At 58.0% G+C, this 92,295-nt stretch carries 85 protein-coding genes, 2 pseudogenes and 2 CRISPR repeat arrays (1 of these 89 only partly in view); of the genes and pseudogenes, 29 read left to right on the top strand and 58 right to left on the bottom strand.

Going from position 1 to position 92,295, the window contains the following annotated elements; all coding sequences use genetic code 11:
- Window positions 1-400 precede the first annotated feature (400 nt).
- Complete coding sequence (locus tag PVA48_RS15625; protein WP_215709543.1) at window positions 401-6,307, top strand: autotransporter domain-containing protein; 5,907 nt, start codon at window positions 401-403, stop codon at window positions 6,305-6,307.
- Window positions 6,308-6,645: 338 nt separating this feature from the next.
- Here the strand turns inward: PVA48_RS15625 and PVA48_RS15620 are convergent, their stop codons facing one another.
- From PVA48_RS15620 to PVA48_RS15580, 9 genes are all read right to left on the bottom strand, one after another.
- A complete protein-coding gene (locus PVA48_RS15620) occupies window positions 6,646-7,395 on the bottom strand; it encodes an acyl-[acyl-carrier-protein] thioesterase (protein ID WP_102728395.1) in 750 nt (249 codons plus the stop codon).
- Window positions 7,396-7,636: 241 nt separating this feature from the next.
- On the bottom strand, window positions 7,637-8,569 hold the full coding sequence (locus PVA48_RS15615; RefSeq protein ID WP_102721743.1) for a UDP-glucuronic acid decarboxylase family protein: 933 nt from the start codon (window positions 8,567-8,569) through the stop codon (window positions 7,637-7,639).
- 329 nt (window positions 8,570-8,898) lie between these two features.
- The gene (locus PVA48_RS15610; protein ID WP_423232032.1) at window positions 8,899-9,855 is read right to left on the bottom strand and encodes a sensor histidine kinase; all 957 of its coding nucleotides are present in this window, start codon (window positions 9,853-9,855) and stop codon (window positions 8,899-8,901) included.
- Window positions 9,816-10,475: a hypothetical protein gene (locus PVA48_RS15605; RefSeq protein WP_423232031.1), complete on the bottom strand. Its 660-nt coding sequence runs from the start codon at window positions 10,473-10,475 to the stop codon at window positions 9,816-9,818. The genes PVA48_RS15610 and PVA48_RS15605 overlap by 40 nt, the downstream gene beginning before the upstream one ends.
- A 3-nt stretch (window positions 10,476-10,478) precedes the next feature.
- Window positions 10,479-11,183 (bottom strand): response regulator transcription factor, encoded by a 705-nt coding sequence (locus PVA48_RS15600; protein ID WP_022398097.1) that lies wholly within the window; start codon window positions 11,181-11,183, stop codon window positions 10,479-10,481.
- 123 nt (window positions 11,184-11,306) lie between these two features.
- Window positions 11,307-11,678: a hypothetical protein gene (locus PVA48_RS15595; protein WP_102728397.1), complete on the bottom strand. Its 372-nt coding sequence runs from the start codon at window positions 11,676-11,678 to the stop codon at window positions 11,307-11,309.
- A 56-nt stretch (window positions 11,679-11,734) separates the two neighbouring features.
- The gene (hemB, locus tag PVA48_RS15590; protein ID WP_180971058.1) at window positions 11,735-12,727 is read right to left on the bottom strand and encodes a porphobilinogen synthase; all 993 of its coding nucleotides are present in this window, start codon (window positions 12,725-12,727) and stop codon (window positions 11,735-11,737) included.
- Window positions 12,728-12,786: 59 nt separating this feature from the next.
- Window positions 12,787-13,155 carry a hypothetical protein gene (locus PVA48_RS15585; protein ID WP_423232030.1) on the bottom strand — a complete coding sequence of 123 codons (369 nt, stop codon included), beginning with the start codon at window positions 13,153-13,155 and terminating at the stop codon, window positions 12,787-12,789.
- A complete protein-coding gene (locus PVA48_RS15580) occupies window positions 13,152-14,408 on the bottom strand; it encodes a hypothetical protein (protein WP_423232029.1) in 1,257 nt (418 codons plus the stop codon). Before PVA48_RS15580 ends, PVA48_RS15585 begins: the two co-directional genes overlap by 4 nt.
- A gap of 124 nt (window positions 14,409-14,532) precedes the next feature.
- Here PVA48_RS15580 and PVA48_RS15575 point away from each other — a divergent pair, with 124 nt between their 5' ends.
- The 4 genes from PVA48_RS15575 to PVA48_RS15560 all read left to right on the top strand — a co-directional run bounded on the left by PVA48_RS15575 (window position 14,533) and on the right by PVA48_RS15560 (window position 18,078).
- Entirely contained in the window at window positions 14,533-14,886 is a 354-nt protein-coding gene (locus tag PVA48_RS15575; protein WP_102749303.1) for a hypothetical protein, read from the top strand.
- A 127-nt stretch (window positions 14,887-15,013) separates the two neighbouring features.
- Window positions 15,014-16,906, top strand: a complete 1,893-nt coding sequence (gene thrS, locus PVA48_RS15570) for a threonine--tRNA ligase (RefSeq protein ID WP_102728400.1) — start codon at window positions 15,014-15,016, stop codon at window positions 16,904-16,906.
- 105 nt (window positions 16,907-17,011) lie between these two features.
- On the top strand, window positions 17,012-17,584 hold the full coding sequence (gene infC / locus PVA48_RS15565; protein ID WP_240454308.1) for a translation initiation factor IF-3: 573 nt from the start codon (window positions 17,012-17,014) through the stop codon (window positions 17,582-17,584).
- 128 nt (window positions 17,585-17,712) lie between these two features.
- Entirely contained in the window at window positions 17,713-18,078 is a 366-nt protein-coding gene (locus PVA48_RS15560; protein ID WP_423232028.1) for a GNAT family N-acetyltransferase, read from the top strand.
- Window positions 18,079-18,109: 31 nt separating this feature from the next.
- Here the strand turns inward: PVA48_RS15560 and PVA48_RS15555 are convergent, their stop codons facing one another.
- The 4 genes from PVA48_RS15555 to PVA48_RS15540 form a co-directional block, all read right to left on the bottom strand.
- On the bottom strand, window positions 18,110-18,631 hold the full coding sequence (locus tag PVA48_RS15555; protein WP_423232027.1) for a DUF418 domain-containing protein: 522 nt from the start codon (window positions 18,629-18,631) through the stop codon (window positions 18,110-18,112).
- 80 nt (window positions 18,632-18,711) lie between these two features.
- Window positions 18,712-19,278 carry a hypothetical protein gene (locus tag PVA48_RS15550; RefSeq protein WP_423232545.1) on the bottom strand — a complete coding sequence of 189 codons (567 nt, stop codon included), beginning with the start codon at window positions 19,276-19,278 and terminating at the stop codon, window positions 18,712-18,714.
- A gap of 57 nt (window positions 19,279-19,335) precedes the next feature.
- Window positions 19,336-20,511 carry a 1-deoxy-D-xylulose-5-phosphate reductoisomerase gene (locus tag PVA48_RS15545; protein ID WP_102728402.1) on the bottom strand — a complete coding sequence of 392 codons (1,176 nt, stop codon included), beginning with the start codon at window positions 20,509-20,511 and terminating at the stop codon, window positions 19,336-19,338.
- Between the two features lie 88 nt (window positions 20,512-20,599).
- Entirely contained in the window at window positions 20,600-22,204 is a 1,605-nt protein-coding gene (locus tag PVA48_RS15540; protein WP_102728403.1) for a DUF4153 domain-containing protein, read from the bottom strand.
- 193 nt (window positions 22,205-22,397) lie between these two features.
- Between PVA48_RS15540 and coaD the strand changes: the two genes are divergently transcribed.
- Window positions 22,398-22,907, top strand: a complete 510-nt coding sequence (gene coaD / locus PVA48_RS15535) for a pantetheine-phosphate adenylyltransferase (RefSeq protein WP_102721836.1) — start codon at window positions 22,398-22,400, stop codon at window positions 22,905-22,907.
- A 15-nt stretch (window positions 22,908-22,922) separates the two neighbouring features.
- On the opposite strand, the gene PVA48_RS15530 is transcribed toward coaD, so the two are convergent.
- The 4 genes from PVA48_RS15530 to PVA48_RS15515 are packed head-to-tail and all read right to left on the bottom strand — an operon-like array spanning window position 22,923 to window position 26,036.
- On the bottom strand, window positions 22,923-23,285 hold the full coding sequence (locus tag PVA48_RS15530; RefSeq protein ID WP_022398086.1) for a peptide chain release factor family protein: 363 nt from the start codon (window positions 23,283-23,285) through the stop codon (window positions 22,923-22,925).
- A complete protein-coding gene (locus tag PVA48_RS15525; protein WP_102728404.1) occupies window positions 23,272-23,826 on the bottom strand; it encodes a hypothetical protein in 555 nt (184 codons plus the stop codon). The genes PVA48_RS15530 and PVA48_RS15525 overlap by 14 nt, the downstream gene beginning before the upstream one ends.
- Window positions 23,813-25,198 carry a UTP--glucose-1-phosphate uridylyltransferase gene (locus PVA48_RS15520; RefSeq protein ID WP_102721732.1) on the bottom strand — a complete coding sequence of 462 codons (1,386 nt, stop codon included), beginning with the start codon at window positions 25,196-25,198 and terminating at the stop codon, window positions 23,813-23,815. The genes PVA48_RS15525 and PVA48_RS15520 overlap by 14 nt, the downstream gene beginning before the upstream one ends.
- Window positions 25,199-25,241: 43 nt before the next feature.
- Window positions 25,242-26,036 carry a methyltransferase domain-containing protein gene (locus PVA48_RS15515; protein ID WP_102728405.1) on the bottom strand — a complete coding sequence of 265 codons (795 nt, stop codon included), beginning with the start codon at window positions 26,034-26,036 and terminating at the stop codon, window positions 25,242-25,244.
- Between the two features lie 156 nt (window positions 26,037-26,192).
- Between PVA48_RS15515 and PVA48_RS15510 the strand changes: the two genes are divergently transcribed.
- From PVA48_RS15510 to PVA48_RS15490, 5 genes are all read left to right on the top strand, one after another.
- Entirely contained in the window at window positions 26,193-26,594 is a 402-nt protein-coding gene (locus PVA48_RS15510; RefSeq protein ID WP_309557076.1) for a hypothetical protein, read from the top strand.
- A gap of 8 nt (window positions 26,595-26,602) precedes the next feature.
- Window positions 26,603-27,040, top strand: a complete 438-nt coding sequence (locus PVA48_RS15505; RefSeq protein WP_309557077.1) for a hypothetical protein — start codon at window positions 26,603-26,605, stop codon at window positions 27,038-27,040.
- Window positions 27,041-27,142: 102 nt separating this feature from the next.
- A complete protein-coding gene (locus PVA48_RS15500; protein WP_102721729.1) occupies window positions 27,143-27,733 on the top strand; it encodes a tetratricopeptide repeat protein in 591 nt (196 codons plus the stop codon).
- A 469-nt stretch (window positions 27,734-28,202) separates the two neighbouring features.
- Complete coding sequence (locus tag PVA48_RS15495; RefSeq protein ID WP_180972985.1) at window positions 28,203-29,084, top strand: LicD family protein; 882 nt, start codon at window positions 28,203-28,205, stop codon at window positions 29,082-29,084.
- On the top strand, window positions 29,081-30,436 hold the full coding sequence (locus PVA48_RS15490; protein WP_102728406.1) for a Gfo/Idh/MocA family oxidoreductase: 1,356 nt from the start codon (window positions 29,081-29,083) through the stop codon (window positions 30,434-30,436). The genes PVA48_RS15495 and PVA48_RS15490 overlap by 4 nt, the downstream gene beginning before the upstream one ends.
- A gap of 115 nt (window positions 30,437-30,551) precedes the next feature.
- On the opposite strand, the gene PVA48_RS15485 is transcribed toward PVA48_RS15490, so the two are convergent.
- Both PVA48_RS15485 and PVA48_RS15480 read right to left on the bottom strand, forming a co-directional pair.
- Window positions 30,552-31,604 carry an NAD/NADP-dependent octopine/nopaline dehydrogenase family protein gene (locus tag PVA48_RS15485; protein WP_102728407.1) on the bottom strand — a complete coding sequence of 351 codons (1,053 nt, stop codon included), beginning with the start codon at window positions 31,602-31,604 and terminating at the stop codon, window positions 30,552-30,554.
- A gap of 52 nt (window positions 31,605-31,656) precedes the next feature.
- Window positions 31,657-33,498 (bottom strand): aminotransferase class I/II-fold pyridoxal phosphate-dependent enzyme, encoded by a 1,842-nt coding sequence (locus PVA48_RS15480; RefSeq protein WP_102728408.1) that lies wholly within the window; start codon window positions 33,496-33,498, stop codon window positions 31,657-31,659.
- Between the two features lie 492 nt (window positions 33,499-33,990).
- Here PVA48_RS15480 and PVA48_RS15475 point away from each other — a divergent pair, with 492 nt between their 5' ends.
- The 3 genes from PVA48_RS15475 (at window position 33,991) to PVA48_RS15465 (ending at window position 37,160) form a co-directional block, all read left to right on the top strand.
- A complete protein-coding gene (locus PVA48_RS15475) occupies window positions 33,991-34,962 on the top strand; it encodes a LicD family protein (RefSeq protein ID WP_275539874.1) in 972 nt (323 codons plus the stop codon).
- 159 nt (window positions 34,963-35,121) lie between these two features.
- Complete coding sequence (locus PVA48_RS15470) at window positions 35,122-36,648, top strand: alpha-amylase family glycosyl hydrolase (protein ID WP_423232026.1); 1,527 nt, start codon at window positions 35,122-35,124, stop codon at window positions 36,646-36,648.
- 5 nt (window positions 36,649-36,653) lie between these two features.
- A complete protein-coding gene (locus PVA48_RS15465) occupies window positions 36,654-37,160 on the top strand; it encodes an alpha amylase C-terminal domain-containing protein (protein WP_419526191.1) in 507 nt (168 codons plus the stop codon).
- Window positions 37,161-37,289: 129 nt separating this feature from the next.
- On the opposite strand, the gene PVA48_RS15460 is transcribed toward PVA48_RS15465, so the two are convergent.
- The 6 genes and pseudogenes from PVA48_RS15460 to hprK form a co-directional block, all read right to left on the bottom strand.
- Window positions 37,290-37,673, bottom strand: a complete 384-nt coding sequence (locus tag PVA48_RS15460) for a PEGA domain-containing protein (protein ID WP_102727506.1) — start codon at window positions 37,671-37,673, stop codon at window positions 37,290-37,292.
- A 10-nt stretch (window positions 37,674-37,683) separates the two neighbouring features.
- Window positions 37,684-38,102: pseudogene (locus tag PVA48_RS15455) on the bottom strand (SufE family protein).
- A 27-nt stretch (window positions 38,103-38,129) separates the two neighbouring features.
- Window positions 38,130-40,850 (bottom strand): ornithine carbamoyltransferase, encoded by a 2,721-nt coding sequence (argF, locus tag PVA48_RS15450; RefSeq protein ID WP_423232025.1) that lies wholly within the window; start codon window positions 40,848-40,850, stop codon window positions 38,130-38,132.
- Window positions 40,851-40,977: 127 nt separating this feature from the next.
- Window positions 40,978-42,756: a phosphoenolpyruvate--protein phosphotransferase gene (gene ptsP / locus PVA48_RS15445; protein ID WP_022398069.1), complete on the bottom strand. Its 1,779-nt coding sequence runs from the start codon at window positions 42,754-42,756 to the stop codon at window positions 40,978-40,980.
- 46 nt (window positions 42,757-42,802) lie between these two features.
- On the bottom strand, window positions 42,803-43,069 hold the full coding sequence (locus tag PVA48_RS15440; protein WP_022197994.1) for an HPr family phosphocarrier protein: 267 nt from the start codon (window positions 43,067-43,069) through the stop codon (window positions 42,803-42,805).
- A 78-nt stretch (window positions 43,070-43,147) separates the two neighbouring features.
- Window positions 43,148-44,098 carry an HPr(Ser) kinase/phosphatase gene (gene hprK, locus PVA48_RS15435; RefSeq protein ID WP_423232024.1) on the bottom strand — a complete coding sequence of 317 codons (951 nt, stop codon included), beginning with the start codon at window positions 44,096-44,098 and terminating at the stop codon, window positions 43,148-43,150.
- A 174-nt stretch (window positions 44,099-44,272) separates the two neighbouring features.
- Here hprK and PVA48_RS15430 point away from each other — a divergent pair, with 174 nt between their 5' ends.
- The 3 genes from PVA48_RS15430 to PVA48_RS15420 are packed head-to-tail and all read left to right on the top strand — an operon-like array spanning window position 44,273 to window position 47,059.
- A complete protein-coding gene (locus tag PVA48_RS15430) occupies window positions 44,273-45,613 on the top strand; it encodes a dipeptidase (RefSeq protein WP_022398067.1) in 1,341 nt (446 codons plus the stop codon).
- A gap of 10 nt (window positions 45,614-45,623) precedes the next feature.
- Window positions 45,624-46,502, top strand: coding sequence for an ABC transporter ATP-binding protein (locus tag PVA48_RS15425; RefSeq protein WP_022398066.1), 879 nt, complete (start codon window positions 45,624-45,626; stop codon window positions 46,500-46,502).
- Window positions 46,499-47,059 (top strand): 5-formyltetrahydrofolate cyclo-ligase, encoded by a 561-nt coding sequence (locus PVA48_RS15420; RefSeq protein ID WP_180975182.1) that lies wholly within the window; start codon window positions 46,499-46,501, stop codon window positions 47,057-47,059. Before PVA48_RS15425 ends, PVA48_RS15420 begins: the two co-directional genes overlap by 4 nt.
- A 73-nt stretch (window positions 47,060-47,132) precedes the next feature.
- On the opposite strand, the gene PVA48_RS15415 is transcribed toward PVA48_RS15420, so the two are convergent.
- The 5 genes from PVA48_RS15415 to PVA48_RS15395 all read right to left on the bottom strand — a co-directional run bounded on the left by PVA48_RS15415 (window position 47,133) and on the right by PVA48_RS15395 (window position 52,647).
- On the bottom strand, window positions 47,133-48,800 hold the full coding sequence (locus tag PVA48_RS15415) for a GTPase family protein (RefSeq protein WP_102728411.1): 1,668 nt from the start codon (window positions 48,798-48,800) through the stop codon (window positions 47,133-47,135).
- 86 nt (window positions 48,801-48,886) lie between these two features.
- On the bottom strand, window positions 48,887-49,582 hold the full coding sequence (locus tag PVA48_RS15410) for a YggS family pyridoxal phosphate-dependent enzyme (RefSeq protein WP_102728412.1): 696 nt from the start codon (window positions 49,580-49,582) through the stop codon (window positions 48,887-48,889).
- 42 nt (window positions 49,583-49,624) lie between these two features.
- Complete coding sequence (locus tag PVA48_RS15405) at window positions 49,625-50,149, bottom strand: YqgE/AlgH family protein (protein WP_423232023.1); 525 nt, start codon at window positions 50,147-50,149, stop codon at window positions 49,625-49,627.
- Window positions 50,150-50,261: 112 nt separating this feature from the next.
- Window positions 50,262-51,119: a L,D-transpeptidase gene (locus PVA48_RS15400; protein WP_102727512.1), complete on the bottom strand. Its 858-nt coding sequence runs from the start codon at window positions 51,117-51,119 to the stop codon at window positions 50,262-50,264.
- A 10-nt stretch (window positions 51,120-51,129) separates the two neighbouring features.
- Window positions 51,130-52,647: a cellulose synthase family protein gene (locus PVA48_RS15395; RefSeq protein ID WP_022398060.1), complete on the bottom strand. Its 1,518-nt coding sequence runs from the start codon at window positions 52,645-52,647 to the stop codon at window positions 51,130-51,132.
- Between the two features lie 135 nt (window positions 52,648-52,782).
- Here PVA48_RS15395 and PVA48_RS15390 point away from each other — a divergent pair, with 135 nt between their 5' ends.
- The 3 genes from PVA48_RS15390 to PVA48_RS15380 are packed head-to-tail and all read left to right on the top strand — an operon-like array spanning window position 52,783 to window position 54,074.
- A complete protein-coding gene (locus tag PVA48_RS15390) occupies window positions 52,783-53,127 on the top strand; it encodes a hypothetical protein (protein WP_309557080.1) in 345 nt (114 codons plus the stop codon).
- A complete protein-coding gene (locus PVA48_RS15385; protein ID WP_215832601.1) occupies window positions 53,088-53,678 on the top strand; it encodes a hypothetical protein in 591 nt (196 codons plus the stop codon). The genes PVA48_RS15390 and PVA48_RS15385 overlap by 40 nt, the downstream gene beginning before the upstream one ends.
- A gap of 18 nt (window positions 53,679-53,696) precedes the next feature.
- The gene (locus PVA48_RS15380) at window positions 53,697-54,074 is read left to right on the top strand and encodes an ApaG domain (RefSeq protein WP_102727514.1); all 378 of its coding nucleotides are present in this window, start codon (window positions 53,697-53,699) and stop codon (window positions 54,072-54,074) included.
- 147 nt (window positions 54,075-54,221) lie between these two features.
- Here PVA48_RS15380 and PVA48_RS15375 read toward each other — a convergent pair whose 3' ends face one another.
- Both PVA48_RS15375 and PVA48_RS15370 read right to left on the bottom strand, forming a co-directional pair.
- The gene (locus PVA48_RS15375) at window positions 54,222-55,766 is read right to left on the bottom strand and encodes a DEAD/DEAH box helicase (protein ID WP_423232544.1); all 1,545 of its coding nucleotides are present in this window, start codon (window positions 55,764-55,766) and stop codon (window positions 54,222-54,224) included.
- A gap of 608 nt (window positions 55,767-56,374) precedes the next feature.
- A complete protein-coding gene (locus tag PVA48_RS15370) occupies window positions 56,375-57,736 on the bottom strand; it encodes a hypothetical protein (protein ID WP_423232022.1) in 1,362 nt (453 codons plus the stop codon).
- Between the two features lie 303 nt (window positions 57,737-58,039).
- Here PVA48_RS15370 and PVA48_RS15365 point away from each other — a divergent pair, with 303 nt between their 5' ends.
- From PVA48_RS15365 to PVA48_RS15340, 6 genes and pseudogenes are all read left to right on the top strand, one after another.
- Window positions 58,040-58,525, top strand: coding sequence for an Lrp/AsnC family transcriptional regulator (locus PVA48_RS15365; protein ID WP_022398056.1), 486 nt, complete (start codon window positions 58,040-58,042; stop codon window positions 58,523-58,525).
- A gap of 27 nt (window positions 58,526-58,552) precedes the next feature.
- The gene (locus PVA48_RS15360) at window positions 58,553-59,722 is read left to right on the top strand and encodes an aminotransferase class I/II-fold pyridoxal phosphate-dependent enzyme (protein ID WP_102727515.1); all 1,170 of its coding nucleotides are present in this window, start codon (window positions 58,553-58,555) and stop codon (window positions 59,720-59,722) included.
- A gap of 13 nt (window positions 59,723-59,735) precedes the next feature.
- Complete coding sequence (locus PVA48_RS15355; protein WP_102721716.1) at window positions 59,736-60,515, top strand: CPBP family glutamic-type intramembrane protease; 780 nt, start codon at window positions 59,736-59,738, stop codon at window positions 60,513-60,515.
- Window positions 60,516-60,558: 43 nt separating this feature from the next.
- Entirely contained in the window at window positions 60,559-61,221 is a 663-nt protein-coding gene (locus PVA48_RS15350) for a YdcF family protein (protein ID WP_102727517.1), read from the top strand.
- Window positions 61,222-61,304: 83 nt separating this feature from the next.
- A pseudogene (locus PVA48_RS15345) lies at window positions 61,305-62,402 on the top strand (glycine--tRNA ligase); the annotation flags it as partial.
- Between the two features lie 164 nt (window positions 62,403-62,566).
- A complete protein-coding gene (locus PVA48_RS15340; protein ID WP_423232021.1) occupies window positions 62,567-62,881 on the top strand; it encodes a His/Gly/Thr/Pro-type tRNA ligase C-terminal domain-containing protein in 315 nt (104 codons plus the stop codon).
- 379 nt (window positions 62,882-63,260) lie between these two features.
- A CRISPR array of direct repeats spans window positions 63,261-64,846; the repeat unit is 31 nt; unit sequence GTCGCACCCTCACGGGTGCGTGGATTGAAAC.
- A gap of 119 nt (window positions 64,847-64,965) precedes the next feature.
- Here PVA48_RS15340 and cas7c read toward each other — a convergent pair.
- The 6 genes from cas7c to PVA48_RS15310 form a co-directional block, all read right to left on the bottom strand.
- Window positions 64,966-65,790: a type I-C CRISPR-associated protein Cas7/Csd2 gene (gene cas7c, locus PVA48_RS15335; protein WP_102728414.1), complete on the bottom strand. Its 825-nt coding sequence runs from the start codon at window positions 65,788-65,790 to the stop codon at window positions 64,966-64,968.
- 42 nt (window positions 65,791-65,832) lie between these two features.
- The gene (cas8c, locus tag PVA48_RS15330; RefSeq protein WP_102728415.1) at window positions 65,833-67,824 is read right to left on the bottom strand and encodes a type I-C CRISPR-associated protein Cas8c/Csd1; all 1,992 of its coding nucleotides are present in this window, start codon (window positions 67,822-67,824) and stop codon (window positions 65,833-65,835) included.
- Window positions 67,825-67,840: 16 nt separating this feature from the next.
- Window positions 67,841-68,536: a type I-C CRISPR-associated protein Cas5c gene (gene cas5c / locus PVA48_RS15325; RefSeq protein WP_102728416.1), complete on the bottom strand. Its 696-nt coding sequence runs from the start codon at window positions 68,534-68,536 to the stop codon at window positions 67,841-67,843.
- Between the two features lie 22 nt (window positions 68,537-68,558).
- Window positions 68,559-69,248, bottom strand: coding sequence for a hypothetical protein (locus PVA48_RS15320; RefSeq protein WP_423232020.1), 690 nt, complete (start codon window positions 69,246-69,248; stop codon window positions 68,559-68,561).
- Window positions 69,206-70,285, bottom strand: a complete 1,080-nt coding sequence (cas3, locus tag PVA48_RS15315) for a CRISPR-associated helicase Cas3' (protein WP_423232543.1) — start codon at window positions 70,283-70,285, stop codon at window positions 69,206-69,208. Before cas3 ends, PVA48_RS15320 begins: the two co-directional genes overlap by 43 nt.
- 305 nt (window positions 70,286-70,590) lie before the next feature.
- A complete protein-coding gene (locus tag PVA48_RS15310; protein ID WP_423232019.1) occupies window positions 70,591-70,968 on the bottom strand; it encodes a CRISPR-associated endonuclease Cas3'' in 378 nt (125 codons plus the stop codon).
- A gap of 156 nt (window positions 70,969-71,124) precedes the next feature.
- Between PVA48_RS15310 and cas4 the strand changes: the two genes are divergently transcribed.
- From cas4 to cas2, 3 genes are read left to right on the top strand one after another with little or no spacing between them, the layout of a single operon-like run.
- On the top strand, window positions 71,125-71,793 hold the full coding sequence (gene cas4 / locus PVA48_RS15305; RefSeq protein WP_102728418.1) for a CRISPR-associated protein Cas4: 669 nt from the start codon (window positions 71,125-71,127) through the stop codon (window positions 71,791-71,793).
- Window positions 71,790-72,809 carry a type I-C CRISPR-associated endonuclease Cas1c gene (cas1c, locus tag PVA48_RS15300; protein ID WP_423232018.1) on the top strand — a complete coding sequence of 340 codons (1,020 nt, stop codon included), beginning with the start codon at window positions 71,790-71,792 and terminating at the stop codon, window positions 72,807-72,809. Before cas4 ends, cas1c begins: the two co-directional genes overlap by 4 nt.
- A gap of 14 nt (window positions 72,810-72,823) precedes the next feature.
- Window positions 72,824-73,114 carry a CRISPR-associated endonuclease Cas2 gene (gene cas2 / locus PVA48_RS15295; RefSeq protein WP_102722925.1) on the top strand — a complete coding sequence of 97 codons (291 nt, stop codon included), beginning with the start codon at window positions 72,824-72,826 and terminating at the stop codon, window positions 73,112-73,114.
- A gap of 202 nt (window positions 73,115-73,316) precedes the next feature.
- A CRISPR array of direct repeats spans window positions 73,317-74,087; the repeat unit is 33 nt; unit sequence GTCGCACTCCGCAAGGAGTGCGTGGATTGAAAC.
- A 135-nt stretch (window positions 74,088-74,222) separates the two neighbouring features.
- Here the strand turns inward: cas2 and PVA48_RS15290 are convergent.
- The 20 genes from PVA48_RS15290 to PVA48_RS15195 all read right to left on the bottom strand — a co-directional run.
- The gene (locus PVA48_RS15290; RefSeq protein ID WP_205575542.1) at window positions 74,223-75,038 is read right to left on the bottom strand and encodes a hypothetical protein; all 816 of its coding nucleotides are present in this window, start codon (window positions 75,036-75,038) and stop codon (window positions 74,223-74,225) included.
- Between the two features lie 21 nt (window positions 75,039-75,059).
- Window positions 75,060-77,219, bottom strand: coding sequence for a hypothetical protein (locus PVA48_RS15285; protein WP_423232017.1), 2,160 nt, complete (start codon window positions 77,217-77,219; stop codon window positions 75,060-75,062).
- On the bottom strand, window positions 77,216-77,572 hold the full coding sequence (locus PVA48_RS15280) for a hypothetical protein (RefSeq protein WP_423232016.1): 357 nt from the start codon (window positions 77,570-77,572) through the stop codon (window positions 77,216-77,218). The genes PVA48_RS15285 and PVA48_RS15280 overlap by 4 nt, the downstream gene beginning before the upstream one ends.
- On the bottom strand, window positions 77,518-79,713 hold the full coding sequence (locus tag PVA48_RS15275; protein WP_423232015.1) for a hypothetical protein: 2,196 nt from the start codon (window positions 79,711-79,713) through the stop codon (window positions 77,518-77,520). The genes PVA48_RS15280 and PVA48_RS15275 overlap by 55 nt, the downstream gene beginning before the upstream one ends.
- Before the next feature lie 3 nt (window positions 79,714-79,716).
- The gene (locus PVA48_RS15270; protein WP_423232014.1) at window positions 79,717-80,157 is read right to left on the bottom strand and encodes a hypothetical protein; all 441 of its coding nucleotides are present in this window, start codon (window positions 80,155-80,157) and stop codon (window positions 79,717-79,719) included.
- Between the two features lie 33 nt (window positions 80,158-80,190).
- Entirely contained in the window at window positions 80,191-80,601 is a 411-nt protein-coding gene (locus tag PVA48_RS15265) for a hypothetical protein (protein WP_423232013.1), read from the bottom strand.
- 2 nt (window positions 80,602-80,603) lie between these two features.
- Window positions 80,604-82,799 carry a hypothetical protein gene (locus PVA48_RS15260; protein ID WP_423232012.1) on the bottom strand — a complete coding sequence of 732 codons (2,196 nt, stop codon included), beginning with the start codon at window positions 82,797-82,799 and terminating at the stop codon, window positions 80,604-80,606.
- A gap of 55 nt (window positions 82,800-82,854) precedes the next feature.
- Window positions 82,855-83,442: a hypothetical protein gene (locus PVA48_RS15255; RefSeq protein WP_423232011.1), complete on the bottom strand. Its 588-nt coding sequence runs from the start codon at window positions 83,440-83,442 to the stop codon at window positions 82,855-82,857.
- A gap of 38 nt (window positions 83,443-83,480) precedes the next feature.
- Window positions 83,481-83,684, bottom strand: a complete 204-nt coding sequence (locus PVA48_RS15250; protein WP_423232010.1) for a hypothetical protein — start codon at window positions 83,682-83,684, stop codon at window positions 83,481-83,483.
- Between the two features lie 20 nt (window positions 83,685-83,704).
- A complete protein-coding gene (locus PVA48_RS15245; RefSeq protein WP_423232009.1) occupies window positions 83,705-84,178 on the bottom strand; it encodes a hypothetical protein in 474 nt (157 codons plus the stop codon).
- Window positions 84,175-84,333: a hypothetical protein gene (locus PVA48_RS15240; protein WP_423232008.1), complete on the bottom strand. Its 159-nt coding sequence runs from the start codon at window positions 84,331-84,333 to the stop codon at window positions 84,175-84,177. The genes PVA48_RS15245 and PVA48_RS15240 overlap by 4 nt, the downstream gene beginning before the upstream one ends.
- Before the next feature lie 68 nt (window positions 84,334-84,401).
- Entirely contained in the window at window positions 84,402-84,815 is a 414-nt protein-coding gene (locus PVA48_RS15235) for a hypothetical protein (RefSeq protein WP_423232007.1), read from the bottom strand.
- Entirely contained in the window at window positions 84,812-86,137 is a 1,326-nt protein-coding gene (locus PVA48_RS15230) for a hypothetical protein (protein WP_423232006.1), read from the bottom strand. The genes PVA48_RS15235 and PVA48_RS15230 overlap by 4 nt, the downstream gene beginning before the upstream one ends.
- Window positions 86,138-86,186: 49 nt before the next feature.
- A complete protein-coding gene (locus PVA48_RS15225; protein WP_423232005.1) occupies window positions 86,187-86,639 on the bottom strand; it encodes a phage protein Gp36 family protein in 453 nt (150 codons plus the stop codon).
- A gap of 7 nt (window positions 86,640-86,646) precedes the next feature.
- Window positions 86,647-87,006 (bottom strand): hypothetical protein, encoded by a 360-nt coding sequence (locus PVA48_RS15220; RefSeq protein ID WP_423232004.1) that lies wholly within the window; start codon window positions 87,004-87,006, stop codon window positions 86,647-86,649.
- A 66-nt stretch (window positions 87,007-87,072) separates the two neighbouring features.
- The gene (locus PVA48_RS15215; RefSeq protein WP_423232003.1) at window positions 87,073-88,029 is read right to left on the bottom strand and encodes a hypothetical protein; all 957 of its coding nucleotides are present in this window, start codon (window positions 88,027-88,029) and stop codon (window positions 87,073-87,075) included.
- Between the two features lie 31 nt (window positions 88,030-88,060).
- Window positions 88,061-88,501, bottom strand: coding sequence for a hypothetical protein (locus PVA48_RS15210; protein ID WP_423232002.1), 441 nt, complete (start codon window positions 88,499-88,501; stop codon window positions 88,061-88,063).
- A 47-nt stretch (window positions 88,502-88,548) separates the two neighbouring features.
- Window positions 88,549-89,715 carry a phage protease gene (locus PVA48_RS15205; protein ID WP_423232001.1) on the bottom strand — a complete coding sequence of 389 codons (1,167 nt, stop codon included), beginning with the start codon at window positions 89,713-89,715 and terminating at the stop codon, window positions 88,549-88,551.
- A 159-nt stretch (window positions 89,716-89,874) separates the two neighbouring features.
- Window positions 89,875-91,992, bottom strand: coding sequence for a phage portal protein family protein (locus PVA48_RS15200; protein ID WP_423232000.1), 2,118 nt, complete (start codon window positions 91,990-91,992; stop codon window positions 89,875-89,877).
- Window positions 91,989-92,295 carry the final stretch of a hypothetical protein gene (locus tag PVA48_RS15195; protein ID WP_423231999.1) on the bottom strand. It continues 392 nt past the right edge of the window, so the window shows 307 of its 699 coding nt (coding positions 393-699); its start codon lies beyond the right edge, outside the window; its stop codon occupies window positions 91,989-91,991. Before PVA48_RS15195 ends, PVA48_RS15200 begins: the two co-directional genes overlap by 4 nt.

Genomic DNA, 92,295 nt, shown 5'->3' with positions numbered 1-92,295 from the left:
AACGGCCCTGCTGCGTCACGGAACATTGCATGCTGTGCGGCGCTTCTGCCGGCATGGTGCAGTAGCGCAGTTGATATCATATAGTGGAATAAATGATGTTAAAATGGATTATTGATTCCATCCGGAATGATTCGCAAGGCGGATTAAAAATCCGCTAGGGAACGGAAAAGCCGCCAATATACCAGAATGAACCTGCTTGCATGTTTATACTGATAAGGATACCACCACGAACATACCTGATTGCGGACCAGATATAGCATGAAAACGGTCTTCCAGGAGAGTTGCAACGCCTACGGAATCAACGTTTAAGCTTGTAGGAGGATTTTTAATCCGTTAATGATGATAAAAAGCCTCCTGTCAGGTTCAGGAGGTATTTTCACGTTCATTTTCATTAAAAATTATGAAGCTGCACCTTCCCTTGGGTCTCCTGTCCTCTCTGATTGCCTGCATGGCCGCCGTTTCCTCACCGCATGCCTTGGCGGAAACCTATACATGGCTTGGCGGAACGGATGGCTGGATCCATACAAATGCCAACTGGAATCCGGCGCCGACCAATTATGCAAACGTGTGGGCCGGAACCAGTGCCAATATTATGCAATTCAGCGGACCATATGGAGATAATGTTCAAAAGGCCGTCAAGGCCCAGTTCAATAGCTTGTCGCTGGGTGGCATTAATGTGGCGGCAGGTGCTTCAGGATTCAGTGTATCCTCCAGCGACGGCGGTTCCCGCGTCGTCAATTTCCGTGCTCCGGGAGAAGGGCAGGCGACGGTTTTCAACATCGGGGAGGATTTTTCGTTAGGATCAACGGGTACGGCCTGGGAGGGCGTTTCATTTTATGCGAATACCTTGTTCCAGATCGCTGCAGGCAAGACCATGAACGTTTATGGAGCGCTTGCGGTTGGGGAAGGGATTACTGATCCCCCCACAATTACTGTGGGAGGTGTGGGGTATTCTGGTACGCTGATTTTGAATTCGGCCGCACAGACGACGAATGTAACTGATCAATCCGTCAACAGGAACCGTCAGGCCATGACAGCGAACTGGATGGTTACGGGAGGGGCAACATTGCAGTTGAATAATGCTACTGCTCTGGGTTCGGGAATGGTGAACCTGAATGGAGGCAATTTGAAAGCGCAGCATGATGCTACCTACAATAATACGCTGACCGTGAGTGGTTCATCTGGCCTGACGGTAAACGCCGCCACGCAGTTTTCCAATGTGACTCTTGCCGCCGCGGGTTCCCTGAACATGAATGGTGGAACTCTTGGTATTGCCGCTGCTGGCAGTCTGACGCTGGGCGCGTCCGGCACGATTACGGGAAACCTGACGCTGGGAAACTCGTCCCTCCTGAATTTCTCCGCTCTTCCGGCTTCCGGCGCGTCTCTGCTTAATGTGACCGGAACGCTGACCGTGAACAGCGAACTGCTTCTGGGGCAGGGAACGATAGACGGCGTGGCCTGGACGGAGGGTTCCTATGACCTGATCAGCGCGGGCACCGTCACCGGAGTTCCTGCCAGTTCCTTTGTCCTGGGCGACAATCTTCTGGGTTCCTGGAGCACGGGGAACGGCAAGCTTACCCTGGTGGTGGCGCAGGTGGCTTTGCTTGAATGGAAGGGGGGCGACGGAATCTGGTCCGTCACTGCTCCCGCCGCTTCCCCGTGGAAGGACGACGGCGTTTACAATGATAATTTCGGAGTCGTCATGGGAGACATTGGCGGCAGCGCCCCGCAGACGGTGACCATTGATGGCGCCGTCTCTCCCACGATTATCATGGTGCAGGCGGATACGACGGATTATGTATGGGATGCCGCGGCAGGGGGCGGCTCTCTGGAAGGCAACGGTAATCTGGAAAAGACCGGCAACGCCAAGCTGACCATCAATACGGCCAATACCAACTATACCGGAAAGGTGATCCTGGGCGGCGGCACGCTTGAAATGGGAGATGACGCCGCCCTCGGCGCCGGCAGTCTGTCGTTTGACGGCGGTATCCTCCAGTATGGCGCTGGCGTGACGGCGGATATTTCCGGACAGATTTCCTCCACGAGCAAGAACTCCATTAAAGTGGATACCAACGGGAACGCCGTAACGTGGGCTTCCGTGGATAATTACAAGGCGATGGCCATGGAAAAATCCGGAGACGGCACCTTGAATCTTGGCGCCGCCGTGTATGCGGGCGCTCTGACGGTGGACGGAGGTTCCGTGTCCATTGCCTCCGGAAGTGTTCAAACGAGGTTTTCCGCGGGAGTCACGGTGAATGCGGGAGGAACCCTCGCCATTTCCAGCGCCATCGATGGAATGCCTTCCGGAAACAGCGCCAACATCGTCATCAACGGCATGAGCGGAGCGGGCCGGATTGAGCTGGACAACCAGGCGGCCAAATCCCGTTTTTACATTTCAGGAGACAATTCATCCTTTACCGGGGAACTGGTTGCATCCGGGTTGAATAATAATCCGGGCAGTACAAATGATGCCCGCGACCTCCAGTTTGCCACCGCCGCCAGCATGGGGAGGGGGACGTTAACCCTGAATGGACGCGGTTTCTGGATGGATGCCGTCAACACGGCGGATACCGCCGTCATGGCAACGATCAATGTGCTGGAGAAAGGAACCTACCTAAACGGAGGGAGCGGCAAGTCCTATTACTTTGGCGGGGCATTCACCGGTTCAGGTACGGTGACCACCGCACTGGGGGATGCCTTCGCCTACTTGACGGGAGACATGACCGGGTTCCACGGGGCGTTCACCCGCACTGGCAATGCCCTGTTTACCTGGGCATTCGGCAACAATACGGCGGCGACCCTGAATGATGGCAAGCTTTTCGGGGATGGTGTGGTGTTAAAGGCTGACGGCGGAACAAGCTTGTTCAAATTCTCCTACACCAATGACCTCGTTCTGATGAACGCCACCGTAGGAGCGGAAGGCGCCCTGAACGCCAGGGTGGAACAGGCCGGAACCGGAACGCTGGTGCTGACGCAGGACAATACCGCTACGGGGACGCTCACCATTACCAGCGGCACGGTTCAGCTGGGCAATGGAGAGGGCACAGGCTCCTGGGTCGGGCAGATTACCGGGGCAGGAGCTCTGATTGTGAACAGGGCCGGCGGGTCCCCGGTCCTGGAACTGAACGCCGCTAACAATTACCAGGGAGGAACCACCCTGAACGGCGGCACGGTGAAGGCGCTGGGCGCCGGTTCCCTGGGGACCGGGAATGTTTCCGTTAACGGCGGTTCCGTTCTGGACATGAACAACCAGGCGATTGCCAACAACATCACCATTACCAAGGGAGGGCTGCAACATGCAGGAGCCTACGCCACTGCCGGCGGCGTAACCGTGAATGCGGAGGCCAATTCCGGGGATATTGACCTGGGCGGCCTGTCCGGGGACAAGGTGGGCGGCATCAATACCGCCACGGCGGGAACGGCCATTACCGGCCTGACGGGAAATCTGACGCTGACGGGGAATAATTCCCTGCATGTGGGTGCGAACAATACCACGTATGCCGCTGCCGGGGACCAGAAGAGCCTGCTCCAGTTCAATGACACGGCCACGGGCACCGTTTCCTTCGGCGGGGACGCTTCCGACCTCACGCTGCACATGGACATTGATACGGATATCCTGATCGCCATGCGCGAACTGGAATCCGTAGGCATTCTGCTGACCGACGGAACGATCACCGGCCTGCCTTCCAGCGACCTGGTGGCGTGGCTCAACCAGCACCTTACGTTCAATGCCACGCTGGAAAGCCTGGGATTCGGCATCAAGGGGGTGGAAGGCGGCAGCATCATCATTTCCGGCAGAACGGACCAGATTTACATTTCGTCCGTGGACGGTTCCACGGTGACGGAAATTCCGGCCCTTAATTCCTATGCGCAGGTGATTGTGGACACAAACCTCACCCTGAATTTTGACGTGCCTGCGGCCAATACGGACAAGACCATCATCCGGCATCTTTCCTCCGGCACCGGCAGCACGGGCAACCTGGTGGTGAATGCCGCCGGGGACGGTTCGCTGGATATCGAACTTGCGAACGATCTGGACGACTCCGTGTTCAACGGCAATCTTACCGTGAACGGTGACGGCGCGGACCTGATCAAGACGGGAGAAAAGACCCTGGTGCTGAATGGCAATGTCAATACCTCCAATGCGGTGGTTGCCAGGGAAGGCACGCTGGCCCTGAACGGGAGCGCCAATAATATCGGCACGCTGACTTTGTCCTCCGCCTCTGCGGATGAACCCGTCCGCGTCGTGATCGGAGGGACCACGACGGCCACCCTGGCAGATGACGCGGAGGGCGGCTCCCTGCAAATCTCTGCGGGCGGAACGCTCAAGACTGCCGGGGATTCCACCCTGGACCAGGCGACCACCATTTCCGGAGCAGGCCGCCTGAACGTTCAGGAAGGTTCTTCCCTCACCCTGGCAGGGGAAGCCGGCCTGTTCGGAACCTCCGTGACGCTGAACGGAACGCTGAGCCTGTCCGGGACCGGGGAGAAGTCCATTCTGGCCCTCTCCGGCGCTGGAACGCTGGCCCTGAATGGCAATGCACTGTCCGTCACCTCCGCATCCGCCGTGAACGGCTCTTTCTCCGGCACACTGGACGGGGAAGGGAGCATTGACGTCTCCGGCAAGGTAACCCAGGTGATGCAGACCGGAAGCTCCACGTATGACCTGGGCGTGCACGGAGGGGGCACCCTGGTGCTGAAAGGCACGTCCGCCGCTCCCGCGCTTGACTACCGCAACGTTACGGTAGGCGCTTCCGGCACCCTGCGCATTGAGGCCATCGGGAATGGAGCAGGGGACCCCAATACCACCTTGAACGTCGGCAGCGTTGACTTCCAGAGCGGTTCCATGACGGAATTCGTGTATAACCTGAGCGCGGCCGATCCTTTCGGCTCCGCCATGCTGACGGCGGATTCCATTACTATCGGGAACGGCGCCGGCTTTACGCTTGCCAACATGACCGGCAACACGGGCCTGGGAACGTATGACAACCTGGACGGAGTGGTGCTGATGACCGCGGACGCGATTGACGGCATGGCGGAAGGGGAATCCATGTCCGTGGGTACTTCCGGACTCTTTGCCGTGTATTACAAGGATGCGACCATGGTCCGGGAAGGAAACAATATTGTGCTGAACGCCACGGTACAGCAGGATAATATTTTTAAGCCTGCGGTGAATTCCCATAATTCCGGAGCAGGTTCCGAACTTCTGTGGGGAGCCAGGAACAACCTGGACGCCACTTCCCGGCTCGGGCAGGTCATGAATGCCATCAGCACCATGGTTACGGGGAGCAATCCTGATTTGGCGGGAGCATCCAGGGCATTGGCCGCCGTAGCGGGCAGCACGGTCAACGCGCTGGGCACGGCCCAGAAGGACGCCCTGCGCGACCAGATGGGCTGGATCAGGAACCGCACCACCCTCATGGGCGTCAACCCCGCCTACATCAACGAAGACCTCCCCTACTTCCACATGTGGATGGAAGGCACGGGCTCCTACGCCAAGCTGGATACCAGGGGGGATGAAAGCGGCTACCAGCTCACCACCTGGGGCGGCACCGTGGGCATGGACGTGGACCTCAGCGACCATTTTACCATGGGAGCGGCCTTCACGGCCAACTACGGCGACCTGACGGCCAGCGCGGCGGACAGCGCGGACGGCCACCTGGACAGCTACTACGCCAACCTCTTCGGCCGCTACCAGAGCAAGCGCTGGGCGCACACATTGATTCTGACGGGAGGCTGGAACGACGCGAAGCTCAACCGCACGGTCAACTACGGGGAAGGCAGCTACAGGACGCAGGGCAACACCAGCGGGTGGGGCTTTGGAGCGATGTATGAACTGACCTACGACGTGTACCTCAACGAAGACAAGAGCAGCATCCTGCAGCCCCTGGCCAACGCCTCGGTAGTGACGACGCGCATGGACGGCTACACGGAAACGGGAGCGGGGAACGCGGGCCTGAATGTAGGCAAGCAGGAATGGACGACGGGAACGGTTGCGCTGGGCGGCCGCTGGATGGGGCTCATTGGCAGCAACATCTTCGGTCGAGAAGCGCTGGCTGAGTTCCGGGTGAACGCGGCCCAGGACATGGGCGACCGCCGCGGAGAAACCAATGTGGCGCTGCTGGGCAACCCCGGCTTCATGCAGAGCGTGCGTGGGGCCAAGGTTGGAACGACGGCTCTGCAAATCGGAGCGGGGCTGAGCGTGCCGGTGGGAACGCAGGGAACGGTCTTCATCAACGGGAACGCGGACTTCCGGGACGGAGCCAACTCGGTGAACGGAAGTATCGGCTACCGGTATGACTTTTAAGGAGAGTTGAGGTTTGAGAGTTGAGAGTGGAGCGGAGACGCTCTGCTCTCCGGACTTCCAGGGCCGTTGCGGACAAGAGCCGGGGCGGCCCTGCTTGTGTAAGGAAATAGCGTCCTCCGGAGTAATAGGCCGTGTGGGCTGAAAGGACAGAGTAGAAAAAAAAATGGTGTCCATCCTGTCCATCAAGTCCATTTTGTCCACTACTCTCCCTGCGCCGCTCTCTGCCCTCCACACGGCACGCCCCTTCCGATTCTATAAAACGGCGCAGAATACTCCTGCGCGCCCTCGTCCGCTGTCTGATGTCAGAAAAATCCGGAAGGCGTGGAATAGGGCCTTTTTTATGCGATTGCGGCGGCTTTCCATTCCAGCACTGCTTCCGCCCGCAGTTCGTCTCCGTGCATGATGTGGTGGGAGGTGAGGGAGTCCTGGCGGAACAGCAGGGATTTCATGGATTCTCCCGCATGGGTTTCCTTCTTGAAATGCAGGTGGATTCCCGTCAATTCATGGTTCTCCAGCCAGGAATCCGGCAGGGATTCCAGCGCCCAGACCAGGTAGGCGGCATTGTTGATGTGGCGGTTGAAGTCCGTATCGCGGCGTTCCGCCATCCATTCCCGGATGGTCGGCAGAAGGCCCGAGGTATCCATGGCTGCCGGAGCCACCGTTTCTTCACACGGAGTATCCGGGAAGGCATCAATGTGCCTGTTCAACGGCACCGGGCGTCTGCGGCGTACGTCAATGACGGCCCACAGGCAGCTTGCCGTGACGATTTGGTTTCCCAGGGCGTCCCTTATTTCCAGATTGCGGCGCGCCAGCAGCGGCGTTTCCTGCGCGGTCCAGGTGCGGAGTTCCACCGTTTCCTTCCACCGGGGGAGGCGGCTGATGGCCGTGTTTAGGCGCACTTCCACCCAGGCCAGGCCGCGGGACATCACAAAGTCATAGCCGAAGCCGAGGGAGGAGGCGTGGGCCTCCGCTATTTCCTGAAACCAGTGCAGAACCGTTTCCGGTTTCATGAGGCCGTCCGCACCGCTTTCATAAGTGCGGACAGTGGCTTGAGTGGAATAGATTCCGTGGGCGTCGGCATGTTTCATAACAATTCATTTTAGCCGAACCGTTTTACCGCACCAGCCAAAAACGGGTAATGAGCCGCTCGGCATGCCGGAGTTCATGGACCGCATGGGAAGCTTCCCGGAATTTCCGGATTGCTTCCTTGGAGCGCCGCTTGCCTATGCGGCAACCGAAAGGAACGCGGCTGTAAGCCACGCCTTTTAATGAAATCAGTTCGCCAATAATGATTAAGTTGCCGCATAAGCATGCGGCGCCTCGGAAACGCTACAGAATGCTCCGGAAGTAGGCGATGGTTTTTTCAAGGCCTTTTTCCAGCGGAATATTGGGCTTCCAACCCAGTTTTTCTCCCGCCAGCCGGATGTCCGGCTTGCGCTGGGCCGGGTCGTCCAGGGGCAGGGGACGGAAGACCGTTTTGGAAGAAGAACCCGTCATTTCAATGACTTTTTCCGCCAGTTCCAGCATGGTGAATTCCACGGGATTTCCCAGGTTCACAGGGCCTGAAAAGCCTTCCGTGTTCATCATGCGGACCATGCCTTCCACCAGGTCGTCCACGTACTGGAAACTGCGGGTCTGCCTGCCCGTTCCGTAAATGGTGATGTCTTCCCCTTTCAGCGCCTGCACGATGAAGTTGGAGACCACGCGGCCGTCGTTCGGGTTCATGCGCGGTCCGTAGGTGTTGAAGATGCGGATGATGCGGATGTCCACCCCGTTCATGCGGCGGTAGTCCATGAACAGGGTTTCCGCGCATCTTTTGCCTTCATCGTAACAGGAGCGGACGCCCACGGGATTGACGTTGCCCCAGTAGGTTTCCGGCTGGGGATGGACCATGGGGTCGCCGTATACCTCGCTGGTGGAAGCCTGGAGGATTCTGGCCTTGCACCGTTTGGCGAGGCCCAGCATGTTCAGCGCGCCCAGCACGGAGGTTTTAACCGTGTGGATGGGGTCAAACTGGTAATGGGGAGGGGAGGCGGGGCAGGCCAGGTTGTAGATTTGGTCCACTTCCATCACGCAGGGAACGGTGACGTCATGGCGGATTATTTCAAATCCGGGATAGTCCGCCAGGTGAAGGAGGTTTTGCTTGCTGCCCGTGAAGAAGTTGTCCATGCAGATGACTTCATGGCCTTCTTTCAGAAGCCGTTCGCTGAGGTGGGAGCCGATGAAGCCGGCTCCTCCGGTGATCAAAATCCTTTTACTCATGATAGCATGTCCATGCGTTTTGCGCTCCGCCGCGCCGGAAGGGAAGGCGGATATTCCTGCGTGGAACGGGAATTTTTCGTCCCGCCGTGCGTTGCGGTTCAATGTCACATATCCGTCACGTGAAGGCAAGCGCATAGCATGCCGGACAGGATTTTCCCGGGCGGGATGTTTTGTGGAACAGCCGGGCAAGGGAAGGGGATGCGATGGAAGAGGAAAGATGGTTCCGTGCGGGCCGGGAAGCAGATGGAGACGTGCAGGCCCCTTGGCGGGGTCAGGATTTGGGAAGTGTCAGCAGGAAGCTGGCTCCCCCAAGGTGCCGAATTCCAGTTTCAGGTCCCCCCCAGGGAGCGTGCCGTATCCTTGGCCAGCGCCAGCCCCAGGCCTACGCCGGGCTTGCGGCTGTCGGAGGCGTCCTTCGTGCGCCGGAAGGGCTTGAACACCAGCTTGCGGTTTTTCGGGGAGATGCCCGGGCCGTTGTCCCGGAAGCGGATGACGATGTTGTGGCGGTCCGCCTGGACGGTGAGCTGGACTTTGGCGTTTTCCCCCTTGGCGTATTTAATGGCGTTGGAGGTCAGGTTGTCCATGATCTGCTCCACGGAGACGGCATCCGTATGAATGGGCAGGATGCGGATGGGCTGCGCCAGGGCAAAGGAGAAGCTGATGCCCGCCTCCCGGAGCCGGCGGTCTATTTTTTCCGCAATGGGTTCAAAGAGTTCCTGGCAGGTGAGCGTATCCCGCGTGCGGCGGATGGCGTTCCGCTGGAGCCGGGAGTAGGAGAGCACGTTTTCAATCAGGTGTTCCAGGCGGCGGCATTCCCGCTGCATGTTGGCGTAGTATTCCGGCTTTTTCTGCTCCGGCACCATGCCGTCCTCCAGCATTTCCGTATACAGGGAGAAGGAGGTGAGCGGCGTCCTGAGTTCATGGGTGACGGCGGAGACGAAGTCCCCGCGGCGCTGCTCCAGGCGGAAGGTGCCCAGCATGAGCCAGATGACGCCTGCCGCGCCCAGCAGTACCATGCTCCAGATGAGCGTGAGCGTCCAGGTCAGCATTTTCTTGTGGTCCTGGAGGGGGACGGCTCCGGTGTCTCCCGGCAGAAAGACCAGGGGGGCGTTGGCAAAGGGGAGCGTGCCCGTCTGCCGCGCTTCTGCGGGAGGCGGGGCGGAGGGATTGAAGGTAGCCAGGCGGCTGTGGGGAAGCAACAGCTTTACCTGGCCGGGCAGCCGCCGGTTCAGGTTGTCCATGTTCATCAGGGCCCCCTGCAAATAGACGCCGCGGCTGGTGTGCACCTGGCGCAGGATATAGAGGTTCCCCCGTCTTCCACTGGGACGAAGGAGGTGACGGTTTCCACCTGGGCCGGCGTGCCGGATGCCGTCGGCTCAGGTTCCGGGGCTTCATGCAGGATTTCATTCCGAATGTCCGTCCAGAGGTTGCCGCTGGACGGCACGGAGGTGAGGGCGGAGACCTTGCCGTTCAGCCGCTGGTAGAGGTCCTTCTGCTCATTCAGATGTTCGGCAAGCTGCGGGTCCAGCGCGGGTCCGGTTACATGGCCGGAGGGGGAAATCTGGATATAGGCCGTGACGTAGTCCGGCAGGTAGGAGGAGAGGTTGGAGCCGCGGGCGGCCTCTCCGGGTTCCGGGGAGCCCATGCGCTGGTCATAAGGGCGCTTGTAGGCGTAAAAGGGCTGGTATTCAAAGTAGCCGCGGGCCTGTTCAAAGGTGATGAAGGAGGTCAGGAGGCGGTCCATTTCCAGCTTGGCTTCATGAGCCAGGGCCTCCACCCTGATGCGCTGTTCGGAGCGGCCCGTTTCCTCCGCCTGCACCAGCAGAACGTGGGTGAGCCATCCGAGCGTGCCGATGACCAGCAGCAGGCTGATTGCCAGCAGAGTGATGCGTATGCGCCGGTTCACGGGTCAGGAGACGAAGGATGAGTTCCAGCGGTAGCCCTGGCTTCTGAGCGTTTCCAGCGGGGCGGCCGCGACGGTCCCCAGCTTGTCCCGGAGGCGCATGACGGTCATTTCCACGGAGCGCGTATCCGTCAGGCGCGGGTCCACGTCCCACACGCGCCGGAGCAGTTCGTCCCGCGTGATGACGCGGTTGGGGTGGGTGGCCATGTACGTGAGGAATTCGAATTCCCGTGCGGTCAGGGAGGTTTCCTTTCCGTCCTCAAAGGTGAGCAGGCGGTTGGCGCTGTCCAGGGATGCGCCGGGGATCCGGATTTCCCGGAGCTGGCGCGGCCGTTCCGGGGATCTGCGCAGCACGGCCTCGATGCGGGCGAGCAGCTCCCGGATGCTGAACGGCTTGACGATGTAGTCGTCCGCCCCCAGCTTGAGCCCCTGCACGCGGTCCTCCTCCTCCCCGCGCGCCGTGAGCATGATGACGGGCGTGCCGGGGCGCTCCGCAGACATGACCTGGAGCACCTGGAAGCCGTCAGCTCCCGGCATGGCTACGTCCAGCAGGGCCAGGTCAAAGTTGCGTTCCCGCACGGCGCGGATGGCGGCCAGGCCCTCTTCCAGCGCCAGCACCTCGTAGCCGGATGCGGTCAGCACGTCCGTCAGGGCGTGCCTGATGCTGTCGTCATCCTCCGCAATCAGAATGGTATAGGCTGAATCACTCATCGTTTGATTCTATAAAACCACAATGTTTCCCTGTTTGTATAGAGAAACCTGCGCCCTTTCAGTAACAATGCCATAACAGGGCGGTTCCCGGTTCGGAGGTTTTCTTTTCCGGAGCAGCCCAGGTCAGTTCTGCTGGAGCGCCTGGAACTGGGGCGGAAGGCTCCCGGAGGGAATTTCTATGGCCTCCATGGGGCCGGGGACGATGCCTTCAAAGAACGGCGTGCCCTTGTAGGAAAGGATGATCTTGGAATGGACCATGTTCCCCGTGGTCTGGCGCAGGAAGTCCGTATCCCGGAAGACCAGGAGCGTCTTCCCGTTTTCCGCGGCCACCGGGCGGCACTGGAAGTTGCCCAGCGGGGCGCCGTCCGCCGTCGTCATCTGTACGGGCAGTACGTAGGCTTCCGAGAAGGTGGGGGCATAGACGCCCCAGAGGGAGGTGAGCGCCATGACGACGACGATCACGATGCCGACAAATATTTTTGTGGAGGTAGACATGCGGAGAGCGGTATTCTGGACCGTACGTCCACCTCCTGTGCGGAGGCCGTGCGGCGTCAGCGTTGTTTAAGCCATTCGGCGGCCTGGGGGGCGTAATACGTGAGGATCATGTCCGCCCCGGCGCGCCGGATGGAGGTTAGAGTCTCCAGAACGGTTTCCCGTTCATCCAGCCAGCCGGAAGCCACGGCGGATTTGATCATCAGGTACTCCCCGCTGACGTGGTAGGCGGCTATCGGCAGCGTCACGTGCTTCCGCATGGCGGCCATCACGTCCAGATACAGCGTGGCGGGTTTCACCATCAGGATGTCCGCGCCTTCCGCTTCATCCAGCTGCGCTTCCCTCAGGGCTTCCCGGATGTTGCCGGGGTCCATCTGGTACGTTTTCTTGTCCCCCTCCTTCGGCGCGCTTTCCAGCGCGCCGCGGAACGGCCCGTACAGGGCGCTGGCGTACTTGGCGGTATAGGCCATGATGGAGACGTCGTCCAGGGCCTCGGAATCCAGGGTGGCGCGGATGGCGGCCACGCGGCCGTCCATCATGTCGCTGGGGGAGACGATGTCCGCCCCGGCGTCCGCGTGGCACAAAGCCTGGCGGCAGAGGACCTCCACGGAGTCGTCATTGAGGATTTCCATCGTGCCGTCGGAGCGGAATTCCACCAGGCCGTCGTGACCGTCTGAATTGTAGGGGTCCAGCGCCACGTCCGTCATGACGGTGATGCCGGGCACCTCGCTCTTGAGCGCGTAAATGGTGCGCGGAATGAGGCCGTCAGGGTTGCAGGCTTCACAGGCGTCCGGGGTTTTCTTTCCGTCCGGGATGGCCGGGAAAAGGTCCAGCGTGCGGATGCCCAGGTCCATCAGGCGCTTGGCTTCCTCCACCAGGCCCTTGACGCTCCAGCGCGTGCAGCCGGGCAGGGAGGAAATGGGCTGGTTCCCGGTTCCTTCATGGACGAAGACCGGGTAAATGAGGTGTTCCGGGGAGAGGGAGGTTTCCCGGATGAGACCCCGGATGTTGGCGGATTTTCTGTTGCGGCGCGGCCGTATCGGTAGATTCATCATGGTGTGATAATGGAAAAGGTTGTGTGATAGAGGGGCGGGCGTTCCCCGGGCGGTTTTCAGGGTTTTTTTTGTTCGTCCAGCGCCAGCGGGTTCTCCACATCAGCTCCGGTGACCATCCAGCCGCTGTCTGTTTTGGTAAGGTACAGGTTGTTGACGGAGAATCCGTTTCTGGAAGCGGGCCGCACGCCGATGGTGGCCTTGATGCCGGGGGCGCCGTCTCTGGTGACGGGAACGTAGGCAGCCTTGACGACGGGAGCGCCTTTTTCCTTCACCTCGGTCCGGGGGGCGGGAATCCTGCCCATGACCGTTTTCAACTGGGAGAGCGCGTCTTCAAATTCCTTCACGGAGGCGAATTTGGCCGGAGCCAGCATGCGTATCATGGCCAGGCTGTCCCGGTTCGCCAGGGCGCGCCCGGCGGCGGTCACGGCCTCTTCCGGCGTGGGAAAGGCCAGGGGGGGTAGGTCCGGTGGAAATCCGCCATGATGCGGGCGGTGGTGGATTCGTCCGCTTTCAGGTTCCATGAAGTGAAGGCGTCCGTCAGATACATTTTGAAAACGGGGAAGCCATCCGTGGGGTCCTTGATTTTCTCCAGCGCATAGCGGTAAATGAGAGCGGGCTTGTCCGTGTCCGGCATGCTCATGCGCGGGGGCAGGATGGTCATGGCCGCAATGCTGTGGATATCCTTGCCGCTTTTCTTCGCGTTGTTTTTATTGGCCTCCTCCTGCTGGTCCTCATCCCGTTTGTTCGGGTCTGTCTGGTCGTCCGGATGGGGGCGCAGGGGAACCAGGATGGTGTTCGGAAAGGTCATGAAGCTGAGGTTGGTGGGCTGGATGTAGCGGCTTTCCTCCCTCCTGTCCTGAAGGCGCATGGCCTTGACCACGGGGGTGAGCCGGGCGCTCTGGGTGATGGCGGATTCCATGTAGTACGGGGAAACGAGCAGGGCGGCAATGCGTGCCGGGTCATCCCCTTTCACGGTGCGGATGAGCAGGGTCTTGAGTTCGTCGTCCGTTTTCCCCTTTACGGCTTCCACACGGAACCGCTTGATGTGCTCCAGGGCGGCTTTGACGGCGGCCACGGAGTACTGGTGGGCGAGGCCGAAGATTTTCTTCTTGGCTTCCGCTGATATTTTTTTCGCTTCCTCCCGGATTTGGTCGTCAAAGGGAAGGAACGTATTGTCAAAGCTCCCTGGGGTCAGGGAGGCCTTCCACTGGCCGCCCTTTTTCACCAGGGCCACCGCAGTGGCTGCATAGACGTACGGGTTTGTCTTGTCCGGCAGCAGGATGTAGGCCATCGCCAGGTCTCCCTGGGTGATGATGGAGGCTTCATCCACAAAAGGGGGGCGTTCCGGGGCCGCTCCGGTTACATACGCCTGGACCGCCTCCATGCGGGAAAGGATGCTTTTCAGCTTGAGCTGGCCTACAAAGGGGGAGGTGGCGGGCAGGGATTTGTACGGTTCGTTTTTCCAGTCAGTTTTTTCCTGAAGGGCGCGGAGCAGCAGCTTGGCCGCATTGAACGGCGTGCTCTGGTCCGGAACAGGGTCCGGTTCCGGAGCCTTGTGTTCCGCGGCCTGGTCCATGCTGATCTGGAAGCGGACGGGGGAGCCGTCCGGCGGCTGGTCGCCCCGGGAGAGGCCGCAGGGCAGGCAGAGGCAGAGAAGGGAGAGGGGGAGGATTTTCATAACCGCTGGCCGCCACTATGGCATAAACGGCCGCAGGTGTAAATCACTCGTTGAGGGAGGAATAGCGGATGGAAGGTAAATGGTTGCATTCCGTTTTTTCCTGTTCTCCCCGCGATGGTGCAAAATGAGAAAATGCTTATGGGGAACGACGAAAAAGAAACTTGAAGAATTGTTTAACCAGATGGACGCTGTACAGGATGACACCGGAATCCGGAAGGATGGGAAGCCATCGGATGCCCATTTCTCGGGTAGGAGGAAGAAGCTAGAGAGCGGCGCAACCGAGGATTCCTCCTGCGAATGGTGTGAAGGAAAAGCTGTTCCTTCGTTCAGACTTGGTGAAATGAAGGGAGATGAAAACGTACCAGTCCTGCAGAATGATCCGTATGCCAAGCAGAAGAAGAGCGGCTCCCAAGGTATGGCAGATGACATTCAGCATGAATTTCTTGTTATACCGGATTTTCCAGTGCGGCAACCGTAAAGAAGAAAAAGGGGAGAGTGTTCGTTCTCTTCCGGAAAGTCTCCGCGGCGTTCATGCCTTGAATTTTTGGAGAGGAGGGTTTTTTGCATTTGCCAACAGTGCCTGGGGGAGGTTAACTAATGCGCGTATGTCCGAACACAAGGAAAGAAAGACTCTTGAAGAACGCCATCAGATGTCTGATCTGGAACGGCTGCGCCACTCCTGCGCGCACGTTCTGGCTACGGCCATTTGCCGCCTCTGGCCGGACGCCCAGCTGGCCGGCGGCCCTGCCGTGGATAACGGTTTTTATTACGACGTGGAGCTGGACCACCGCATCAGCACAGAGGATTTTGAGCGCATTGAGGAGGAGATGAAGAAGGTGGTGAAGGAAAACCAGCCTTTCCAGAAGGAAGTTATTTCCCGCGCGGAGGCCATGAAGATGGCGGAATCCGGGGAATTGGGCGCCCTTGGGCCGCGCAATACGCCTTCCCAGTTTAAAATTGACCTGCTGAACGACATTCCGGAAGACGAGGAGATTTCCCTGTTCCGCAACGGAGATTTTACGGACCTGTGCGCCGGCCCGCACGTGGGCCGTACGGGCAACTGCAAGGCGTTCAAAATCATGAGCGTGGCGAGCGCCTTCTACAAGGGAGACAAGAACCGTCCCATGCTCCAGCGCATTTACGGCACCTGCTTCCCGAACCGCACCCAGCTTGACGAGCACCTGGAACGGCTGGAGGAAGCGCGCCGCCGGGACCACCGCAAGCTGGGCCGTGAACTGGGTCTCTTCTGCATTGACGAGGCCGTGGGCCAGGGCCTGATTCTCTGGAAGCCCAAAGGAGCCCTCATCCGCCGCTCCCTTCAGGATTTCATTACGCAGGAGCTGGACAAGCTGGGCTATTCCCAGGTGTACACCCCCAACATCGGCAAGCTGGACCTGTACCGCACGTCCGGCCACTTCCCGTATTACCAGGAAAGCCAGTACGCGCCCATCCCGGAACGGGACGCCATGGAAAAGCTGAGCCAGGAAGGAGCTTCCTGCGCGGAACTGTTCAACGGGCTGGCTGACGGCACCATTGAGGGCTACATGCTCAAGCCGATGAACTGCCCGCACCACATCAAGATTTACGCGAATGACGCCCATTCCTACCGGGACCTTCCCGTGCGGCTGGCGGAATTCGGAACCGTGTACCGCTGGGAACAGAGCGGTGAGCTGGGCGGCATGACCCGCGTGCGCGGCTTTACGCAGGACGACGCCCACATTTTCTGCACGCCTGACCAGCTGGCCGGGGAAATCCGCCAGTGCCTGGGCATTGTGAAAACCATCTTCGGCACCCTGGGCATGACGGACTACCGCGTGCGCCTTTCCATGCGCGACCCGGAAAGCGACAAGTACGTGGGCTCTCCGGAAAACTGGGACAAGGCGGAACAGGCCCTGCGGGAAGCCGCGGAATGGCTGGGCGCGGACTATAGCGAGGAAGCCGGGGAAGCCGCCTTTTACGGCCCCAAGATCGACTTCATCGTGCGCGACGCCATCGGGCGCGAATGGCAGCTGGGCACCGTGCAGGTGGACTACAACCTGCCGGAACGGTTTGACCTACATTACACCGGAGCGGACAACAAGCCGCACCGCCCCGTGATGGTGCACCGCGCGCCCTTCGGCTCCATGGAGCGCTTCACGGGCCTGCTGATTGAGCACTTTGAAGGGAAATTCCCCACCTGGCTTTCACCGGAACAGGTGCGCGTGCTCCCCATCTCCGACAAGGTGATGGACGTGGCCGCCGCGCACCGCGCCGCCCTGGCCGCCAGGGGAGTGCGCGTGACGGTGGATGAAACGCCGGACAAGATCGGCGCGAAGATCCGCAACGCCCGCCTGGACCGCGTTCCCTACATGCTGGTGCTCGGCCAGCGTGAGGCGGAGGAAGGCACCGTTTCCGTCCGCCACCGGGACAAGGGAGACCTGGGGGCGATGCCCTTTGAACAGTTTGCGGACGTTGTGGTCAGGGAAATTGCGGAGCGTCATATTTCCCCCATGATTTGAGTTGCCAAGTTATTTTATTTAGTTTAGTAGTATCCGGACGTGCCAATCAAGCCAACGAAGAATAATGATGGTAATCGCCGCCGTGAGCGCGGTGATCAAACCCGTGTGAATGAACGCATCCGCGCCCCCCGCGTGCGCGTGGTGACCGCCAACGGCGACCAGCTCGGCGTCATGAATACGCGCGACGCGCTGGAAAAGGCCAAGGCCCTGGGCCTGGACCTGGTGGAAGTGGCGGGCAATGCCGATCCGCCCGTGTGCCGCGTGGTGGACTATGGACGGTACAAGTACCAGCAGTCCAAGCTCCAGAAAAACAACAAGAGCCGCACGATCAAGCTTAAGGAAGTCAAGCTCCGCATCGGGACGGACACGAACGACTACAACGTGAAGCTGGCCCGTGCGGAAAGCTTCCTGGACCACGGCCACAAGGTCCGTTTCCAGCTCCGCTTCCGCGGCCGTGAGAACGCCCACCAGGAACTTGGCTATGACATGTTCAACAAGGTCATTGCGGACTTGAAGACCATGGCGCAGGTGGACCAGGCTCCGCGCCTGGCCGGCAACACCATGCACATGGTGCTCTCCCCGCTGCCCGTCCAGCAGCGCGTGAAGAAATTCACCGCCCACCTGGATGAGGACTTTGATTCGGAAGATTCCGCCTTTGACGCGGAAGACGACGAGTGAAGCGCTTTTCCCTCTTTTTCAGGCTTTCCGCCCTGCAGGGCGGAAAGCCTTTTTTACGGACAAATGCCTTTTTCCATGGTTCTTTCCTACACTGACACCAAAGAATTTCCCCGGCGGCGCTGGAGGAATTGTTCCTTTCCGTCCAATGGGAATCCGGGCGGCATCCGGAACGCCTGGCGGAAGCATTGCTCCATTACGGGACCGTGTTTTCCGCCTGGGACGGCGGCAGGCTGGCGGGACTGATCGCCGCCATGGATGACGGAACCATGACGGCGTATGTCCATTACCTGCTGGTGCATCCGCTGTACCAGGGGTGCGGCGTCGGCTCCCGCCTGCTGGAGCTGTGCAAAAAGCGCTATGCCGGGTATTTGAACGTGGTGCTCACCTCCTACCGCGAAGGAGTGCCTTTTTACGAAAGGAACGGCTTTATCGCGGACCGGACGCAGGAGGCCATGCGCTTTATTCCCCCTTCTTCCGGGGAAACCGGGCTTTAACAGACGCAGGGAGGAAGAAGAGCCGCCCTTCCTATGGCATGCGCTTGCGGAACGGCTGCATGCGGCACATGGTGGCGGTGCGCCACAGCCATTCCAGGGGGCCGTACAGGAAGCGGCTCAGCCAGAGGCGGCAGGCCCAGGCTTGAAGCAGGAAGACGGCAACGGCGGCGCACAGGCAAGCCCACGGTCCCATGCCCTGCGCCAGTCCCAGCCCCCACCCGAAGAACAGGAACGTGAATACCAGCGTTTGGGAGACGTAGCACGTCAGCGTGCATTTTCCGGTGCTGCTGAGCAGCCTGGATGGCAGGGGAAGGCCGGGATGGGTGAACAGCAGGACGGCGGCGGAGACGAAGGCCGCGGTATAGGCTAGGTTTTCCCATTGGTGCAGAAGGTGTCCAGCGTCCGTTCCCAACGCGGAGTCCAGCCGGGAGGTGAGGAGTAGGCGCGCCGCCAGCAGAGCCAGAAACAGGGTTCCGGAGATTCCAAGCATCCGCAGAAACAGGCGGCGCTTGTTCGGAGCGTCCACAAAGACCTGCCATCTCCCCGCCAGCATGCCCAGGATGAAGAGGCCCAGCGTCTGCCAGATGCGGCCGCTGAGCAGGAAGAACTGCCATTTGCCCGCCTGGCCCTGCGTCAGGTTCCACAGGGCCGCTTCCCCCAGCTGCCGTGGGCGTACAGGAATTCACGCGAAGGGCCTGCCGCCGGGGAGGCCGGGTGGAACCAGCCGGAGGAATGCGGCCACAGGTCCGCCAGTCCGGCGCGGGACAGCGTGTCCATGAAGGCGACGGGCTGCATCAGGCACAGCAGGCAGAGGATGACGAGAAGAGGCGTACCGCGTTTGTACAGGGCCACCAGGGCAAAACCCAGCACGCCGAAGATGGTGAGGATGTCCCCGTCATAAAAAAGGGTGTGCGCCAGCCCAAGCAGGAACAGGAGCGCCAGCCGCCACATGAAGCGCTTCCGGAAGTCGACGCCTTTCTGTTCCTGCCTGTCCAGCTGGATGAAGAAGCTGAGGCCAAACAGGAAGGAGAAGAGAAGGAAGGATTTGCTGACGAAAAGGTGTTCGTAGGCCCAGTCCGCCGCGCTGTTGGCCGCGGCCTGCCATCCCTCCGCCGGGGGCATGGGGAGGTACAGGTTGAAGTGGTCGTGCGCGTGGACGGTGACGATGCCCAGCAGGGCCAGCGCCCGGAGGATGTCCAGGATGGTGATGCGCGCCGCCCGGGGGGCGCTCCGGCGGGAGTCCGGGCGGTCATGGCGTCAGGAAGGGCGGGAAAGGGAAGGAATCAGTTCCGCCGCGCGCCGCCTGGCCCACTGGTCCGCTTCCAGGATGGGGGCCAGCTCTCCGCGGGGATCTGCCGGGGTGTGGTCGTTCATGACGGCTTCCACCAGTTTCCAGATGCCGGGGAAGGTGAGTTTTCCCTGAATGAAGGCGTCCACCGCCACTTCATTGGCGGCGTTGTAGACGGCGGCCAGGGTGCTGCTGCTGGCGCCGGCCCTGCGCGCCAGGTCCAGGGCGGGGAAGGCGTCCGGACGGGGCGCCTCGAACACCAGCTGGCCTATCTCCGCAAAGTTGAGCTGCTTGAGAGAGTTGGGAACGCGGTCCGGCCACGTGACGGCGTACTGGATGGGGAAGCACATGTCCGAGCTGCTCATCTGGGCCAGCACCGTGCCGTCCCGGTATTCCACCATGGAATGCACGATGCTCTGCGGGTGAACGATGACGTCCACCTTTTCCATGGGAACGTCAAACAGCCAGCGGGCCTCAATCATTTCCAGCCCCTTGTTGAACAGGGTGGCGGAGTCTATGGTGATTTTCCGGCCCATGCTCCAGGTGGGGTGCTTGAGGGCCTGTTCCAGCGTGACGTGCTCCAGGTCTTCCTTCTTCCAGGTGCGGAAGGGGCCGCCGGACGCCGTCAGAATCAGGCGGGAAACGGCATCCGGTCCGCCGTGGCTGCCGTTCAGGCACTGGAAGATGGCGTTATGTTCGCTGTCCACCGGAAGCACCTGCACACCTGCTTGGCGCGCCTTTTCCATGACAATCTGGCCGGCCATGACCAGAATTTCCTTGCTGGCGATGGCGAGGTCCTTGCCTGCTTCAATGGCGGCCAGTGCGGGCTTGAGGCCGGCAGTCCCCACGATGGAGATCAGCACCATGTCCGCCTCCGGAAGCTGCGCCAGGCGGCACAGGCCTTCCTCGCCCGTTTCCACCTGGGCGCCGGGAAGGGCGCGCGCCAGCTTGTCCGCCCCGGACGGGTCAAAAATGCATACGTTGCGGACGTTGAATTCGCACGCCTGGCGGGCCAGGGCCTCCACGCTGGTTCCGGCGGCCAGCCCCACGATTTCCATTCTGTCCGGAATGTCCCGGGCGACTTTCAGGGCGCTGGTTCCGATGGAACCGGTGGAGCCCAGGATGACGACGCGTCGTTTCTGCATAACGGAGAAGCATGATGCAAAAAATACGGCTCCTTGACAAGCCGGGGAGATGAAAATCTTCCCCGCGCCGCAGGGACCGGCCCCTCCGTCAGTTCGGCCTCATTCCGGTGGGCCGGGAGGAAGGACGCCACGCATCCGTGCCGTAGGTGGCTTGTGCCGTGGGTTCGGGAAGCTGCCGGAACTGCATCCTCTGCCGGTCCCGTCTCCATTTCCGCAGGTTGCGGGAACGCCAGTTCCAAATGCGGCTTTCGGCATGGAGGGCTTCCCGGGTCATGGCGTAAACGTTGGCTCCGGCTTCCGTATCCCCTCCCAGCCGGCGGTAGACGGCCATGGCGAAGGGGATGTTGTCCCGGAGTTCAAAGCGCGGCAGGTCTCCATCGCTGAAATACCAGTCCGGCTGCCTGTCCATCGTCATCAGGTTCAGGTCGCCGCTCAGTTGGGACGGACTGCGGAGCCCGGTCAGGGCCAGGAAAACAAGGGCTGTGGCGCCGCAGAGTTTTCCATAACGCAGCCAGTTTCCATGACCGGCCATGTAGCGGAAGAGAAGGTACAGGAAGCAGGCTCCCATCAGCAAATAGATGCCGGCCGTGACGCGGTTGGGAGAGAAGCCGAAATCTTTTATCTGGAAATACAGCCTCATGCCCACGCTGGCGGCGAGCAGTCCGGTCTGCGCCGCCAGGATGAAGCCCAGGACGATTCCCGTTTTTGACGCCCGCACGGAGCCTTCCGGACGGAACAGGACCAGCAGCACCAGGGCGGAAAGAAAGGCCGCCAGCATGATGGAGTCCGCCCCGTCGTGCAGATAGGCGGTCTGGGAGATGCCGTCAGGAACGCTCCCCCGCCATAAGAACGCCACGTCCGTGCCGTTGTTGACCAGAAAGGCCAGGTTGATGAACAGCAGGGAAACGGCGGGGAGGTGCGGGAGCCAGGGGCTGCCCGGACGCACGGGGTGTTGTTCCGGGAAGGAAGAGCGGGAGCGCGGCATGGCTGCAATGCCGAATGCCAGGGCTCCCAGGCACCACAGGAGGATGTCCGCTACCGTTCCCATATCCGGAACCAGCCAGGAGCAATAGCTCCAGAACCATTTGTTCATGGCTGTTCTGACAGCGGCGACCACAGGGTTCCCGTCCGCAAAGATGGACAGGAAGACCAGGAACAGAATGACTCCGATGGCGACGCTGCCTGCAAGCGGAATTTTCCCCAGGACGTTTGCGGCCGCCTCTTTTGCCTGGGTCATCCGGAAAAATTTATAGCCCCACCAGGTGACGTACCGTTTGGCAGGGTCAAAGCTGTTGCCCTCTTTCCGCGGCAGGAACGTTATCACCACGGGAAGCCCCAGGCCGATGAGCAGATTGAACTGGGTAAAGGAAGTCAGGTTGGCGCCTGCCGCAGCAGCGTTCAGCACGGCCATGAAAACGAGGAACACCTGCTCCTTCCGGCTGAGGTCCGTTCTCAGTGCCAGAAAGGCCGCCGTGTACAGCAGAAGGCCCAGCGCAGTGCCGATGCCCAGGCCCTCCAATGTACCGAACATGAAATCCGCGGCAAAGCCGCTGGCAATCAGGACAAGCAGCGGGATGTGCCCATGCCTCCACCAGGAAGGGGAAAGCAGGGACTGCGGATCTCTGCGGACGGAGGTGGGGCAGGAAGGCGGAAGGGATGGACGCTCCGGAAAGGAAGAGGAAGGTTCTGTCATAGGAGAAAGGTCGGATAGTTGCGGAACAGCCGCCCGCACGCGGGGAGTGAGGCGCTGTCCGTTAATGTTTAGCCGTTATTGCAGGAGTGTCAAGCAGGGATGTCCGGAAAAGAGCGGGCCTGAATGGAGAGGGCGGGTCCGCCGCATGGAAAAGGATTGTATTTTCCGCAGGAGGGCGTATAGCATGGCACGAATGAAGCGCATCGCCGTGTATGCCGGTAGTTTTGACCCTCTGACCAATGGTCACTTATGGATGATCAAGCAGGGGGCGAGGATGTTTGATGAGCTGATTGTGGCCATAGGCGACAATCCGGACAAGCACTACACGTTTTCCCATGAGGAACGCATGACCATGCTGCGGGTGGCGCTTTCCGACATGCCGGACGTGCGCATTGCCGAGTTCCACAACCGCTTTCTGGTGGATTTTGCCAACGAACACGGGGCCACGTTCATGCTGCGCGGCATCCGTTCCACGCAGGATTATGAATATGAACGCGTGATGCGCCATATTAATGCGGACATGGCTCCCAAGGTCTGCACGGTGTTCCTGATGCCTCCGCGGGATACGGCGGAACTGTCCTCCAGCATGATCAAGGGGCTGATTGGCCCGGAAGGCTGGGAAAGCCAGGTAAGCCGCTATGTCCCCCACAATGTATTCGCCATGCTGAAGGAGAAGTACCGGGAAGTTTTCCCGCGTTCCTAGCGGCTTTTGGAGCCGTTATTCGTTGTCCGGAGAGGGAGCCGGAGGACTGGAACGCCTGCGTCTTCTACGGTCCTTCTGCCGGCGCATGCGCTGGATGACGCGGGCTCTCGCGGCGCATCGGCCCGTTTGCATTTGTTCCACCGCGTCGCACAGTTCCCTGCGCGCCAGAAAGCGGTTGAGCTCGCGGGACCTGTCCACGTGGCATTTGACGGCGATTCCCGTGGGGATGTGCTTGAGATAAACGCAGTTGTTGGTTTTATTCACCTTCTGGCCGCCGCGCCCGCTTCCGCGGACAAAGCTTTCCTCCAGATCCTGTTCACGGATGCCCAGGGCTTCCATCCGCTCCTGGAGAGCGGCCAGTTTTTCAGGCCTTACCATAACCGGAGCATTGCAGGGTGTTGACGCGCTGCCGGACCGCATGGACCAGCATTTCCCGGCTGGCGGCTGTCATGGAGCGCAGGCTGACCGCGACGGTTGAGCCGTCCGTCAGGCGGAGGTTCAGGCGTCCGCCTTTCCGGTCCGCAGAACGTATCTGCTGCCAGAAGCACCATTGCATGGCGCGGCGCGCCCGCAGGAAGGGCAGGATTTCCACGCCTACCGGGGTGACGATGACGGCCGCGTGCTTCAGGCAGCGGCTCCCCGCAATCAGGCAGAGGACGGCGGGAACAAGCGCCGCAGCCTGCATGGCCCACAGGGGGGCGGGCAGGTACGGGGTGATCGTATCGTAACCCGTGAGCTGGAGGAAGGCGGCGGTGGCGATCAGCAGGAATCCCGCCGCCAGCAGGACGGAGCCCGCGCGGTTGCGGGTGAAGCGCAGCTCCCTTTCCCGGGCGGGAATGTGCCGGATGTCCTCCACGCCCAGCCCGGCTTTGACCGGGCGGGGGGCGGAGGCGGAAGAATGGAGTTCAGGCTCCGGCATAAACGCCCGGGAGGATTTCCTTCGTTTCTTCGGAATCGTTTTCCATCAGCAGCGTGCCCTGGAGAACGGCTCCGTCCTGGAAGTGGAAGCGGCCGCGCAGGGTCAGCTTGTCCAGCCCGATCAGGGAAGGCAGGCCCAGGCTGTCCAGGGAGTCCACCAGCTTGTACAGCTTGGAGTCCAGGTCCACAACGGGAGTTTTTCCTTCCCGTTCCGGAGCCAGGGCCACCTTGCCGTCTTCATCCACGGCGATGGCGTCCGAACGCAGCAGGAGCAGGTCGGACGTGGTCTTGACGGGGAAGAACCGGGAACGCGGAACGTTGACGGCCCTTGCGCCGGGGAAGCACTCGATGCCCGCGCCCATGGCCGTTTCCAGCTGGTACACCGGGGCGGATTCCGGGTCGCGGGGGTTGAGCGTCTTGCTGTTCCGGATCATGGGCAGAGGGAGCACGCCGCCGTTGGCGTCCAGGATTTCCTTGAGGGCGTCCAGGCGTATCCAGAGCGTGTTGGTATTGAAATAGCGGTGCTTGGAGATGTTCTGGAATTCGGGAATGTCCGCATCCGGGCACTGGGCAACTTCCCGCAGGATCAAGTGGCCGTCCGCCTTCCTGACGGCCAGGTGGCCGCCTTTCTTGTCCGCCTCCGTGCGGCGGGTGACTTCCATGACGAAGGGGGCGCCGCTCTCCGCAAACCAGCGCAGGAAGTTCATGTCAAGCTGTGCGCCCAGATTGTCGGAGTTGGAGACGAAGGCGTATTTGACGCCGTCCGCCAGCAGGCGGTCCAGCCAGCCGGAGCCCAGCAGCGCCGGGTACAGGTCACCGTGGCCGGGCGGGCACCATTCCAGTTCCGGCTGTTCCGGGCAACTGGCCGGGGCGAGCCCGTCCGCCAGGATTTTGGGAACGCGGTTCTGCATCAGCTCCACCTGGGCGGGGTCCGCAAAGCCGTCAGACGCGTATTTCTCCAGGTAGGCCAGCGTATCCGCGCTGGTGGAGAAGGAGTTCATCAGCAGAAGGCGCACGGGCGTGCCGGAGATGGAGCGCAGGTGCTTCACCTGCCGGACGATCAAGTCCAGGAACGTATCTTCACCCTTTACCTTCAGCAGGCTTTTCGCCTTCTGGAGGCCCATGCTCGTGCCGAGGCCGCCGTTGAGCTTGATGCACACGCACTGGGAGATCAGGTCCTTGTCCGCCGCGGGGGTGGAGGCCGTGATGTCCTGCCAGTCCTCCACCTGGTCGGCGGGCTGGATGTCCATTTCCGGAATCATGCCGGAGTGGTTGGAGACGAGAGCTTCGTAACAGCGGGAGAAAGCTTTGACGGCTGCGGCCGGAACGCCGGCGGACTCCATCTTTTCTTCAAAAGGAGTGAACGTACTCATTGGCGGCTTTTGTACAAAATGCCCGTTGGAGGCTCAAGCATTATCAGCGTATCCGGCACGTCCGCGCGCCTTTCCCCCTGTGGGGGCCTTCGGCTTGTTTGGAAGCGATCACCCGGATGCGCCGGTAGTCCGCCACCCATTGGGTGCCGTCCCACAGCTCGTCCCGCAGGGCCTTTTCCATTTCCTCGAAAATCCGGACGCGCCGTTTTTCGTGGAGGCACTTCAGGTCCGCCCAGAAGAACTGGCGCGCCCAGTTGCGCAAGCCGTACGGCCCGTCCTTCAGCGGCGTGGGGCGGTCAAAGTCCATTACCACTTCCGGGCGCAGTCCTGCCTGTTCCAGCATGCTGCGGTATTCTTCCACGGTGGGGAAGTAAAAACGTGTCTTGTACGGGAGGTTCATCCGCTCCAGGCTGGGCCGGAAGGCCTCCCTGATGCGGAGGATGTTGCGGTGGGCCCCAAATTCGCAGATCAGTTTTCCCTGCGGTTTCAAGGCGCGGGAGACGGCTTTCAAAAGAGCCCCGTGGTCCGGTATCCAATGGAAGGCGGCATTGGAAAAAATGACGTCAAACCAGTTGTTCCAGGGCATGAGGCAGGCGTCCAGCACGCGGAAGTCCATGCCGGGATAAAGCTGCCGTGCCTTTCCAATCATTTCCGGGGAGGCGTCCAGCCCGACGACGGAGGTCGATTTTTCCAGCAGGGCGTGCGTCAGCGTACCGGTTCCGCAGCCCAGGTCCAGAATGGCCTGGCCGGGGTTTTCCGGCACGTTGGAGAGCAGGTCCCTGCCATATTCCGCGACAAAATCATGCTTGTTTTCGTACAAATCAGCGTTCCAGTCCATCACTGCCCCATCATAGGAGGAAAGGGATTCTTTACAAGAAAGACCCTGTCTTTTTTCAAGGGATTTTCCCGCTGCTGCCGCCAAGGTCCGTTTCTCCGTGCCGTTCCGGGATTCTGCTTGCGTTGGCGGGGTTGAAATGATTAAGATAAGCTTACTATGAAAGCAACAGCCCTGTTCATGGCGGCCTCAGCCCTGGCCGCGGTTTCCGCCGGCGCCTATGACGGATACGGTTATGACCCCCGTCCCGCAAGTTCCTACAATGATACGGTCAGCGGCGCGGCCCACATCGGTTATGATTCCCGGTATGCCTACAAGGACGTGGTGGCATCCTCCCTGCTGAACCGCAGCGGCGTGTTCAACATCGGCGGTGAGCTGAATCTCAACCTGGCCCGGGACTGGAAGCAGGAAATCGGCGCGGAATACATGGCCTTCTGCGACGGCCTGCTGAGCGACAAGGATGCCTTTGACGCCAACTGGAAGGCCGTCAAGGAGCTGTTCCCCAACCTGTCTTTCCGGGGGGGTACGAATTCAATTACGGCGGCCTGCCGGGCTATTTGAGCAAGTACATGGGGAAGGCCCCCCATTCCGTGGCTCAGTCCGTGACGGCAGGCCTGGCGTATGACGATCCGGGCCACGGCTATTTTGGCTCCCTGGACGTGCAGTACGGCTTTTACGGCATGATTGGCTGGCGTATCGACCTGAACGCGGGCAAGCGCTGGAGCGGCCTGATTCATGAGAAGGTGGACCTGGAATTGAGCGCCGGAACCGGCTATTCTTCCAGCTACTGGGGCTCCGGCGTGGCCGGATTTGACCAGGTGAACATCAAGCTGGCGGCTCCCGTGCGCGTAACGGGCGTGGATGCCAGCCGCGGGTTCCGCGTCATTCCCTTCATCCAGCTGGACTGGGCCGGAAACACCCGTTCCGAAATCCGCCGCTACACCGGCATGAGCACGATTGAGGACTTCCGCATCCGCGTGGGCGTGGAAGCCGTTTACCGCTTTTAAACGGAAGCCTCCGCGGCCCTTTCCTCCGGGCGGGGCCGCGGAGGCGTTCCTTTTTCTCCGGAGCCGCCCGGACGGCCTCTAACTCCCTTGAACAATCCCGCCATGTTGAAAATGATTCTGCTGCTGGCCCGGCGCACGTTTATACGGCTGCTGCTGGTGCTGCTTCCCCTGGGCCTCTTTGCGTTCCTGGCGCAGGCTATTCCCCTTTCCCCGCTGCAATCCCTGGTCGTCCTGATTCCGGTGATTGCCTTTGAAGTGTGGCTCGTGGTCAAGTACCTGCTGCCCGTGATGGGCGATCTGGTGACCAAGACGCTGTATTCCTCCAACATCACCACGGATGAGGAAGTGCTGGTGGATGCCGCCCGGCGCATGCTGAATTCCGGGGATCCGCAGGGAGCCCTGGAACTGCTGGAGCGCTACCGGAAGGAAAATTCGGGGCTGGTGCGTTCCTGGCTCATGGAATCCAGCCTGCTGAACGATATGCGCCGGTATGCGGATTCCGTTGAAGTCCTTCAGGAAGGCCTGGAGTCCAGAAGATGGCGCAAGGAGGACCGGGCCCTGTTCCTGTACAAGATAGGAGTGATTTATGATTCCCAGCTCAACAATCCGGACAAGGCCCGGAAATACTGGGAGGAAGCCGCGGACAGGTATCCCAACACGGCTTACGGCCGTTCCGCCCTGGACAAGCTGTAAATAACCCCGTGCTGAAGTAGCGGCATTTGCTATGGAAAGTTTGCCTGGTTAGGGCTGTGTAGCTGACCGGCAGCGCATGGTTTTTCCCGGCTGGCGGAGTGTCTTTGTTCATGCGGCCTGTTATTTTTCACGGAGCGGTTGCTCCAGTAATTTTTTAATGCGTTCCAGAAAAAAGGAAAAAAGAATTTCAGGAAAGCTTCCCTCTTTTTTTCTTTTCAGGTAAAAGTTGTATTTTCAAGCTTCTAGCCAGAGTGAAAGAAGCTTTTTATTGATGAAAATCAATATAATAAACGTTGCATAGCTGAAAGGTTGCATTATACTGATTCCTCTTCAATGATTAAAGGCCGTTCGATTTCGGCAGATGGTTTGAATTTTTTAAAACTGATTGAATATGATGGAATTAAACCATATAAAATATATGGTTCTCTGTAAGCTCCCTTATTATGGGCGGAAAATCATCAATCGGTTTATGAATGGTTTCAGGAGAAGAAGAAACGAATCTTTGGCGTCAAAGCTGGAAGATATCCGCAATCTTCTCATTTACAACCATCCCGTTTCCCAGGTTCCTCCGGCTACGGGCAAACTGAGGCTGCTTCAGGAAGGCAATACCGTTTTGCTGGCTCTTTTTGCGCGGAAGTGCCGGGAAAACGGCCTCCGGTACTGGCTGGATTACGGAACGTTGCTGGGCGCGGTGCGGCACAGGGGCTTTATTCCGTGGGACGATGATCTGGACGCAAGCATGATGAGGCCGGAGTACGACCGCCTTCTGGAACTGCTGCCCTCCCTCTTTCCGCGGGAGGAAGGTTTTACCTGGAAAAGGCATGCCTTCCTGCAAATAGGGTATGAGGGCACTCCTCTCAACATTGACGTATACCCTTATCATTTTTATTCGGAAAGCCTCGTGTCCCCGGAACAGCACGGCAGCCTGGACAGGCGGCTTACTGCGTTTAAAAAAGACGTGGTTCTGGTGGATGGCCGGATGAACATGACCGATGACCAGATCCAGCAGAAAATCCGCCGGGAGATTCTGGAAGGCAAGGACCCGGCGGCGGAGGAGGACACCCCCGGAATTTTCCTTTCCCCGGCCATCACATTTACGAAAAACACTCATCTGCCCTATGAGACGTTCTTTCCCCTGGGATCCATGGAGTTTGAGGGGATGAAATTCTCCGTGCCCAACCATGCGCGCCAGTACCTGCAATTTTTTTATGGCGATTACCTGTCCTATCCGGACCGCATCCAGTTCAAGCACCCTTCCGTAAAGCGCATGATGGAACATGTCCCCTTTGAGACGGCGGTGAACCGTTTCATTGACGTCTACGGAAAGCAGATTGACATATCCCAGTCATGAAAACGGTTATCACCTACGGCACTTTCGACCTGCTTCATACGGGGCACGTCAATCTTCTGAAAAGAGCACGGGCGCTGGGGGACCGCCTTATCGTCGGCGTGACCACAGACAGCTACGACCAGAGCCGGGGCAAGCTGAATGTGCTGGAAAGCCTGGAGGAACGCGTGGAAAATGTCCGGAAGACCGGATTGGCGGACCTTATTATCACGGAGGAGCTGGAAGGGCAGAAGCTGCACGACATCCAGAAGTATGGGGCGGATATTTTCGTGATCGGTTCCGACTGGACGGGCAAGTTCGATTATCTGCGCGAACATTGCGAGGTGGTTTACCTGGAGCGCACGAAGGGCGTTTCTTCAACCGACCTCCGTTCCGCCCGGAATTTCATTGTCCACATGGGAATTGCCGGCCACGGGCGCATAGCGGGCCGTTTTCTCCAGGAGTCCAAGTACGTCAGCGGCATTGAAATAACGGCCGTTTACGGACGCGACGAGGAGAAGGTGCGCCGGTTTGCGGAATCGTATGAACTGCTGGAATATTACACGGAGTATGAACGGTTCCTGGACAAGGTCCATGCCGTTTACGTGGCCGTTCCGCATCATCTGCATTATGAACTGGTCAAAAGAGCCCTCCTGAAAGGAAAGCATGTGCTGTGCGAAAAGCCGCTTGCCCTTTCCCGGGAAGAGGTGGAAGAGCTGTTCCTGCTGGCCGCGGAGAGGGGATGCGTTTTACTGGAAGCGCTGAAAACGGCTTTTTTCCCGGCTTTCCAGCAGTTGATAGGCGTGGCGGAAAGCGGAGTTATCGGTTCCATCAAGGCGGTGGACGCCGCGTTCACCAAATTGATTGAGGATGATTCAAGCAGGGAGTTCGATCCCATGCAGGCCGGGGGGGCGTGGACGGAGCTGGGGGCTTATCCCGTTTTCGTCATCGGAAAGCTGCTGGGGACGGAAAGCCGCCGCATCCGCTTCACGACTTGCAGGAAGCCGGAAACGGGCGTGGACCTTTTTACGCGGGCGGATTTCCTTTATCCCAATGCGGCAGCCTCCGCTACGGTCGCCATCGGAGCCAAGCGGGAGGGGGACCTGTGCGTCACGGGAACGCGCGGCTATATTTACGTGCCCTCCCCGTGGTGGAAGACGGAGATATTTGAGGTGCGTTTTGAAGACCCCCGGCAGAACAGGAAATATTTTATCAGGTTTGAGGGCGACGGCCTTCGCTATGAGCTGGCCGCGTTTTTGCGCCTGATTCACGGCTGCCGTCATGAGTTTTCCCTCATGTCCCGGGATGATTCCCTGTTCATGGCTGACGTGACCTGCCGGTTCCGCGAAGGCGGCGATGTTGAAGAGATCAACTGAACAGGAAAAATGCCGTTCCCGGACCGTTGAACCCGCCTGACGGAATGAGCCGGTGCTTTCCGGGGAGCTGTCCGGTATGAAAGGCCTGTCTTGAACTGCGTTGTCGTCAGCCGTTTTATGATTTTTCCTGCAACGGAGAAAACCTGTCCAGCATGGAAGTGTTCCATTCCACAAAGGAATGGAGCGTGGGCGACGGAACGCCCAGTTTTTCCGCAAGACGACAAATCGGCCCGGTGCCCAGGGGAACGTCTTCCGTAAAGTAGCGGGAGGCGAAGTCCGGCGCCCAGCCCTGTTCCCGGAGGACCATGGGTGCCTTGACTCCGCGGAACGCCGGGATGGAACGGATTTTCCCGGTTAGTTCCGCGGCATTCCGGGATTCATAGTAGTTCAGAACAGGAATGATGTCCCTGCCGATCTCCATGCCGGGACAGCGGGAACAAAGAGCCAGAAGTTCCTGATCTGCTCGGATGTACAGTTCGCTGGCTTCCTCCGTCCATTCTTCATAGAACAGAAATTGCCTGTCGTAGAAGGTTCCTTCCCTGTAATGGCGAAACAGGCTCATGCAGCGGGAGGGGTGCAGAAGGGGATTGGAATTGTTCAGCAGGAAAGGCCATGGGGAGGAAAGGAGTTCCAGCGGAGTATCAAACAGAGTTTCCAGCAATGCGGACCAATGGCCGGCGTCGTTCCCGGGGGCAACCCATATCCTGTTGAGGGGGCGGCTGCCGAGAATAGAGACGGAATGGCCATATTCAAGCGTACGGCAGATCAGGGGAACCTTGTATATTCCCATCAGGCTGACGGAGGAAGTCCATGAGGCGTCTTCCGCCATGTCCATGACGTCCGGAGTGCCCGGCACGATGGCGAGCCCCTGATCACGGCGCAGAAAGGGCTTGATGCGCAGGCATATTTCCCGGATGCCGAAACGGGGGACCGCCACCAGCACAAGGCTGCATTCCTCCAGTATTTCCGGATGATTGCTGATTCGGCCCAGGGGGGGCCGGAGCGCGGTTCCGTCCGGAAAGGAGGCGGAGATGGTTTTATTCCATTGTTCGGGCTTCCGGGTCAGGATATTGACGCGCAGGCCACGGGCCCCCAGCCACCCGGCCATGGCATGGGCCAAGTTGCCGCCGCCGCAGATGCCTATGATGGGCGCAGAAGTAGCGTTCATGAAAAAGCAGTAATGGAGAAGGATGAAAAAAGGGAGGTTTCCGCCAGCGTGGTCAGATGGAAAGCGGTTCCGAAGCGGCTTCCGCGTGCATGGCGCGTACCAGGGCGTCGTTATCTGCCTTGTTCCTGACGGCGATGCGGATGAATTCCCTACCCTCAAAGCCCTTTTTCCGGCTGCAATCCTTGATCAGGATGGAGTGGTTTTTCAACAGGAGGCCCGTGAGGGTACGGGCTTTCATGGGCGGCATTACCTCGCACATGAAGTAGTTGGCCTGGGAGGGGAGGACGTTCAGGAAGGGAACGCGGGAGAGTTCCTGCATGAAGCGGTCCCTTTCCTCCATGAACCGGCGGCATGCGCGCACGTAGGATTGTTCATATTTCCCGAAGATCTGCATGTAAAATTCGGCAATGGAATTAATGTTCCAGATGGAAACGTCCTTTTTTATCCATGCAATCAGCTTTTTGTCTGCAGAGGCCAGAACCCCCAGGCGGAGGCCTGGAACGCCGTAGGACTTTGAAATGCTTTTAACCACCGCCAAATGGGGGTACTCCTCAAGGAGGGTGTCCCGGAGCAACGTGTTGTCCGGCATGCCTTCAGAGAAATCCACAAAGGATTCATCCACAATCAGGCGAATGCCGCGCTCCTTCGTCCACAGGCAGAGGCGCAGCACGTCGGCCTTCGGGAGGAAGAAGCCGGAAGGATTGCCCGGATTGACAAGGAGCAGGGTGCTGATGTCCTTGCCGGAAAAGAATTCCATCAGGTCGTCCGCCGTGTAGCTGAAATTCCAGGAAGCGGGATGGAAGGGCACCACCATATCCGGGGCCGCCCGGTTGGGATATTCCTCAAAGGTGGGGTAGACGACGCCCATTTTCCCTTCCATGCGGGACATGAGCGCCTTGATGAGTTCCGCCGCGCCATTGCCGATGCAGATGTATTCCTGGCTGACGCCGAAGTATTTTGCGGCCAGCAGGCTGTTGACCCTCATGCCGGACGGGTATTCCCGCACCAGGTGCTCAAAGTTCGCCTTGAGTTCGGACATGAGGCGCTTGTTGGGGAAGTATGGATTGACCAGGTAGCAGAAATCCCTGATGCGTGGGTAGCGCCAGTAGCCGCCGTACCGGGACTCCATCAGGCGCAGGTGTTCCTCCCGGTCTGGTGTGAACATGGAAGCCGCTATGTCCAGATCCTGGATGTCGTCTATTTCATACCATGCTTCGCTGCCGAGACGCAGGGCCTTGATTTCCGGTTTGTCCAGCAGGGCGATGACCCGCAGCACCTGCTCGTAATATTCGTTGTTGCCCAGGGCTTTGCTGTAAGCGGTGAGGAAGGGGACGTAGTGGGTACGGGAGAAATCCCTGTTGAATTTGTAAATGTTGACGGTCTTGAAGTATTCCGTTTTTTTCTTATAGGAGAATTTGCTGCCGGGAATGAATTGCTTGATGTTGTCGTCTTCATCCAGCGTGACGACGGTGCCGTCCATCCAGCTTTCAAATTTGGCGACGAGGGCCAGGCTGGGATAGGGATGGTGGAGCAGGGCGTCAATGACGGAGTCTTCAAAAATCAGGTCGGATTCAAAGAGCAGCGTATCGTCCTGAAGCAGGTGCTCCTTGGCCAGGTAAAGGGAATAAATGTTATTGGTGGCGGCATAAAGGGGATTGTCCACGTATTCCACGGGCGTGGAAATGTCCAGAAGAGAGATGAAGGATTTAAGTTTTGCTCCCTTGTATCCCGTGACGACGACGATTTTCTCCAGGGAAGGGGAAAGGTTGTCCAGTTGCCTCAGCATTCGCTCAATCAGCGTTACCCCGTTCACTTGAATCATGCATTTGGTGTTGTCCTGGGTGAGATGCCCCAGTCTTTTTCCCATTCCGGCCGCTAAAATGATCGCCTGCATAAATACTCTAATTTGTCTTCAGAACTTAAAAAGAACTAAGAACAATGTTTAACGGATTGATCATCCGTTAAACGGATCGCCATCTCCATTTGAAGTTAAATCAATGAAAAGCGGGAAAATAGGGAAGGAAAATGAATTACGTACTTTTCCTTTTTCACCAATGTACTTTCCATTAACATGTTTTTGCAGAAATTTTTACTTTGACGGCGGATGATCAATCCGCATGCTATGGAAGTTGGGGAAAAGAGAATTGAGGGTTTTTTTCAAAAGCTGCATCTTGGAGAAAATGGTTTTAATATACGGAAATGGTTGTTTTTCATTAAAAAGCCGCATTGTTTTTCATTGACTTATGGTATCCGGTGGATAAGGTCCGTTTCAGGACCCCCCCGTTGTTCGCTTACGGAAAGATTGATATTTTCCCGTATTCACTGCCTAGATTTGCCCACCATGAGATTGCCTTCGTTCATCACTGCCGGAAGAACCGGAAAGCTAATGAAAAATAAACATCTGTGGGTGACGGAAGTACGCTGCTGCGGCCTGACGGTGCTTTCTTCAATCACGGATAGAAAGAAGCGTACCATCAGGTTGTTCGGCATTCCCTGCGCCCGGTTCAGGGTGGGGAAGGAAAATGAGCATGCACAGATGAGAAAGCTGGTGAAGTCCACCGTCCGGGCGGAGGAAGTTCCGGCGGCGTCCGGCGTGCTGAGGGTTGTGCAGCAGGCCATGGCATTTTTTTTGAAGGAAGTGGGCAGTATTCTTGAAGAAAACGGCTACCAGTACTGGCTGGATTTCGGGACCCTTCTGGGGGCGGTCAGGCATAAGGGGTTTATTCCCTGGGATGATGATCTGGATATTTCCATGCTGCGAAGCGACTATGAACGACTGAGGGCGGGCGCTGCCGAGTTGTTTGGTTCCCGCGGCTTTTCCGTCAGCCTGGAGCCGTTTATCCAGATTGGGCTGCCGGGCACCTTGTGCAATGTGGACATTTTCCCGTACGATGTTGCTCCCGGCTCCTGGTCTCCGGATGATCCGGAGGAGCGGGAATGGATGCTGCGTAATTACAAGGCTTCTAAGCTGATTGATTATGAAGCTAACACGTCGCGCCGTTACCAAACGCTGTGTTCTTATGAGGATAAAATGAAGATCAGGGATGAGTTGGTGATGGAAGGGAAGGAGCCTGTGGAGGATGGAAACGTCTGTCTGGGTTTTGAAATTCCCTTTGCCGGACCGTGCCGCCATTCCTTCCGTCATGAATGGATGTTTCCCCTGTCCAGCGTCCTGTTTGAAGGAAAGACTTTTCCCGGGCCCCGGGTGCCTGAAATGGTTTTATACGGGCAATATGGAGACTGGGGTGTCCTTCCTGATTCGCCGCCTGTGCATTTTGACCTGAACCGGATTTCCAAGGAAGTGCTGCTCAGGATGCTGTACATGCGGGATACCGGGCGTTTGCCGGAATGTGACTAGGGGCGCATGGGAGGAGCTGCGTGGTTCCGGCGTTCCGCCGTGGCGTATTCTCCGGAAAGAAGGTGTTCCTGACGCTGCGGGCGCAGGACATGCGCGGGGAGGCCCGGAAGAACGTCTTTCTCCTTGACCCTGCTGATTGGGGCGGAGTATCATCGGATAATGAGAAGACCCCCGATTCCCGGTTTGGTGATGGCGGACGGCTGGCTCCAGCCGTATTCCCGCCAGATACGCGACCGCCAGCGTTTGTTTGACCTGAAAATGAAAAGGATCAGCCAGCGTTCCGGCTCTCTGGAGGGGTATGCGCAGGGGTACCGCTATTACGGCTTCAACCGTGATCCGGAGACGGGGGCATGGACGTACCGGGAATGGGCGCCCGCCGCCCGCGGACTGTTCCTGGCGGGGGATTTCAACGGCTGGGACCGGGAGAGCCACCCGCTGGTGCGGAATGAGCGCGGCGTGTGGGAGATAACGCTGCCGCCTGACGCGCTGGCCCACGGGCAGAAGGTGAAGGTGCACGTGATCGGCGCGGACGGCACGGGGAAGGACCGTATTCCCGCGTGGATCACCAGGGCCGTGCAGGACCCCGCCACTTATGATTTTGCCGGGGAGATATGGATGCCGGAGCACCCCTATGAATGGAGGAACAACGGCTTTGACCCTTCCCGGATAGAGGTGCCGTTCGTTTACGAGGCGCATGTGGGCATGGGCGGGGAAGAGCAGCGCGTGCATACGTACCGGGAGTTTGCGGATGAAGTTCTCCCCCGCATTTCCAAACTGGGCTACAATACCGTCCAGTTGATGGCCGTCCAGGAGCATCCCTATTATGGCTCCTTCGGCTATCACGTTTCCTCCTTTTTCGCTCCTTCCTCCCGTTTCGGCACGCCGGAGGATCTGAAGTACCTGATTGACCAGGCGCACGGCCTGAACATCGCCGTGCTGCTGGATGTGGTGCATTCCCATGCCGTGAAGAATGAGGCGGAAGGTCTGAATAATTTTGACGGTTCCGGAGGCATGTATTTCCTGCCCGGGGAGCGCGGCCATCATCCGGACTGGGATTCCTGCTGCTTTGACTATGGGCGGGACGAGGTGATTGAGTTCCTGCTGTCCAATGTCCGCTGGTGGCTGGAGGAGTTCCGCTTTGACGGGTTCCGCTTTGACGGCGTGACGTCCATGCTGTATTTCCACCGGGGCCACGAGCCGTTCGGGGATTTGGGCGCGTACTTCGGGCCGTCCGTGGACCTGGACGCCGTGGCTTATTTGCAGCTGGCCTCCACGCTGATCCAGCGGGTAAGACCGGGCGCCGTCGCGATTGCGGAGGACATGTCCGGCATGCCGGGGCTGTGCCGCCCGGTGGATGAAGGGGGCCTGGGCTTTTCCCATCGGCTGGCCATGGGCATTCCCGATTACTGGATCAAGCTGCTCAAGGAGAAGAAGGACGAGGAATGGAGCATGGGCGACATGTGGCATACGCTGACCAACAGGCGTTACGGCGAGCCGCACGTGGCTTACTGCGAGAGCCATGACCAGGCCCTGGTGGGGGACAAGACCCTGGCGTTCCGCCTGATGGATGCGGAGATGTACTGGAAGATGGCCGTGGACCAGCAGAGCCTTGTTGTTGACCGCGGCATGGCGCTGCACAAGATGATCCGCCTGGTGACGCTGGCTACCGGGGGGAAGGCTGGCTGAATTTCATGGGCAACGAGTTCGGGCATCCGGAATGGATTGATTTTCCGCGTGAAGGCAACGGCTGGTCTTACGAGCACTGCCGCCGCCAGTGGTCCCTGGTGGATAATCCGTCCCTCAGGTTCAAGTTCCTGAATGCCTTTGACCAGGCCATGGTCCGCCTGGCCCTGGATGCACGGCTGCTGAACAATCCGCCGCCGTTCCCGCTGAATATTGACGAAAACAACCAGGTCATGGCGTTCCACCGCGGCGGCCTGCTGTTTGTGTTCAACTGGTCCGGAGACAGGGCGATCATGGATTACGTGCTGCCCGCTCCCCAGAAGGGGGAATGGAGGGTCGTGCTGGATACGGACGGCGCCCGCTTCGGCGGCTTTGGAAGGCAGGACGATTCCATGCCGCATTTTACGGATGAAGACGGGAATCTTTCCCTGTACCTGCTGCCGCGTACGGCCCTGGTCCTGAAAAGGGTGGGTTCCGCCGTCATGGCCCGGCACCTGGGGCAGGAGGAAGGATAGCCATTACCGCGAAAAACCGGCGTATCAAGGCCGGATGCGGAGAGGACCCAAAGGGGGCGCGCGGCACGTGCCGCGCGCGTCAGGGAAGGAATGGAGCCGTGCCCGGGGAGAGGCATGGCCGGGAGGCCGTTACCACTGTGCGGGCAGTTCCCTCAGGGGCGGCGCTCCGGAGTCCGCCTTTTTCAGGCGAATGGTCAGGGTGTCCGTCTTGAAGTCTTTTGACTTTTCGTTGTTGCGGCCCCACAGGATGGCCCCCTGCGTGGTCATCTCCGGATAAAAGGTTTTTTCCGTGGAAAGGAAGCCGGGCTTGTCCGCCGCCACGTGCACGGACTTGTGCCTGTTCAGGGAGAGCGTGACGGGTGCCTGCCCCGCATAGTCTCCGTTCACGCGCAGGCTGGCCCCGGAAGGGACACTGCGGATAGTGATGTCCCTGGAAGAGCTGCTGCATGAGAGGCACGCGCAACAGGCCGCGGAGAGAAGGAAGAGATGCGGGAGAAGGCCGTGGGTCATCATACCGGAAAAATCAATGGTGTTCCACCATGTTCATGGCGGCCTGCTTGATTTGGGCGGCCATGGAGTTGAGGGCGTTCGCCCTGGTGGGCGCCAGATGGTCCTTCAGGCCGGTCCTGTCCAGCTTGGACATGTCCGCTTTCAGGATTTCTTCCGGGGAAGGCCGGAGAGCAGCCGGATGAAGACGGCAATGAGGCCCTTGGTGATGAGGGAGTCGCTGTCCGCGTAGAGCTTCAGCACGCCCTTGTCCGGCTCCGTGTACAGCCACACGCGGGACTGGCAGCCCTTGATGAGGGAGTCCTCCGTCTTGTGGGCTTCGTCCAGCTTTGGAAGCTTCTTGCCCAGGCTGATGATGTATTCGTAGCGTTCCGTCCAGTCCTGGAACAGGTCCAGTTCATCCAGCAGGTCTTGCAGGCGTTCTTCGTAGTTCATGGCTCGGATTTTGGTGGGAAAGGCCGGTTATGCCCGGTTGGCGTCCGCCAGCGTGGCGAGAACGGCTTTCTGGGCGTGGACCCTGTTTTCCGCTTCACGGAAGATGACGGGGGCGAAGTGTTCCAGCACGTCTTCCGTGATTTCCTTGCCGCGGTAGGCGGGCAGGCAGTGGAAGGCGGAGTGGTTGGGGGCGGCGTGTTCCAGCAGCTCCCTGTTCACCTGGTAGGGGTAGAAGTGTTTTTCCTTGGACAGGCCTTCCGCTTCCTGGCCCATGGAGAGCCAGACGTCCGTGTTGATGACGGAGGCTCCCTTCACGGCTTCCACGGGGTCCGTGGTGAAGATGACGTTCTCGCAGTCCAGATGCTTGCGGAAGTCTTCCAGCGGCAGGTAGTTGGTCGGCGCGCCGATGGCGAGCGTGAAGCCCAGCCGCTTGGCCGCCCACATCCAGGAGCGGGACATGTTGTTGTCCCCGTCCCCTACGAAGGCGATCTTCATGTCCTTCCAGGAGCCGGGGCCGTAAATTTCCTCAATGGTGAGCAGGTCCGCCAGGATCTGGCAGGGGTGTTCCTCGTCCGTCAGGGCATTGATGGTGGGAATGCCGGAGAAGCCGGCGAATTCCTCCACTTCCTGCTGGCCGTAAGTCCGGATGGCGGCCCCGTGGATCATGCGGCCCAGCACGCGGGCCGTGTCCTTGATGGGTTCTCCGCGCCCGAGCTGGATGTCATGGACGGAAAGGAACATGGGGCGTCCGCCCAGTTCGCTGATGCCCACTTCAAAGGAAACGCGGGTGCGGGTGGAGGATTTGGAGAAAATAAGCGCCCAGGTCTGGCCTTTCAGGGGCAGGCGTTCGTGATGGCCGCGTTCCGCCTTGAGCTTGTGGCCCAGCGCGAGCAGGTCCTTGATTTCGTCTCCGGTAAGCTGTTCGATGGAAAGAAGGTTTTTCATGATATTGTAAAGAGAATGGAGAAAGGGAATAAAAACAGGAAAGCCGCACCATACTCCCTGTTTCCTTAAAAGAAAAGGGAATAATGCGGCTTTCCGGGGAGGGGTGGAGATGCCTTTACAGCCTGGCCGCCGCCTGGTCCGGCCACGGCACGGGGAGCCTTCCCGGGCTCCGGCGGGGTTGTCTTTCTTGTAGGTGGGCATCTGGGCCTTGCGGTCCTTGAGCAGGGCGGTCATGGTTTTTGCCATGGCTTTCACGCGGTCCGGATGCCGTTCCGCCAGGTTGTGCTCCTCGCTGATGTCTTCCTTGATGTTGAAGAGTTCGAACTTCTGGGTGGGGTGCCAGTAAATCAGCTTCCAGTCCCCCTGGCGCATGGCCGTGCTGGGGGAATAAAGCGAGTTGTTGCCGTTCCCCTCCCCCCAGACGTTGGGCGTATGGAAGAGCAGGGGGCGGTTGGGGTTCATTTTGCCGCCCTTCAGCAGGGTGACGAAGCTTTTGCCATCCACGACCTGCGGAGCCTGGATTTTTTTGGCTCCCGCCATTTCCAGAATGGTCGGGAAGAAGTCTTCAATGATGACGGGAGTGGTGCAGACGCTTTCCGGCTTGGTGACTCCGGGCCAGTAAACGATCATCGGCTCCCGGATGCCGCCTTCCCGGTTGGAGCCCTTGCCGAAGCTCAGCGGGTAGTTGGATTCCTTGTTGCCCATGCGCCCGCTGATGGCGAGGCCGCCGTTGTCCGCCATGAAGATGATGACGGTGTTTTTATCCAGATTGTTCTTTTCCAGGTACTGCCGGATGTCGCCCAGGCTCTTGTCCATCCCCTGGATCAGGGCGGAGTAGCGTTTTTCGTTATCGGACCAGTTGTGGCCGTCGTTCGGGTTGGAGTAGTCTTCCGCAAAGCGCTTGTCATAGCCGCGCATGTCGAAGGGGGCGTGGATGGCGTAATGGGACATGTACAGGTAGAAGGGCTTGTCCGCCTCCTTGGGGTTGTTCCTGATGGCGTCCAGGCGTTTCAGCACCTCCTGCGTCAGGGCCTCTGTCAGGAAGACGTCGTTTTCATAATAGTTGTTCTCATCCAGGCCGCGGACGTGGAAGTTACCCGTGCCGTATTTCTGGGAGCCCCGGTAGTCCGCCGGGCCGCCGATTTCCGTGCCGGCGATGTTGTAGTCAAAGCCGAAGAGTTTGGGATTGGCCCCCGGGGTATTTTTGGAGCCAAAGTGGGCCTTCCCGCAGTGGATGGTGGTATAGCCCTGTTTTTTGAGCAGGGCGGGCAGCCCCAGCACCGGGGTAAAGGGCTTTTCCATCTTGTACTGGATTTTCTCTTCCGTCAGGGGGAGAAGGGTGGTGCCGGAAGATTTGGTGCCCAGCGGCTGCACGCCGTTGATGCTCCAGTCCGCAGGAGCTTTGAGCGCCTTGTGGCCGGCATCCGTGGTCTGGTCCCGCAGGAGCGTCCAGTTGGTGACGCGGTGCCGGGCGGAGTTCATGCCGGAGATGAGGCTGCACCGGCTGGGGGAACAGATGGGCTGCGCATAGGCGTTCGTGAAGACCATGCCCTGCTTGCCCAGGGCCTCCATGTTGGGCGTGCGGTAGCGCTTGTTCAGGAAGGTGGGCTTGGGCGTGCCGTCCGCTTCCCTCCAGAAGGGCAGGGATGTATCCTGCCAGCCCATGTCGTCCACCAGGAAAAGGATGATGTTGGGGCGCTTCTGGGCTTCCGCGCGGGGCGCGTTTGAGGGTGCTGCGGAAGCGGACAGGGCGCTTCCCAGCAGGAACGGGATGAGAGAAAATGCAATGCGGAAAGTTTTCATGATAAAAAGACCAGTACTCATATAACGCATGAAACGGGCTATTCTGTCAAGGATTCGTGTTCCCGCGGCAGTTTGCCGGGGATAAGAGCCGTTTTTTCCGGTACGGCATGCGCCGGAAGGGAAGGCCTTATTCAAACAGGGCCGGATAGGATTTCCGTGCCAGAGCCGTGCTCAGGTCCACGATGGTCCTGCTGTTGGGCGCCTGAAGCGCCTTCTGCGCCATGTCCCGGCACTGGCCGTAGTCCAGGTTGCGGATGGCGTACCGGATGATGGGGACCAGATGCACGCCCACGGACATGGAGGTGGCGCCCAGCCCGATCAGCAGGGGAAGCAGGGTGATGTCCCCCGCCATTTCCCCGCAGATGGCCGTGGGGACGTTTTCCCGTTCTCCGGCGGTGATCGTCATGCCGATGATGCGCACCACGGCGGGGTGCGTGGGGCGGAACATGTTGGCGACGCGGTTGTTGACCCTGTCCACGGCGATGGTGTACTGCGTGAGGTCGTTCGTGCCTACGGAGAAGAAGTCCACCTCCCGGGCGAGCACGTCCGTCATGATGGCGGCGCTGGGCACTTCAATCATGATGCCCACCTTCAGGTCCCGCGCGTAGGGAACGTTTTTCTTTTCCAGTTCCTCCCGGCATTCCTGAAGGATGTGCTTGGCGGTGACCACCTCCGTATAGCCGGAGATCATCGGGAACATGATGCCGCAGCCGGGCGTGTCCGCGCAGGCGCGGAGAATGGCGCGGAGCTGCTGCTTGAAGAGCTCCGGACGGCTGAGGGAGACGCGGATGCCGCGCCAGCCCAGGAAGGGATTAGGTTCCGGCGTACAGAGCCGTTCGCACGGCAGCTTGTCGCCGCCGGAGTCCAGCGTGCGGAAGATGACGCCGTGGGGCGCGCAGCCTTCCGCCAGCTTCTTGTAGTAGCGTGTCTGTTCCTCCTCGTCCGGCATGCCGGCTGGATTGCCCAGCAGGAAGAATTCCGTGCGGAAGAGTCCCACGCCTTCCGCCCCCACCTCCTTGATGCCGGAGTATTCATGGGGGAATTCCACGTTGACGGAAAGGCGGATGTTGCGGCCGTCCCTGGTGATGGTAGGCAGGTCCCGCAGCGCTTCCAGCGCCTTGTAGGCCTTTTCCTTTTCCACCTGGAGGCGGTTGTAGTACTCCACCGTCTCCTGCGTGGGCTTCAGGATGAGCACTCCCTTGTAGCCGTCCAGGATGGCGGGGGCGTGGCTTTCCACCCGCAGGAGGGCCTGGTCCAGTCCAACGACGGCGGGAATGCCCATGGAGCGGGCGAGGATGGCGGTGTGGGAAACGGAGGAGCCTATTTCCGTGGCAAAGCCGTGAATCAGGCTGGCGTCCATGGCCGCCGTGTCGGAAGGGGTCAGGTCATAGGCCACCAGCACCTGGGCTTCCTCCGCCTCTTCCTCGTCTTCCAGGGGTTCCGTGCTGCGGAGGTTGTTGATGACCCGCTGCATGACGTCCTCCATGTCCGCGGTCTTGGCGCGCAGGTAGGGGTCGTCCACGCGGCGCAGGACTTCCATGTAGTTCTGCATGACCACATAAAAGATGTGCTCCACGTTCTGGAGGCGCTTGAGCAGCTCCGTCTGAACCTGCTGGAGGATGACCTTGTCCTGAAGAAGAAGGATGTGGGCGTCAAAGATGGAGGCGTCCTTTTCCCCGGATATCTGGATCATGCGCTCACGCAGCGTCCGGATCTGATCCGCGGTGGTTTGCAGCGCCTGGTGGAAGCGCACCAATTCGGCATCCACCTCCTCCGGGGAAATTTCATACGCCACGGGTTCCTTGGAACCGCTGATTTGAATTTTGATTTTGCCCAGGGCGATGCCGGGGGAAACGGGAATGCCCTGAAGCCAGGTTTCTTCCGTGGAAATGGGTTCCTGAATCATCTGCGGGCTTGATGGCCCGGTCTCATATGGCCGTGAGCCGGAGTGTTCAATCTTCTTCAAACTTGCGGGAAATCAGGTCTTCCAGCGCGTTCAACGCTTCCTGCTCATCCTTTCCTTCCGCCGTGATGGTGATCTTGGAGCCGTGGCCTACCGCCAGCATCATCAAGCCCAGAATACTCTTTCCATCAACTTCCTCGCCATCCTTCTCCACGACAATGTCTGCATCAAATTTACTGGCCAGTTTGACGAATTGAGCAGCCGGACGCGCGTGAATGCCGAGTTTGTTGATGATGGTGAGTTCCTTGGTAACCATGGAATTTGAAGTAAGGGGTGATAACGGTTGCTAGAACGGTAAGTACACTAATTGAAGTTTTTTTCCAAGAGTTTTTTGTCAGTCCTGGTTTTCAGGGGGCTGGAAGTTTGACATGAGGCGGCGGTTGAACTCCCCGGCCATGTCGATGCCCATGTCCTTGAGATGGTAGTCCATGGCGGCCACTTCCACCAGGCGGGCGATGTCCCTGCCGGGGGCTACGGAGAGCTGCACGTGGAGCACTTTTTCCCCGAGAACGTCCAGGCCCTCCCTTTCCAGCCCCAGCCTGTCCAGCGCTTCCTGGTCCTTGGCGGGAATGAGGGTGACGATGAGGTCCAGCCGCTTGTTGTGGCGGATGGATTTGAGGCCGAAGAGGGTGGTGATGTTGACGATGCCCAGCCCGCGCACTTCCATGAAGCCGCGGCTCATCTCCGGCGCGCTGGCCACCAGTTCTCCGCCCACGTTGCGCACGTACACCATGTCGTCCGCCACTAGGGCCGCCCCGCGTTCAATCAGGCCCAGGGCCGTTTCACTCTTGCCCACGCCGCTCTTGCCGCGGATGAGGACGCCCACGCCGCGCACGTCCACCATGCAGCCGTGCAGGGTGAGGCTTTCCGCGAATTCGTTTTCCAGAATGATAGTGGCGGAGTTGACGAATTTCATGGTCACCAGGCTCGTGCGGAAGACGCAGACGCCGGCCTCGTCCGCCAGCTCCACGATTTCCTGGGGCGGGTCCTGGTCACGGGAGAAGACGATGCCCGGCACCTCGCACCGGAACATGCGCTGGATGCGGGATTTGCGCATGCCCTCCGGCAGTTTTTGAAGGTAGGCCAGCTCCGCGGAGCCGAAGACCTGGATACGCTTGTTGGCAAAGTAGGAGTAAAAGCCGGCGATCGCCAGCCCGGGGCGGTTGAGGGCGGGTTCGCAAATGTGGCGGCTGAGGCCGGCGGGGCTGTTGATGAGCTCCAGTTGGAGGGCTTCCTTGTATTTGCCGTAAAATTTGGACAGGGTGACGAAATCCACTTTCTTCACTTTGGATTTGCTGAACATAATCCTATATAAAGGAACAAATCTCGCGCGAGGGCAATCAAATATTGTTCCCGGACCCGCGGGCAAGCCTCATTTTTTTGAAAAAAGGCCCGTTCCGGCGCGGAATGCCACACTTTACCGGTTGATTTGAAGCCTCAGGCGTGGTCTGATGGCGCCATGAACAGACTGGATCAATTGGCAACCTTGTTGAGATTCCCCAGCATTTCCGCCCAGAAGGAACACGCCCAGGACGTGAGCGACTGCGCGGACTGGCTGGTGGACAAGCTGTCCGGCATGGGGCTGGAAGCCGCGGCCCACAAGACGCGCCTCCATCCCATTGTGATGGCCCGCAGCCCGCGGGAGGAAGGCAAGCCAACCGTGCTGATTTACGGCCATTATGACGTGCAGCCCGTGGACCCGGTTGAGCTGTGGGAGTCCGACCCGTTTGAACCGGAAGTGCGGGACGGGAAGATTTACGCCCGCGGCGCCACGGATAACAAGGGGCAGTTGTTCGCCCATATTCTGGGCGTGGAGGAATTGCTCCGCCAGAACGGCGGCCACCTTCCGGTGAACGTGATCTTCCTGCTGGAAGGGGAGGAGGAAGTGGGCAGCGGCAGTCTTTCCCAATTCATCAAGGACCACAGGGACGAACTGGCCTGCGACGTGATTGTGGTTTCCGATACCGGGATGGCCGCTCCGGACACACCGACGTTTTCCTATGGCCTGCGCGGCCTGGCCGGGGCGGAAATTATCGTGAAGGGCCCTTCCGCGGACCTTCATTCCGGCGTGTTCGGCGGCGCGGTAGCCAACCCCATTGCGGCCCTGGCGGAAATAATCACTTCCTTCCATGACGAGGACGGCCGCGTGGCCGTGAGAGGTTTTTACGATGGCGTGGAACCCATCGCCACGTGGGAGCGCAGCATGTGGGCCACCGTGCCCGGCATGAGCAATGAAGAGCTGGCGAAGCTGACGGGCGTGGAAACCGTGGTGACGGAATCGGGCTTCACCGGGGCGGAATGCATTTTCGCCCGTCCTACGCTGGAAATCAACGGCATCGGAGGCGGCTACCAGGGAGAGGGAAGCAAGACGATCATTCCCAGCCATGCCTTTGCCAAGATTTCCTGCCGCCTGGTTCCCGGCCAGCAGCCGGAAAAGATTGAAACGCTGCTGGAAGAACATGTGAAGAGCCATGTCCCCAGGGGCGTCACGGTGGAATTCAAGCGGGGCCACGGCGGAAACGCCTACGTGTGCGACCCGAATTCCGAGTTCGGCCTGGCTGCCCAGCAGGCGCTGGAAGAGGCCTTTGGCCGCAAGCCCGTGCTGGTGAGGGAGGGCGGCAGCATCCCGATCATTGAGGAAATGAAGCGCGTGCTGGGAGCGGACGCCCTGATGCTGGGCATGTGCCTGCCGGATGCGCGCATCCACTCCCCCAATGAAAACTTCCCGGTGGACCTGTTCTCCAAGGGAATCGACATGAGCCAGATTCTTCTGCGCCGCCTGGGGCAGATCAAGCATTGACCGCGTTCTTATGGACCAGCCTGCCGCCGCTGAAATCGTCAACCTGCACAAGACCTTCAAGACAGGTCTTGGCAAGCCCGTGGTGCATGCCGTGCGGGGGATAGACATGAGCATCCGGCAGGGAGAGGTATACGGCCTCATTGGTCCGAACGGCTCCGGCAAGTCCACCCTGATGAAGGCCCTGCTGGGGCTGGTGAGGCCCACGGAGGGGTCGTGCGCCATCTTCGGCAAATCCAGCCTGTCCCCGGACAGCAAGGAGGAGGTAGGCTTTCTGCCGGAAAACCCCTACTTCTACAAATTCCTGACAGGGGCGGAAACCGTCTCCTTTTACGGCAAGCTGTGCGGCCTGAGCGGCAAATCCCTGAAAGAGAAAGTCCGTGAACTGCTGGACCTGGTGGGGCTGGCCGACGCGGCGGACAGGCGGCTGGGCGGCTATTCCAAGGGAATGCTCCAGCGCGTCGGCATGGCGCAGGCTCTGGTTCAGTCTCCGCGCCTGCTGGTGCTGGACGAACCGACCGCCGGCGTAGACCCCCTCGGTTCCCGCGACATCCGGAACATTATTGAGAACCTGAAGGCGCGCGGCCTAACCGTTTTCCTGTGCTCCCACCTGCTGGAACAGGTTCAGGAGGTTTGCGACCGGGTGGGCGTCATCTTTAAAGGGCTGCTCATTGCGGAGGGTTCCATGAACGAGCTGACACGGGATTCCGACAAGCAGGAAATCCTGCTGGAGCATGCCTCCCCGGAGCTGCTGGAACAGTTGCAGGAGCTGGTGAGGGAAGACGGCCGCGCCGCATGGCTGGAAGCCGGACACCCGCGCAACTCATTGGAAAGCGTATTTTTAAAGAGCCTGTTGGAATGGAAGGAAAAGCACCCCAATCCGGAACCGTGAGCGGTCCGGCGGCTTCCAAGAGGGAAGTGCGCCGCATGATACGTGAAAGGATAGGCGGATTGGACGCCGCCGCCCGGGAAGCCATGTCCCGTTCCATCTGCCGCCATGTGGCGGCGCTGGTACGGGAAAAGAATTTCCGGCGCGTGGCTGTTTTTGCCGCCAGGCCGGGGGAAGTGGATTTGCTGCCCCTGCTGGACATGCTGCCGGACCGGGAATGGTACTTCCCGCTGGTGCATGAGGGAAGGACGCTGAGCTTCCACCGCGTATGCCACCACGGGGAGTTTGTGACGGGCTGCTGGGACATTCGCGAACCCGGCCCGGGTTGCCCGGAACTGCATGCGGGAGAAATGGATTTGATTGTTCTGCCGGGAGCCGCGTTTACGCGGGACGGCAAGCGGCTGGGGTACGGCGGTGGATTTTATGATACGCTGCTGGCGGGACCGGCTGCGGGAGTTTCCCTGGCGGGAGTCTGCTTCCCCTGCCAGCTTCTGGACGACCTGCCCATGGAAGCCCATGACAGGCATGTGGACATGGTGATTACGCCGGACGCGGAGTGATGCTTGATGGAAAGCGGGTGCGTTTCCGCGGCAGGGAACAGGAAGCCGCGTCTCCGGACGAAAAGGAAAGGGGCTAGATGCGGAACCGGTGTTTCTGCACGGTCAGTTTATAGAACAGGTCGTAGCGGGCATTCAGCAGGGGCTGGAGATGTTCCACGCCGCCGGCCACCTGGCCGCGGATGTCCGCGTACAGTTTGCGGTAATCGGAAAGGCCGCTGACCATGGCTTCATACAGGGGCGTCCGCAGGCCGCATTCTACGGCAATGTGCATTTCCGCCGCCGCGGCTACAATCTGGCGCGACAGCCGGAACTGCATCCAGGCCAGCCCCAGGTTGCCGCCCACCCAGACGGCCAGGGCCGCGGCTACGCAGGCAAACCCCGCCGCATGTTCTCCGAAGCACCCCAGCAGGGCTCCCAGAATCACCAGGATGAGCATCAGCTTGATTTCCGTTCTCATCACGTCCTCCTGGTCCAGAAACAGCTTGCTGAGGCACGGCTTGATGCCGAAATCCTTCAGGGGCATGTAAATGGAACGGCCCAGGCGCTCCTTGTACACCTCCAGGTCCGCCTGGAGCCGCGCGGCGGGAAAATCGCCTATGTCGCAGTCCCACTGTTCCTTCACGCGGGGGCGCACATGGTTCCAGTGCGTCTGGCAGATGTTCAGGAATTCCTTGTTGTAATACGCGTGCCGTTCCTCAATGCCGGACTTGACCAGCTCATAAAACCATTCGTCAATGACGGGAGGAAGCTTGTGCAGGATCATCGTGCGCCGGATGGAAAGGAAGCGCCCCATCTGCCGGGCCGATTTTTTCCCCAGCCGCGGCACGCAGTCCTGTACGTACTGGGCGTACGCCTTGAGCCGTGCGGGCATTTCATCCTCCATCTGGAGCTGGATGCGGTCTATCTCCCGGTCAATGGAGGTCAGGAAGCCGGAATCCATCTTGGAAAGGCGGTGCAGTTCATTGAGCACCTTTCCCTGTTCTTCCAGCAGGCGGTCCGTAGCCAGCAGCAGGCGTTCCACGCGCTTGTCCGTCAGCGGGCTGCGTTTCAGCACCTCCTGCACGCATGTTCTCAGCGCTTCCACGCCTTCCCCAGCCTGCTCCCCGGCGGTCGTGACGGGGTACAGGGGAAGTTGCACGCCCAGGCGTTCGCGGGAGGTGGAGCGCAATTCCTCTTTCAGGGACTGGAGCTGGTCAAAGGATAGCAGCTCCGCGTGGGTGATGACGAGCACCATGCGGGAATGGAGCCGTTCCTCCAGCGTCCGGAGGTAGTCCCATAAAGGGGGCTGGTTGCCGTCCCTGGCGGAAATGACCACAAGAATGGCGTCCGATTTGGGGACGATGTGTTTCAGCTTCCGGGGGGCGTCCTCCTGTTCCAGGCCGATGGTGTCCCAGAACTCAAGGTTCAGCAGGGCGTCCGACGGGTAAAAAAGGTCCAGCACCCATTCATGGGTGTGGGGAGCGGGGTGGGGCCTGTACTGCCAGCGGACCAGTGTGGCTTCGCTGGAAACGCGGGAACAGAACCGTTCTCCGGCCAGGGCGTCCAGCGTGGAAGACTTGCCGGAACCCGTCATGCCGATCACGGTGACGTTCTGCGGAGAGCAGCATTCCGCCAGGGCTTCCTCCACGTTTTCCTGGGAGTCAAAATGACGGTCCGGGCCAATGCGGGCGGAAAATGCCGCGGCGGCATCCGCTACGTCCCGCACCGCATGCGGAATCACGTTTTTTCCTCCTGTCAGCATGGGGTGTTGAAATCAAGGCTCCGTCCGGGCCGTTCCGTTATTCCGGAACAAACGTACACGCCGCTTTTCCTTCTGTCCAACTAAAATCACGGGGCCGGAGCGTAGGAGCGGCCGCCGAAAATGGCGGTGCCCACGCGGACGAGGGTGGCGCCCTCCTCCACAGCCGTTTCAAAGTCATGGCTCATGCCCATGGAAAGCTCCCTCAGCGGGGCTCCCCCCTTGCCGGACAGGGTTTCCTTCAGCTCCCGGAGGCGGCGGAAATAAGGGCGCGCTTCGTCCGGATTTTCCACCGGGGGAGGGATGCACATGAGGCCGGCTATTTCAAGGTGGTCCAGCGCGGCCAGCTCCGGCCATTCCCGTTCCAGAGTCTCCGGGGAAAAGCCGAATTTGCTGTCTTCATCCCCTACGTTCACTTCCAGCAGGATGCGGGGGCGTTTGCCCGTCTCCTGCGCTACGGCGTCCATGAACTGCGCCAGGCGCAGGGAGTCCACGGCGTGGATCAGCGTGAAATGTTCCAGGGCCTTGCGCACCTTGTTGCGCTGCAGGGGGCCGATGAGGTGCCATTCCGTATCCGGAGGAAGAGCGGGGATTTTTCCCAGGGCCTCCTGAACCCTGTTTTCTCCGAAAATGCGCTGGCCCGCATCGTAGCACGCCTTCACGTCATCCACAGGAAAGGTTTTGCTGACGGCGACGAGGCGGGCGGACCCCGCCGGACGCCCGGCACGGAGTTCCGCGGAGCGGATGCGGGAGAGAATGTGTTCCAGATTCTGTTGGATGCTCATGATGGATGGTTCAATTCAGGGAAGGCTGTGCGGGCGCGTGGCTCATGATGTGGTGCAGGGGGAGAGGCGCCGCATGGCCATGGCCCATACCTTGGAGGAGTCCGGCTCCAGGCAGATGTCCGGCACGGTGGGGGAGACGTACCAGGCGCGGTCGTTCAGCTCCCGGCGCAACTGGGAGGGCGTCCAGGCGCTGTGGCCCACGTAGGCGCGCAGGATGGCGTGGGGATCCTCAATGTATTCCAGGGCCTGTTCCTCCTGTAGATGGAACTGGACGCGCAATTTGTCCTCCGTACGGACGAAGGCGGCGAAAATGAGCTGGTTGCGCTCCACGGGGCCTCCCTTGAAGATGGGAACGGGGTAAAGGGATTCCGGAATGTCCGTATGGCGCGCCACTTCTCCCACGTTCATGCCGGCCGGATGGTTCAGGATGTGGCCTATGACGAATTCCTCCTCCACCCGGCTCAGAAAAATCACGGAGTGGTAAAAGCCGCCGCCGTCCAGATAGGGGGCGGAAACCAGAAGGTGGCCCGCCAGGTTTTCATTGCTGATATCTTCATGTTCCATCATGGCCATAAGTCTACGTTAACAAATGTGACGGACGCAGGCAACCATGCGTTCAAACAGCCATGTCAGGAGGCGGAGGAACGGGAATGCCGGAAGAATGGCGGGGAAGGTCGGTTCAGCCGAGGGTGTAACGGGTCCCCCTGGCGGAACGGGCGGCGGCTTTGGAGCTCTTCACTGTCTTGCGGACTGCCGTCCGCTTGTGGGGAGAGGCTTTCTTCCCGGCGGCCGCGGTCTGCTTGCGGGAAAGGGCTACGGCGGGAGGACGGGATGCCCGGCGGCGGTGGGAAATGATGGAAGCCGTGTTGGCATTCTCCATGAAAGACGGTGCGGAAGCCATGACCAGCAGGGAGGAATCCTGCGTTTTTTCCGCCTGGGCCAGAGCTTTCAGGGAAGCGTCTATGGAGCAGCGTTCGATCACGACGGGATCCCCGGTCCGGAGCAGGTTGAAGGCTTCGTACACGTCATTGCTTTTCATCCGCACGCAGCCGTAGGAGGCGGGCGTGCCGATGGTGCGTTCCTCTGCCGTTCCGTGGATGTAAATCAGGCGGGAGTGGGCGTTCCGGTTGCGGCCTTCCAGCCCTTCCAGCCACATGATGCGGGTGACGATGGGGTCGCGGCCCGGAGAATTGGGGGCCACGCATTCCCCGGTGGGCTTGCGGCTTTTAAACACCATGCCCTTGGGCTGTCCGGTGCCGATCTTGGAGGCGATGCGGTGGGCGCCCAGCGGAGTGCGGCAGCTCCCCTTCCTGTCGCCCAGACCGAATTTGGAAGTGCTGATGGGGTAGGTTTTTACGACGTGTCCGTTGCGCATGACGGCCATTTTCTGGTCCCTGACGCTAACGACGGCGCCATCCTTGACGATGGCGGTGGGCTGGTAGTCCGGACGGGAGCAGGATACCAAGGCGCCGAACACCGCGAAGGCGGCGCCGGCGAGTTGAATCAGGCGTACTGCTTGCGAGAGAGGCGCAGGCATGGGAAAGGTGTCAGTTCTTGGCTTTGGCAGTTTGTTTGGCGGGCAGCAGGTTGGAGATCATGCGGCCCAGGGAGCAGAACCCCGTGTAGTAGAATCCCAGGAAGGGAATCATCAGGATGGGGGAAAGGTAATGGCCCTGGCGGATCATGATGATGATCAGGTTCAGGAAGAAGGTGCCGCAGGCGATTTCCAGGACGGGGATGACGACGGACTTGATGGCCCTGTACCCGTTGCGCTTGAGCTGGGAGACATGCTGCCTGTTTTCCTTCTGGTCCACCCCGTACTTGGGCGTGCGGACGAAGGCGGACTGATGGCCGAAGATGGCTTCCAGAACGGCCTTGGCGTTGTTCACCGCCATGCCCACGCTCAGCGTGAGGAGAAGCGGCAGGTAGGGCAGCTCCTTCCACCAGGATTTGGGGCGCACCACGATCTGGGCGCTCATGTAGAAGATGCAGACGGCCACGCTGGTCATGAAGAACAGGGCCACGTTCACGAACCACATGAAGACCGTTTCATTTTCCGGGATGCGCTGGGTGCAGATGGGGTACACCAGGAAGCAGAGCAGGGCCAGGAGCAGGTAGGAATAATTGCAGGTAAGGTGCGTGGTGGCCTCCACCTTGGCCTTGAGGGGAGCCTTGGAGCGCCAGATGTCCAGCAGGATTTTCTGGCAGACCTGGATGGAGCCCTTGGTCCAGCGGTGCTGCTGGGACTTGAACCCGTCCATGTCCACGGGGAGTTCCGCCGGGGTGACGACATCGTTCAGGTAAATGAAGCGCCAGCCCTTGAGCTGGACGCGGTAGGAAAGGTCCATGTCTTCCGTCAGGGTGTCATGGGACCAGCCGCCCGCATCCCCGATCACGCACTTGCGCCACATGCCGGCGGTGCCGTTGAAGGTGAAGAAACGCCCGGAACGGTTGCGCGCCGTCTGCTCCATGGCGAAGTGGCCGTCCAGGTACATGCCCTGCACGCGGGTGAGAAGGTTGTATTCCCGGTTGATATGGCCCCAGCGGGTCTGGACGAGGCCCACGCCTTCATCCGTGAAGAAATGGATGGTTTTTTGCAGAAGGTCCGGTTCCGGAACGAAGTCGGCGTCCAGAATCAGCAGGAATTCGCCCTTGGCCACCTTGGTGGCCGCTTCCAGCGCGCCGGCCTTGAAGCCCGTGCGGTCCGTGCGGTGGATGCAGACGGCGTCAAAGCCGCGGGCCTTCAGTTCCTCCACCTTGCGGTAGCACTGTTCCGTGGTGTCGTCTGTGGAATCGTCCAGAATCTGGATTTCCAGCTTGTCCTGAGGATAATCCAGAGCGGCTACGGATTCCAGAAGGCGGTCCACGACGAACTTCTCATTGAACATGGGGAGCTGGACCGTAACGACGGGCAGTTCCTGGAAGCGGGACTTGGGCTGGGGCTTGTTGTTGCGGTTCTTCCAGTACAGGTAAACGATGCTCAGGCGGTGAAAGCCGTATCCGGCTAGGCCGACGAGAACCAGAAGATAGCACAGGAGCCAGATAAAATTGTAATTTAAAGACATGCGGGGCTTGCAAAGGGTGTTTGGTATCTTTTTGCGTCAGGCGCGGGGGATTTCCTTGACGTGACGCCCGTATAAGACACCATAGGGCGAGAGTCAAGACATATTCCGTTTTGCTTAACCTTTTTGAGTGTTGTTATGAAGAGATTGTATGTGCTGGCAGCGGCTGTATCCGTCACGGGGGGAATGGCGTTTGCCGCCCCGAAGGAAAATGCCCCGGAGAAGGAGGAAGCCGTACTGGATGTGCAGACGCCGCCCGGCAAGCAGGACAGGCAGGGTCAGCCGGCCATTCCGGAACGCCTGCTGGACGACTCCCACATGAATGAGGAGCTGGGCATCAACGAATTTACCGCGCCGTCCATCCGCAAGATTTTTGAAGACCTGGAAGGGCTGCCGGAAATTCCGGAGAACGTGGCGCTGCGCGCGCGTCCCGAACGCCCCCCATGGACCGCTGCTCCCTGGCTCTCCAGCTTGGCGGCATGATGGCGGACGGCTTTGTGATCGTGCAGTGCGGCAAGATGAACGAAGTGAAGCCCATTGCGCTGGACCTCTCCAGCTATGCGAAGGCCATCGGAGCCGGGGAACGGGTGAACCGCCATGCCGCCAGCCTGCTGAAAAATGCGGAAGACGGGGATTTGAGCAGTTTCAAGAATAATCTGGCCCTGATTCAGTCCGACGTGGAACAGGAGCTTGCCTCCCTGCGGGATTCCGACATGGCGAACCTGATTGGCCTGGGAGGATGGATACGCGCCCTGGATGCCGCTACCGCGGCGCTGGATAACAAGTTTGCGGAGGACAAGGCGAAGGTCATCTTCCAGCCGGACGTGCCGGAATACTTCCATTACATCCTGGACGGGGTGGAGCCGGAAATGAAGGAACGCCGGGACATTGCAAAAATCATGAACCTTCTGACGACCTTGCAGGAGCAGATGACGCTGGCTCCGGACGCCAAGCCCACCAAGGCGGGCGTGGAAGCCATCCGCAAGACGACGCTGGAGCTGATGAAGGCGGCCCTGGCTCCCGTGGAATCATAATTCCTCTCCGGTTCCCGTATGGTTCTCCCCCTCCTGACCAGCCTGGAAGTGCGGCTCACGCCGCGCAGCCTGTATTCACGGGATGAAAAGCTGGAGCGGCTGGTCCGTGACGACGGGCGCATTCCCGTGCCCTACAATGTGAGCATCCGCAATACGGGGGAAGGCGCCGTGCGCATCATCGGTAAAAAGTGGACCGTCCGTTCCCATGAAGACGGCACGCAGGTGATTGAAGGGGATGAACTGTTCGGTTCCCGCCCCCTGTTGTGCCAGGGGCAGATATTTGCGTTCAACGGCCTCCAGATGCTGCGCCTTCCTGCGCGCATCCAGTTAACTCTTCTTGTGCGTGACGAGGCCGGGATTCTTTATCATACGGACCCTGTCAGCCTTAAATGGTGAAATAAAAAAGCCCTGCATGAAATTGCAGGGCTTTTTTATAGCGATTAATGATGAGAGATCAGAGAGTAGGGAAAGAATGAGCGGACCAATGTCCGGAAGTTGAAATAATTAATCTCTACTCACTACTCTCTACTCACCGCCATCGGCTTAGCCTTCTTCGTCATCCCCGTGGTTGAGGATGAAGTTCAGGTCGTCAATGCCCAGGCTGGAGGTGAAGCCCTCGTCACCCAGCACGTTGGCGACGAGCTGGTTCTTCTGATGCTGGAGGATGCGGATTTTTTCTTCCACGGAGTCCTTCGTCAGCAGGCGGTAGGCGATCACCTTGTTCTTCTGGCCGATGCGGTGCGTACGGTCAATGGCCTGGCTTTCCACAGCCGGGTTCCACCACGGATCATACAGGACCACGTAGGAGGCGGAAGTAAGGTTGAGGCCGGCGCCCCCGGCTTTCAGGGAAAGCAGGAAGACGGACGGGTCCTTGGTAGTCTGGAATTTTTCAATTTCCCCGCGGCGGTCCTTGGTCTGGCCGGTAAGGTAGTTAAGCGGCCTGTTTTCCGCTTCCAGCCGGTTCTTGATAATTTCCAGCATGGAGACGAACTGGGAGAAGACGAGCACCTTGTGCCCTTCCTCCCGGAGCTGGTCCAGCAGGTAGAACAGGGCGGTCATCTTGGCGCTGTCTTCCTTGGCGTACTTGGGGTCCACCAAGCCGGGGTGGCAGCAGATCTGGCGCAGGCGCATGAGGCCCTGCAGGATGGCGAAGCTGTTTTTCTTGACGGATTCGTCTGAATCCAGGCCGAGCAGGGCCTGCTGGATGCGGCGGAGTTCCGCCTTGTACAGCTGGCTCTGGATGCCTTCCATCTTGGCGTACACTTCTTCTTCCGTCCTGGGGGGCAGGTCCTTCGCCACCTGTGATTTGGTGCGGCGCAGCAGGAAGGGTTTCAGGCGCGCGGCCAGGCGGTTCTGGCTCTGCGGGTCCTTGCGCTTGTCAAAGCGCTTCTTGAAGTAGGAACGGGAACCGAGAACGCCGGGCATGGAGAAGGCCATGAGGGACCACATGTCCAGCAGGCGGTTTTCAATGGGCGTGCCGGAAAGGACCAGGCGGTTGTAGGAGACGATTTCACGGGCGGCCTTGGCCGCCTTGGAGTCCGGGTTCTTGATCTGCTGGCCTTCGTCCAGGATGACCGTGAGCCACTTGATCTGGTTGAGGGTTTCTCCGCAGACGCGGAGCTGGGCGTAGTTGACCACGACCATATCGTAATTCTTCCGGATGTCGTCCAGATTGGCCTGATCCTTGCTGCGGATGACGAGTACGCGCACGCCGGGAGCGAATTTCTCCGTTTCCCCGGCCCAGACATCCAGCACGGACTTGGGGCAGACGATGAGTACCGGAGGAACGGCGATTTTCTTCTTGGATTTGTTTTTGCGCGCGAATTCCTCACGCAGCCAGAGCACGTAAGTGATGGATTGGATGGTTTTGCCCAAACCCATGTCGTCCGCCAGAATGCCGCCGAAGCCGTTCGTGGCCAGATAGGCCAGGAAGTGGAAGCCGTCCACCTGGTACGGGCGCAGGGTGGCCTGAAGCTGGGAGGGAACGTCCGGCTTGACATCGATCTTGATTTCCGCGGTGCGGTCCTTGATGCGTTTCCAGGCCTTCGGGTCGAACACTTCCGCGGCCTTCGGGTCCGCAAGCTGCATGGCGTGCATGCGGTGGGTTTCCCCGGAAAGGTCGAAGGGGTCCAGGCCCAGGCGGGTGACGGCGTCGCGCTGGTCGTTGTCCAGCTTGATTTCCAGGCGCATCCAGCCTCCGTCGTCCATACGGACGTAGCCGCCTCTGGCGGCGACCAGGGCGCGGATTTGTTCCTTGGAAAGCTGGACGCCTTCCACGTCAATGACGATGCGGAGGTCAAACCAGTCAATCTCCTGGTTAACTACTTCAAACCGCACGGCGGCGGCCACCGGGTCCGCCAGCAGCGTCTTGAGCTTGTCATCCATGTTGACGGTCAGCTCTTCCGGGAGCTGCTTGGCCCACTCCGCAAATTTTTCAGGGAACTGCCGGGTAACGCGGGCCTTGAAGGCGCCTACCTGGGGATCATAGGAGAAGCCCATTTCTTCCAGCAGGCCGGGAATGGGATAGAGGTGCTCCCGGATGAAGCGCAGCAGGGCTTTGTTTTTCATGGGCTCCTGGTGAGCGACGTCCCAGCCGTCCTTGCCGAGTTTTTCCGTGCGGTAGCCGGAAGCGTCCCTGGCGCTTACTTCACAAAGCACGTGTTCCGTTTCCGCGGAGGTGAGGCCGCGGACGATCTTCATGTCAAAGGTGCCGCGCAGGTCGATGTCCACCACGCGGTCCTCCATGCTGGGGGGCAGGGAAGCGCCGATCTTACGGAGGAACTCCACCCCTTCAAGGCTGTCGATGACCTGCTTGGGAATGGAATAGCGGGGTTCCACTTCCGTGCTCTCCAGCCAGCGGGGGGACCCGGAAACACGGTTTCGTCAGACTGGTACAGCTCCTGCTGGCCGGGAAGCTGGCGGACGGAGTGGGAGACGTTGATGCCGGTGGACGTGGCGAGCTGGAGGGCGTAGCAGTCCGGCTCAATGGGGTCGTCCTGGCAAATCCACTTGAGCGGTTCGTCCACCACCTTGAAATAATTTTCATCCAGGTTCACCAGGTAGCCTTTCAGGGCGGGCTGGTGGAAAAGCTTGTTCATCAGGGCGCACGCGGCTTCCTGGTCCAGGTCCAGCGTCAGGGCGTCTTCTGCACGGGCGTAATCGGACAGGGACACAAGGAGGATTTCCGTCTGGGCATCCATGCGCACGGCAGCGCGTTCATGCAGGTTTTCCAGATGTTCCAAATCCTGCTTTTCCCGGACGGGAATCCAGTCCTGCTTCAGGGAATGGCGGTATTCGAAATGGCCCTCGTTGATGGTGGAAACGAGCCTCATGAACAGCTCTCCGCGGGGCGGCTGCGGGGGCCGTTCATTCACGGACTGGATGCGGTCATACCAGGTGCCTACTTCACGGGAACGCTCCCATTCGTGAATCTTGCGCTGAACTTTTTCCAGATCCGTGATGGATTCCATGAATTCCGGGTAGGGCAGGCGCCTCTTGTTGAAGGCATAGGCGATGTAATTCCAGAATTCAAGGATGTTCGTGGGAGGCACGGGCCACAGCTCCAGCGGGTCATAGCTGACGATTTCCCAGCGGGGATTCAGGCGCACCATGTCATGGTCATGGATTTCCTGCTCAATGGCGAAACGGCGGTAGCGCTTCTCCAGCTTGCTGACGTAATCCGCTTCCTTGTCATCCAGTTCGCGGCCCAGCTTCTCTTCCAGAATATCCAGCAGGGGAACGTCGTTAAGTTCGTTCGGGGACTCCGGAAGATCCTGGCCGCGGTACATGCGTTCCAGCATGGCGGCGTACATGGCCGCTCCGGCCAGATCCTCGTCTTCCGTGGAGCATGCCCCGAACCACCTGTTGCCCTGGAGGCGGAGGTTCACGCGGTGTACGCCGTGCGCATCTTCCACACGGCCCTGAATATACAAATGATTGCCAAAGATTTGCGTAACCGCTCCGTCTTTCTGGAGCTTCTCGCCGCGCAGACGGATTTCTTCCGGAAAGGCATTGAGAAAGTTCAGGGTAGCCCTATCCGGGTTAAGTGCCATGCTCATAATATCAGACTGTCATATAAAAATTGGAAACAAGCGTTCCTTGTAAAGGGACGCTACAGGTCTATGCACTTTACTATGGCACAAAAGGCGGATTAGAGCAACTATTCTCTGAAAATAATTCCAACGGATGTTTGAAATAATGGTTATCTTATTGAAGGCAATAGCATTATATTCTCGGAACGGCGGCTGTTTTTTGAAGAAAAAGAACGTATTTTATTATGTTGGAAAGAACGGATGTCAGCCTTGCGTAACATGTGTTCTTGACACGTTCGCTATAAAAGGGTCTTTTATGCCTGAAATTTTATGTCCACTGCATCACTTCTACAGTTACTGGCGACTCAAGCCCGCTTGAGCGATGGCGAATTGGCCGAACGTCTTGACATGACTGAAGAAGCCGTTCGAGCCCAGCGGGAGCAGTGGGAAAAGGAAGGCGTGATTCTGGGCTACCAGGCGGTGGTAAATGAGGAATACGAACACGACAGCAGGGTAGCGGCCTTCATTGAAGTAAAAATGACGCCCGAACGCGATGGCGGCTTTGACCGCCTGGCGATGCGCATCTCCCGTTTTGACGAAGTCTCCTCCTGCTATCTGGCGAGCGGCGGCTTTGACCTGCTGGTGCTGGTGGAAGGAAAAAGCATGCGTGACATTGCCCGGTTTGTGGCGGAAAAACTGTCTACGCTGGAAGGGGTGCTGTCCACTTCCACGCACTTCCATCTGAAAACCTACAAGAAAAACGGCTGTGTGTTCGAGGCCCCCGCGCAGAATGAACGCCTGGCTGTTGCTCCGTAAGTCCCTGCCGACACGAAAGAAATCATCATGAACTGGCAGAACAAAATTGCGGAGCAGGTAAGCTCCATCCCCCGTTCCGGCATCCGGGAATTCTTTGACCTAGTCACGGGACGGACGGACATCATCTCCCTGGGCGTAGGGGAACCGGACTTCGTTACCCCCTGGAACATCCGGGAAGCGGCCATTTACTCCCTGGAAAAGGGGCACACCTCCTATACCTCCAACTATGGACTGGAATCCCTGCGCCGTTCCATCGTCAAATACGTGGACGGCTTCTTCCATGTGAAATACGATCCCCTGCATGAAGTGCTGGTGACCGTGGGCGTGAGCGAAGCCATTGATCTGGCGCTCCGTGCCATTCTGAACCCGGGGGACGAAGTTCTTTACCATGAACCCTGCTATGTCTCCTATGCTCCCAGCGTGAACATGGCCTATGGCGTGGCTACTGCCGTGCCCACAAGCAAGCAGGACCTTTTCGCCCTTAACCCGGCGGTGCTGGAAGCCGCCATTACACCGCGGACCAAGGTGCTGATGCTCAATTTCCCCACAAATCCGACCGGGGCCGTGGCCCCTGTGGAAACCCTTCAGGAAATTGCCCGCATCTGCATCAAGCACGATCTCATCGTGCTGACGGATGAAATCTACAGCGAGCTGCGCTACGACGGCAAGCCGCACGTTTCGATAGCCTCGCTGCCTGGGATGAGGGAACGCACCCTGCTGCTGCACGGCTTTTCCAAGGCGTTTGCCATGACGGGCTTCCGCCTGGGCTATGCCTGCGGACCGGAGCCGCTCATCTCCGCCATGATGAAAATTCATCAGTACTCCATGCTCTGCGCTCCTATCACCTCCCAGGAAGCGGCCATTGAAGCATTGCAAAACGGAACCTCCGCCATGATGAAAATGAGGGAAAGCTACCGCCAGCGGCGCGATTTCCTGGTGAAGCGCTTCAACGAAATAGGCTTGGACTGCCATTTGCCCGGCGGCGCATTCTATGTCTTCCCGGACGTCTCCAAATTTGGACTCACCAGCAAGGAATTCGCTACGCGCCTGCTGATGGAAGAGCAGGTGGCCGCCGTGCCCGGTACCGCTTTTGGTGCAAGCGGGGAAGGCTTCCTGCGCTGCTGCTATGCGACTGCCTTTGACCAGATCAAGGAAGCCTGCAACCGCATGGAGCGTTTCGTGAAAACTCTTTCCTGACCCCTCCGCGTCCATGAACTCCGTCCCGGAGGCCCTGAAAACAAGGGCGTACGTAGCGCCGTTTGCGGTGTTCATGGGCTTTACCCTGCTGTGGCAGCTTGGCGGGTCGTTCCTGGAATGGAACCACCCCGCCGCCGCCTGGTGGAGAAGGGCGCCGGAGCAATGGCTGTACCCTGTGCAGGCCATCGTCTGCTTTGTCCTGGTCCTGTGGTGGAGAAAAGCCATTGACTGGGACTGGAAATGGAAACCCGCCGCATGGGGAATCCTCTTCGGCGTGCTGGGCATCCTGTGCTGGCTGGCCCCTACGATGGCGGCGGACCGTCTGCCGGGCGGTCCGGATGCATGGTTTGGCCACCCCTCCTGGCCATGGTACCGGTACCTGCTGGGAATTGACATGCGCCCGGAAGGCTTTGATCCCGGCGTCGTCTTTGCCCCGGATTCCTGGAGCTGGCTGGCGGCGCTGGTCCTGCGCTTCTTCCGTGCCGTGGTGGTGGTGGCGCTGGTGGAGGAACTCTTCTGGCGCGGTTATCTGATGCGCCTGATGGTGAACCTGGACCATCCCTGGAAAATCCCCTTCGGCACGCATAGCTGGAAAGCGTACTGGGTGACCACTCTCTGTTTCATGGCCGTGCACCAGCCTGTGGACTACTGCGGCGCCTTCATTTACGGTTCCCTAGTGTACCTGCTTGCCGTCTGGCAGAAAAACCTGTGCTCTGTCATCGTCATGCATGCGGTGGCGAATGCGCTGCTGGGATGGGCCGCGTTGGAATGGGGCAAATACGGACTGTGGTGAATCCGGCGTTTACAGAAAGGAACTTCTTGGGTACATAGGGCCGATGACTCCGGAAGAAGCGATAGAAATTTTGTGGGAATACCATCATGTGAAGCAGGAGCTGCGCCCGGCGGACCTCATCTTCATCCTTGGCAGCAATGACGTGCGGGTGGCGGAATATGCGGCGGAACTCTATGCTCGGAAGCTGGCTCCCCTCTTGCTCTTTTCCGGCGGGATGGGGCGTTTTACAGGGGAATGGGCCGTGCCGGAAGCGGAACTCTTTGCTGAGGCGGCCATGAAAAAGGGAGTGCCGGAAGACCGTATCCTCATTGAAAATAAATCTACCAACACCGGGGAAAACGTCCGCTTTTCCCGTACAATCCTGAAAAAGGCCGGCATCCCGGACCCTGCCAGCCTCATTGCCCTGCAAAAACCGTACATGGAGCGGCGTACGCTGGCTACGCTCCAGGCCCAGTGGCCGGAAGCGCAGGTGGCGGTCAGCTCCCCTCCCGTCACTTTCCGGGAATACTTGACCCCGGAACTGCCGCGGGAGCTGGTTGTCTCCGCCATGGTGGGGGACTTCCAGCGGATACTGGAATACCCCAGGCGCGGTTTTTCCACGGAACAACCTGTGACTCCGGAGGCGATGGAAGCCTTCCGCACGCTGGTGGAAGCTGGATATGACTCCCAGCTGCTCAAGGATGTGCCTCTCCCCTGGAATTCTTGAGAAGACACGCTTTTTGCTTTCACTGGCCGCTGATTGCGGTCATCAATACAACCCGCATAGCCAACCCAATTATAGATATTATCATGGCAGACAGAACCAATACAGATCCCGCCCGAATGGAGAAAATCGTGAGCCTCTGCAAAAGGCGGGGTTTCATCTTCCAGGCAGCTGAAATATATGGCGGTCTGAATGGTTGCTGGGACTACGGTCCCATGGGGGTGGAACTCAAGCGCAACCTCAAGGAATACTGGTGGCGCAAAAACGTGCAGGAGCGCGACGATGTGGTCGGCATGGACGGTTCCATCCTGACGCATAACTCCGTACTGGTGGCATCCGGCCATGTGGGCGGATTCTCCGACCCGATGTGCGACTGTCTGCTGACCAAGGAACGCCTGCGCGCCGACCAGGTGCCGGCCCAGAGCGGCATGGGATTTTTCTACACCGGAGCCGTTAAAAAGGACGGCTCCTGGAGCATGGAAAAGGAATACTCCGTGCTGGTGGACTCTGAAAAACAGGCGGACAAGGCCCGCAAGACCGCGGCCCAGTACTATGCCCAGCTAGCAGGCAAGGACGTCTCCCACAAGGAAATGGAACTGAAAGGCGAGCGAATGGAGGCCATAACGGACTCCACCATGTACAACCCCGCCAATGGTTCCCTGCTGACGGAAGCCCGTGAATTCAACCTCATGTTCAAGACGACCATCGGAGCCACCTCCGATGAAAACGATCCCAATGCCACTGGCTGGCTGCGCCCGGAAACGGCCCAGTCCATCTTCTGCCAATACAAGAACATCCTGGACAGCTCCCGCGTGAAGCTCCCCTTCGGGATCGCCCAGATCGGCAAATCCTTCCGCAACGAAATCAACCCGCGCAACTTCACCTTCCGTTCCCGCGAATTCGAACAAATGGAAATCGAATACTTCTGCCGGCCGGAAGACGGTCTGCGCCTGGTGGATGAATGGCTGGAACACCGCCTCTGCTTCTATGACGAAGTGGGCGTGCCGCGCGAACACATCCATATCCTGGACGTGCCGGATGGTGAACGCGCCTTCTATTCCAAGAAAACCTACGACCTGGAATATGAATTCCCGTTCGGCATTCAGGAACTGGAAGGCATTGCCTACCGCACGGACTATGACTTGAGCTGCCACCAGAAAGGCTCCGGCCGTCCGCTGGAATACTTTGACGAAGAAACTCGGGAAAATTCATTCCCCATGTGGTGGAACCCTCCGCCGGGTGTGACCGCACCATTCTGGCCATCATCTGTGAAGCCTTTGATGAAGAAGAGCTGGTGGATGACAAGGGCAAGAAAGACGTCCGTACCGTGCTCCGCTTTGTGCCCCGGATGGCTCCCATCAAGGCCGCCATTTTCCCGCTGCTCAAGAAAAACGAGGAACAGGTGCGCATCGCCCGGGAAATTGAAAAAACGCTCCAGCCATGGATGCCCGTCTTCTATGATGAAACGGGAGCCGTTGGCCGCCGCTACCGCCGCCAGGATGAAGTGGGCACCCCCTTCTGCATCACGGTGGACTTTGAAACCCTTGGAGAAAACGATGCCTCCCTCAAGGACACGGTAACTATTCGCCACCGCGACTCCATGGAACAGGAACGCGTCGCCATCAAGGACCTGCTGCACTGGCTCATTGCCCGTGTGCGTTAACGGCGCCTTTGACAGCCGCCGATGCCGGAAAACACTTCAAGGCCACTCCATTAATATGGAGCGGCCTTTTGTTTTTGGAATGGCAGAGAAAAAAAGTTGCTGGACGATAGGCCGCTGGCCATCTAGCATTAAAAACAGGTTGGTGAACCAGATGGGAATCAGCAATTCCAAAATGAATTGCTGAACTGATAAACTGTTTGCGCCAACCTCAAGCTCACAGAAATTCCCGGGGAGATTGGCGATTTCTGTAAGTCCTTGAAATCAGTAGATTGACATTCTCTCCAATAAAATATAAGGGGGTAAGGAATATGCATCCTGAAAGAGGTTGGCGCAAAAAGCGATTTGTACCACTAACTTTGAACGCATATCCCCTTCCGCCGTCGCACCCTCACGGGTGCGTGGATTGAAACTGATGCTTAGCGTTTACCCTATAGCCGGACTTGGTCGCACCCTCACGGGTGCGTGGATTGAAACTAAAGGGGTTAAGCACACGTGGATATGCCGGGCGTCGCACCCTCACGGGTGCGTGGATTGAAACCTGTTCTGTCAGTTTATTTGAATGGTAAAGCATGGTCGCACCCTCACGGGTGCGTGGATTGAAACCTTCACCAGCTCATGCAAAAACTTGCGGGCCGAGGTCGCACCCTCACGGGTGCGTGGATTGAAACTACTTCAGATAAAGATCAGCATCCTTTTCCGAGAGTCGCACCCTCACGGGTGCGTGGATTGAAACCGGCATGCGGGTTTTCGACATGATGACCAGAGAAGTCGCACCCTCACGGGTGCGTGGATTGAAACCGTTCGTCATGATGGATAGTGAGCAAGGAAAGAAGTCGCACCCTCACGGGTGCGTGGATTGAAACTAATAGTTGAATGTTAGTGTGTTGTTATTCTCCGGTCGCACCCTCACGGGTGCGTGGATTGAAACCATCTGGGCGGCGGATTGTTCGTGCATGACGGCAGTCGCACCCTCACGGGTGCGTGGATTGAAACCTCAACTTCACGCGCTATGTGGTAATCCTCCATAGTCGCACCCTCACGGGTGCGTGGATTGAAACCTTATGCTAGGTACAATACCGCTAGTATTTACAAGTCGCACCCTCACGGGTGCGTGGATTGAAACCAATAATTTTTCAAATCTGTAGCATATATCCTTCGTCGCACCCTCACGGGTGCGTGGATTGAAACTGACGGCAAGAAGCTGAATAGCCTTTGCCGTCTCGTCGCACCCTCACGGGTGCGTGGATTGAAACGATGGACATGCCGATCTTTTCCTCGATTTCGGTTGTCGCACCCTCACGGGTGCGTGGATTGAAACTTCCGGATGGCACGTCAACAACGGTGGGCGTGATGTCGCACCCTCACGGGTGCGTGGATTGAAACCGGAGGCCCACGGGCGCCGGGCGGCTGATTATCGGTCGCACCCTCACGGGTGCGTGGATTGAAACTCTAACTCCTTTTCAAGGTTAGCACAAAGCAAGAGTCGCACCCTCACGGGTGCGTGGATTGAAACAACCCTTCTTGCCTGCGGCTTGCAGGGCTTCCAGTCGCACCCTCACGGGTGCGTGGATTGAAACCGTTGGACAGTGACGCATGGTTATTTTCCGGGAAGTCGCACCCTCACGGGTGCGTGGATTGAAACTAAAGACGTAGTACATTTTTTCGCCCAGGGCCAGGTCGCACCCTCACGGGTGCGTGGATTGAAACGCTTCGTGGAAGCCTGCTGAAATACGGAAAACATGTCGCACCCTCACGGGTGCGTGGATTGAAACTATATTTTTTCGTAAGAATCTCTAACTTGTTCACGTCGCACCCTCACGGGTGCGTGGATTGAAACCTGTGTCAGGGTCCGTGATGGTCCTGGTTTCGAGTCGCACCCTCACGGGTGCGTGGATTGAAACTCCTCCAGAAATTCCACAAAGTCCTTCTGGCTCGTCGCACCCACACGGGTGCGTGGATTTAGATGTCGCAGACTGAACGGCCTACTATCTCTGGAATGAGAAGGAGCAGTTGGCTATAACACTCATTAAAAACACCCTTCATTTTTAGTGAAGGGTGTTTTGACATTTGTGAAAAGAAACAGATCAGAAGCCTTCAATCATTTCCGGGGTTAACCCCGGTAGATCATATTTCTTTACAATATTTCCATCCTCGGAGACTTCAATGGAATGGTGAACCTTGGCAGAAGAGTATTGACCGCTTTTACAGTTATGTTCCCACCAAATGACTTTTTGAATAGACATGCTACCTTCCGGTCGTGCAGAGGAGGCATCTCCTTCAAACATCTGAGGAAGCGCTTGTTTGAAAATGGATGCATCTTCATCCGAGAAGCCTGTGAGTTCTGCCAGCTGCGGATTGATTGCTCCAAAGAAGACATAGGTGCCCTTGTCCACCCGGTGCTTCATGCCCATGGTGTCGGAAGATTTTTTACTGCCGTCTCCGTCATTGCTGACGCTTTTCGTGATTTGTGTACTAGTGATATTCACCGTATCTCTGCTGAAGGCAGGTTGAATAGTGACTGGGCCTCTGATTCCTATGGAGACGCCGGTGCCTTTTGCCGCATCTTTGTCTTTTAAGGCAAAGACCTGTCCAAAAGCTCTCACATCATACCATTCCTGACAGGCTTTTTGTGCCAGTTCAGCAGACGTACCTTTTTGTTTCAGGATGGGAGTAGCACGTTCTTTCAATGTTTTATAGTCGTCTACACGTCTGTCGTCTGACTGGACAAAGATGTTTTGTCCCATGTCCATCAGCTTATTGCGGATTTTTCTTTTAAGACAGACATCGGAGATTTCTCCGAGTCCTTCCAAAGTGGTTCTGGGCCGGTTGCCATCGAGGGGGTCTCCGTTGGGGTTAGCGTTTGTAACGGTAAAGATGACGGCAAAGTCGATTTTATGATTAAGGCTCATGATGTGGTTTTATAGTGTTGAATTAATGTTTTATTCTAAGATTTATTTTGCCAGTTCAGCATTTTTTTCTTCTTTAGTTTTGTAAATGAAGGCTCTCTGGCAGTGGTAACCGAGGAGGTAGGCGCCGGTTAATGGTCCGTTATCCATGAACTGTCCCATGAGGAATGTTTCCATGATATTGTCTATGTAAGCATCATAGCTTTTCAAGAAAGAAACGGTGTTTTCATTTTTCTTCAAAATGTTGCGATAGGGCTGAATGCTTTTTTCCAGCATGGGCCATGTTTCTGACGGTCTTTGCTGGAACCGCTGCATAAGTTTTTCCGCATTGGTGGGGCGGGAGGTTTTCGTGATATTTAATGCTGATGTTTCGATGGCTTCTGCAACGGCTAAAAGACGGCCGAAGAGGTAACTGCGATCTGTGATTTTTGGATCAAGGCTCATGGTATCTGAGGACGAAGTATTTGTTTGTGGATGATTATAAAGATAAACGGAACAGGATACTCCCAAGGTCATTTCCCATTCCCACCATTCCATGGCATGTCGTTTGGATGTCTGGAGAACACATTGTTTTTCCAGGTCCGGAGGAATGGGAAGATTGTGAAGAATACAGGGTAGTAGTCTGGAGAGGGCGTGTTTGCGTAGTTTATCGTCTACCTTTATTCCATACGCTGCTTTGACAATCATGGAGATAGACGGCGCGCCAATATAAGATCGGTCATTTCCTTCTTTGTCTTTAGGAAGGCATTGTTTCCATCTGGCTTTGGAATGCCACGAAAGCAGGTTGTTAAGGTATTCGGAGACGGTGAATTCCTGAAAGCTCGAGAGGGACATGCGCCCCGGCGACGCAGAATTCAAGCTGAGAACAAGAACACGGTTTTTAATATCGTTTTCATTCAATGATGTCCGCAGCAGCTCTTTTCCTCCTCCGGAGAGTTCTTTTTTAAATTGCTTAACCAATTGGGTGACTTGGTCATTCGGTGTTGGCTGGTCGGGCGTGTAGTGTTCCCATTCCTGCACATTGCCGCAGGGAGACGGAACTTTCAACAGACCGGGAGACCAGGCGAGAACGACAAGATCTCCATCATACCAGCCTTGGCGGGAGATAAGCCAGCGAAGCGCGCTGTGGGCTTTTTGGGTGACTTCCGTACTTACTCCGCACGCTTCATCCGCTTCAATGAATCTGCCGCGGTAGGTATAGCCGGAACTGTCATTGGAAGAAATGAGTTTGGCTTTGTCGCCGGCGTTTCTGATGCGTGCCGGGTGAGTGGTTGCCAGAGGTGCTGTTTTTCCCAGGACATAGCACATCCCTTCTTTGTTGGCCTTGGATTCCGTATAAATCCGCCAGGATTCGTACATGGCGGGGTCTTCATACACTTCCGGAGGGCTTCCATCCCTGCTGTTGACCTTCCATCTTATGAACGCATTTTCCTGGGTGGATGCTCCCAGGATTTCAAAGATGGCGGGCATTTCCCGTTTGTCCCCTTTCCATACAGGAAGCAGAGTGTTGGTGGAATCTTCCGCATATAGGATTCCCCCGTTGATCAAGTCCGTGATCAGGGATTTTTTACGAATATAGGCCAGAACGGCGTTCAGTTTGACATTACCGGGATCAAATGCCGCCCATTCCGATAATTGCTGTTCATATTGTTCGTAGGATTCCTGAAGGGTTTTGAGTTGCTTTGTCCGTTTGGCCGGGGATTCTTCCGGAGGGAAATAGTCAGCGTTATCACCTGCCACGTATTGGAGCTTGTCACACAGAGGGTGGGCACAGGCTCCGCTGGTGCGGCCTCCTGAGGCTTCCGTAACGGGGATGATGGTGGGTTGACTGTTCTGATTGTTGAGGGATGCATTAATTAGCTCTCCCTGTTTGTTCAGTGTGATGGTGATGTGAGCATTCTGCATGCTGTGGTACAGCGGCAGAAGAGGGGTAATGAGGCGTTCTTTCCTGTTGCCGTGGGCCGGTTCTTTGTCAATACGACCCACATAATCACGGTTTTGTTCATAGGTGGCGTATAAGGCGTGCATCCAGTTCATCTTTTTCTTTTTCCTTTCATTCTCCCAGGCTCAGATCATTCAGTCCGCTGGATCTTGGCGGGCATGCCGCCATGGGGCGTACATGCTTGACAATTTCGCATGCTTCAGGGCGCACGAAGCGGATCATTCCATTTTCCATGACCGGACGCCAAAAACGTATGGAAAGCTCCTCTTTTCCCGTTTCATCCGGATAATTGAAACCATGGAACATGAGTCCGAAAGACGTGTTTCCATATTGGTCATAGAATCCCTTTCCTTCTCCAAACCGGCATGGTTCCACGTATCCCTGGCATTCCCTGGTTCCCAACGCGATGTCCCTACGTCCTCCGCGGTCAATCATGCGACGGGCAATTTCATAATGCTTGCCGTCGATCCGGTCCTTGGACATATCCGGACGGTACATGTTCCATTCAAAATGAGCCTTGACTTGATATTCCACATCTTGAAGGTAGGTATATACGGATAAATCCGCCCCGGCTTCATGATATTTGATCAGTTTCATATTTTTGGGAACCAGACGGATAGGGCGCATTATTCTCACCTCGTCAATTAACCAGATCAGGGTGGGTTTCCAGTAGACCGCCTTTACAATTCCTTTCAGGGCTTCATAAGTGGGGATTTGATAAGAACATTTTTCTCCGCCTATCCGGGTGAGGGGGTCGGAGAAAAGCGCATATTTCCCGTAGACCTTAAATTCGATTTGATTAAGCATGAATATGAAGCTGTTGAAATTTTTAAATCCGGGAAACGGTCAGCGCACCGGAAGTCTCTCCGGGGTCTGTGAGAAAGCCCAGAAATGGATCATATTTATTAGGTACTGTTGTATAAATATCCACTCCTTCCTGTATACGCATGATGTCTCCCGCATTCAAGTATTTTCCAAGAAGTCGGTTGGAAATCGCGACGGAATAGGCTCTGGCTTTTTGGATCCATTCATTCCATTGTTCCCATTCTTCATCCGTATGAGGATTCATGTTCCAGAGTTTTTCCCTGCATTCTTCCCCTCTTCCATAAGGGGTGATAACAGCTATTGTATCAACCTGGATCGGATGATAGTGGCGTGCTGCCGAGTCAAAGGCCTGGAAAAGACGAAGGGGAGCATATTTGGACTGCTGACGGGGATATGTCATCAGTTTGGAATTTTGAGATAGCGCATCCTCCATGTTGGTGACGACGCCGGAGCATTTAAACGGGTAAGACAGATGATCATGATTATGAGAGCGGGTGAGCTTGCCGTAGAATTCCTTAAAATAGAGCGAAACGGATTTGTTTCCCAGAATTCCTCCTTCTTCAGGATCACAAATCATTCCCATAGCAATTTCTCTTCCGATTTCAAGTTCCCGGAGAGAATCCAGTCTTTCCAGATTGCCTGCGGGATTAATCAGGATAACTCTTCCCCGGGACGGTTGGCGTCCCTGTTGCATCGGCCTGCCGCTTGAGTGCAGGAATCCAGGCCGGCCACGCTCCGTATGATTACGTCAAAATCTACGTCCACTCCGGCTTCAATGAGGCCGGTACTGATGCACACAACGGCTTTTCCCTTCCTTCTGGCCTTTTCCAGGGATTCTTTGTCAATACGGTTCGTGATGATTTCTTTCCTGTGGGCAGGGCACATGTTGGTGCTGAGGTGGAAAACGTCCGCCTCTGTATTCAGGTCCCGGCAGGCGCAGGCCAGTTTAGAGGCCAGTTTTTTGGTGTTTACGATGACGAGGGTGGGGCCTTTGGAGAAAGCTTGCTCCATGATGGAGTCCCTCATTTTTTCTACGGTCCAGTAATTGGAGGATTTTAGTTCACAGACAACCTCGCATTGACGGAATTGGCTAAATTGATCGAAATAAGCTTGGCTGTCCGGAATAATAGGTGTTTCGATGAGATGAGCATGCGTTCCGTCTTCCGTGGCAGTTTCCGGAGGAGTAGCCGTACAGCGGATGGTGCTGCTGTGGCAGATGCCGGAGAGAAAATCCAGCGAATGTTCAAAAAGCCGTAGTGAGGTTGGGGGAATAGCTTGCACTTCGTCAAAAATAACAACGGCATTTGCCAGGGAGTGCATGCGCCGCACATGCTGTTTGCCGGATGCATATAAGGCATTCAAGTATTGGACGGATGTAGTGAGTACAATGGGAACGTTCCATGTTTGAGTGGCTTCCATGTACCAGGTTTTTCTTTTCGGTGACCATGGTTCCATTTCTCCCTCCTCGTTAAGGGTTTCCTTCACCAGATTGGAATGATGCTCCAGGATGCAGTCTTTATATTCATTTCCAAGTACTTTCCGGATGGCATTGGCCGTTTGGTCAAGAATGGAGGTATAGGGAATGATGTAGATGATGCGTGACAAATGGTGCCGCCGTGCATGTTCCAAGGCAAATCTGAGGCTTGAGAGAGTTTTGCCTGCACCGGTGGGAAGTGTAAGGTTCCACTTGCCAACTTGTCCTGGCGCAGCTTGAAGGCACTCCTGCGACATGGCTGCCCGGCTTTGATTGATGGGAGTATCAGCCTTGAATTGTTCGAGATGTTTATTCAAGTTTTTTAACATTCCTTCCCAATCCGGGTCCGGAATGCTTTCGTAGCTTCCTTTTCCGGAAGCACTGGTGTAATCCGCTTCGATAAGGCTGCTCAAGCAGAACCGTGCGATTAGTCCGGCATGGAATGCTTGTTTTTTTGGACAGTGGCCAAACAGGGTGGCAAGGAGGGTGTAAACATTCTTGAATTCCGTGGCCAGTTCCGTTTTTTTCAGGAGAGAGTAGTAATGATCTTTCTCCTGAAACGTCAATTTGGACAGGATTTCATCAAGATGGGTTTTCTCTCCGGATTTTTCCATGCGCTTGGAGAATACGTCATCTCCGGGCATCGTGCCACGGAAGCAGTCAATGAGAGCAGAGTTGTGATGGGAGGCAATACATAAAGCAATGATTTGCCGGAAGATAAAAATTCTTCAGAGTCCTCCGGGATGGGAAAATAATTCCAGACAAACTGGGCTCCAGCAGTGGAATGGTCTATGCCGCTTTTTGGAATTGGAGGACTGATATGTTGAGAGAGAGCATCCATGTATTGCTGAAAGTCTGCACTCATTTTGCCGAAGTCGTGCATGCCGCCGATCAAGGCCCCAAATTGCGATAGCCCTAAGGGAGCAAGCAGGGTAGACATCGTACGGGAACATTCTTGTTCGTGAGTGGAAAGAGACTGATGGGGGCGAGCCTGATACATGTGAAACTATCATAGGTTCCATATGATCATTTGCAATATATGAATTGATTAATTTAGTATTTTATTTAGTGTTTCACCCTGAACAGAATTTCCAAGATGCCTTCTTCCTTTTTTTCAGTGCCCCTGGCGGCATTACAGCATTACTTGTATTGTCCCAGGCAATGCGCGCTGATTCATCTGGAATGCGTGTGGGCTGATAATCAATTTACGGCGGAGGGGAATGTATTTCATGAACGGGCGGATTCCGGCATGACGGAAAACCGCGGGCGAAAGAGGATCCTGCGTTCTCTTCATATTTCTTCCCTCCAATGGGGAATTCACGGCATTGCGGATGTCGTGGAGGCTGTTTATGCTGAGAAAGGCGGCATTCCCGTATCCATGACGCCCGTGGAGTACAAGGTGGGCAAGCCCAAACCGCACCGTGCGGATGAAGTGCAGGTGTGCGCCCAGGCCTTGTGCCTGGAAGAAATGTTTGGGTTGGAGATTCCCTCCGGTTTTCTGTTTTATGGAAAGCCCCAGAAAAGGATGGAGGTGGTATTTGATGAAGAGCTGCGTACTCTGACAGCCGGGGTTATCAGGAATGCCAGGGAGGTGTTAACCGGGGGAGTGACGCCGTTGCCCATGTATTCCAAAGCCTGCAAGTCCTGTTCCCTGGTCAATGATTGTCTTCCTGACGTTTGCCGGGAGCACAGGCAGACCATGAAGGCCCGGGTGGATGATGTGTTTGAAGATAGTCTTGGTGCAAGTGAAGCTGATGATTTATGAAGAAACATTTAAATACCTTGTTTGTGACGCTGGAGGGATGCTGGCTGTCCAAGGATGGCGATACCGTGAAAGTCAATTCGGAAGGAACATGTTTGCTGCGGGTTCCCCTCCATAATTTGGAGGGTATTGTGACGCTGGGATGGGACATAGGAGTTTCCCCTTATTTGATGGGGGCCTGTGCGGAGCGCGGCATCACGCTTTCCTTCTGCAATCCTTACGGTAAATTCTTGGCTGGCGTCCAGGGCTTCATGAAGGGAAATATCCTGCTGCGCCGGGAGCAATACCGCTGGGCTGATGATGAGGCAAGATGGGTTGGCGTTGCCCGGGAAATGATAGGAGCCAAAATTGCCAATTGCCGCAGTTTGCTTTTAAGAGCGCAGAGAACTTACGGGAAAGATTTGTCGGAAGCGGTGGACCGTCTGGCTGCTTTTTGCCGCATGGCCCGCGGGTGCAGTTCCGGCGATATGCTGCGGGGCATTGAAGGTTCCGCTGCGGAAACATATTTTTCCTGCGTGTCCCATTGCCAGAGGACGGAAGAGCCGGAGTTAGTGTTTGAAGGCCGCAACAGGCGTCCTCCCAAGGATTGTTTTAACGCCCTTCTATCTTTTCTATATAGTCTGTTGTGCCATGATGCCAGGTCCGCTCTTGAAAGCGCCGGCATTGATGCGGCCGCCGGTTTTCTGCATCGCGACCGTCCGGGGCGTCCCGGAATGGCCTTGGACCTGATGGAAGAATTCCGGGCGCCGCTGGCTGATTGCCTGGCTCTTACGCTAATCAACCGCAAGCAAATTTCCGCAGATGATTTCGACAAGGAGGAATCCGGAGCCGTCTTTTTGAAGGAAGATTCCCGTAAGAAAGTATTGAATGCCTGGCAGGAGCGCAAGAAGACCGTTTTGGTGCACCCCTTCCTTCAGGAAAAGACGACACAGGGATTGCTGATTCACATCCAGGCCCTTTTGCTAGCACGTCATTTGCGCGGAGACCTGGACTGCTATCCTCCGTTTATTGGCAAGTAAAACGCTCCTTAGCCATGTATATTCTCATTACTTATGATGTAGCTACGGATGACAAGGCCGGGCAGCGGCGGTTGCGTCAAGTTGCCCGCGCCTGTGAAAATATCGGTCAGAGAGTGCAGAATTCCGTGTTTGAATGTGAGCTGGCTCCGGCCCAATTGGTTGACATCAGGAACAAGCTGCTTAAGATTATTGATAACGAGAGCGACAGCCTGAGAATTTATCACATGGGGTCCAATTGGCATCATAAAATAGAGCAATTGGGCAAGGAGAAGAGTTTCGACATTTCCGGCCCTTTGATCATTTAAAAGCTGTCTGAGCACGGCCTTTGCGCCAACCCCAAGCTCACACCAATTTCCCGGGAGATCGGCGATTGGCGTAATACATTGGGAATGGAAGATTGACAGATGAATACTTAGAAGAGAAGGCTAGGTGATGATGGCCTTCTTCGGGAGGTTGGCGCAAAGTATCGTTTGCGCTGTTGAATAACAATGTATATGGTCAGGCGCAGTCGCACTCCGCAAGGAGTGCGTGGATTGAAACGGGTTAGTCAGGGCGCAAAGACCCTCTTTAAATGGTCGCACTCCGCAAGGAGTGCGTGGATTGAAACATGTCGCTATGAGCAACAAAGATATTATTAACTGGTCGCACTCCGCAAGGAGTGCGTGGATTGAAACCGCCATCTTGCAAGTCAGATGAAAGAAGGAGGAGGTCGCACTCCGCAAGGAGTGCGTGGATTGAAACTATTTCATGTAGAATTTGAATTTTGTCTCACCCTGTCGCACTCCGCAAGGAGTGCGTGGATTGAAACTTTAATACATGGCACAAAAACCTATTGACAAAGCAGTCGCACTCCGCAAGGAGTGCGTGGATTGAAACCATCTTGTACACGTCCGCTTTGATCACTTCCTTGTCGCACTCCGCAAGGAGTGCGTGGATTGAAACGTTTATCCTGCAAAATAGTAATGATTGCAAGGTCGTCGCACTCCGCAAGGAGTGCGTGGATTGAAACAATATATTCAAAAATAACTTTGCTTCCTCCAGGAGTCGCACTCCGCAAGGAGTGCGTGGATTGAAACTATCTCGCAAATATCATTATCTGATAAACACAACCGTCGCACTCCGCAAGGAGTGCGTGGATTGAAACCTGAATCCCATCTCAAAATTGGTAATGACATCGTGTCGCACTCCGCAAGGAGTGCGTGGATTGAAACGGATTTACGCTATCCAAGTAATGATGAAGCACTTGTCGCACTCCGCAAGGAGTGCGTGGATTGAAACATTAAAGTATTCGACGATATGCCTCAAAGCTGGAGTCGCACTCCGCAAGGAGTGCGTGTGTAACGTCGCAGTGCATTGTGGAAAAATTATCAAGCAGTGTGGAAAAACGTTCCTGAACGCCACCCCGCTGCATCTTTATTGCAATATCGATGCCTCGCCCCTGCAAACGGCCAACAGGTCACCCCAATCCACCGCTTCGTCGTCCTCCCTAATCACTCTCCCCTCCCGGATCATCCGCTCCCTGGCGTCGGCCAGCAGGTGCATCACTCTGGCCCGCTCGCTGGCCGGCTGGGTATCCAGCCGGGGATTGCCAGTCGTAACGACAGCAAACCGGGAGGCGTAGCGCTCCGGAGAGGCCGTCAGGCTGTACCAGCACCAGGCCGTCCATGAACTCCACGGCGTGCGCTGGCTCCATGGTTCATCAATACGTACCAGCGCGGCGGGCAAACTGGCCAATGCCGCCCGCCCGATGGTCCAGTCCTCCGGAGCCAGGGCATCCATGTTCTCCCAATCCATATCCCGGAGCAATCGCCTGGCGACCCGGCCGCGCAAGGCGTACAAACAGCCGTAAATCATCCACTCCCCATCGACCAAGGAGCCGGAGGCGTACATCTGGCACCAGGGCCGTTCCTGCATCCAGCACAGCCAACCTCCGTCCAACAGGGCCGTATCACAGTCGATCTTGACCAGGATGTCGTCATCCTCCGCCTCCCGGCACATTTCGGAAAGCATGCCCCGGATGCAGTCAGGCCCCCGCAGGTTGCCGTGGCGCTCCCAGGAGGACTGCACATACTCCGCGCCCATGCTCCGGAGAGCCTCCGCCGTCTCCTTCTGTACCGGATGGGAAGCATCGTCCACTACCGTCACGCTGGCACAGGGTACGGACATCCGGGCGCACCGCACGCAGGCCGCCGCCTCGGCAGCGTCTCCTGCATAAGAAAAAATGAACATCCTGATCATACTGCTGCGCTATTATTCCGCCGGGCCGTCGGGATAGGTACTCGCCACCTTAATCGGCAGCTGTATATCGCCCAGCATATGCTGTATCACCTGCTTGTCCTTGATTGTCGCCACGTGGAAGGAATAGGAATACTGCTCCTTTTCCCCTTCCTTCGCCGTCAGCGGCGGGTAAATATCAATCGTCCCCTGCTGGGTGCCTACGCTGGCAGACACAAAGGCCCCTTCCTTGTTGACGATACAGTTTACCCATACTTCCCCGCTGGTTTGACCAAGCGTTTTCCAGCCGCCGTTATCGCCAGGTATTTGTCCGATCTTGTTTCCATCCATTAAGAAGGACACCTCCCTCATCCTGGAGCCGATCACATTGGAAAAATCATCATCCCAATCTAACGCTACCTGGAGCGCATAGACAGGAGGAATAGCCGGGGCGGTGGCCCATACCATCTTGCCTTCCGGACCGACGGTCGGAGCCGGCGGAGACTGTGACGCCTCCATATCCCAGGTCAATCCTGCCGCCGGAGTGTCCGAACCATTCTGTTCCTCATCCAAATCCTGTTGCGCAGCAGCCATCTGCCGCACCCGGTCAATCATATCCTGGAGGGACAAATGGCCAGGCGCACCCAGGCGGAGGGAGGTTCTGCCCCCATCCACATCAACGCTGACGCTTTGAACTACCGTGTCCATCGTCAGGTACTCCTCTCTGGCTCCGCTGATGACCAGCTTGCGGCCTACCATAAAACGGGGCTTGATCGCATGCAGGGCCGTCACCTGGCCCTCCCAGGGCGTCACGCGGGTAATGTCGTAATAATCCCGGAGCGCGGCAGTATAGTCAGGCACGGTCGGCTCCTCTGCGCTGTCTCCTGTGCTGCCCGAGGGCGGTTCTCCGCCTCCATCCCCTCCGTCTGTACCCTCCTTGTCAGCTCTGTACTTGCGCCGCTTGACATTGATGGTGCGGCAAGTCCAGGTGAACCAGTTGCAATAACAAAGCTGGCCGCCACGGTTCTTTTCTATGGGGAACAGCATCTCGCATCCTTTTGGCGGAGGCTGTGTAATCCAGGCGAACTGGCGGAATTCCACGTAGCTCCATTTAATGGTCTTACAGGCTTCCGACAACTGGCCGGCCACATGCTCGAATGCTGTCGCGTCGGCAGAATAATTGGACATGTCCATTCCTTCAACATTGGAAACCCTGTTTTTTTTGATGGAGCCGAACTTAACGCCGGACACGGCAGACAACCCTGGAATTTTGCTCTTCCACCACTCGGCGGCATCATCCGCCCCGGAAGGGAAATCCGCCCCTCTCACCTCCACCACAGGCTTGGTGAAATTCCAGCATGGAGACTCACTGGGGGCTGTATCATCCCCGTCGTCCCCGCTGCTGACCGGAGCGGCCATCTGGACAGTGACACACCCCTCCTGGTGCAGACTGGCCCACTTGGGCCAGGACTGGGTGTCGACCACCAGGTCGCCCGCCGTCAACACAACGCCCACCGCCGGGGGAACCAGATCCGGACGTGGGTACAGCATGATCTCGGAGAGAATGTCGGCCACCCTGTCCAGCCGCGCCTGTTTCAAATCCGCGCCATCGGCAACATGAATCACCGGGGCAGAACCGGAATAGTCTACCCACATCACCATGCCGGGGCGCAGGGATAACAATTTCCGCAAAACGCCGGCATAAGTATCGCAGGACATGGAGGAATCCCAGGCTGTGGCCGTCGTCGGCACGGTCACATCAATGCCGGTTTCGGGCGGAAGCAATCCATACTGCCGGGCAGTCTCCATCACCCGGCGCAACGCATCAGCAATTTTAATCTGGCGAGGCACATCCTGCCCCGTCCCGGAGCTGACTTTAAAGGACGCCCCTACAGACCCTCTCAACGCTCCGGACGCGCCAAAGTACAGCGCCGCTTCCAAAGGCTGGAGAATATCGCAAGCCTCAATGGACCAGTACCAGGCATTGCCGGACTGATCCAGGGAACACTTGCGGACCGTTCCTTCCATGATGGTGGCACCGTTCCAGACAATGCGCACCGGCTCTTTATATTTATAGGGAGCCACCTCATCCTGTTTTCTGGCCAGTTGCCGCCAGGAAACGCGCATCGGCGTAAAATTCTGCCAGCTGTAAGAAGCGTCTTCCAGGGCCTTGTCCATAAGTTCAACAATCTTCATCTGCGCGGTCCGAATTTTCCTTGGGAATCAATCTTATCCAGCCGCGCCTTGAGGCGGGCCACTTCTCCGGACAGTTTGCCCTGGGTGGACTGCGCGGAGGAATACCTGGTTAAAATCTGGTCAATCAGGCCGATCATCTCATTAAACTCATTCCCTGCTTCCAGGCGCCGGTCGTCATTTTCCAGCCTGCTTTTAAGATGTTCCAGCAGCTTGCGCTCGCCCTGAGTCACAGATGTCCCCCCGTCGCCCTGTTCGGAAAGAACCTTCTTCAACGTCTCTTCGGCGTACGGAAGCGCTCCTATCGGCTCCTTGTTGGCGATCTCACCGGAGCGTCCCAGCACCTTACGGCGCATCCTGGCCAGCCAGTCATCCAGCTCCAGCACCTTCTCCTGGCCATCGTGCAGCTTGCCGGACAAATTGGCCACATCCTGGGCAGTGCGCTCCAGATCGCGCAATTCCTTATCATTTTTCTTGATGGCCCGTTCTTTTTTGATGGCATCCTGCCAAGCCTTAATGGCCTGCATAGCCGCCTGGGCAATCCCCTTCTCATCCTGGTTGGTTGAATTCTGGCAGCCTCAAAAAGTTCTTTGGCGAATTTCTCGGCATCATTGGCATCCTTCAAATCCTTCTTGTCCCAGGCACTGCGCGGCAACGCTTTCAACCGCGCGAAAATATCGGAAAACTGCTTGAGCTTGGCGGCCAAGGCGTCATTGCCCTCAAAGTTCTCCGCATACTGCTGGAAACGGTCCATGCTGGCATCCAGCCGTTCATTGGTCCTGGACAGGGCCTCCTTCTGCTTCTCCTGGGTCCTCTGCCTGATTTCAATTTCCTTGCGGAGCCGGTCTTCCAGGGCTGAGGCCATCACATCGGTATGTTTCACGGCATCCTGCTGGGCGTTGGTCTTGGCCGTCTCCTGGTTTACGGCCTTGTTGGCCGCCGTCTGGGCCTGATGCTCCGTCAGTACCCCCCTCAGCCTGGAACTGGCTTCCGCCGCCTGCTGCCTGGCATCCTGCATTTCCTGGAATGCTTCTTCCAGGCGGGCGGAGTCATCCTCAATAGTCGAACGAACCAGCTGTAAAATCCGAACATACTCGTCCCGCCGTTCATCGTCATTCATCCCCGTCAAATCTCCTACCAGCCCCGTTTTGCTGATGCGCTCATATAAATTCCCCAGTGCCTGCCGGCGCTGATCCGCCTTCTTTTTCAACATATCCTCGTTGCCCTTGTCCGTCTCGTTAAAGCTCATCCCTCTGGCACGCATGAATTCATGCTGTGCAGCCACAGCGGCCTCATAGTCCTGCCGTGCCTGGTCCTCATCCTGTTTGCGTGCCAGCGCGATCGGAGCGCCTGCCAGGGGCAGCATGGTGGCGGCGCGTGCCTGGTCTTTAATGGCCTCTTGTATTTCCTTTTGAGCATCCTTCTGGCGTTTCTGGATTGCCTTCCAGCGAGCAAGATCTTCTTCTGCTTTCTTGGCGGCATCGGCCTCTTCCATGACCTGGATCGGCTTCAATCCTTCCACCAGTTGCTTGGATTGAGAAGAACGGGAAAACTCCAGCAGTTTACGGTAGCGTTCTTCGGCGGCATCCGCCCTGGCCTGTGCCGTCTGTGCCGCCTGGTCAGCCTGCCTGCGCTCCATGTCCATGCGTTCGTTGGCGTCTTTGGCATCAATTCTGGCCAATTCATCCCGCGCCTGGGATTCGGTAATCTCGCCCCGGATGCGGCGCTGGTTGACAATGCTGCGGTTCTTCTCGTTTTCAATTTGGAGCAGTTTCTTCTGCATTTCCAGCCCGGCCATGGCCTTGCGGTCAATGGCTTCAATGGTACGCAGCCGGGCATTATAGGCATCGTTCACCTGTTTAACTCCGGCCGCCTCCTGCTTCAAAAACGCGTCCTCGCGGTGCTGGGCACGGGCGGAATTGATACTATCCTGCCAGCGGGCCAGCTTGTCCTGGGCAGCCTGGATGATGCCGGCCAGCTTGGCGTCAATCTGCTTGGCCTTGACGCCAAATGCCTCATTGAGCGTTTCTCCTATAGACCAGCCAAGATCCCATGCCTGCTTGCCCAGCCCGATCACATTTTTAAGGTTTTGCAGGCCGCCGTTGAATTGGCCCCAGGACTGCATTGTATTGCTGCCCCAGGCTTGCAGCTTGCCGGGCAGGGAAATAAGCGTGCTGATGCTCCGGGACAACAAGGATGCACTCCTGTCCAGGCGCTGGGAGGTCACGGTGAAATTCTTGCCCGCCTGCCTGAGGGAGCCGTCCATCGTCTTGACGGCATTGGCCAGTTCCGCCGCTCCATCCAGCCGCCAGGACATGCCGCCTCCGGTGGCTGCCCCAGTGTAATCCGGGGCCGTGGTACCACCCACGCCCCCGGACAACAAGCTGCCGGGAACCTTGCCGGCAGCTTTGGCCAGACCGTCCACGGCCTGCTGCGCCTTGTTCAATCCGCTCAAATCCGCTGTCGTGCCAATGCTGATGCTTACGTCGTAATCCATAGGTCAATCAATGTCTCCGGTTAAGAACAGTTGAATTTCCAGCACACCCCAAAACGCGGCGGCTCCATACCGCTGATCATTGGTCGGCGGCAAGGGCTGCACATGGTCAAGGGTGGCGCGGTAGTCCCGCGTGCGCTGCGGGATGCCGGCATGATAGGCGGTCATCCAGGTGACCATGCCCTCCGGGTATAGCGCCAGCAATTCCGCTATGTCCAATCCCCATGCCCTGGCGGCGGCGTAAGTGCAGAAAGCCCGCGCCAGGGAAAAAGACATCTGCAACCCGGCATTGCCGCGTGCCGCCTGGTGCATCCAGCGGCTGCCGATCACGGCCTCGCGCTGCACCTGGACGGAGGGCGCCACATCCACGAGGGAAACCATCACATCCCCGTAACTGCACAAGGCCACCGCCTCCGGGGCATCGTCCCCGATCGGGCGGTAGATCACTGTATCCTGAGAACGGTATGCGTCCATAATCAGTTAAAGATTGCTGGTAGCGAAATGCTTGAAAAACTCCACGGCGGCGGGCTCCGTGATCACAAAAGCCGGGTAGTCCGAAACTGTAAAAATCCTGCGGCCTTTGGTGTCCACATGGACGGCCTCCACGGTCAAAGACACAGCATCAATCATTGTATAGGCGCCATCCTCCGCAAGGGTCAGGACATCTTTTCCCAGCCTTGCCCACACCTGGGACGCCTGCCACGGCTCCGACAATCCCACCAGTGCGGTAACGACGGACTGCATAGCCGGGGCCTGGTCGGCTGGTATATCGTCCTGCGTATAGCGCGCCGGAGGTCTATATCCGCCCTTGTCCTGATAAATGGCTGTCAGGGTGAATTCCTGCCAGTTGCCGGGCTTCGGAAACTGAATCTGTATCTCTGCGTTATTCATTACTAGAGAGGTATGTTAATATCTTCAAAATCAGCCGTTTCTTCGGCTTCAATAGCATTGACGGCCATTGCTTCCAATGCGTGATAGGTTGGATTGGTCAATCCATTGGAATAAAGGTGCCTGGTGCCTGTGCCCGCGTCGGCTGAAAGGGCATATGTTTTCTCATTGCGCGCGTCGATGATCAGAGTGCTTACGCCTGTTCCTGCCTCGAAAGCGATGAAGCCGCGGAGAGAAGCTATTTTGAACAGGGTATTGGTACTGCCGCCTCCCAGCTCCATATAAAGAGCCGCCTTTTCCTCCCGCACTGCTGTACTCGGCGGCCCGCTCTGCATGTAAATAAGCCTGTTCAGCCCGTTCGGCATCAGCTCATTCGTCCCTACTGAAAGAAATACGGTTGTCGTCTTCACCTGCCAGTGTCCAACAGACGATACATAAAAGATTTCCCTTACTCTGATTTCATATCCCTTGCGGACAGTATCGTAAGGCGTATTGATGGTAACATCGATGATTTCCCCGTGGTTGACGGCCAGATCGTTCCCCGGAATCATAGAATAAGAATCCATCGTCAACCCGGTTCTGTTGGTTTTTGAGCCGCGCCCTATGCCAAAAGTAAATTTGGCGAAGGCTGTCGCATTGACCGCAAGGGAAAATCCGCAGACAGAACTGTAATTAAATTGGCCGTTAGGCCCTGTCAGGGGAATAACCGCTGACCCGTACGCATTGGACCCGGCAGAAGCCGCGCCCACCGAAAAACGCTGCGTCAACCCGGCAAGAGTACCGTTGGAAGATTTAGAAATGGAACCCGCGACTGTGATCGAACTGGAATTAAGGTATATTGGCTGAACCAACGCTGATACAGCTCCTGCCAATCCTGACGTATAAAAGCGATTAACCGCGCCCGTATCGGTCGGTGCCCCCACGGCCAGCGGGATGTTGATGCCTCCGTTGGCGTTGACGGTCCCCGCCGCCGTCAGACCTCCGGGAATCGTCATGTTGCCTGCATCATCTACTTGAGGTATGGCCGCCAGAGCCTGCTGGACCGCCGTGGCAGAGTTGGCTGCACTGGTGGCAGATGTTGCGGCATTATTGGCAGCCCTGGACGCGGCAGCGGCGGACTGGCCAGCCGTCCGCGCCGCAGCCTCGGAGGTCGCGGAAGATTGGCGCACATCCCGCCCCAGGCTGTCCAGTTGTCGCGCGGTAGCCAGCTCCATCCCTCCCAGGGTGATGCCGTCGTCATAGTCCACTACCACGGTCATCAGCGGGGCCATCGTGCCGTTCACGGCGGGCGGGTTGGCCACCTCCGCCACCAGGCCACGCCCAGGGACGGACGGAGTAAGTACGGCGTGCATGCCCAGCGCGTAGGGCGTCATCTCCGTCCCCTCGCACACCTGGATAATAATGACATCCCCGCGCGTCAAGGGAACGCCCGGCGTAAATACCCACGTGGCCGTCTGGCCGCTGGACAGGTTGGACACATAGGCGGAGGTGCCAATCAGGCTGTAAGCTCCGTCCGTCAGCCGCCAAATCCGCAGGCAATACTGATTCAGGGCGGGGTCGGTGAAAAAATACACGGTTGAAATACTCGTCAGGCGGCAGCTGTCGGGCAGATGCCCGGCCAGTATCTCGTCTCCCCACGTCATCGCATAGCCTCCGACGATGGTCCAGGTGTCGGCGGCGTCTCCGCTGGACAAGGTGGATTGCCCGGTCGCGGCTTCCAATTCCACTCCCGCATCCTTGAGCGCGGCCGGAAGCTGCGCGGCCAGGGCGGTTGCTACCAGATCGGACCAGTCGGCCAGCACCTCGACGGGCGGCGCGTAATCCGCCGGCAGGATGTCCCGGCGCACCGTCACCCGGATCGGGCGGGACGTGTGCTGCGCTCCGTCCGGAGCCACCAGCACCACCTCGCCCACCAGCTCCACGCGGTCCGCACTGTCCAGCGCCTCCTGGAGCGGAACCGTATTGACCACCCAGGACGCTTCCTGCCAGTCATCCTGGCGGGTAAACGCGGTCACGGTCATGACCAGATCGGCGCTGCCTATCGTCTGCTTGACCGCCAGCGCCGGAGTGCAATCCGTGAGTGCATGATCCACACGGATGCGCACCGGCACCGTATCGCCCAGCACCAGGGACACATCCGTCACCGGCACACCGGAGGGCCAGCGGACCGCCATTGTTCTGCCATCAATCACCAGTTCCATGTCTCGTGAGGTTGTGGAGGGCGGCAGCTGTCAGCCTCCGCCCTCCGGGTTTTCATCAGGCCGTCGCCGGAGATGCCAGCGCCTTGGGCGTCAGCTTTTGCAGCGGGCTGTATTCAATGCTCAATTCCCATTCGGCGGTTGCCGGGTCGGACGCGAAATTCGGAGTATTCGTCAGCCGCAATCTGCCCATGACGCACCACTCCATCAGTTCCTTGCCGTTTTCGGAGTGATCCGTCAGGCGGCCATATAGCCAGACCCTGATTTCTCCGTTGGACACAAACGGCACGGCTTCCTGGTTGTCCGCCAGTTCATCGGCCACGCCAAAAGCCAGCTGGATCACTTCCGGAGCAATGTACTGCGTGGTGAATTTCAGCTTGTACTGCTGCACCATGGTTACATCCTCCGTCTCATACATGCCGGTGGCGTCATTCACGCCCTCAATCTGGACGTTTTTTTTGACCTGCTCCACCTGTCCGCTCTTGATTTTTCCCAGATACAGCCAGGGGCCGGGAGCTTCGGAGGTGGGGATTGCCGGACATGCGTCCGCTCCTACCGTCTTGCTGCCGTCCGTCGCTCCGAATTTGGCAATCCTGACCGGCATGCCGCCAATCAGGTAGTTCACTCGTCTTGTTGCTTCACTCATGATATTTAGTCTTTCTTATTTAATAGTTGAGCCAGAAGTTAATACACACGCCTGGCGGCCTTATCGGCTATAAGGTCCTCGGCTTGTTTGGCCGTTACCGTCACCGACGCGCCGGCGGCAAAGCGCCAGCCGTCAATCTCGGTTCCCATCTTGAGGATGCGCACCTTGACGGCGGTTTCCTGCTTTGCTTCCCCCTCGGCTGCTGCCGGAGCCTGTTCCTGTTTGGTTTCTACTTTTGCCATGGTTTATTTATGGTTCAGGGTTAATAAAAAAGTCTCGGGGCCAGCACGACGGCCTTGCCTACCAGGTTCTTGATTTTTTCCAGCTTGCTCAAATCCAGCGGCGTTACGCCAATGACGACCGGTTCTTCCTGGTTGTCCTCTTCGTCACGCATCCAGTTCTGCACCCGTCCGATGATCGTAGCCGCGACGTCGGCCAGATATTCATCCACGGATTCATACCCTGGCGGAAGCAGGCTTTCCTGCTGCATGTAGATACCTACCACCATCGGGCAATCCATCCGTGTGGTGCGCGTGCGCTGCGCTTGGTCCGTATTGTTCGGATCGCCTGGTGTGACAGCTACACAGCAGTATTGCGAGTCAGCCGTCATCAGGAGCAGGTCACACTGGTTCACGCGGTCAAAGATGCCGGGCATCACCAGCGGGGCAAGGTCTGTATCCCCCTGTAAATGCTCCACCAACTTGCGGGCATAAAGGTAACTGGGCGCTTTTTTCATGATTTCTTCTTTCTGCTTAAAAACTCCAGGGCATCATGCACGGCTTCCCCGGCTACGCTGCGCACTTCGCCCTCGTCGGGCATCACATCCGGGTGTTCCGGTATAGTGACCTCCCGCATCAGGATGTAGTAGATGGGGCTTTGTGGGTCTGCCATGCGCCGGGTCTGCCCCTTGCGTGGTCCCCTCGTGACGGGCACATCTTTGCCGCCAACCAGCACCCCCGTTACAGGCCCCTTGCAAGGCACAAACACCAGGCTTCCCCCAGCCCCGCCTGCTGGATGCTCAACCCATACGGGGCGGCATCGGTGGGTATAGCCAGATTCTTGGTCGGCTCTCCTGTCACTTCCGACGGGCGTCCACTAGCTCGCAACGGGCCGCCCAGGGCTTTTTCCGAACCAAGCCACTGGTGCCGGACACCGCGCTTATACACACGCACGGCCAGCCGGTCCTCGCCGTCCGGTTCCACGACGGTGGCCCGCGCCGCGTCCGACCAAAAAGACCGTCCGCCACGATCCTCAAAGCGGGTGCGCAGGTTGTCTTGAAGATCCAGGGCGATGGCTTCATTAACCTGAGCCTGTTCTTTGCGCCCAAGCTTCAAAGCAATGCCGCCCGTAATGGTCACATTAAGACTGATCATAATTCGTGTACGGTGATGGTTGCCGGCCTGGTGGCCGTGTCGATGCCGGTGACGCGGTACGCCGTACCGCCCAACAATACCCGGCTGCCGGGTGTCACCTGGCGACCGATGGCCGCCGCCGCCAAGTCAATGCGCCGGGCGCTGCTGCCGCCTTGCACCACCAGGCGCACGTTGCCGGAGGCAGGGGACGCACTCCCCACGGGAACCGCAGGCACAGCTGCCACCGTGAGCGGCACGCGATAGACGCCGGATTGCAGGGCTGCCATGTCTTGCGCTGTCAGGGTGAGGGATGTTTCCAGTTCCGGAGCGGCATCGGGAAGAATCCGGCCAAACAGGCGCGCTACGTCTTCAATCATATCCAGCCCCGCGTGGTTTTCCGCAGCAGTGGAGCGGAAGCCGTCGGGATTGCTTAAAAATTCAGCCAGCGCGTCGGCCTGGTAGTTGGTGCGCAGAGATGCCGGCACGTCCTCGCGCGGTTGGGTGGTGATCACCCGGCCAATCTCTCCGGCATCATAGGGACGTGTGCCGTTGCGGTCCACCAAGCGCAGGGAGGAACCGTCCCATTCTGCAATGCCCTTCATCTGTTCGGCCAGGGCTGCGCCCAGGTCTTCATCCCGGACATTGGCGTCCAAGGCAACATCATGGTTGAACGACTCCGGCCGCTGGGATTCGATGCGCTCCATGTCTTCGTCCGTTACCAGGCCCTTTTTCTCGGCAACACTCCATTTCACAGGACGCCACCACATGCCGCTACCGTAGTCAAAAGGTGGGTAAGGCGTTCGCCACCGGGACAATGCCGCCCAAATGGGAGAATCATTCAGAGCAATGAAAGAACCGTCCCTGGCCACACCTTCATAGTTGACGGAGGCGGCGGCTTCGTTCCAGCGCGTTTGCCAGTCCCTGGGCTCGCGGGATTGACGGTTGCGGTGCAGCTCACTGGCCGGGTACATGGCATTGCCCGTGAGCCGGTTCTTTTCCGCATAGCCACGCGCCATATTGACATTGGTTTTCAACGTCACGTCCAGACGGCGCGGCGTGTAAATATCCTTAATCGTGCCGGCAGTCCCAGGCGAGGGACGGTAGCCGGAGCGTTCCAGTTCTGCCCGGACCATCCGGCGCGCCTCAATCAGTGACACTTTCCCATTGGCCAGCGTGGCCGCCGCATTGCGGCAGGCTTGTGCATCCTCAAAGCGTACCTTGCCCGCCATCACAAAGGCCCGCTCCATACGCCAGTAATCCACGCGCGCAGCTTCCCATTCCCGGCTGCGCAACTCGGACGGGATGACTTGCTTGTTAAGGATAAACTGACCGGGAGCGGGCATAATCTATTACCTGATAATTATTAACTATTACCTGCCATGATGCCTCGCATCATGGCTCCGGATACCAGCCTGTGCCGTCGTTGCCGTAGGCCGGAGACGGGGCGACGATGGCCGGCTTGTGGGAAGCGGGCACATGCACCTTGCCGTCCGGCCCCATCACCTTGCGTTCCGCCCTGGCAATGGAGGCCAGCAGTGCGGCGGCATCATCCGCCGCCTTGCGCCGCTCGTCGGTGATGGCCATGCTGTAACGTTTGAGCAGGCGCACCGCCGCAATGTCCATCGCGGCGGCGCGTAGCGTGCGCGGTATGGTTGCCTGGTCATCGTCCAGCGCGTTGGCCGGATTGCTGGCGATGGATTCCCGGACCATGGCCGTCACGTCGTCCAGGGTGTCCAGCGTCCAAGTATTGGCGGAATCCGGGCCGGACGGTACCACAACGGCCAATTCCTTGGCATTGAATACCAGGGCCAGGTCATCTATCGTCAGCTCAATCCAGGCTTTCATGCAACAGTCAGGCTTGGGGGTTAGCGGCGGCGATCAGGGCATCGGCCACCCGCAGGGAGTTGGCCGCCAGCTCGTGGATCATGCGCTCGTCGCGCAGCAGTGCAGCATAACGTCCGTGAGCCACCAGACCGGAGGCAATCGTCGCGGCAATTTCTACGCGGGAAGGTTCAGCTGTTTGCAAGGTGGCGGCGGATGATACAGGTTCCTGTCCCTTAATTTCTCTGTTTTCCGTTTTAGGGGAATCCTCTTCTTGCTTGGTCATGCTGGGTCCGGTGGGTTCTCCGTCTGCCGGTTTGGTGTTGTCGCCCTGAGGGGCAGCCATGGGGGCGGATGTTTTGGTCTTGCTGGTATCAGGTTTTGTCATCATGATTTGGTCTTTTAGTTGTTGTTAGTCTTTGCCTCCCGCTCCCGCAACGGAAGCGGGAGGCCATGATCAGCTGATTGTCAGGCGGCTCACGCAGGGCGGAGCCGTTACGGCGTACGTATGCTTCATATTGATTTCGTACCAAGTGGTATGAATGCCGCGTTCATAGTAACTTTCTACGTTTTCTGCGTAGGCGTCGCCGCCGGCGCTCAATACCTTGAGGCCGGAGAAGTCCCCGACGGCCATTCCCTCCTGGGCATAGGTCAGCCATACGTCGTCACCCAGCAAGTTGGTTCCTTCAAACTCCACGGCTGGTCCTGCTTCATCCTTGCCAACGGAGACATTGGCCACCATTACCTGGAGATTGTCGGCGGCATGTACGCCCAGCAGTTGCTTGAACAAGTCAATGGTCAGTTCCCTGGCACTGTTGTAGGTGATGGCATCCAGGATGGCGGGGGAGGCCCCCAGCACATCCCACTTCTTGCTCGGAATCAGAATGCGGTTGGGCTTGATGCCGGCCTGGGTTTCCATGCGGTCAATCTCGTCCTTGAGTTCCTTCATTGGATCGGCGGAGGAAGACGACCAGTTGCCCACGCCGGAACGCGCCTGAACCTGGCTGCGGAAATGGTCAAACCCGTCGGCAATCATGGATCTTTGCCAGACGCCCAGAAGCGTTCCCGTCCTGGCCTCCGCTTTAAGGGCGGCCACTTCGGAGCGGCGGGCGTCCAGTTCTTCCCTAGACAGGTGCAAATCCTGATCGTCTATGCCGATGCGCAGGCTGTGGTCCTCCAGGGCAAATGGACGTGGTGTGCAAACCAGATCCAGGCTGCGGGCGGATTGATGGCGTCCGCGCGAGGTGTCCACGCGACGGAACGCATATCCCTGGGGAAAATAGTCATACGTCCCGCTGTCACCGTCCACCTTCACGGACGGCGCGATAAAGGATAATGGATTGACCGGAGAGCGGCGGAACCAGCCCACCACCATCTGGTGCAACGAGTAACAGTAAGTGTAATTTGTGCTCATATCAGTTAATGGTTAAAAGTTAATAATGATGTTATGCGGAGGCGGCCTTCACCTTGTAGGGCTTACACATGATCACGTTGATCAGCTGCCCGGCCTTGGTGGTGGCCACGTCCTGAACAGAGCAACCCACAATCAGGTCGCCGGCGGTTTCCGAGGAAGCGGAAACGGTTCCGTCTGCGTTACGCTTGAGTGGCGTATTCATCTTGATGGTGCCGGGTTCTTCTCCCAGCTGGGCCTGTACGATAGACTGGCTGGACCACAGGATGAGGGATGCCCCGGTCCGGTTGCCCAACATGGAGCGCAGCTGGCCGTCCGGCTCGCTAATCACGCCATGGGGCATTGTGTCGTTATCTTCCAGGGCGATTTCCCCGGCAGCATTGATGGAGGCAAATTTGCCTTCATGGAGGTGGCCCTGCTTGCTGGCTTCCTCCGTGTATTGCCGGCGCAGCACCGGCTTGTCATAGACGATCATGGTTGGTTTCCTTTCGTGTGTTGGTGTGTTGGTTGTTGCCGGATGCCTTAGCGCTGGCCGTCCTGGTAGTCCTGGCGGGCATCGCGCCAGACGCGGGCGTATTCGGCGGAGTTGAGTTGACGTCCCAGCTTGTGTTCTTCTTTATCCACGCGGCCCTGGCAGTAGTCCGTCATGGCTTTCTCCTGGGTGTTCACGTCTCGCCTCATTCCGTTAATGCGCACGCTCACATCCCGGTTGGGTTTCTGGCCCAGCATCCGCGTGTTGACGTCGCGCAGGGGAGCCAGGTTCGGGTAACGCCGTTTGCGGCTGTTGGTGTCCGGTCCTCCGGATGCGTTGGCGGCAGCCAGAGCGGCGGTCAGTTCCTCCACCTTGGACTTGAGGCCTTGGACGGCGGCCAGCACGTCCTCCGCGTTGGCGGATTCGTCCAGGTTCATCTCTTCCGCGAGTTGCATCAGGATGTTTACGGCAGTGCTTCCGTCGTCGTTGGTGTCCTTTTCCGGGTCATCCGGATCAGTGTCCGAATTCGTGTCGGCGGGGTTGTTGTCCTCCTGGGCCGGAGGGGTGGGAGGCGTCTGTTCCTCGGTCGGTTCATCCGGCGTCTGGTCCAGCTCGCTGTTCTTGTCGCGCTTCGGCTTGGTGATGGCCGTGCGGGTCTTGTTAGTCGGTTTCATGTCTTTGTCTTGTTGGTTATCTCGGTTTGCTTGTTTGCGAGAATTGGTCATCGGGAGTTGTCCCTTGTGGTTGGGGTAGTTGGTTACGCTCAGGCCGGCCAGCCGGACCGGAGCCACCACACGGGTGTCGATCACTTCAAAATCCGGGTAATCGTATTCTGTCGAAAAGAAAACGTATTCCCCTTCATTTACGGCCTGGTGTCCCCTGGGTGTCCATTCAATCCAGGCCCAGAGCATATCCCCTTCCGCGTGCAGTGCCTTCACCCAGCCGAACGCTTTTTCAAATTTGTGTTGCTCGGAGGTGGGCAGCCCACGCCCGTCGGTGTCTTCTAAAGAAAAATTGTCTTCCAGGATCATCAATCCCTGGGCATCCAGCCGTGCCTGGTACACCGTGTCGGAAGGATCGTTCAAGGCTCGCCGCAGTTCATCCTGCATTTTAGGTGTCCACTCACAGGTTGGTTCCACCGCAAACCATCCGGCATCCGGCACTTTCCCCAGTTCATAGGGCGCATGGGGCGCATCTTTAAATGGTATCACTTTCATGTCTTAAATTTGCTCTTGTTATTTGCTTATGGCTTGTTAAAGTTAAAGTCCGGTCGGCAACTTGTTCTTGCGGTGACGCATTAGCTTGAGCAAGTAAACTGGGGTCAAAGCCCGTGTTATCCGCCCGTAGGGCCTGGTTCATGACCGGGCCTTTCTCTTTTATGGTCGTTTGTCTTTGTAGGCCGTATTCAGCTTGATCTGTTTTTTTCCGTCGTTGAACAAAACCGCTTTGGAGCCTTTCTTGCCTCGTGCCACTACTCCGTCACCATCCTTGGAACGTTGGCCCGTGACAATGGCCTGGGCTGCTTTCCGGGCGGTTGTCTCTCCTTTGTCTATATGCTTCTTCGCGTGTTTGGCTCCGTAGTAGTCCGGATGCCCTCCATCCACCGTCAGGTCTTTCTTGCCGACCTTCACACCAGTTTTCACGCTACCGCCTTTCCTGGCCGTCCTGGTGATGGCTTTTTCCACTGCGTCCACCTTGTTGGATGTTGACGCGTGCTGCCCGGCTTTCAGCGGCGTATTGCTACGGGTGGATTTGCCTTCCCCCTCGCGGCCAATGCCACGGTTCCGTCCGATTCTTCCTTCCTTCCCCCAGCGCACCATGGCAGCGTGCCTGGCCGCTTCCGACCGGCTCATCTTCCCGTTGGTGTCTTTCCTTTCGCCGCCATCCTCCAAATTTGCGATTTGCAACGGGGTTGCAACGGGGTTTCCCGGCTCTTGCGGGCCGTCTTGCGCCTCGGTGTCCATGGCGGCCTTTAAGGGGGCTTGTAGCGTTTCGGCCAGTCTGGCCACTTCTCCCACTCCCGGCACCTCCGCCATACGGCGCAGGGCGTCCAGTTCATCCTTGCTCAATGCCGGTTCCTGGGTGCGGCTGTTGCAGTCTTTTCGCATGCAGGACTGGTCAAACGCTTCACGCGCTGCCGGCCACAGCATGGTCGGGGCGTAACGGGTGTGCATATCCCGCAGCATAGGAGACTGCAAGCCCAGTCCGTCGGCTCCCGGCATGGCCTGGGTGGTGACGTTGTACCCGGTCAATTCCTGCACTTGATCGTCCGGTGTCCTGTAACCTACTCCGGCCAGCTGGGAAATGTTGGTGACGCTAGCCACCGTGTCGTCTGCTTCCGGGTGCTTGATTTCCAGTTCCACGTAGATTTCCTGGCCGGGGTGCCATTGTTCGATGATAGGTCGCACCATGCCCCGGTTGAGCACGCCGGAAATGTCCTTTCCTTCGGCCGCTGCCAAATCGTCAAAGCCGTCTTCGTGCGTGGACCCTGTTTCCGTGTTGGTTCCTGCCCCCGGAGCGGTCAGCATGGTCATCTGGCCGTTGGTGGAGCGCAGCACCAGTTCCTGGGTGGAGAGGTCGATCAGTTTTAAAAACATGTCCGGTGTGCTGGCCGGTACGCTCACGGCCTTGACATCAGCACCGGGAGGTAGTGTGCCGCAGCTGTTGCTGATGCACTGCATGGCCATTTTCAGATAAAGCGTCTTGGTGTCTTCATCCGTTCCTTCCGGCATGATCACAAAAAACGGGGGCGTCCCGTAACGTCCGTTGCAGGTCATCCACTGTGCCTTGGCGTTCTTTCGGTCCAGGCACAGCATCATGGCCACCTGGTCAATGGGACGCGGGCAGAGCCGCGTCAGGATGGACCATTCCGGCACGGGAACCTTTTCCGCCCGCGCCGTCCCAAACGTCGCGCGTGGGTTCCATTGCCATTCCCCGTTGTAGCCGTCCCGGCTCCAATTCCAGTTATCCGTCACCTGGAGCACAAATTCACGGGATGTCTCCACCATTTGCAACCGGCGGAAATGCCTGAATGACGCCTGACCGAACGCGGCGATTGCTTCGTCCATATTGGATACGGCATTGCAAAAGTCCTTGGCCGTTCTGAGTTGGGCGTCCGCAATAGCATCTTCCAGATCACTCAGGCCTTTCTTTTTGACGATGCGCCAGGGTAGCTTTTTCAGGGCGGTGTCCCGCTTTTCCACGCAACTGGCCAACACGGCATCGGCCGGTTCCAGCTGTTCCCATATCCACTGCACCTGTGCGTACGCTCCACGCAGGGCTTCATTCATACAGGAGCGCACCGTGGAAATGTTCAAAAAGTCCAGGGGCGGCGTATAGGACAGGTGCCGGGATTGGTCGCCCAGGATGTCGCGCAAGTCCTGCTCGGAAAATACCACCGGCTTGCTGTCGCTTTTCAGGCGGGCAGCCTGTGCCGGTGTCAGCGTGAGATTGCCCAAAGTTCCTCCCTTTCTGAATTTATTGTTCCGGCTCATGCAAACGGTCTTTCATCAAGGTTTTGGTTATTCCACAGGCCCGCCTGATTAGCAGCTTGTGCCCAGGAGTTGTTCACGTCGCGCCGTCCTGGTTCAGGGGGAACTACTACAAAGCTTTTGCCTATAAATCCCCAGTAGGCCAGTTTGCCGGCATCAAACGTGTCGGCGTGGTTGCCGTTCTTGTCCGGCTTGCACTCGAATTTGGCCCCGTTGCGCTTCACCAGCCGGTGATCATCCCTCAGCCATTTGCCCGCCGGCATGGCGATGATGCCGTCTTCCAGTGCCGCGCAATAGGCCGATCCC

The organism is Akkermansia sp. JRP_AM1, from assembly GCF_049262625.1.
GTDB classification, from domain to species: Bacteria; Verrucomicrobiota; Verrucomicrobiia; order Verrucomicrobiales; family Akkermansiaceae; genus Akkermansia; species Akkermansia massiliensis.
This window is presented reverse-complemented; position numbering and strand designations above follow the sequence as displayed.

Bases quoted from the DNA above. Each gene is read 5' to 3' on its own strand.
- PVA48_RS15625 (WP_215709543.1), top strand. From the start codon at position 401: ATGAAGCTGCACCTTCCCTTGGGTCTCCTGTCCTCTCTGATTGCCTGC.
- PVA48_RS15620 (WP_102728395.1), bottom strand. From the start codon at position 7,395: ATGAAACATGCCGACGCCCACGGAATCTATTCCACTCAAGCCACTGTC.
- PVA48_RS15615 (WP_102721743.1), bottom strand. From the start codon at position 8,569: ATGAGTAAAAGGATTTTGATCACCGGAGGAGCCGGCTTCATCGGCTCC.
- PVA48_RS15600 (WP_022398097.1), bottom strand. From the start codon at position 11,183: ATGAGTGATTCAGCCTATACCATTCTGATTGCGGAGGATGACGACAGC.
- PVA48_RS15595 (WP_102728397.1), bottom strand. From the start codon at position 11,678: ATGTCTACCTCCACAAAAATATTTGTCGGCATCGTGATCGTCGTCGTC.
- hemB (WP_180971058.1), bottom strand. From the start codon at position 12,727: ATGAATCTACCGATACGGCCGCGCCGCAACAGAAAATCCGCCAACATC.
- PVA48_RS15580 (WP_423232029.1), bottom strand. From the start codon at position 14,408: ATGAAAATCCTCCCCCTCTCCCTTCTCTGCCTCTGCCTGCCCTGCGGC.
- PVA48_RS15575 (WP_102749303.1), top strand. From the start codon at position 14,533: ATGAGAAAATGCTTATGGGGAACGACGAAAAAGAAACTTGAAGAATTG.
- thrS (WP_102728400.1), top strand. From the start codon at position 15,014: ATGTCCGAACACAAGGAAAGAAAGACTCTTGAAGAACGCCATCAGATG.
- PVA48_RS15555 (WP_423232027.1), bottom strand. From the start codon at position 18,631: ATGCTGGCGGGGAGATGGCAGGTCTTTGTGGACGCTCCGAACAAGCGC.
- PVA48_RS15545 (WP_102728402.1), bottom strand. From the start codon at position 20,511: ATGCAGAAACGACGCGTCGTCATCCTGGGCTCCACCGGTTCCATCGGA.
- PVA48_RS15540 (WP_102728403.1), bottom strand. From the start codon at position 22,204: ATGACAGAACCTTCCTCTTCCTTTCCGGAGCGTCCATCCCTTCCGCCT.
- coaD (WP_102721836.1), top strand. From the start codon at position 22,398: ATGAAGCGCATCGCCGTGTATGCCGGTAGTTTTGACCCTCTGACCAAT.
- PVA48_RS15530 (WP_022398086.1), bottom strand. From the start codon at position 23,285: ATGGTAAGGCCTGAAAAACTGGCCGCTCTCCAGGAGCGGATGGAAGCC.
- PVA48_RS15525 (WP_102728404.1), bottom strand. From the start codon at position 23,826: ATGCCGGAGCCTGAACTCCATTCTTCCGCCTCCGCCCCCCGCCCGGTC.
- PVA48_RS15520 (WP_102721732.1), bottom strand. From the start codon at position 25,198: ATGAGTACGTTCACTCCTTTTGAAGAAAAGATGGAGTCCGCCGGCGTT.
- PVA48_RS15515 (WP_102728405.1), bottom strand. From the start codon at position 26,036: ATGGACTGGAACGCTGATTTGTACGAAAACAAGCATGATTTTGTCGCG.
- PVA48_RS15510 (WP_309557076.1), top strand. From the start codon at position 26,193: ATGAAAGCAACAGCCCTGTTCATGGCGGCCTCAGCCCTGGCCGCGGTT.
- PVA48_RS15505 (WP_309557077.1), top strand. From the start codon at position 26,603: ATGGGGAAGGCCCCCCATTCCGTGGCTCAGTCCGTGACGGCAGGCCTG.
- PVA48_RS15500 (WP_102721729.1), top strand. From the start codon at position 27,143: ATGTTGAAAATGATTCTGCTGCTGGCCCGGCGCACGTTTATACGGCTG.
- PVA48_RS15495 (WP_180972985.1), top strand. From the start codon at position 28,203: ATGAATGGTTTCAGGAGAAGAAGAAACGAATCTTTGGCGTCAAAGCTG.
- PVA48_RS15490 (WP_102728406.1), top strand. From the start codon at position 29,081: ATGAAAACGGTTATCACCTACGGCACTTTCGACCTGCTTCATACGGGG.
- PVA48_RS15485 (WP_102728407.1), bottom strand. From the start codon at position 31,604: ATGAACGCTACTTCTGCGCCCATCATAGGCATCTGCGGCGGCGGCAAC.
- PVA48_RS15480 (WP_102728408.1), bottom strand. From the start codon at position 33,498: ATGCAGGCGATCATTTTAGCGGCCGGAATGGGAAAAAGACTGGGGCAT.
- PVA48_RS15475 (WP_275539874.1), top strand. From the start codon at position 33,991: ATGAAAAATAAACATCTGTGGGTGACGGAAGTACGCTGCTGCGGCCTG.
- PVA48_RS15470 (WP_423232026.1), top strand. From the start codon at position 35,122: ATGAGAAGACCCCCGATTCCCGGTTTGGTGATGGCGGACGGCTGGCTC.
- PVA48_RS15465 (WP_419526191.1), top strand. From the start codon at position 36,654: ATGGGCAACGAGTTCGGGCATCCGGAATGGATTGATTTTCCGCGTGAA.
- PVA48_RS15460 (WP_102727506.1), bottom strand. From the start codon at position 37,673: ATGATGACCCACGGCCTTCTCCCGCATCTCTTCCTTCTCTCCGCGGCC.
- argF (WP_423232025.1), bottom strand. From the start codon at position 40,850: ATGAAAACTTTCCGCATTGCATTTTCTCTCATCCCGTTCCTGCTGGGA.
- ptsP (WP_022398069.1), bottom strand. From the start codon at position 42,756: ATGATTCAGGAACCCATTTCCACGGAAGAAACCTGGCTTCAGGGCATT.
- PVA48_RS15440 (WP_022197994.1), bottom strand. From the start codon at position 43,069: ATGGTTACCAAGGAACTCACCATCATCAACAAACTCGGCATTCACGCG.
- PVA48_RS15430 (WP_022398067.1), top strand. From the start codon at position 44,273: ATGAACAGACTGGATCAATTGGCAACCTTGTTGAGATTCCCCAGCATT.
- PVA48_RS15425 (WP_022398066.1), top strand. From the start codon at position 45,624: ATGGACCAGCCTGCCGCCGCTGAAATCGTCAACCTGCACAAGACCTTC.
- PVA48_RS15415 (WP_102728411.1), bottom strand. From the start codon at position 48,800: ATGCTGACAGGAGGAAAAAACGTGATTCCGCATGCGGTGCGGGACGTA.
- PVA48_RS15410 (WP_102728412.1), bottom strand. From the start codon at position 49,582: ATGAGCATCCAACAGAATCTGGAACACATTCTCTCCCGCATCCGCTCC.
- PVA48_RS15405 (WP_423232023.1), bottom strand. From the start codon at position 50,149: ATGATGGAACATGAAGATATCAGCAATGAAAACCTGGCGGGCCACCTT.
- PVA48_RS15400 (WP_102727512.1), bottom strand. From the start codon at position 51,119: ATGCCTGCGCCTCTCTCGCAAGCAGTACGCCTGATTCAACTCGCCGGC.
- PVA48_RS15395 (WP_022398060.1), bottom strand. From the start codon at position 52,647: ATGTCTTTAAATTACAATTTTATCTGGCTCCTGTGCTATCTTCTGGTT.
- PVA48_RS15390 (WP_309557080.1), top strand. From the start codon at position 52,783: ATGAAGAGATTGTATGTGCTGGCAGCGGCTGTATCCGTCACGGGGGGA.
- PVA48_RS15385 (WP_215832601.1), top strand. From the start codon at position 53,088: ATGGACCGCTGCTCCCTGGCTCTCCAGCTTGGCGGCATGATGGCGGAC.
- PVA48_RS15380 (WP_102727514.1), top strand. From the start codon at position 53,697: ATGGTTCTCCCCCTCCTGACCAGCCTGGAAGTGCGGCTCACGCCGCGC.
- PVA48_RS15375 (WP_423232544.1), bottom strand. From the start codon at position 55,766: ATGCAGCTTGCGGACCCGAAGGCCGCGGAAGTGTTCGACCCGAAGGCC.
- PVA48_RS15370 (WP_423232022.1), bottom strand. From the start codon at position 57,736: ATGAGCATGGCACTTAACCCGGATAGGGCTACCCTGAACTTTCTCAAT.
- PVA48_RS15365 (WP_022398056.1), top strand. From the start codon at position 58,040: ATGTCCACTGCATCACTTCTACAGTTACTGGCGACTCAAGCCCGCTTG.
- PVA48_RS15360 (WP_102727515.1), top strand. From the start codon at position 58,553: ATGAACTGGCAGAACAAAATTGCGGAGCAGGTAAGCTCCATCCCCCGT.
- PVA48_RS15355 (WP_102721716.1), top strand. From the start codon at position 59,736: ATGAACTCCGTCCCGGAGGCCCTGAAAACAAGGGCGTACGTAGCGCCG.
- PVA48_RS15350 (WP_102727517.1), top strand. From the start codon at position 60,559: ATGACTCCGGAAGAAGCGATAGAAATTTTGTGGGAATACCATCATGTG.
- PVA48_RS15340 (WP_423232021.1), top strand. From the start codon at position 62,567: ATGGCTCCCATCAAGGCCGCCATTTTCCCGCTGCTCAAGAAAAACGAG.
- cas7c (WP_102728414.1), bottom strand. From the start codon at position 65,790: ATGAGCCTTAATCATAAAATCGACTTTGCCGTCATCTTTACCGTTACA.
- cas8c (WP_102728415.1), bottom strand. From the start codon at position 67,824: ATGAACTGGATGCACGCCTTATACGCCACCTATGAACAAAACCGTGAT.
- cas5c (WP_102728416.1), bottom strand. From the start codon at position 68,536: ATGCTTAATCAAATCGAATTTAAGGTCTACGGGAAATATGCGCTTTTC.
- PVA48_RS15320 (WP_423232020.1), bottom strand. From the start codon at position 69,248: ATGCAACAGGGACGCCAACCGTCCCGGGGAAGAGTTATCCTGATTAAT.
- cas3 (WP_423232543.1), bottom strand. From the start codon at position 70,285: ATGTCGCAGGAGTGCCTTCAAGCTGCGCCAGGACAAGTTGGCAAGTGG.
- PVA48_RS15310 (WP_423232019.1), bottom strand. From the start codon at position 70,968: ATGTCTACCCTGCTTGCTCCCTTAGGGCTATCGCAATTTGGGGCCTTG.
- cas4 (WP_102728418.1), top strand. From the start codon at position 71,125: ATGCCTTCTTCCTTTTTTTCAGTGCCCCTGGCGGCATTACAGCATTAC.
- cas1c (WP_423232018.1), top strand. From the start codon at position 71,790: ATGAAGAAACATTTAAATACCTTGTTTGTGACGCTGGAGGGATGCTGG.
- cas2 (WP_102722925.1), top strand. From the start codon at position 72,824: ATGTATATTCTCATTACTTATGATGTAGCTACGGATGACAAGGCCGGG.
- PVA48_RS15290 (WP_205575542.1), bottom strand. From the start codon at position 75,038: ATGTTCATTTTTTCTTATGCAGGAGACGCTGCCGAGGCGGCGGCCTGC.
- PVA48_RS15285 (WP_423232017.1), bottom strand. From the start codon at position 77,219: ATGAAGATTGTTGAACTTATGGACAAGGCCCTGGAAGACGCTTCTTAC.
- PVA48_RS15280 (WP_423232016.1), bottom strand. From the start codon at position 77,572: ATGCGCCGTAAGGTGCTGGGACGCTCCGGTGAGATCGCCAACAAGGAG.
- PVA48_RS15275 (WP_423232015.1), bottom strand. From the start codon at position 79,713: ATGGATTACGACGTAAGCATCAGCATTGGCACGACAGCGGATTTGAGC.
- PVA48_RS15265 (WP_423232013.1), bottom strand. From the start codon at position 80,601: ATGAATAACGCAGAGATACAGATTCAGTTTCCGAAGCCCGGCAACTGG.
- PVA48_RS15260 (WP_423232012.1), bottom strand. From the start codon at position 82,799: ATGGAACTGGTGATTGATGGCAGAACAATGGCGGTCCGCTGGCCCTCC.
- PVA48_RS15255 (WP_423232011.1), bottom strand. From the start codon at position 83,442: ATGAGTGAAGCAACAAGACGAGTGAACTACCTGATTGGCGGCATGCCG.
- PVA48_RS15250 (WP_423232010.1), bottom strand. From the start codon at position 83,684: ATGGCAAAAGTAGAAACCAAACAGGAACAGGCTCCGGCAGCAGCCGAG.
- PVA48_RS15245 (WP_423232009.1), bottom strand. From the start codon at position 84,178: ATGAAAAAAGCGCCCAGTTACCTTTATGCCCGCAAGTTGGTGGAGCAT.
- PVA48_RS15240 (WP_423232008.1), bottom strand. From the start codon at position 84,333: ATGGCAGACCCACAAAGCCCCATCTACTACATCCTGATGCGGGAGGTC.
- PVA48_RS15235 (WP_423232007.1), bottom strand. From the start codon at position 84,815: ATGATCAGTCTTAATGTGACCATTACGGGCGGCATTGCTTTGAAGCTT.
- PVA48_RS15230 (WP_423232006.1), bottom strand. From the start codon at position 86,137: ATGCCCGCTCCCGGTCAGTTTATCCTTAACAAGCAAGTCATCCCGTCC.
- PVA48_RS15225 (WP_423232005.1), bottom strand. From the start codon at position 86,639: ATGAAAGCCTGGATTGAGCTGACGATAGATGACCTGGCCCTGGTATTC.
- PVA48_RS15220 (WP_423232004.1), bottom strand. From the start codon at position 87,006: ATGATGACAAAACCTGATACCAGCAAGACCAAAACATCCGCCCCCATG.
- PVA48_RS15215 (WP_423232003.1), bottom strand. From the start codon at position 88,029: ATGAGCACAAATTACACTTACTGTTACTCGTTGCACCAGATGGTGGTG.
- PVA48_RS15210 (WP_423232002.1), bottom strand. From the start codon at position 88,501: ATGATCGTCTATGACAAGCCGGTGCTGCGCCGGCAATACACGGAGGAA.
- PVA48_RS15205 (WP_423232001.1), bottom strand. From the start codon at position 89,715: ATGAAAGTGATACCATTTAAAGATGCGCCCCATGCGCCCTATGAACTG.
- PVA48_RS15200 (WP_423232000.1), bottom strand. From the start codon at position 91,992: ATGAGCCGGAACAATAAATTCAGAAAGGGAGGAACTTTGGGCAATCTC.